This is a genomic window from Janthinobacterium sp. SUN118, from assembly GCF_030397695.1.
Lineage (GTDB): Bacteria > Pseudomonadota > Gammaproteobacteria > Burkholderiales > Burkholderiaceae_D > Janthinobacterium.
On sequence record NZ_JAPUBV010000001.1, the window covers coordinates 1,556,428 to 1,668,890 of the forward strand.

A 112,463-nucleotide genomic window follows, 5' to 3' on the forward strand; every position below is an offset into this window, starting at 1 on the left:
TGGTGGAAAAAGCCGTGGAAGAGCCGAAACCGTCGGAAACGTTTTACCTGGCCTGGCGCGTCGGCGAGGATGGCGCCGCGCTGCGCTGGTGGATGGCGCGCATGCGCGAACCGGACGTGTTCGCCCGCCTGGCGCAGCATTTGCCGGGGCGTGCCTGAACGGCACGCGGGCGGGCTTGTGTCATTCTGTCATGCTTGCAAAATGTTGACATAAGCCAACATTTTCAGGTTACCATATTCATAGTATAAAGATAGTATTCCTGCCCGACCTCCATGCCCCATAGTGGGATTTTGATGATTACACAGACCGCAGCGCCCCTGATATGTTCCCCCGACCTGGTTCACGCGCGGGGTTGCCGTGCTTGAGGCGAAAGTCGCGCTGTGCCTGCGCCTGGCCCAGGATGCCCGCGAGCAGGCCGGCCCGCAGCAGGCCGCCACCCTGGCGCGCCTGCAGGATGAACTGGAGCGCTTGCGCGGCGCCAGCCGCCCCGTGGTGCGCGTGGCGCCGGCCGATGCCTTGCTGGAAATCGACCCCGACGGTTTCCTGATCGGCTGGAACCATGGCGCCGAACAGATGTTCGGCTATTCCGAGCTGGAAGCGCTGGGCCAGCACATCCTGTTCCTGTACCCGGAAGACGATGCGGAAGCGAGCGTGCTGGAGCTGCATTTCACGCAGGGCGACGTGGCCACCGATGTGCGGCGGCGCAAGAAGTCGGGCATGGTGACGTGGCTGCGCATGCACCGCCACGTGATCCACGACCAGGTGGGCAAGGCCTGCGGCATGGCCGTGCGCCTGTCGGCCATGAGCGAGCCGCTGTCCGACGTCGACAAGGTGAAGTTGCACGCGCGCATCATCGAAGACAGCGAGCAGGGCGTCCTGATCACGGATGCGGAAGAGCGCATCGTCTCGATCAACAGCTCGTTTTCCCGCATCACCGGCTATTCGCCGGCCGAAGCCATCGGCCGCACGCCGGACTTGCTGCGCTCGGGCGTGCACGACCCCGATTTCCGCGCCAAGGTGCGCGCCGCCATGCGCGGCCACGGCTCGTGGCGCGGCGAGATCATCGGCAAGCGCAAGAATGGCGAGCTGTTTCCGCAAGACGTCACCATCAGCGTCGTGCGCGACGAGTTCGGCGAAATCAGCCACGTGTTTTCCCTGTTTTCCGATATCTCCGTGCACAAGGATGCCGAGGCGCGCATGCAGCGCATGGCCAACTACGACAGCCTGACGGGCTTGCCCAACCGCTGCCTGCTGAACCAGCTGGTCGACCAGGGCCTGGCCGAAGCGAAGCGCCAGGGCACGCATGGCGCGCTGATGGTCATCGACATCAGCCGCCTCGGCTCCATCAGCGACACGCTCGGCCATGAAGTGGGCGACCAGCTGGTGATCGCCATCGGCCAGCTGTTCCGTGGCGCCCTGCGCGACGCGGACATCCTGGCGCGCGTCGACAACAACAAGTTCGTCGTGGCCCTGCTGCATATCGAAAAGCGCGAGCATGCGGCAAATGTCGCGCAAAAACTGCTGAACCTGCTCGAAGCGCCCATCACCATCGAAACGCACGCCTTGCACGTGGGCGCAAGCATCGGCATCACCGTGTATCCGGAAGACGGCCTGGAAGCGCCGGCCCTGTTCCGCTTTGCCGACGTGGCCGTGGCCAAGGCGGGGCAGACGATCGAATCGACCTTCCTGTTTTACCGCGAAGACATGAACCGGCGCGCCAAGGAACATCTGCGCCTGGAAAGCGAAATGCGGCTGGCGCTGGGCGACAAGGAGCTGGAACTGCATTACCAGCCGAAGGTGAGCCTGGCCAGCGGGCGCATCGTGGGCGCGGAAGCCTTGCTGCGCTGGAAGCATCCGATGCGCGGCATGGTCTCGCCCGGCCTCTTCATTCCCGTCGCCGAGGAAACCAGCTTGATCCTGGAACTGGGCACCTGGGTGCTGGACGAGGCCTGTCGCCAGATCCGCAGCTGGGAAGACCGTGGCCTGCACATGCCGGCCATCGCCGTCAACCTGTCGGCGCGCCAGTTCGACGAGCAGTTGCCGGCGCGCATAGCGGCCGTGCTCGAGCGCTACCAGGTGCGGCCCGACCAGATCATGCTGGAAATCACGGAAAGCCTGCTGATGCGCGGCGCCGACAAGGTCATCGACATCATGAACCAGCTGGTGGCCATGGGCCTGGCGCTGGCGCTCGACGACTTCGGCACCGGCTATTCCAGCCTCGCGTATCTGAAAAAATTCCCGATCAGCACCCTGAAAATCGACCGCTCGTTCGTCATCGGCTTGCCCTTCGAGGAAAACGACTGCGCCATCGCGCGCGCCATCGTCACCATGGCGCAGCAGCTGCGCCAGGAAATCGTCGCGGAAGGCGTGGAAACGGCCGAACAGATGCGCTTCTTGCGCGAACTTGGCTGCGACCAGCTGCAAGGCTATCTGTTCAGCCCGGCGGTGCCGGCGGCCGAATTCGAGCTGATGCTGGGCGAGGGCAGGCAGCTGCGGCTGGAAGCGGTGGCCTAGCGGCGCTCCCTGCCGCCGCCAGGATTTCCGCGGCTAGACGCGCAGCAGGCCGCGAAACCCGCGGGCCGCGTAATACGATTCGGCGCCATTGTGATAGACGAAGACCTGGCCGTAGCGGCGGTCGCAGAACAGGGCGCCGCCCAGCTTCCTGACGCTGGCCGGCGTCGCGATCCAGCTCGAGGTTTTCTGGTCGAATGCGCCGAGTTCTTGCAGTTGCCGGTAATGGGCTTCCGTCAGCAGTGCGATGCCCATCGCGTCGGCCATGGCGGCCGCGCTGCCGGCCGGCTTGTTGGCCTTGCGCGCGGCCAATGCCGCATCGTCGAAGCACAGGCTGCGGCGCCCGGCGGGACTTTCTGCTGAACAATCGCAAAACGTGACGGCGCCCGTCTCGCCGGCATGCCCGATGACGTCGGGTTCGCCACCCGTGTCTTCCATGTGTTGTAGCGCCGTGAGACTGGCGGGAGCGGCGTTCAGGCGGGCCAGCACGGCATCCCATGCGAGGCCGGCATGGCGTTCCATGTGCTGGCTGAAGCGGGTTTGCAAGGTGCGGATCAAGTCATCATGCATGAGACGGCTCCCGGGAGGATTCACGATACGGGCGATTATACGGCGCGATGCCGGCAGGCGGCGCTCATCCCAGCTTGACCTTTTCCAGCAGGTAATCGAGCATCACGCGCACGCGGGCCGGCACTTGCAGGCCCGGCCCCACGAAGACGGCGTGCACCAGTTCCCTGTCGCCCGGATTGTAGTCTTCCAGCACTTCCACTAATTGACCTTGCGCAATGTCGCGCTGCACGTGCTGGCACGAAAAGCGTCCCAGTCCCATGCCCGCCAGCACCAGCTGGCGCATGCTTTCGCCATCGCTGACGCAGGCATTGCCTTGCGGCGCCACGTGCACCGTTCCGCCAGCGCCATCGAGGAAGGGCCAGGTTTCGTTCTGGCAGCGGAAGTTGAACGCCAGCAGATTATGCGATGGCAGGTCCTGCGGCGTGCGCGGCAGGCCGTGGCGCGCCACGTAGGCCGGCGACGCCACCACGACCATCGCATCTTCGCCGAGTTTGCGCGCCACCAGGTTCGATTCCTTCAGCTTGCCCGTGCGGATGGCGATGTCGGTGCGGTCTTCCAGCAAATCGACGACGGCATCGCTGACGACGACGTCGAGTGTGATATCGGGATAGCGTTGCGCGAACTCGGGCAGGATGGGCAGCAGATGACGCACGCCAAACGGCACGAAGCAGTTGACGCGCAAGCGCCCGCGCGGCGCCGCGCCCTGCGCCGCCTCGCGCTCGGCGCCGTCGATATCGTCGAGGATGCGCTTGCACTGCACGAAGAAGGCGTCGCCCTCGGGCGTCGTGTGCAGCTGGCGCGTGCTGCGCTGGAGCAATCGCGCACCGAGCCGCGCTTCCAGGCGGTTGACGAGCTTGCTGACGGCCGATGGCGTCAGGGCCAGGCGGCGCGCGGCGGCGGAAAAGGCGCCCGTTTCCACCACGGCAACAAACACGGCCATTTCGAATGCGCGGTTGATGTCTTGCCTGGCCATTATTGAATCCATTTCATAGGTGTTTCCATTATGAGAGTCTATATCAAAAGCTGGAAGCCCGATACACTGGCCGGCTTGAACCATATGCCGGAGAATTCCATGCACACCGCAAGCCCTGTTTCCCCTCCCGCCAGCAAGATGCCGCCCGGCGTGCTGGCGCTGGCCGTCGGCGCCTTTGCCATCGGCGTCACCGAATTCATCGTCGTCGGCATCCTGCCCGCCATCGCCAAGGATTTGCGTATTTCCATCGAATCGGCCGGCTCGCTGGTCAGCCTGTATGCGCTGGCGCTGGCCATCGGCACGCCGCTGCTGGTGCTGCTGATGTCGCGCCTGCCGCGCAAGGCAGCCCTGCTGGGGCTGATGAGCGTTTTCCTTGCCGGTAACTTGCTGGCCGCGTTTTCGCACACGTTTGAACTGTTATTGTTCGGCCGGGTCATCACGGCCGTGGCGCACGGCACCTTCTTTGCCATCGGCGCCACCGTGGCGGCCAGCCTGGTCAGCAAGGCGCAGGCGGGCAGGGCGATTTCCGTGATGTTCGCCGGCTTGACGCTGGCCATGGTGATCGGCGTGCCCTTCGGCAGCTTCCTCGGCAACCTGATGGGCTGGCGCCTGCCGTTCTTCGCCGTCGTTGTCCTGGCCGCCTTGGGCTTGGCGGCCATGGCGCGCTGGCTGCCGGCCGGCTTGCAACAGGGCAAGGGCGGCAAGGCCATGACGCAGCTGGCGGCATTGGGCAGCGGCCCGATCCTGACCATGATGGCCGTCACCACGTTCGGCTTCGGCAGCAGCTTTGCCGCGTTTACCTTCATCACGCCCATCCTGACGGATGTGACGGGCTTTTCCGCCACCATGGCCAGCGCCTTGCTGATCGTGTTCGGTGCCGCCACCTTTGCCGGCAACCTGGCGGGCGGCTACCTGACCAGCCACCTGGGCTGGCAAAAAGCGCTGCGATGGATGCTGCTGTTGCTGGCCGCTACGCAAGTGGGCGTGGCCCTGAGCATCAGCTCGCCATGGATGATGACGGTCATGCTGTTTGTCTGGGGTATTTTCTCGTTTGGCCTGTCGCCCGCCTTGCAGGCCGGCATGCTGGCCACGGCCGAGCGCTACACGCCGAAGGCCGTCGATTTCGCTTCGGGCCTGAACATTTCGGCGTTCAACCTCGGCATTTCATTCGGCTCGATGCTCGGCGCGCTGATGGTCTCGCGCCAGCTGATGGCGTCGTCGCCATGGGCCGGCGTGGCCGCCGCGCTGCTGGCCCTGCTGCCGCTGGCCTGGCTGGCGCGCAAAAACCTGGCATCCCACGTGGCGGGCGCGGCGGTGCATTAAGCGTCAGGTATGCACGGCGGCGGCCGGCGCCCGTTTCAGGCGCTGCGCCATATAGGAACTGCCCATCGACGCGGCCATGATCATGGCGATGGCCAGCCATTGCCCGGCGCCGAGGCGCTCGTCGAGCAGGATGAACGCGAGCATGGCGGCCACGGCCGGTTCCATGCTGCTCATGATGCCGAAGGCCTGCGGCGTCAGGCGCTTCAGGGCCACCATTTCCAGCGAGATGGGAACGGCGCTGGAAATGAGGGCAACGCCCAGGCCCACGGCCAGCACGGCCGGCGAGAGCAGGGCGGCGCCGCTGTGCGCCACGCCCACGGGCACCACCACCAGCGCGGCCATTGCCAGGCCCAGCGAGACGGAATGTCCCGCATGCAAATGGCTGGCGCGCTTGCCGAAGACGATATACGTGGCCCAGCAGACGGCGGCGGCCAGCGCGAACAGCACGCCGGTCGGGTCGAGGTTGCTGACGTCGTGTCCCAGCGGCAGCAGCAGCGCCAGTCCGGCCACGGCCAGCGCCACCCAGACGAAATCGAGCGGCCGGCGCGAGGCCAGCAGCGCGACGGCCAGCGGGCCGGAAAACTCGATGGCCACGGCGATGCCGAACGGAATCGTGCGCAGCGCCATATAGAAGCACAGGTTGGTCAAGCCCAGCGCCGCGCCGTACAGGGCCACCGTGCGCAGGTCGGCGCGGCTCAGCTGCCAGCGCCACGGGCGCCAGAACAGCAGCAGCAACAGCGCGGAAAAGCCCACGCGCACGGCCGTCGTGCCTTGCGCGCCGACGAGCGGGAACAGGCTGTGCTTGGCCCACGAAGTGCCCAGGCCCAGGCAGGTGACGGAGCCGAGGATGGCCAGCAGGGGAATAAACGAGGAATAGCGGTGTGATGGCATGGTGGGGGCTTGATATCGGAATGATGAAAGTTTATTGTGTCTGTTCTGATATTTGCACTCCATTTTGACCATCATGACGCAACTTTCGCTCGCCAACACTGCCGCAGCCCCCGCCCTCGACAGCTTCGACCTGGCCATCCTCGAGATATTGCAACGTGACAACACGACGTCGCAGCGCGAGATCGCCCAGGCCGTGCACCTGTCGGCGCCGGCCGTGCAGCGGCGCATCCGGCGCTTGCGCGAGAGCGGCGTGATCCGTGCGGAAGTGGCCGTGCTCGACGCCAGCCGGCTGGGCCGCCCCCTGACCCTGACGGTGGAGGTGCACTTGCACGACGAGCATCCGCTGCGCACGGCCGGCATGCGCGCCCGCATCATGGCCGAGCCGGCCATCCAGCAGTGCTACGGCATCACGGGCGAGGCCGACTATCTGCTGGTGATCACGGCTGCCAGCATGGCCGAATACGAAGCGCTGACGGAGCGCCTGTTCGGCGGCGACGACAATATCCGCCGCTATCGCACGTCGGTGGCCTTGACTTGCCTGAAGGTGGGCCTGCACGTGCCGCTGGGCGGCTGATGGCCCGGCGCTCGCCTTACAGTGCGAGCAGGCTCATGACGCCAGCCGCCGCCAGCGCCGTGGCGGCCGCGACGAGCGAGAGGGAAAAGCTGTGGCTATGGCGGTACAAGGCGCCGGCGACGAGCGGGCCCGCAATTTGCCCTGCGCCATAGGCCAGCGTCATCCTGGCCGCCAGGTTGGCGTTCGTCAGGCGCGCGATGCGCTGCGCGGCCGGCATGGCGATCGTCACCGTGCCCGTGAACGTGGCGCCCACGAGCGCAGCGCTGAGCAGGTAGCCGGCCGCATTGGCAAGGAATACGGGAACGATGACGCCGATGGCCTGCAGCAGCAAATTCCAGAACAGCGCCCGGCGCGTGCCGATGCGGTGATGCAGGCGATACCACAGGAAGCAGGACGGCGCCGCCCCCGCGCCGAACACGGCCCAGACATGGGCCGGGTCCAGGTCCGGCAAGGCGCCCTTGACGAGGGTCGGCAGATACGTGGCCGTGATGATGTAGCCGAAGCCGGCCAGGCCGTACAGCATGACCAGCGGCGCCGGCCTGACAGCCGCCAGCGGCGCGGTATCGACAGGCTGGCTGTCCGATACGGTTTCCGGGCCGCTCGCCGTCAGGCCGCGCGCGGCCAGCAGGCCCGCCAGCAGGCTGACGCCGCCGAGCAGCAACCACAGTCCGCCGCTGCGCAAGCCCGCCCACGCGCCCAGCGCCAGCAGTTCGGCCGAGACGGCGATGCCGACGCCGACGCCCGCATACAGCAGCGGCGCGCTGCGCGCCTGGCGCCGCTGTTCCAGCAGCCACAGCGACGCCGCGATCATGGCCAGCGCGCTGAAGACGCCGGCGACGCCGCGCACCAGTATCAGCACGGGCGCCGATTGCAGGACGCCGAGGATGGCCAGGCAGAACGCCGTGCCCAGCATGGCCCACAGGCACAAGCGGTGCGCGCTGGCCGCCCGGGCGCGCATGCCGAGCAGGGCGCCCAGCAGATAGCCGGCGTAGTTGACGGATGCCGCCCAGCTCCCTTCGGCCAGGCTGATCAGGCCTTCATCGACCATCTGCGGATAGAGGGCCGTGAAGGCGAAGCGGCCGAAGCCCATGCCGATCAGCATGACCAGCGCCGCATCGACGGCCGAGCGCAGCGGCGACGCGGCGTTCATGCGGCCAGGTCCCACAGCTGGGCCGTGAAGTGCTGGAATGCGGGCACGTCGAAGCCGTCGCGCCACACCAGGCAGGTGTCCGCCTGCCCCAGCGCGATGGTGCGCAGCGCCCCGGCCGCTGGACTCAGCTGCAGTACGCTGGCCGGCAGCACCGTGACGCAGGCGCCGGCAGCCACGCAGGCGATCATCGCGTGATACGAGCTCATCTCCTGAATCCGCCAGCCGCCGCTGCCGGCCATGCCCAGCCAGTGCTCGGCCAGCTGGCGATAGGCGCAGCCTTGCGGGAAGGCGGCCAGCGAACGCGGCTGGACGTCGCGGGCCGCGTGCACGGCAGGCTGGCCGGCCGGCAATAGCAGCAACAGCTCTTCGGTCCAGACGGGCCTGGCTTGCAAGCCCAGTTCCGCCATGGTGTCGAACTCATCATTGTTGGGCGGCAGCGCGGCGAAGGCGCAGTCGAGCTTGCCCATGCGGACTTGCTCGATCAACTGGCGCGACGGCCCCGTCTGCAATTCGAGGCGGGTGGCCGGATGCTGCCGATGGTAGGCGGCCAGCACGGCCGGCAGGCGGCTGGCGGCCGTGCTCTCCATGCTGCCTATGCGCAACGCGCCGCCGTCGCGCCCGCCCGTCACGACGTGGCGCGCTTCCTCCTCCAGCGCCAGCATGCGCCTGGCATAGTCGAGAAAGCGCTCGCCGGCGGCGGACAGGGCGATGCGCTTGCCCGCGCGCACGAACAGTTCGGCGCCCATCTCCGCTTCCAGCTGCTGGATGCGCGTGGTGACATTCGACGGCACCCGGCCCAGCCGCGTGGCGGCGTTGGTGATGCTCAGTTCAGCGGCGACGGCGCAGAAGATCTTCAGCGATTCGGAATCCATATCATTTCTCCATTGGGAATGATATTATATATTGATTCTTAATTTAAGAATAAACTTCGCTGAGAATAACGCTGATCGTCATTGGAAGGAAACGGCCATGTCTTCATCCCTGAATTTCTTTGAACAGTTGTCCGTGCAGCATCCCATCGTGCAGGCGCCGATGGCTGGCGTGTCCACCCCGCAGCTGGCCGCCGCCGTCTCGGACGCCGGTGCGCTCGGTTCGCTGGGCATCGGCGCCAGCACGCCGGCGCAGGCGCGCCAGATGATCGCCGAGACGCAGGCCCTGACCGGCAAGCCCTTCAATGTGAACGTGTTCTGCCATGCGCCGGCGCGCCGCGATGCCGCCCGCGAAGCGGCTTGGCTGGCCCATCTGGCGCCCCTGTTCGCGCAGGCGGGCATCGCCGTGCCGGCGGTCCTCGATGAAGTCTACCCATCCTTCAATGGCGACGACGAGGCATTCCGGCTGCTGCTGGAACTGCGTCCCGCCGTCGTCAGTTTTCATTTTGGCTTGCCGCCGGCAGGGCAGCTGGCCGCGTTGCGCCAGGCGGGCATACGCACGATGGCGACGGCGACCAATGTGCAGGAAGCCGTGCTGATCGAACAGGCGGGCATCGACGCCATCGTCGCCCAGGGCGTGGAGGCGGGCGGGCACCGCGGCATGTTCGATCCCGAGGCGAGCGACGAGCGCCTCAGCATGGCGGTGCTCGTGCGCCTGCTCGTCAAGCGCTGCACGCTGCCCGTGATTGCCGCCGGCGGCATCATGGACGGGGCCGGCATCCGCGCCGCCCTCGACCTGGGGGCAGCCGGCGCGCAGCTGGGCACGGCCTTTATCCTGTGCCCGGAAACGGCCGCGAATGCCGCCTACCGCGCCAATCTGCAAAGCGAACGGGCAACGCACACGCGCCTGACGGCAGCCCTGTCCGGCCGCCCCGCGCGCGGCATCGTGAACGACCTGATGGCGCACGGCGACGCCGCAGGCGCACCGCTTCCCGCCGCCTATCCGGTGGCCTACGATGCGGCCAAGCAACTGCACGCGGCCGCCGCCCAGGCCGGCAACCATGGTTATGCGGCCCATTGGGCGGGGCAGGGCGCGCCACTGGTCCGCGCCATGCCGGCGGCCGAACTGGTGCGCACCCTGCTCGAGGAAATGCGTATCCCCGGTCGCGCCAGCTGATACGCCCAGACCATGGCTTCCTGCGGAAATGGAGCGGCCAGGAGCGACCATGAGGCGCGGCCACGGCCGGCGGTGCTGGCCGAGCAGTTGATGACAGAACTGCAGCGCTATCGCGCGCACGGCGGTACGCTGGCGCCGACTATGCGGCGCTTCCTGCGGGCCATCGAGGACAGCGCGGACGCGCCTGACGGCGCACGCCGGCGCGCCGCCGCCATCGCCTACCGCCTCGACCCGGCGCTGCTCGATGTGCTGCACGGTGCGGGCATGGCGGACATGCCTCCCGCTGAGTTGTCGCGCATCAAGGCCGCGTTGCCGGACATCGTGCGGCAGGTCGCCAGGATCGCGGCGGGGCTGCCGGTGGCGACGCTGGGCCTGGACGCGCAGGGACAGGCAAGCACATGCGGGGTGCTGGTTGCCGCCGTCATTCCGGCGTAACATGAGGCCTGATGCGTTGCAGGCCCGAGCGGCCGGGGCAGCGTCGGCTTTCCGCAAGCAGCCCGGAGCGGACATATCGGGAGACCCATGAAGAGTGCCTTGAATTTACTATTGCCACGCGACAAACACGATACGGATGCGGCCGAAGCCCTGGTGGCGCTGGGCTGGGAAAAGCTGGAGCGTGTCATGCCGCAGATCCTGGAATGGATGCAGGACATCAACTGGCCGGTTGCCGCCATTTTCCGCCCGTTCTTGGCGGCCCAGGGCGCACGCCTCGCGCCCTGCCTCAAGCCGATTTTCGCCGGCGATGACGATATCTGGAAATACAATATCCTGTCGGGGATTGTCCTCCAGTCGCCGGAACTCGCGTCTGCAATCAGTGCGGAACTGGAGCGCCTGGTCCGCAGCCCGACAAGTGGCGAACGGCAGGAATACGTGACGGAGCAAGCCGAGGAAATCTTGGCGAGCTGGACGGGTAGACCTGTCGCGGCCGGTAGCGGCCAGTCGGTTGACCCACGATAAGCTAGGGAATTCCTGGTGAATGTTGCAGATAAATCAGCTATCGCTCCGGCAGATACGCCAGGCGCCGGGCCCATGGACGCCATTGGTGTCATCGCGGGCATAGACAGCGCGCTCATGTGCGCCTCGATGAGCGCAAACATCATTGCCTTGAATTCTTAGGTGGCCAGTTGAAACAGGCGATTGGCGATATTCTTGACGGCGTCTCTACTTTCCGCCGAGGTGCTCGCGTTGGTGAATACCGCCACGCCGCTGCGCGTGAGCGGATTCACATACACGGCGGTAAAGACGCCCGGATCGCCGCCCCAATGATTGGGCATCGCCTGTCCTCCCAGCGGGGATGCCATCCAGCCCAGCCCCTGGCCGCTCAGCCAGGCCGGTAGTCCGACCGGCGTCTGCATATCCAGCATCTGCGCCATGGCGGACGCTCCCAGCACGTTAACGCCTGCCGAATGACCGGCGTTTGCCGCCGCGGCGACGAACTTCATGAAATCGCTGATCGATGATCGCAACATGCCAACCGGCCAGTCTGGAAAACCGACAGGTTTCACGGCGACCAGCGCCCCATCCACCAGGTCATATGGCTCGGCGCTGCGCAAGGGCGGGGTGCCTTTGATCGTCCAGCTCGTATCATTCATGGCGAGCGGCGCAAAAATATCCCTGCGGGTCTGTTCGCGCATGTCCATCCCTCCGATGCGGCCAGCAAGATGCCCCAGCAAGGCGAAGCCCACGTTGCTGTAGTCCCATGTGGACGCAGGGGGCGTGGCTGAGAAGCATTGCGCTGCCGAATAATTGACACCCTCGGGCGTGAGATACTGCTTGAGGAAGTCGGACAAGACTTGCTCGGCATCGCGGCCCTGCTGCCGGAAGTCGATTTCGTAATACCGGGCGTCGGAAATGCTCGATGTGTGCGTCAGCAGCTGTCGGAAGGTGATTGCCGTGTCGCGGAATCGCGGGTTGATAACGGGGAAATCCAGATGGCCCGCGATAGATTCATCGAGGGCGAGCTTGCCTCGCTCGGCCAGACGCATGATCATGGTCGCGGTCACCACTTTGGTAACGGACGCAAGATGAAACATTGTGTCGGCGGTCACGGCCCTGCGCTGGGCGATGCTGGCCATGCCGTAACCTTGAGCAAATTGCACGACGCCATCGCGGGCAAAACCGGCGGCCAGGCCCGGGATGTTGGCCGTGCGCATTTCGTTCCGGATAAAGGACTCCAGGTCGGAGGCTGGAGGCGCGAGACGCTCTCCCGTCGCGACGGCCGGCAACAACAGCGCTGACAGTCCTGCTCCGAGAAAAGCGCGCCGGGAAATCGGGGACACGGGCTTGGGGATATGGACTGGCATGTTTCGCTCTCTCTACATGGAAGTGGTGCAAACGGGAGGCTACATGCTATTATGTGTAGGTGCCTACATAAATGTCAACTTAAAAACAGAGAGAGCATGATCATGCACGATTATTCGCGGCTTGCCGGCGGAGCAGCGATCGGCGCCAGGCTGAGGCGCCTGTCGGAAAGCCTCGACGGTGACTCGACGCGGGTGTACGCCGCATTGGGAATTTCATTCGAGCAGCGCTGGTTTGGCGTGCTGAACCAATTAGCCATGAGGGAATCCGCCACCGTGGGGGAACTGGCGGCAACGCTGAAAATCACGCATGTTTCCGTGAGCCAGACACGGCAGTCACTTGAAAAAGCGGGCATCGTGACGTCGGAGTCGGACCCCGAGGATGCGCGCAAGAAGAAAATAACGCTCACTGCGGAAGGCAAGCGACTGGTCGCACAGTTGCGGCCAATCTGGCTTGCATGTGACGAAGCGGCCCGTGAGCTGAACGCGGAGGCGGGTGACGTCGTGGCGTCGCTAAACAGGCTCGATGACGCTCTGGAGCGGCAATCCATCTTTGATCGCATCATGGTCCGCATTGCCAGGCGATAAGGTGCATTTTCCGCTCACACTCACGGCGTTCAAGCGGTATGGCAGTGCCTGCTTCGGGGCGCAAGCTGTCCGACAGGCGTTGCGACGGCAGGGCAATGAATGCCAGCCGGGGCCTGCGGCATGGCACAATGCGTGACTCGCACCCCGTGTGCCTAGCTGCTTTTCTCTACAGGACTTTCATGACCCGCGCCATTCTCGACGAAACCCAGATCCATCCCGCCGCCCGCCCCCTGATCGGCAGCAGGCACACGGCGATTGTGCGCGAGGTGCAGGCTGCCATTGCCGCGCATCAGGTGGTGGTGGTCGGCATGGCGCTCAATCCGTTTCCGCGCAAGGCGCGCAAGATCCTCGACGTGCTGGGCACGCCGTATCAGTATTTGCAATACGGCAGCTACCTGAACCAGTGGCACCGCCGCAATGCGCTGAAAATGTGGACGGGCTGGCCCACGTTTCCCATGATCTTCGTCAATGGCGTGCTGATCGGTGGCGCCAGCGAGCTGCAACAGCTCGTGGAAAATGGCGAGTTCAGCGCCATGCTGGCAAAGAAAGTGCGCCAGTTCTGACGCATTTCTTGCGCTACCTTATTCCCCCGGCCGCCATGGCGACTTGTGCGTGCGCAAGGGGTCGAGCAGGCTGCGCAAATCATTGTGGTCGAGTTCATACATGAGCGCGATCAGGCTGCCCAGTTCGCCCGAAGGAAAGCCTTCGCGCGCGAACCAGCCCAGGTAGTGGCCGGGCAGGTCGGCCAGCAAGCGCCCCTGATATTTTCCATACGGCATTTCGCGCGTGACCAGCAGCGCCAGTTTTTCTGAATTCATGATGCTGCTCCCATTTCCTGAGCGGCAGTGTAGCAGATGCATGGCAGCGTTATGGCGGTAGATGGGCGAGAGAGTTCCCTGACATTTGCCGTCATTATGGCTGGATCAAACCAGCGCCACATGAGCGCTGCGCGCGCCCCGATTCAGCGCATACTGCGGCGATGGTTACTGAGGAGTGCGACGATGCGAGCAGCCATCGCCCCGCGCCGCCCGAGGTGGTGGACATCGATCGTGGCGGCATTGTTTGCCCTGCTGGCGGCATGCGACCAGCCGGCGGCCATGAACCGCGAGGATCCCGGCTGGGTAGACCGTGCCGATCCGCAGCACAGGATCGCGCTCGTGTTTGTGCATGGCATCTTCGGCAGCACGCGCGGCACGTGGACAGACGGAAATGGAGAAAGTTTTTTCCGCCTGCTGAAAAAGGATGCGCGGCTGGGGCCGCAAGTCGATACGTATGCCTTCGGTTTCAGCTCCAACATCATGTCCGGCGGTTCGCTCGATATCCGCGAAGCGGCCAACAAACTGCAAAGCTATCTGACCCCGGCTGGCGTGCTCGACTACCAAGCCATCGTGTTTGTCGGACACAGCATGGGCGGGCTCGTCATCATGCGCTATCTGGCCAACAATCTGGACAAGCATCCGGAGCTGGCGGAAAAAGTGCCGCTGATTGTCCTGTTCAGTGCGCCGATGGAGGGGGCCCAGGTGGCGCAGCTGGCAACCCTGGTCTTAAAAAATCCCGCGCTGTCCAACATGCGGCCCGTGGACAGCAACGACATGCTCAAGCAGCTCAGCGACGACTGGGCCAGCCTTGCCGTCAAGCCGCGCGTCAGCTGCGCCTATGAGACGGCGAATGTGGGAGGCATGCGCATCGTGCCATGGGGCAGCGCCACCCGCGTGTGCATCGGGCGCCCGCTGGCGATCGACAATGCCGACCACATCACGCTCGTCAAGCCGGACCGGCCCACGCATCCCGCGTACATGTTCCTGTCCGGCGAGCTGATCGAACATGTGTTGCCGCTGCAATTGGGCGCGCGCCTGGAATTGCCCGATTTCCAGCGCGACAAGAACGTCTACACGTTTACCCTCGCCTCGCCCGAGGAAAATGCCCGGCTGATGAACACGGGACGGGGCAGGATGAAGTACTGGATCGCGGAGAAATCCAGCAAGGCACTGCTGGTGTCGCCGGGCGCCACGCCACAGCAGATCAATGGGCAATCCACCGAGCTGCTGACGGTGGCGCTGCGCGTGGATGCCGATCAAGCTGCCTATGCCTTCACGCTGAAGAGCGACCTGCCTTCCGAACAAAGGGTGCGCGTGCTCGTGCCCGACCTGCGCCAGCTGCGCGAAGGCCATCGGCGCAATGCCGTCAAGGTCGCGGCGGAACTGGCCGACTACCTGCGCGATGCAGCCAGGGCGGGCGAGCTTGCCGCCTTGCAGAACGATCCCGACCGTCTCAATGCGCAACTGGCGGTGGTGGCGCGCAAGGCGCTCGGCGAACAGATCAAGCGCCTGCCCAGCGCCGAGCAATGGCTGCTGACGGCGGACTTGCTGGCCGCCGCCAACCTGACCAAGGTCGCCTCCGCGGCCCTGGCGCAGAGCGCCGGCATCGATGCGTTTTACCAGCCGGCGGCGCAGGAGCTGCACGACAAGCTGCTGGCGCAGGGCCGCGCGGACGCGCTGCTGCGCGAGCGGGCGGAGGCATGGATCGAGCATGGCGGCGCCGGACCACCGCAAGACTTGGCGGGCGACCCCGCGCAGCCGGTACAGGCCAGGCCGGCTATTCCGGCGTGGCTGGATACGGAAGATTACCAGCGGGCTACGCGCAAGCTGGTGCAGGAAATGTCGGCCGTGGCCTCGCTGCGGCGCGACGCGGCCAGCCTTCAGGTGGCCACCATGAAAATGCCGCCCGATCTGGCGACGATGGTGCACAAACGGGCCGTGCTGGAGCAGTCTGTGCTGCCGGGCGACGCCATGACGCCGAAGCTGTTTACGCCGTCGGCCACGACCGGGCAGGCGCATCCGGTCAAGCCCGGTCTGCAAGGGCCGGACAGCACTTCGCGCGGCGTGGAGGTGAAAGCACGCGAGAAGCTGCAAAAGCCGGAGAAATTCGAGCAGTGGGAAAAGGCGAAGAGGCTGGAAAACAGGGATAGCAGGGAGCAATAGCGGAAGCCAGGCAATAATTCATGGAGGCATGGAAGGAGAAAATGCTGCGGAAATGGCGGAAACAACCGCAGAAAGAGCTGCAAAAACCGTTGCAGAAACAGCTGCAGAAACAGCTGCAGAAACAGCTGCCTGGCGACCGCATGAGGGCGCCAGGCAGCGCGGCCATGCCGCTGGCGCTGCTGGACGGCGCTATGGATGGTGCCGGAGGCGCGATGGTTGATGTTCATATTGTTGACTCATGGGCAAATATCTTCTGTCCGGAGACGTATTTTTCGAAACAAAGAAAGCCCCGATACTGCAAGTCTTGCATTTGCATACCCTTTGCATGCACTTATATCGGAGTCTTTCATGCCCATTGCCTTGCTCGCGCTGACCCTCAGCGCATTTGCCATCGGAACCACCGAGTTTGTCATCGTCGGGCTCTTGCCCACCATCGCCGCGGACCTGGGCGTCAACTTGCCATCGGCCGGCTTGCTGGTCAGCCTGTACGCGCTGGGCGTCGCCGTGGGCGCGCCCGTCCTGACTGCCCTGACGGGCAAGATTCCCCGCAAGACCCTGCTGCTGTCGCTGATGGTCTTGTTTACCCTGGGAAATTTGCTGGCCTGGAAGTCGCCCGGCTATGAAACCCTGGTGGTGGCCCGCATCCTGACGGGGCTGGCGCACGGCGTGTTCTTCTCGATCGGCTCGACCATCGCCACTTCGCTGGTGCCGAAAGACAAGGCGGCCAGCGCCATCGCCATCATGTTTACGGGCTTGACCGTGGCCCTGGTGACGGGCGTGCCGCTCGGTACCTTCATCGGCCAGCATTTCGGCTGGCGCGAAACTTTCCTGGCCGTCTCGGCCCTGGGCCTGGTCGCCTTCGTCGGCAGCCTGCTGTATGTGCCGTCCAATATCGCGCATAGCAAACCGGCGTCCCTGCTGCAGCAAGTGCAGGTGCTGGGCCAGCCCCGTCTGTTGCTGGTGTATGCGATGACGGCCGTCGGCTATGGCGGCTCCTTCATCGCCTTTACTTACCTGGCCCCCATCCTGCAGCAAGTGTCGGGCTTTGGCGCCGGCGCCGTGGGCGTGGTGATGCTCGTGTATGGCGTGTCCGTCGCCTTCGGCAATATCTGGGGTGGCAAGCTGGCCGACAAGCGGGGACCCGTCAGTGCCCTGAAACTGATCTTCCTGTTGCTGGCCGCCGTCTTGCTGCTGCTGACCTTCACGGCGCCGCACCCGGTTCTCGTGGTCATGACCGTACTGTTGTGGGGCGCCGTGGCCTTCGGTAACGTGGCCGGCTTGCAAGTGTATGTCGTGCAGCAGGCTGAACACTTCACGCCGCGCGCCGTCGACGTGGCTTCCGGCTTGAACATCGCTGCCTTCAACCTGGGCATCGCCGGCGGCGCCTGGGGCGGCGGCCTGATCGTCGAACGCCTGGGCCTCGTGCATACGGGCTGGATAGGCGCACTGGTCGTGCTGGGCGCATTCGGCTTGACGGCCCTCAGTGGCCGCCTGGACCGTATCAATCCCATTCCCGTGCGTACCGGCGGCGAGAAATCGATCCATGCGGTAGGACATTAACGCTACGCGGGCCGGCCAGCGGACTGGCCCGCCGCGGCTGCCTCAGCAGCCGGTCGGCTTCACTCTTTCCACCTCCAGGCCGAACCATGGGCGCAGGCGCGTGCCGACGACGTTGCCCAGGAAGGCGCAAACCAGCCACAGCCAGCCGTGCAGGCTGCCCGAGACGATGCCGCTGAAATACGCGCCGATATTGCAGCCATACGCGAGGCGCGCGCCATAGCCGAGCAACAGGCCGCCGACCACGGCCGCGATAATCGAGCGCAGCGGGATGCGCCACACGGGCGCATAGCGGCCCGCCAGCGCCGCCGCCAGCATGGCGCCAAGCACGATGCCGATGTCCATCACCGAAGTCTTGTCTTGCGTCAGCGGCGCGGCCAGCGCGGCGGCGTTGGCCTTGGTGGACCAGTAGGCCCAGCTGGCCGTATCGATGCCGACCAGCGAAGCGGCCTTGGCGCCCCACAGCGCGAAGGCGGACGTCACGCCCCATGGCTTGCCCGACAGCGCCAGGGTGGCGAAGTTCAGCACGACGAGCGCGACGGCCCCCGCCACCAGCGGCCACGGGCCGTGCAGCCACGGCGACGCATGGGCCGGGCGCAGGGGCGTGGCGATCAGGCGGCCGTGGCGGCGTTTTTCAACGAACACCGTGATGGCGGCGATCAGCGCAAAGACTATCCAGTTCAGCGCCAGCGCGGGCGCCAGGCCCAGGGTCGTGACCACGGAGATGGGCTTGAGCTGTGGCAACGACGTCCAGAACGGCATGTGGGCGGTGCCGATCACCGAGCCGATGATGAAGGCGACCAGGGTGATGAGCATGCGCGTGCTGCCGCCGCCGACCGTGTACAGCGTGCCGGACGCGCAGCCGCCGCCCAGTTGCATGCCGATGCCGAAGATAAAGGCGCCCACGATGACGGACGTGCCGGCCGGCGAGACGAGGCCCGCGACGGGCGTGCCGAACAAGGTGCCGGCCGACAGCGCGGGAAAGAACAGCGCTACGCCGACGGCCAGCATCAGCATTTGCGCCCGCAGGCCGTCGCCGCGGCCATCGGCAATGAAGACGCGCCAGGCAGACGTGAAGCCGAACGCCGCGTGGTACAAGGTGACGCCGAGCAAGGCTCCCACCACGTACAGCGCGGACTGCGTGGCGCCCACCGTTTGCGCCAGATACCACGCGCCGAGCAGGATGAGCAACAGCGCAATGCCCAGCGGTTTCGGATTGATATCGGCGCGCAGGCGCAGGGTGGACGTGGCTGTATCGGACATGGGAGTGGGCGCACAGGGCGCAAGAGGGAGGGAAGCGCTATTCTCGCCCGTTTTATTGTTTTCTGCCAGCAAGTTACCTGCCGCCAGACGTTGCCATCCCTATTCTTTCTGCTGGGAAAGATGCTAAAATTATAATTTAAGTGGGGTCGTCATGAAAAAGATGCATTTGCAGTTGCTGGGATTGATATTCGGTGTATCACTGAGCAGCGCGGCCTGCGCCGGTTATGCCATTGCCAAAATCAGTTCCATTCTGGTGTTCGAGGACGCGGATCTGGTATATGTGTATCCCGTGGGCGGCGTGGTGGACGCACCCGCCTGCCATGGTTCGAACGGTAACTATTTTTCCTTCTCCTTCAAGCGGCCGCGTGCCAAGGAATACTATGCAGGCTTGCTCATGGCATTTGCCTCGGGTAAGCCGGTGATGTTGCGCGGCAGCGGCACATGCAAGGATCAGCCGGTCGCGGAAACACTGCAGTTCTTCGAGATCCGCGACAACTAGGCGGCACGCGGGGGAGCGGCGGCAACCGGATCAGGACGCTGCCTGCGGCATGGCGGCGCGCCTTGCTGTATATTCTTGCCCCTGTCCAACCTTGCCGCCAGCGCGTCGCCCATGTCACCCGCCATCCTGTTCTCCGTCGTCCTCGCGTATTTCCTGATCCTGCTGGGCGTCGCATGGCGCACCTCGCGCCATGCGACCAACGACAGCTTTTTTATCGGCAACAAGGACAGCAACTGGATGCTGGTGGCCTTCGGCATGGTGGGCACCACGCTGACCGGCGTCACCTTCATCAGCGTGCCCGGCGCCGTGGGACGCGACGGCTTCGGCTATATCCAGCTGATGATCGGTTATGTGCTGGGCTACCTGGCCATCACGTTTATTTTGCTGCCGCTGTACTACCGGCTGCAGCTGACGTCCATCTACCGCTACCTGGAACTGCGCCTGGGGCGGCGCTCCTACCAGAGCGGCGCGGCGTTTTTCATCCTGTCGCGCCTGCTGGGCGCCACGGCGCGGCTGTATTTGGTGGTCAATATCTTGCAGGCGACCATCCTCGACAGCTTCGGCGTGCCGTTCTGGCTGACGGCGTGCGTCGTGCTGCTGCTGATCCTGCTGTACACGTATGAAGGCGGCGTGAAAACCATCGTCTGGACCGATACCCTGCAAACGGCGTGCATGCTGGCCGGCCTCGTCATCTGCAGCGTGTTCCTGCTGCGCGAGATGGACCTGTCCCTCATCGACAGCCTCGAGCGCATGCGCGCACAGGGACTCACGCGCATCTTCACCGTCGACCCGGACAGTCCCGCCTATGTGTGGAAGCACATCATCGCCGGCATGTTCATCACGATAGCCATGACGGGCATGGACCAGGAGATGATGCAAAAGAACATTTCCGTGCGGACCTTGCGCGACTCGCAAAAGAACATGCTCAGCCTGACCGTGGTGCTGACCGGCGTGCTGCTGCTGTTCCTCTTCCTCGGCGGCTTGCTGCACCTGTATGCGCCGCTGGCGGGCGTGACGGCCACGGGCGACAAGCTGTTCCCTGCCGTGGTGCTTGGACACTTTCCTGCCGTGGTGCAGCTGATCTTCTTCATCGCCCTCATTTCCGCGCTGTTTCCCAGCGTCGATGGGGCGTTGACGGCCCTCACGTCCACCTTCTGCATCGATATCCTCGGCGTGCAGCGGCGTGCCGGGCTGAGCCCGGCGGCGCAGATGCGCTGGCGCCGCCGCGTGCACCTGGGTTTTTCCGCGCTGTTTCTGATCCTGATCATGGCCTTCAAGTGGATGGACAGTCCCAGCATGATAGGCGTAATCCTCAAGCTGGCCAGCTACACCTATGGCCCTCTGCTGGGCCTGTTTGCCTTCGGCTTGCTGAGCCGGCGCGGCGTGCGCGACCGCTGGGTGCCGCTGGTGGCCGTGGCCGGTCCGCTGCTGTGCGCGCTGATCGAGCAAGAGCAGGCGCTGCTGTTCGCACATTACCGTATCGGACTGGAATTGCTGATCCTGAATGGCGCCCTCGTGCTGGGCGGCCTGTTCCTGATTTCCACGCCGGCGGGGCAGGGCGGCGAGGGTGCCGCACCCTTGTCAAAATAAGACGATTCCGGGCATTTTCAGTTATATTGGTTTCCTTTAGGTAAATAACCTCACGGAGCATCAATGTCACTCAACCCGTTCCCGCCGCTGCGCCGCGGTTTTGGCGCATTCTGGCGCGCGCTGGACGCCACGCGCCGCGCGGTCTTCAATCTGATTTTTCTGCTGATCGTCATCGCCATCCTGATCGCCATCTTCGGCGGCGGCGTCAAGCCCCTGCCCGAGAAAACCACACTGGTGCTCGACCTGCAAGGCCCGCTGGTGGAAGAGACGCCGGGCGGCGTGCGCGAAGCGGTGCTGGCCAATGTCAGCGGCGAAGTCAAGAAAAGCGTGCAGCTGCGCGACGTGCTGGCCGTGCTCGACACGGCGGCCAAGGATGGCAATATCGGCTCCATGGTCATCCTGCTCGATGAATTGCAGGGCGGCGGCCTGGCTTCGCTGCGCGAAGTGGCGGCCGGCGTCGAGCGTTTCCGCGCCAGCGGCAAGAAAGTGACGGCCTGGGGTTCCAGCTACAACCAGCGCCAGTACCTGGTGGCGGCCAAGGCCGATGAAGTGTTCGTGCACCCGATGGGCGGCGTCATGCTCGAAGGCTTCGGCCGCTACCGCAATTACTACCGCGATGCGCTCGACAAGGTGGGCGTGACGGTCAACCTGCTGAAAGTGGGCACGTATAAAAGCGCGGCCGAACCCTTCATCGCCAACGGCCCGTCCGAAGCGGCGGCCGAAGCGGATCGCTACCTGAACAATGGCTTGTGGACCACCTACACGACAGACGTGGAAAAGGCGCGCAAGCTGCCGGCCGGCGCCATCATGCAGGCCATCGACGGGCTGCCCGCCTTGCTGACGGCGGCCGACGGCGATCTGGCCAAGGTATCGCTGAACGCCAGGCTGGTCGACGGCTTGAAAACGCGCGATGAACTGCGCCAGTTCATGATGGCGCGCGGCGCGAAAAACACGGAAGGCACGAACTTCCGCCAGATCGCCTACACCGACTACCTGGCGCGCCTGCGCCCCGTGCATATCGGCGACGCCGTCGGCGTCGTCATCGCTTCCGGCGAAATCGGCGACGGCATCGCGCCGCCGGGCTCCATCGGCGGCCTGTCCACCTCGCGCTTGATCCGCCAGGCGCGCGAAGACAAGTCGATCAAGGCCGTCGTGCTGCGCGTCGATTCGCCGGGCGGCAGCGCCTTCGGCTCGGAACTGATACGCCGCGAACTGGAACTGACGCGCGCCGCCGGCAAGCCGGTGGTCGTCTCGATGGGCAACGTGGCCGCTTCGGGCGGCTACTGGATCAGCACCTCGTCCGATGAAGTGATCGCCGACGCGGCCACCATCACCGGTTCCATCGGCGTGTTCGCGATCTTGCCGACGGCCGACAAGGTGGTGGAAAAGCTGGGCATCCATACGGCCGGCTCGCCCACCACGTGGCTGGCCGACGCCGGCAACCCGTTGCGCCCGCTCGATCCGCGCTTTGCGCAAGTGATCCAGGGTTCGATCAACCACGTGTATGGCGACTTCCTGAACCTGGCCGCCAAGGCGCGCAAGACGACGCCGGAAAAGATCAATGAAGTGGCGCAGGGCCGCGTCTGGACGGGCTTGCAGGCGAAAGAGCGCAACCTGGTTGACCGCATCGGCAGCTATGGCGATGCGCTGGCATCGGCCGCAAAGCGCGCCAATCTGGGCGCCGACTACCGCGTGACCTATCTGGAGCAGGAAACGTCGAACGTGGATCGCCTGATCGGCATGTTCGGCTCCAAGGCCATGGCGTCGCTGGGACTGGGCGAGCACGTGAAACTGGGCCTGGCCACGAGCGGCTTGCCGGCCGACGCGGCGCTGGGCATGGCGCAGGACCTGAGCTGGCTGTCGAGCATCACGCGCGAGCGCAAGCCGTTCATGGCCCTGACGCACTGCCTGTGCGAAGTGCCACTCGGCAGTAAATAACACCTGACCAAATCTACTGCGCTCGATGATTTGCGGCCTGCGATGCTCACTGTGCTCAAGCACAGCTCCGCTTCTCGGTCACAACTCATCTTCGCTCGCTACGATTTTGTCAGGCGTTATACGGCAATATAGATGACATACTCAAGCCGGCTTCGCCCGGCTTGTTTCACATCAGGAGCAAGGCATGGCAAGCGACATGAACGAAAAAACCGGCACGGCCATCACCATCCGCCAGTGCGCGAAGGGCGATGAGCAGGCGCTGGCGCTGGTCGGGCAATCGACCTTCCTCGAGGCCTTCGCCGGCATCCTCGATGGCGCCGACGTCATCGCCCACTGCGCGCGCCAGCATGACGCGCAGCTGTACCGCGACTGGCTGGCGCTGCCGGCCATGCGGCTGTGGCTGGCCGAAGCCATACCGGGCGGCGCGCCCGTCGGCTACCTGGTCCTCAGTCCGGCCAGCCTGCCGGTGGCCGATCCGCATCCGCGCGACCTGGAAATCAAGCGCATCTACCTGCTGCACCGCTTCCAGGGCCAGCGCGTGGGCCAGCGCCTGATGCAGGCGGCACTGGAACAGGCGCGCGCCGGCGGGGCAGGGCGGGTGCTGCTGGGGGTGTACGCGGAAAACCACGATGCGCTGGCATTCTATGTGCGCTGCGGCTTTGCGCAGGTGGGACGGCGCACCTTCCGCGTGGGCCGCACCGACTATCAGGACGTCATCCTCGGCATGACGCTGTAGGGCGCCGCTGTCAATCCAGGTAACGCGGTGCGGGCGCCCGCGGCCGCTTGAAGCACCGCCAGGCCGCCGGTCAAGTGGATCGGCGGGAGATTTGTAGCGAGTTTGTATCTGCATGCCAGTCGCGCGCGGCGCGCCGGCACCGTGGCGCCCACCCCCGCAAGCCTGATTTTTCCATCGTTCCCCATAGAGGGCGGGCAGGCCGCCGGCGCGCGTGGCCTGGCCGCGTGCGTGCCGTCGTGTGGAATTGTTTCAAGTGGAAATGAAACAGATACATGACTATGCTAGAGTCGTTTCACGATGGGGAGCGATGTTTTTTCAGCTGATTTTCAGCTCTTGACTCCCTGTGGCTTTGTAACGATACCAACCCCGAAAAACGGTCGTCCGGCCTGAGTGTGTCCCACCTCGGCCGGCGCCACAGACTCGCCGTGCCAGCGGCCTATACAAGGATAAGCGATGGATTCGCAGACAGCACCCAATACCCCGCGGCGCAGCCGCCGTTCGAAAATCGTCGGCAGCGTCATCGCGCTGGCAGTGATGGCCGCGCTGGGCGGCGGTGCCTGGTACCTGACCCATACGGGCGTCAGCGCGCAGCCAGGCGCCGGCGGCCCTGGCGGGCCAGGCGGGCCCGGTGGACGCCGCGGCGCACCATCGACCACGGTCGGCGTGGCTACGGCCGTGAAGTCGGACCTGCCCGTGGTGCTCGATGCGCTGGGCACGGTGACAGCGGCATCGACCGTGACGGTGCGCCCGCAGGTGTCGGGCATCCTGAAGGAACTGAAATTCAAGGAAGGTGGCATGGTCAAGGCGGGCCAGGTGGTGGCGCAGATCGACCCGGCGCAGTTCGAAATGGCGCTGATGCAGGCCACGGGCCAGCGCCAGCGCGACGAGGCGCAGCTGGAAAACGCGCGCCTGACCCTGAAGCGCTATCAAACCCTGCTGGGCCAGGATTCCATCGCGCGCCAGGACGTCGATACGCAGGCGGCCCTGGTCAAGCAGCTGGAAGGCACCGTCATGACGGACCGCGCGGCCGAAGGCACGGCCCGGCTGAACCTCGGCTACACCAAGGTGGTGTCGCCGATCAGCGGCCGCGCCGGCCTGAAAGTGGTCGATATCGGCAACCTGGTGAGCACCAGCGACACGGGCGGCGTGGTGGTGGTGACGCAGCTCTCGCCCATCGACGTGGAATTCTCCGTGCCGCAGGATAAGGTGCAGACCATCCAGGAACGCCTGAATGGCGGCTCGGCCCTGGCGGCGCTGGCGCTGGACCGCACGCGCACGCATACGCTGGACCAGGGCAGCCTGACGGCGCTCGACAACCAGGTCGACGTGCAGACGGGCACCGTGCGCGCCAAGGCCCGCTACACCAACGAGAAGATGGCGCTGTTCCCCAGCCAGTTCGTCAACGTGCGCCTGGAGCTGGGCAATATCACGGGCGCCGTGCTGGTGCCCGTCACGGCTCTGCGCCACAGCAACAACGGCGACTTCGTGTATGTGCTGAAAGCCGACAAGACGGTCACCGTGCGCATGGTCACGCGCGGCCAGGCCACCACCGACATGGTGGAAATCCGCGCCGGCCTGGAGGCGGGCGAACAGGTCATCACGGAAGGCGCCGACCGCCTGAAGGAAGGCGCGAAAGTCATGCTGGCCGGCGACAAGCCAGCCGCCGGCGGCGCGGGCGCGGGCGGTGCAAACGGCGAACGCCGCCACCGCCGCCAGCACGCTGACGGCGCGGCCAGCGCACCGGCCGCCGCCGCGGCCAGCGCGCCGGCTGCAGTGCCAGCCACGGCGCCAGCGAAGGGCGCCGCGCAATGAGTCCATCGACGCCCTTCATCCAGCGCCCCGTCGCCACGGCGCTGCTGATGCTGGCCATCGTGCTGGCGGGGCTGGTCGGCTTCAAGTTCCTGCCGCTGGCCGCCTTGCCGCAGGTGGACTTCCCCACCATCCAGGTGCAGACCCTGTATCCGGGCGCCAGTCCGGAAGTCATGGGGCAGACCGTGACGGCGCCGCTGGAGCGCCAGTTCGGCCAGATGTCGGGCTTGCAGCGCATGAGTTCCACCAGCGCGGCCGGCGTTTCCATCATCACCCTGCAATTCACGCTGGGCCAGACCCTGGACGTCGCCGAGCAGGAAGTGCAGGCCGCCATCAACGCGGGCGGCTCCTTGCTGCCCACCGACTTGCCGGCGCCGCCCGTGTACGCGAAGATCAATCCGGCCGACGCGCCCGTGCTGACCTTGGCCATCACGTCGGACACGATGCCGCTGACGCAGGTGCAGAACATCGTCAACACGCGCCTGGCGCTGAAGATCAGCCAGGTCAACGGCGTGGGCCTGGTGTCGCTGTCCGGCGGCCAGCGTCCCGCCGTGCGCATCCAGGGCGACACCAAATTGCTGGCCTCGTACGGCCTCGGTCTCGACAGCCTGCGCACGGCCATCGCGGCGGCCAACGTCAACAGCGCGAAGGGCAGTTTCGACGGCCCCACGCGCTCGTTCACCATCAACGCCAACGATCAACTCGTCACGGCGGAAGACTACAAGCGCCTGATCATCACCTATAAAAACGGCGCGCCGGTGCGCCTGTCCGACGTCGCCAACGTCGTCGACAGCGCGGAAAACACGCGCCTGGGCGCCTGGTCGGGCAAGCAGCCGGCCATCATCCTGAACGTGCAGCGCCAGCCCGGCGCCAACGTCATCAAGACGGTCGACGCCATCAAGGCCCTGCTGCCGGACCTGCAGGCCAGCCTGCCGGCGGCCATGAAGCTCGACGTGCTGAGCGACCGCACGACGGGCATCCGGGCCTCGGTCGAACACGTGGAAATGGAGCTGCTGCTGTCCGTGCTGCTGGTGGTGCTGGTGATCTTCGCCTTCCTGCACAGCCTGCGCGCCACGGTGATCGCCAGCCTGTCCGTGCCGATTTCGCTGATCGGCGCCTGCGGCGTCATGTATCTGCTCGGCTACAGCCTGAACAACCTGTCGCTGATGGCGCTGACGATCGCCACCGGCTTCGTCGTCGACGACGCCATCGTCATGATCGAAAACATCGCCCGCTACATCGAGGAAGGCGAAACGCCGATGGCTGCCGCCCTGAAGGGCGCCTCGCAGATCGGCTTTACCATCATCTCGCTGACGGTGTCGCTGATCGCCGTGCTCATTCCGCTGCTGTTCATGGGCGACGTCGTGGGCCGGCTGTTCCGCGAATTTGCCATGACCCTGGCCATCACCATCCTCATTTCCGCCGTGGTGTCCCTGACCCTGGTGCCGATGATGTCGGCGCGCTGGCTGAAAAGCCACGCCGATGAAAAGGTCAGCGCCACGGGCCAGCGCATCCAGGCTTTCCTCGACCGTGTCATCCATAAGTATGACCATGCGCTGGTGTGGGTGCTGAAGCGCCAGGGCCTGACCCTGCTCGTGGCCCTGGCCACCTTGCTGCTGACGGTGATCCTGTACGTCACGATTCCGAAAGGCCTGTTTCCCACGCAGGACACGGGGCAGTTGCAGGCGCGCCTGGAAACCTCGCAAGCCGTCTCGTACGAGCGCATGGCCGTGCTGCAGCAGGCGGCTGCCAGCGCGTTGCTGGAAGACCCCGATGTCGACACCCTGAGCTCCCTCGTCGGCGTCGATGCGGCCAACAATACCATGCTGCACACGGGTAGCATGCTGATCAATCTCAAGCGCTCGCGCAGCGACAGCCAGGAAGACATCATGGAGCGCCTGCGCGGCCGCGTGGCCAGGGTGGCCGGCGTGACCCTGTACCTGCAGCCGACGCAGGACCTGACCATCGATGCGGAATCGGGTCCGACGCAGTACCGCGTCTCGCTCGAAGGCGCCGACACGGCCACCGTCACCGAGTGGGCCGGCAAGCTGGCGGCCCGCATGCGCGAAAAATCGCAGCTGCGCAACGTCGTCACGGACGCGGGCGCCACGGGCGCCGCCGTCAGCGTGGCCATCGACCGCGACAGCGCCGCGCGCATGTCGATCACCACGGCCACCGTCGACGACGCGCTGTACAACGCCTTCGGCCAGCGCATCATTTCGACGATTTTCACGGAAACCAACCAGTACCGCGTCATCCTCGAAGCGCAGCCCGGCATCGTCACCACGCCGTCCGACCTGTCGGACCTGCAGGTGCGCACGGGCTCCGGCAAGTCGACGCCGCTGTCCGCCTTTGCCAGCGTCAGCGAAAAACAGGCGCCGCTGCAGATCACGCACGTGGCGCAATACCCGGCCACCACGCTGGGCTTCGACACCACGCACGGCGTGGCGCTGGGCAGCGCCGTCGACGCCATCCGCCAGGCGGCGAAGGATATCGCCTTGCCGCCGTCGGTGACGCTGACCTTCCTCGGCGCGGCCGGCGCGTATGAAAATTCGCTGTCGAACCAGCTGTGGCTCATTCTGGCCGCCGTCGTCTGCGTCTACATCGTGCTGGGCGTGCTGTATGAAAGCTACATCCACCCGCTGACGATCCTGTCGACCCTGCCGTCGGCCGGCGTGGGCGCCTTACTGGCGCTGATGCTGTCGGGGCAGGACCTGGGCGTGATCGGCATCATCGGCATCATCCTCCTGATCGGCATCGTCAAGAAGAACGCGATCATGATGATCGACTTCGCCATCGAGGCCGAACGCGACGAGGGCAAGAGCCCGCAGGAAGCCATCCACCAGGCGGCCCTGCTGCGCTTCCGTCCGATTCTGATGACGACGCTGGCGGCGCTGTTCGCGGCCGTGCCGCTGATGCTGGGCTGGGGCGAGGGCGCCGAGTTGCGCCGTCCGCTGGGCCTGGCCATCTTCGGCGGCCTGATCGTCAGCCAGGTGCTGACCCTGTTTACCACGCCCGTCATCTACCTGGCCTTTGACCGCCTGGGCCAGCGCTTCGCGCCGAAGACGCGCGGCGTGAACCTGGACAAGCCGGGTGCGGGGAGCGCCGCGTGAACCTGTCCGAACCGTTCGTCAAGCGCCCCATCGCCACCGTGCTGCTGACCATCGGCATCGCGCTGGCGGGCGTCGGCGCCTTCTTCGTGCTGCCCGTCTCGCCGCTGCCGCAAGTCGATTATCCGACCATCTCCGTCAGCGCCAGCCTGCCCGGCGCCAGTCCGGCCACCATGGCCACCTCGGTGGCCACGCCGCTGGAGCGGCGCCTGGGCGTCATCTCCGGCGTGAACGAGATGACGTCGTCCTCGGGCACGGGTTCGACGCGCATCAATTTGCAGTTTGACCTGAACCGCAAGATCGATTCGGCCGCGCGCGAAGTGCAGGCGGCCATTTCCGCCTCGCGCGTGGACTTGCCGGCCACCCTGCGCAGCAACCCCACCTACCGCAAGGCCAATCCGTCCGACGCGCCCGTGATCATCCTGGCGCTGACGTCGAAGACGCGCACGCCGGGCCAGATCTACGACGCCGTCTCGAACCTGGTGCAGCAGAAAGTGGCGCAAGTGAAGGGCGTGGGCGACGTGGAACTGGGCGGCGGCTCGCTGCCGGCCGTGCGCGTGGAACTGCTGCCTTACCAGCTCAATCACTATGCCGTGTCGATGGAAGACGTGCGCGCGGCCATCCAGGCCAGCAACGCCAACCGGCCGAAGGGGGCGATCTCCGGCGACGAGCGCAGCCTGCAGATTTACTCGGGCGCCAACACGGCTTCGGGCGGGCGCAGCGCGGCCGACTACCGCAGCCTGGTGGTGGCCTGGCGCGACGGCGCCGCCATCCGCCTCGACGACGTGGCCGAAGTGGTCGACGGCGTGGAAAACACGAATACCCTGGGCCTGTTCAACGGCGACCCCGCCGTCATCGTGCTGATCACGCGCCAGCCCGGCGCGAACGTCATCGCCACCGTCGATGGCGTGCGCGCGCTGCTGCCGCAACTGCAGGCGCAGCTGCCCGGCGACATCAAGCTGCAGGTGGCGTCCGACAGCACCAATTCCATCCGCTCCTCGCTGCACGAGATCGAATTCACGCTGATCCTGTCCATCGTGCTCGTCGTGCTGGTGGTCAGCGCCTTCCTGCGCAGCGTGCGCGCCACCATCATCCCCGCCGTCGCCACCATCGTCTCGCTGCTGGGCACCTTCGGCGTGATGTACATGCTGGGCTTCAGCCTGAATAACCTTTCCCTGATGGCGCTCACGGTGGCCACCGGCTTTGTCGTCGATGACGCCATCGTGGTGCTGGAAAACACGCAGCGCCACATCGAGGCCGGCATGGACCGCTTCAAGGCGGCCCTGCTGGGCGCGCGCGAGGTGGGCTTCACGGTGCTGTCGATCAGCCTGTCGCTGGTGGCCGTCTTCATCCCGCTGCTGTTCATGGGCGGGCAGGTGGGACGGCTGTTCCGCGAATTTGCCGTGACCCTGTCGGCCGCCGTCATGATTTCGCTGGTGATCTCGCTCACCACGACGCCGATGATGTGCGCCTGGCTGCTGAAAAGCGGCCAGCAGCACAAGCCGCCCGGCGCCGTGGCGCGCTGGTTCGAGCGCGGCTTCGAGCGCATGCTGAACGTCTATGAGCACTGCCTGGACTGGGCCCTGTCCAGCGCCGCGCTGGTGATGACCATCCTCGTGTTCGTCGTCGGCCTGAACGTGTACCTGTTCGCGGCCGCGCCGAAAGGCTTCTTCCCGCAGCAGGACACGGGCCAGATCAATGGCGGCATGCGCGCCGACCAGAGCATCTCGTTCCAGGCCATGCAGGGCAAGCTGCGCCAGCTGGTCAACATCATCAAGGACGATCCCGCCGTCGCCACCGTCGTGGGCTTCACGGGCGGCGGACGGGCGGGCGGCGGCTTCATGTTCATCGATTTGAAACCGGCGTCGCAGCGCACGGACAAGGGCCAGGCCGTGATCGCCCGTCTGCGCCCGCAGCTGGCCAAGGTGACGGGCATTTCGCTGTTCCTCAACCCCGTGCAGGATCTGCGCATGGGCGGGCGCTCGAGCAATTCCACCTACCAGTACACCCTGATCAGCGACAACCAGGCGGACCTGAAGAAGTGGGCGGCGAAGCTGGCCGACCAGATGAAGCTGCAGCCGGCCCTGATCGACGTCGACACGGACCAGGCGGAAAACGGCGTGGAAACCTTCGTCACCATCGACAAGGACCGCGCCACGCAGCTGGGCGTGCAGGTCAGGGATATCGACAATGCGCTGTACAACAGCTTCGGCCAGCGCCAGGTGGCGACCATCTACGATGAGCTGAACCAGTACCATGTGATCATGGAAGTGGCGCCGCGCTATGCGCAAAGCCCGGAAGCGCTGCGCTCCGTCTACGTGCCGGCCTCGAATGCGGCCGCCGCTGCCGCCAGTACTACCGCCACGGCCACGGCCACCGCCACCGCGACGGCAAGCGCGGCGACGTCCAACACGACGGCGGCGCGCGACCCGTCCAGCGGCTCGGCCCTGTCCACCACGCTGGCGCACATGGTGCCACTGTCGTCGTTCAGCAGCTTCGCGGAAAGCTCGACGGCGACGTCGATCAACCATCAGGGCGGCGAACTGGCGACCACCGTGTCGTTCAACCTGGCCGACGGCTATCCGCTCAGCGACGGCCAGGCGGCCGTGGCCCAGGCGGAGTCGGAAATCGGCATGCCGGTCAACGTGCGCGGCAGCTTCCAGGGTTCGGCGAAGAGCGCGCAGGACAGCAACAAGGAGCAGCCGCTGCTGATCCTGGCGGCCATCGTGGTGATCTACATCGTGCTGGGCATCCTGTATGAAAGCCTGATCCACCCCGTCACCGTGCTGTCGACCCTGCCCTCGGCGGGCGTGGGCGCCGTGCTGGCGCTGCTGCTGTTCCGCATGGAGTTTTCCATCATAGCCCTGATCGGCGTGTTCCTATTGATCGGTATCGTGAAGAAAAATGCTATATTGATCATCGACTTCGCGCTGGAGGCCGAGCGTTCGCGCGGCCTGACAGCGGTGGAAGCGGTGCGCGAGGCATGTTTGCTGCGTTTCCGCCCCATCCTGATGACCACCCTGGCGGCGGCGCTTGGCGCCTTGCCGCTGGCGATCGGTTTTGGCGAGGGGTCAGAGCTACGCCAGCCCTTGGGGGTCGCCATCATCGGCGGCCTGATTGCCAGCCAGTTACTCACATTGCTGACCACCCCGGTGGTCTACATCCTGCTCGACAAGCTGCGCACGCGCAGCGCCGACGAGCAGCAATTGAGCCGCATTCCTGGGCCAGATAACCCGAGCACACAATCATGAAGCAAGTAAAACCTATCCAGTCCGCCGTTCCCGCACGCCTGCGCCGGCATGTCCTGTCGCTGGCCACCGCGGCCGCCTTCGTCCTGCTGGCCGGCTGCGCCGTCAGCCCCGCGTATGACGTGCCGACGGCCGCCGCGCCGCAGACGTTCAAGGAGGCGGCCGGCTGGCAGCCCGCCGTGCCGGCCGATACCCTCGAGCGCGGTCCATGGTGGACCCTGTTCGGCGACGCGCAACTGAACCAGCTGGCCGACAGCATCGAAGTGTCGAACCAGAACGTGGCGGAAGCCATCGCCGCGTACGAGCAGGCGCGCGCGCTGGTGCGCGAACAGCGCGCGTCGCTATTCCCGACCGTGAATCTGACGGGCAGCGGTGCCCGCTCGGGTGGCGGCGGCGAGCAGCAGACGAACAACAACTTCAAGGCCGCCATCGGCGCGTCGTGGGAACCGGACGTGTGGGGCAAGCTGCGCGCCGGCGTGACGGGGGCGGACGCCAGCGCCGCCGCCAGCGCGGCGGACCTGGCCGCGGCGCGCCTGTCGGCGCAGGGCGAGCTGGCCACCAATTATTTTTCGCTGCGCCAGAGCGATGCGCAGATCGCGCTGCTCAATGCCACCATCGACGGCTACAAGCGCGTGCTCGACATCACCAGCAACCGCTTCAATTCCGGCATTGCCGCCAAGTCCGACCTGCTGCAGGCGCAGACGCAACTGGCCAATGCGCAGATCGACCTGTCGAGCCAGACGCGTCAGCGCGCCCAGCTCGAACACGCGATCGCCATCCTGCTGGGCCGCGCCCCATCGGACTTCAGCCTGGCCGTGGCGCCGTGGACCCTGACCGTGCCCGACGTGCCGCTGGGCGTGCCGTCGACCCTGCTGCAGCGCCGTCCCGACATCGCCGCCGCCGAGCGCCGCGTGGCCGTGGCCAACGAGCAGATCGGCATCGCCCGTTCCGCCTACTATCCGAGCCTGAACCTGACGGGTTCCTACGGCTCGGGCGCCAGCAAGGTGGGCGACCTGTTCAATGCGTCGAGCAGCCTGTGGTCGCTGGGCGTGTCGGCCGCGCAGACGCTGTTCAACGCGGGCGCCACGACGGCCAGCGTGGATGCGGCCAAGGCCGGCCACGAGGCTGCCGTGGCGCGCTACCGCCAGACGGTGCTGGCCGCCTTTGGCGCCGTGGAAGACCAGTTGTCGGCCACGCGCGCGCTGGCCGAGCAGCTGGCCTTGCGCCAGCAGGCGTCGTCGGCCGCCGACCAGGTGGAACAGCAGATGCTGAACCGCTACAACGCGGGCCAGGTCGGCTATACGGACGTGGTGACGGCGCAGGTGACGGCCCTGTCGGCGCGCCGTTCCCTGGTGCAGGCACAGGCGGATCGCCAGACGACGGCCGTGGCCCTGATCCAGTCGCTCGGCGGCGGCTGGCATACGCCGCAGGCGCAGTAAACGGCGAGGGCGCGCAGGGTGCAAGCCCGGCGCCAATTTCGGGGATTTCGGCGCGGCTTGAGTGCTAGAATGCAAGATTATCAATTGCCAGCCCCGCAGTCTTGCCGTGGCTGTTTTCTTGCAGACGATGACACGCAGCAAACACAGCACATTGTCCGTCCCCGAGGTGGCCGCCATCGTCTTTCCCGTGGTGGGCATCGGCGCTTCCGCCGGCGGACTCGACCCGATAGTCGCTTTCCTGGCCAATGTGCCGCAGGAAAGCGGCATCGCCTATGTGGTGGTCCAGCACCTCGATCCCACGCAGAAGGCCATGCTGCCGGAACTGCTGCAGCGCGCCACCAGCATACCCGTCGCGGAAATCACGCACCAGGCGGAATTGCGCCCCAACCATATCTATGTGATTCCCTCGAATGCCGACCTGAGCCTGTCCAGGGGGCGTTTCGTGCTCAGCGAGCCGGTGCAGCTGCGCGGGCACCGCTTGCCGATCAACACTTTTTTCGAAAGCCTGGCAAGCGAACTGGGCGAATTGGCCGTGGGCGTGATTTTTTCCGGCATGGGCAGCGACGGCACGCGGGGCCTGCAAGCCATCAAGCACGCGGGCGGCCTGACCCTGGCGCAGTACCCGGACACGGCCAAGTTCGACATGATGCCGCAAAGCGCGATTGCCGCCGAAGTGGTGGACTTGATCGATCTGCCCGAGAAGATGCCGGAAAAGATCATCAACTACCTGTTCCGCAGCAGTTTCCTCAGTTCGCCCGGCCACGAGCCGAGCGGGCGCAATTCGCTGCAGGACATCGTCGGCTTGCTGACCGAACATACCGGTAACAGTTTCACGGATTACAAGATCAATACGGTGCTGCGCCGCATCGAGCGACGCATGAGCTTGTATCAGATGACGTCGATGGACGAATATGCGCCGTACTTGCGCGCCAACCCTACGGAAATCGATTTGCTGTTCAAGGAATTGCTGATCGGCGTGACGAGCTTTTTCCGCGACCAGAAAGTGTGGGAATACCTGAAGATGGTGGCCTTGCCGCAAATGCTGGCAGCCCACCCGGACGGACGCGCCTTCAAGGCCTGGATACCGGCCTGTTCCACGGGAGAGGAAGCGTATTCGCTGGCGATGGTGTTCCACGAAGTGGTGGCCGACATCAATCCGCCGTCGAAGTACAGCCTGCAGATCTTTGCCACCGACCTGTCGGCCGACGCCATCGATCGCGCGCGCCAGGGACGTTTTCCGCAAACCATCCGCAGCGACGTGTCCGCCGAGCGCATCGAGCGTTTCTTTGTGCTGGAGAAGAACGATTATTTTGTGAAGAAAGAGATCCGCAACATGATCATCTTTGCCCAGCAAAACATCATTTCGGACCCGCCGTTTACCAAGCTCGACATCCTGTGCTGCCGCAATCTGTTGATTTATCTCAATGCCAAGCTGCAGCAACGTTTGATTCCGCTGTTTCACTACGCCTTGAACCGCGATGGTATCTTGTTGCTGGGTAGCGCCGATACGCCCGGTCATTTTTCCGACCTGTTTTCGCCGCTGACCACGTCGACCCGGCTGTACCGCCGCCTCGACAATCTGGCGCGCCAGCGCCTGCCCACCTATTTCCCCACCAAGGTTTCGGCGGCCTCGCCGCCGGCACCGAGCGACACGAGAGAAGTCAGCATGACTGGAAAGATCCAAGCCCATGTCGAGCAATTATTGCTCCAGAAATATTCACCGGCCGCCGCGCTGCTGAACCAGGAGGGGGACATCCTGTATATCAATGGCCGCACGGGCGCCTTCCTCGAGCCGGCGGCCGGCAAGGCCAACTGGAATATCCATGCGATGGCGCGCGAAGGCTTGCGCTACGAACTGGCCGACCTCATCAAGCAAGCCCTGCAAAGCGAAAGCATGGTGCGCCTGAAGGGCCTGGTGGTGAAGGACCATCTGGGGCAGTCGCTGGGCGTGGACCTGAGCGCCGAGGCGCTGAGCCAGCCCGAGTCGCTGCGCGGCATGGTCTTCGTCACGTTTTCCAGCGTGCCGCTGGTGGCCGAGGCGCGCCGCGGCCGCTCGCCCAATCCCAAGGTGCTGGAGCTGGAACAGCAGCTGGTGCAGGCGCGCAATGAAATCCAGGCCGTGCGCGACGAGATGCAGACCTCGCGCGAGGAGCTGAAGTCGGCCAACGAGGAATTGCAGTCGACCAACGAGGAATTGCAATCGACGAACGAGGAACTGACCACCTCGAAGGAAGAGATGCAGTCGCTCAACGAAGAGCTGTACACGGTCAATGCGGAACTGCAATCGAAGGTCGATGATTTGTCGCTGGTCAATAGCGACATGAAGAATCTGCTCAATAGTACCGATATCGCCACCATTTTCCTCGACAGCGCCTTGCGCATTCGCCGCTTCACGGCGCCGGCCACGCAAATCTATAAGCTGATCCAGACGGACTTGCGCCGGCCGCTCAGCGACATCGTCAACGACCTCGACTACCCTGGGCTGGAAGCGGATGCGCTGGAAGTCATCCGCAGCCTCGTGTTTTGCGAGCGCCAGGTGCAGACCAAGACGGGGCGCTGGTATAACGTGCGCATCATGCCGTACCGCACGATAGAAAATGTGATCGACGGCGTGGTGGTGACTTTCATCAACATCACGGAATCGAAACTGCTGGAAGCCCAGCTGCGCCAGATCCAGTCCGGCGGCGCGGCTGCAGGCAATGGCGGCGCGAGCGTGCCATGAGCGAGCCATTCGACGGCGGACTCACGCCGGCCAGGCTGAGAGAGCAGGCCGAACAACTGGCGGCGGAGTTGCGCCGGCAGGTGCCGCCGGTGCTGTCGAATGAAGAGGTGATGCGCCAGCTGCATGAGCTGCAGGTGAGCCAGATCGAGTTGGAGATGCAGAGCGCGGCGCTGGCCGAGCTGGAACAGCTGAAGAATGAATTTGAAAGCAGCCGCGACCGTTATGCGCAGCTGTATGAACAGGCGCCCGTCAGTTATTTTTCGCTGGCGCGCGAGGGCGTCATCACGCGCGCCAACGTGGCGGCCTGCGGCTTGTTGCAACGCGACAAGAACCAATTGCTGGGGCGGCGCTTCGAGCAGTTCGTCGCGCCGCATGCGCAGGGCGGCTTCCGGCGCTTCCTCGACACCGTCTTCACCAGCGGCGCGCGGCAAGTGCTCGAAGCGCAGCTGTTCGAAGGCGAAGCGGGCGGCACGGGCGGCATGGTGCGCATCGAAGCCAATTTCGACACCGCCAGCGCCACGGCGCGCATGCTGGTGACGGACCTGGGCGACGAGCATGCGCGCGAGTCGGCGCTGCGGCGCGCCTTCGTCATCCTCGACACCATCCGCGAAGGCGTGCTGGTGACGGACAGCGGCAACCGCATCATTTCCGTCAATCCCGCCTTCACGGCCATCACCGGCTACCAGGCGGAAGAGGCGATCGGGCGCGACCCATCCTTCCTCGGCGGCGGCACGCACCTGCCGCAGTTTTATGAAGCCATGTGGCGCAGCCTGCAGCAGGATGGCAGCTGGTATGGCGAACTGGTCAACCGGCGCAAGAACGGCGAGCGTTTCGTCGAGTCGCTGTCGATCACGCCGATGCGCACGCCGGACGGCGCCATCAGCCACTTTGTCGGCGTGTTTTCCGATATCACGGAACGCAAGCTGGCCGAGGCCGCCTTGCGCGAGCTGCACCGCGAACTGGACCAGCGCGTCATCGACCGCACGGCCGAGCTGCTGCGGGCCAACCAGCACCTGCAGCTGGAAGTGCAGCAGCGCGAGCGGGCGCAGGAAGCCTTGCGCGATGCGGAGCGTTTCTTCCACGCCACCATCGATTCGCTGACGGACCGCGTGCTGGTGCTGGACCAGGCGGGCAGCGTCGTGCATGCGAACCAGGCTTGCCTGGCCTTTGTCGGGCAGATGGAAAGGCCGCTGCATTACCTGGAATTTTGCGAGACGGATGCGCGCTGGCAGCGCAGCGCCGGACGCGAACTGGCCGCCGGCATCCGCTCCGTCATCACGGGCGGCACCGACGCGTATGCGCTGGAATACGAATTCGCCGCGCGCAGCGGGCCGCGCTGGTCGCAGGCCAGGGTCAGCCGTTTCCTCGGCGAAGGCCCGCTGCGCGTGGTGGTGGCGCACACGGATATCACCGAACGCAAGCTGATGGATGGCGCGCTGCGCCAGTCGCACGCCCAGCTGCGCCAGCTGGCGCTGCACCTGGAGACGGCCAAGGAAGACGAGCGCAAGCGCATCTCGCGCGATATCCATGATGAACTGGGGCAAAATCTGCTGGCGCTGCGCATCGACATCTCCATGCTCAGCGCGCGCACGGAAGGCTCGCATCCGCGCCTGCACGGCCGCGTCGGCGCCGTACTCAGCAATGTCGACACCACCATCAAGAGCGTGCGCGGCATCATGAACGAATTGCGCCCGATGGCGCTGGACCTGGGCTTGCAGGCCGCCGTCGAATGGCAGGTGGGCGACTTCCGCAAGCGCAGCGGCGTCGCTTGCCGCCTGCTGATCCGCGACGAAGCCCTGTTCGCCGCCATCGGCAGCCAGGTCGAGATCGTGCTGTTCCGCATCGTGCAGGAAGCGCTCAGCAATGTCATGCGCCATGCCCAGGCCAGCCAGGTCGAGATCGAGCTCAGTTCGGATGCCTGCGCCGTGTACGTGGCCATCAGCGACAACGGCATCGGCATCACGCCGCAGCAGCAGCGCAAGAAGCAGTGCTTTGGCCTGATCGGCATTGCCGAGCGGGTGACGGCGCTGGGCGGGCACTTCGAGGTGGGCACGCCGGCCTCGGGCGACGGTTGCCGGCTGGCCCTGCAGATTCCCTTGCAAGGCGCGGGGCGGCCAGCCGTTTGATGCGGCAATCGATACAGTAATTGCAGCAGGATAATTTTTGCCGACTCATGCAGGCTGGACAGGCTATACTTTCGCCTGCTTTTTATGGAGGGGCATATCTTGTTCAAAACAATCGTTTTACCAGTCGCCTTGCTGGGCGCGTTCGCCGGCGCACACGCCGACGAAGGGCAGTGGCAACCACACCAACTGCCGCAGCTGAAATCCGAATTGAAAAGAGTGGGCATCGAGATTCCTGCCGAGAAACTGGCAGACTTGAGCAAGCATCCGATGAGCGCCATCGTTTCGCTCGGCGGCTGCTCGGCCGCGTTCGTCTCCGACGCGGGCCTGGTGGTGACGAACCACCATTGCGCCTACGGCGCCATCCAGCGCAATTCGACGCCCGAACACAACTACATCACCAACGGCTTCCTGGCCAAGACGCGCGCCGCAGAGCTGCCGGGCGGTCCGAACAGCCTCGTGTATGTGACGGACAAGGTGGAAAACGTCAGCGAGCGCGTCCTGAAAGGCTTGACGGCCGACATGACGGGCCGCGCGCGCCATGAAGCCGTGGAAAAGCGCATCAAGGACCTGATCGCCGAATGCGAGACGGACAAGATGTACCGCTGCTCCGTGCCCGCCTTCCACCGCGGCCTCGAGTACTACCGCATCCGCCAGATGATGATACGCGACGTGCGCCTCGTGTACGCGCCATCGGACAAGATCGGCAACTTCGGCGGCGACATCGACAACTATGAATGGCCGCGCCACACGGGCGACTACTCGTTCCTGCGCGCCTACGTGGGCAAGGATGGCCGTCCGGCCGACCCGTCGCCGGACAACGTGCCCTACAAATCGAAGGATTTCCTGGTGGTCTCGGCCGAAGGCTTGAAGGCCGGCGACGGCATCTTGCTGGCGGGCTACCCCGGCCGCACGAGCCGCTACAAGCTGCCGTCGGAAATCCGCTTCGCGCGCGATACCGCCTTCCCGCTGAAAGTGTCGGAACTGCAAGCCGACCTGGCCGTGATGGCCGACGCCACGAATGGCGACGCGGCGGCCGCCGTGCGCTACGCCAGCGTGGTGAAAAGCATCAACAACGTGCTGAAGAAAACCCAGGGCTTGCTCGACGGCTTCGCGCGCAAGGATATCGCCGCCATCAAGGATGGCCAGGATGCCGAGTTCCGCGCCTGGTATGCCAAGCAGCCGAATGTCTCGTCGACCCTGCTGGCCGAACTGGACGCGGCGATCGCCAGCGACATGGCCCTCAGCGAAGAAGAGTTCGCCTGGTCCGTGGCCACCAACAGCGACCTGCTGAAGAGCGCTCGCTCGCTGTACCGTTTGTCGCAGGAGCGTCAGAAGCCGGACGCCGAGCGCGAATCGGGCTTCCAGCAGCGCGACCTGGCGTTCATCAAGGCGCGCCTGGCGCGCCTGGAGCAGTCGTACGTCAACAAGGTCGACCAGGCCCGTTTTGAAGCGGGCCTGAAGCGCTATGCCCAGCTGGCGGCGAAGAGCCATCCGCAAGGCCTGGACGCGCTGCTGCCGGCGCCGGCGGCCGTGGCGGTCCTGTACCAGCAGACGCAACTGGCCGACACGGCCAAGCGCCTGGCCTGGCTGGACAAGGACCAGGCTGCGATTGCCCAGTCCGACGACGCCTTCATGCAACTGGCCATCAAGCTGCAGCCGGTGGAAATGGCGCTGGAAGAGCGCCGCAAGGAAATCGACGGCAATCTGGAGCGCGTGATTCCGCAATACATGCAAGCTGTGATTGCCTGGAAGAAATCGCAAGGCAAGCCGGTGTATCCTGACGCCAACTCGACCCTGCGCGTGACGTACGGCACCGTTTCGGCCTTCTCGCCGCGCGACGGCATCACCAAGGGTCCGTTCACGACCGTGGAAGGCATCGTCGAGAAAGTCACGGGCAAGGCCCCGTTCGAAGCGCCGCAAGCGCTGCTCGACGCCGTCAAGGCAAAACGCTATGGCCAGTTCCGCGACCCGGTGCTGGGCACCGTGCCCGTCAACTTCTTGACCAGCGCCGACACCACGGGCGGCAATTCCGGCTCGGCCGTGATGAACAAGCGCGGCGAACTGATCGGCCTGAACTTCGATTCGACGTATGAATCGATCACCAAGGACTGGTACTTCGACACGGCCATCACGCGCGCCATCCACCTCGACATCCGCTATCTGCTGTGGGTGATGAAGGAAGTGGACCACGCGGATAATCTGCTGCAGGAAATGACGGTCAAGTATCCGCAGGCGGCCAAGGCAGCGAAGAAGTAAGCTGTCATTTGCGCTAGCGCAAAGCCGCATCCGCCTGATCGGGGGGATGCGGCTTTTTTTATGCGGAGCGCAGGGCGCGCAGGCGCCTTTATTTGCCGGGTGGCGGTCGCCGCACCGCACACCGCAGAGCCGCCTGTCGCCTTGAAGGGGCATCGTATAATTGCCCTCACTTTCCACCACCATTTTTCCGACAGGCCCCGCCATGCCCATGACTCCCGATTCGCCGCTTGACTGGCACACGTTTGAAACGGCATACGACGTTGAAGAGACGTGGTTCCAATTGGCCCGCGCGTCGCTGGCGGCGCTTGGCGCGTCCGCTTTCAAGGATCAGACATTTTCAGCATTTGCCTTCAACGCCGTATCGTTCCCATCCATTTCGCTGAGCCTGGATACCGATCCCGATAGCCGGAAGCGCGACTATTACCCTCCGGACTGGTCGAACGAATGCATGGAGGTCGATGTGCCGGAAATGGGACAGCTCTGGACGGATGGCTGCGCAAGGATCGACAGCGCGCTGCTCGAGCTGATCGACGCCGCCGATGACGAGCAGCTGGGCGCCATCGAGGAAGGCTATCTGCACAGCCTCAGGAAAACCATGGTGCGGCTGGAAACGAGCCACGCCTTCGACCAGATCAAGACATGCGCGGGTTTCTGGACCGTGGTCACGCAAGTCGATGCCGATACCGATGCAGAGGAGCGGCTGCTCGAGCAGGTGCGGCTAGCGGCAGCGAACAGCGACGCATGACGGGGCGGTGCGGGCAGGGACACCTGCAAGGCGGCACCGCCGGCAGCCCCTGAAAATGGCCTTCGCTGCAACTGCGGCTTGCATGCCATATCAGGGCTCGCCATAGCCTGACTTCCCCCATTCCCGAGCGTCGGATCCCGGCCGTCAGCAGGGCGGCACATGACAGCAGGTGCGGCTGGCAACGCGATTGCCTGTCATCATTGCTATTGTTGTTCTCCCGCTTGCGGCTGCGCGGGCCGCAACGCTTCCACCGGCAACTGAAAAAAGCGCGGCACCATGGCCGGCGACAGATCGTCGCCGCCGTCCGTCATGGCCAGGCGGCCGCTCAGGAGCAGCATCACGTAGCCGTGGCCCAGCGACCAGCCGGCGCTGGCGGCGGCCTTGTCCCAGCGCGCGTCGAGGCCCGCCTCGCGCACGGCCGCGCCCGCCGTCTGCAGCACGTACTGGAAACACGCCTGCGCCGCCTCCTGCAGGGCGGGGAACTGGCGCACGTCCTGGTGTTCGAACATCAGCCGGTAGTGGGCGGGCGCGGCCAGGGCGAATTCGATGTATTGCTGGCCCAGCAGCTGAAAGCGCTGTTCGGCGGGCAGGCTGCCCGGCGGCGGCAATTCGGCCTCCCATGTGGCGATCAGGCTGGCGAAGCCGGCCGCCGCCACCTCGGCCAGCAGGGCTTCCTTGCTGGGGAAGTGGCGGTACACGGCGGCGATCGACACGCCTACCGTGCGCGCCAGTTCGCGCAGCGACAGGGCGGCGTCGCTCTGCTGCGCCAGCTGGGCGATGGTGGCGGCGACCAGGGTGTCGCGCAGGTTGCCGTGATGGTAAGTACTGGTGCTGCTCATTGCTGTTTCCATTGCATGTTATCGCTGCTCACATTGTCGTGTATGATGTTCATGTTATCACTGAAAACATGGAGATCGCATGCAAGAGATGCACATCGCCGTCCGCACCGTGGCCCTGCCGTCCGGCGCCGGCATCGCCCCCCTTTACCCGGGCAGCCACCTGGCCGACGCGTATGCCGTCGATTTGCCGAACGCGCGCGCGCGGGAGCTGGACATGGAAAGCCTGGCGCGCATGCTGCTGGGCAGCCAGCCGGGCTGGGCGCAAAAGCTGATGGTGCTGCGCGATGCCATCGTGGCGCTGTTCGGCATCAAGACGGCGAAGCAGATGGAAGCGAAGCCAGGCAAACGCATCGGCATCTTCCGCATCTTTGCCGTCAGCGACGACGAGATCATCGTGGGCGAGGATGACAGCCACCTCGATTTCCGTTTGTCGGTGCTGCGCAACAGGGAGGCGGGGCGGCATGGCAGCGTGACCCTGGCCAGCGTCGTGCACTGCCATAACCGGGTGGGGCGCGCGTACATCCTGCTGATCCGCCCGTTTCACAAGCTGATCGTGCGGCGTTCGCTGGCGCGCGCGGCCAGGATGGGCTTCGTCTGAGCGGAGACTGGCGGCGGACGGCAGGGGCAATCTTGCTTATTCATGCCCGGTATTGCATACTGCGCCACCAGCCTCATCACGATTCCCATGAACGATACGCTTCTCCTGCTGGGTTTTGCCACCACGCCGCTTGAACTGATTTCCTTTGTCCTGGCATTGACAACCGTTGCGCTGAACATCCGCCAGAACCACTGGGCGTGGCTGTTCGCCATCATTTCCTCGGCCGCCTACGGTTTCGTGTTTTTCGAGTCGCGCCTGTATGGCGACATGGCCTTGCAGCTGCTGTTCATCACCGTCTCGTTCTGGGGCTGGTACCAGTGGCTGCACCCGGTCAGCGGCGGCAAGACCCTGCCCGTGACGCGCCTGAATGGCCGTGGCTGGCTAGCCTGCGCCGTCGGCTGGCTGGTCGGCTTCCTGCTCATTTCCTGGCTGCTGACGACGACGGACACGGACGTGCCCCACGCGGACGGCTTTCTGACGGCGGGCAGCCTGGTCGGTCAATTCCTGCTGTCGCGCAAGAAACTGGAAAACTGGGTCGCCTGGATCATCGTCGACGTGCTGTATGTGTGGCTGTACCTGCACAAGGGCCTGACCCTGACGGCCGTGCTGTATGCGTTCTTTGTCGTGATGGCGATCATCGGCCTGCTGGCGTGGCGCAAGGCGGCGCCGGCCGCGCCAGACGCCATGGTCCTCAAGTGACCGGGCGTTGCGTGCGCGTGGCCATCCTGGGCGCGGAATCGTCGGGCAAGTCGACCCTGGCGGCCGCCCTGGCCGAGCGTTATGGCAGCGTGTGGGTGCCGGAATACCTGCGCGAGTTTGTGGAAACGCAAGGCAGGGTGCCCGTGGCATCCGACCAGTATGGCATCGCCCGCATGCAGCTGGAGCGGGAAAACGCGGCCGCCGCGCAGGCGCGGCAATTTTTATTTTGCGACACGACGCCGCTGATGACGGCCGTCTACAGCCGCCATTACTTCCATGGCGTCGATGCGCCGCTGGCCGCCCTGGCCGACGACTACCACTATGGCCTGACCCTGGTCACGGCGCCCGACAGCCCGTGGGTGGCCGACGGCTTGCAGCGCGAGTCGGAAGCCGTGCGCCAGCTGATCTACCGCTTGCTGCTCGAGGAACTCGACGCACGCGGCATCGCCTACCATGTGCTGCATGACAGCCTGGATGCGCGCCTGGCACAGGCGGCACCCTTGCTGCAGCAGGCGCTCGTTGCAGCGCCTGCCATTCCCCTCAATTAAAAGTCGAACTGCGCCGACACCTTCAAGGTCCGGCTGGCGCCCGGGAACAGGTAGCCGCCCGCTTCCGGCGTCACGTCGCGCCAGTAGAACTTGTCCGTCAGGTTGTTGACGCTGGCGCGCAGCACGGCGGGCGTGCCGGCCAGGCGCGTGGCGTAGGCGGCGCCCACGTTGAACACGCTGTACGACGGCACGAAGGTGGTGTTGCTGTACTCGAAGGCTTTCCTGCCCGCATATTCCCAGCTGCCATTGACGTTCAGGCCCGCCACTTGCGGCACGGCGTAATCGGCGCGCACGGCCGCCTTCAGGGCCGGCACGTTGGGCACGCGCTTGCCGTCCAGGTCCGCATTGCCCGTGTCCGACTGCTGGCTGTTCAGGGCCGTCAGGGAAGCGCCCAGCTGCAGGTTGGCGGATGCCTTGCCCTGGGCCGACAGTTCCAGGCCACGGTGCTGGGCCTGGCCCTCGCGCACGAAGTTGTACGCGGTTTTGCTGCTGTCGAGGTATTGGTTGAATTCCAGGCCCTTGCGGATCTGGAACAGGCTGGCGGCCACCATGAAGTCCGGCGTCACGTCCATCTTCACGCCGAACTCGATCTGCTTCGAGCGGCTCGGCGTCAGTTCCACGTTGGCGTTTGCCGCATAGCGGTCGGCCGTGCCGCCGTGTTCCATGCCCTGCGAGTAGGATGCATACACGGCGATATTGTCTTGCGGGTTGTACACCAGCGCCACGTTCGGCAGCAGGAAGTCGTGCTTGGCGCGGATTTCCTTGTCGGCCTTCAATACATACTGGTAGCCATCGACATCGATGTGGCGCAAGCCGCCATGCAGTTTCCAGTTCGGCGCCAGGCTGACGATGTCCTGCACGAAGACGGATTTTTCCTTGTCGTTGCGCACCAGGCGCACGGGGCCCGTGACGCCGTCGGACGGGGCGACGATGACGGGACGGTAGATATTGCTGATGCCCACTTCGTCGTACACGTATTTGCCGGCACGGTCTTTGCGGTTGAAATACGACATGCCGGCCGTGAATTCATGGCGCAGGCTGCCCGTGGCGAACTTGCCCTGGATCATGGCTTGCGCGCTCAGCGGCTTTTTCGTCTCGCCCAGGCTGCGGAAATCCCAGACGGAGAAGTCGCCGTTGCTGCAGAACACGGGGTCCCAGCCTTCCGGGCTGCAGCCGTACGGGTAGGCCGTATAGTCGTCGCGCTTGAACGAGTGCTGGTTGGCGGAGACGGTGGCATGCCAGTCGTCGTTGAACGCATACTGGAAGCGCAGGCCGACGTTGCTGGTGATGGTTTCCACCGGGTGCGTCCACGGCTGCTTGTTGAGCATGGTGTCGGCGCTGACGTTCGACGGCAGGCGGCCGTTGCTCAGCAGCTGGAAGCCGGGTGCCGTCACTTGCGCCTTGTCCTGGTAGTCGGCGTCCAGTTGCAGCAGCGCCTGCGGCGAGATTTGCCAGTCGAAGGCGCCGGAAATGAATTTGCGGTTGCCGTCGGCGCCCTTGATGTAGGAGCGCAGGCGCTCGGCCGCCACGTTGACGCGGTAGCCGAAGCGCGTGTCTTCCAGGCGTCCGCCCACGTCGACGGCGCCGTACAGCGTGCCCCGTTCGCGCGCTTCCAGCGTGACCGTGCGCAGCGGCGCGTTGGTCGGGCGCTTGACGATGAAGTCGATCACGCCGCCCGGCGCGGCCATGCCTGCCTGCAAGCCTGCCAGACCCTTCAGCACTTCGATGCGTTCCTTGTTTTCCAGCGGAATTTGCGTGTCGCCGGGAATGGCGACGCCATCCTTGCGGTAGCTGGAATTGGTGTCGAGCTTGAAGCCGCGTATCGTAAACTGTTCCGCATAGCCGACGGCATTGTAGGAATCGTTGATGCTGGCGTCGAGCTTGACGGCATCGCTGAGATTGCGGATCTGCAGGTCCTGCAATTCTTTTTGCCCGATGACGGTGACGCTGGCCGGCGTCTGCAGCAGCGGCGCGTCGGAAAAGCCGCCCACGGAGGCGCGCTTGGCGGCCGGCGCCTTGCTGGCCGTGACGATGACTTCGGTCATGCTTTGCGCATCGGCTTCGGCGGCGTCATTGACGGCCAGGGCGGGCGCGGCAAACGCGTGCAGGATGGCCAGGGCCAGTACAGGACGTGAAAAATGCGCAGATAAATTCGGTGTGGACATAGATTGCTCGTGGTTCAAGCCGTCTCTGGGAAAGAGCACGGCAGGCTGCTTGTTCGGCTGGCGCCAACGCAGGAGCTATCAAAGGAGGGAGGTACTTTGCGCTTTCCTTCGCTGGCATTATCCAGATCAGGTACGAAGGGTATCTCTCACCCGGATAACGACTCCAGGACCCCTAGCGAAACGACAGCTTAGCATGAACCACGGCCCGCTGTCCTGCTGGCTGACCGTTTTACAACAGTGTGCACAGATTCTAAAACCAGGCTACAGGCTCAGCTCCAGCACCTTGCGGCTGACGGCGGGCGTCACTTCGCGCTGCTCGCCCAGCGCCGTCATGCCGTGCGCTTCCAGCGCCGCCACGACGGCGTCCACGCTCGCATGGTTCAGGCCATAGTCGGCCAGGCGCGTCTTGACGCCCATGTGGCGGAAGAAGAATTCCGTGCGCGCGATGGCCGCCTCGATGCGGCCATCCTCGTCGCCGCCGTCGAGGCCCCACACGCGGGCCGCGTACTGCAGCAGCTTGGCGCGCTTGGCCTGCTTGCGCACGCGCAACATGCTGGGCAGGATGATGGCCAGCGTCTGCGCGTGATCGAGCTCGTACAGGGCCGTCAATTCATGGCCGATGGCGTGCGTGGACCAGTCCTGCGGCACGCCCACGCCGATCAGGCCGTTCAAGGCCAGGGTGGCGCTCCACATCACGTTGGCGCGCACATCGTAGTCGTCCGGGTGGGACAGGGCCTTCGGGCCTTCCTCGATCAAGGTCAGCAGGATGCCTTCGGCGAAGCGGTCTTGCACGGACGCGTTGACGGGGTAGGTCAGGTATTGCTCCATCACATGCGCGAAGGCATCGACGACGCCATTGCCCACCTGGCGCAGCGGCAGGGTGAACGTTTTCGCGGGATCCAGCACCGAGAATTTAGGATAGACCTTGCGGCTCATGAACGAGCGCTTTTCCTGCGTGGCCTTGCGCGTGATCACGGCCGAGCCATTCATTTCGGAACCCGTGGCCGGCAGGGTCAGCACGGTGCCGAAGGGCAGGGCGGCGTCGACGATCCTGCCGCCTTTCGCCAGGATGTCCCAGGCCTCGCCTTCATGCAGGGCGGCCGCGGCGATGAACTTGGTGCCGTCGACCACGGAACCGCCGCCGACGGCCAGCAGGAAATCGATGCGCTCGCTTTTCACGAGGGCCACGGCCTGCATCAGGGTTTCATAGCTGGGATTCGGTTCGATGCCGGCAAATTCCAGCACCGTGTGGCCGGCCAGCGCCGCGCGCACCTCATCGTAGACGCCGTTCTGCTTGATGCTGCCGCCGCCATACGTCATCAGCACCCTCGCCTGCGGCGGGATCAGCGCCGTGATGGCGGCGATCTGGCCCTGGCCGAAGAGGATTTGCGTCGGATTGTAGAAATCGAAATTGAACATGGGGCTCCCGCTGCGATGTGTAGGCTAATGCCGAGCCATGATTATGGCCGAACGGGGCGAAACGTGTCGTGGGCGCTTGAGCTTTTCGCCCGCGCGGCGGAGAATGCAGCGCAGGCCATATCACCCACTACGCGCAAAGGAAGCCGCATGACCACCGTCCCACTGGAAGAATCCGATTTGCCCGCCACCGCGCTCGACATGCACCGCGCCATCGGCGCCGCCATCGCCGCGCTGCAGGCGCTGGACCTGAACAGCCAGCGCTTCGAGGCGTGCACCGACCCGGAACTGCGCCGCGTGCTCGCGCATGCGGGCGATACCAGCCGCAAGGAAGTCGCCATGCTGCTCGAATGGATGCGCCGCCGCGACGCGCGCCTGGACAAGGAAATGAAGGAAGCGCTGTTCAAGGCGGGCCCCATCGTGGCCCAGTATCATTATGATGAAAAAATATCGTAACTATTGGTTTGTTGCCGTGGCGTACCATGCGCCACACCGGCCTTGCTTCGCGTAGACTGTGGCCCTAATTGAATTTAACGTCGGCGAGCGGCGTTGCGAGCGGATGCGCGTTGTGGCCGAGGAGCGGAACTGTACTGACGTACAGCGAGCACCGGAGGCCGCAAATCGCGCCGCGCAGTCGCCGTTGTCCGGCGTCTTCCTGAGGGTTTTATATGAAGTCATTACCATACCGAGAAGGCAGCTGGTTTGCCGTGCCCTTGCCGGGCGGCGGCTATGCCGTCGGCGTGGTGGCGCGCACGGCGCCTGCCGGACGCATCATGCTGGCGTATATGTTCGGGCCGAAGCGCGACAGCCTGCCCGCGCTGGACGAACTGGAAGCCTTGCAGCCGGAGCAGGCCGTGCGCCGCCTGCGCACGGGCGACATGGCCCTGCTCAACGAACGCTGGCCCCTGCTGGGCGACAGCCGCCACTGGAACCGCGCCGCCTGGCCCATGCCGGCGTTTATCCGCCGTAACGAATCGCTGCAGCGCGCGTGGCGCGCCAGCTATGCGGACGCCGATCCGGCCAAGCTGGACCGCGAGGAATCGATACCCTTCGATACGCCGGGCATGGAAAGCGATTCCCTGTACGGTTACGGGGCCACGGAATTGTTGATGAATAAATTGCTGGCGCAGGAGCAGGCGTCCGCTTGACCGTTGTCGGGCGGCGGAGACGCCGGAGCCGGCGGCGTAGGTCGGATTGGCGCCTGGCGCGCAATCCGACAGGAATAGCCAACAATGTTGTCGGATTACGCGAGGCAAGACCTCGCCGATCCGACCTATGCCGCTTATACCGCCGGCAAGCTGATCTGAAACGCCAGGCCGCCGCCTTCGCGGTTGCGTACCTGCAGTTCGGCGCCGTGGCGCAGCAGCACGCGGTCGACGATGGCCAGGCCCAGCCCGGCACCGTTTGCCTGGCCGCGCGCCGTGTCGAGGCGGGTGAAGGGTTTCAGCAGCTGCTCGATCTTTTCCGCCGGCACGCCGGTACCATGGTCCTGCACTTCGATGATGACTTTTTTCGCGCCATGGCTGGTGCGCACCTGGCAGGCGATGTCGATTTCCGTCACGTCGCTGCCCGGCGTCTTGCCATAGCGGCGCGCATTCTCGATCAGGTTGTTCAGCACGCGGCGCAGGTCCGTGGCATTGCCCATCGCCTGCGCGCCATCGGCGATCGTCGCATTGATCTTCACGTCGGGCAGGCGCATCGCTTCGCGCGCCATGTCGCTGAGCAAACCGCTCAAGTCCACATTCGTAAAACTCGACGCTTCCGTCGGCCTGGCGTAGTCGAGGAACTGGCCGATGATGGCGTCCATCTGCCCGATATCGGACTGGATGCCTTCGCGCGCCTCGTCCGACAAGTTCGCCATTTCCACTTCCAGCTGCATGCGCGCCAGCGGCGTGCGCAAATCGTGCGAGATGCCGGCCAGGATCACGGCGCGGTCCGATTCCACCTGCTGCAGGTCGTCGACCATCTGGTTGAAGCTGCGGTTCGCCTCGATGATCTCGATCGGGCCTTTTTCCGGCAGCGGCGCCGGCTGCTTGCCCTTGGCGATATCGCGCGCGGCCGCCGTCAAACGCGACAGCGGCAGATTGATCAGGCTGGAAATGATGGCCGCGCCCAGCACGGACAGCAAGGATACGAGACTGGCCCAGCCCAGCCACTGGAAGCCCGTCAGGCCGCGCAGGCGCTCGCGCTCGAGCATCAGCCAGTATTCGTCGTCGTCGATCTTGAAGCTGACCCAGAAGCCGGCCACGCCGTTGACGCGCGCGGAAAAGCGCGTGTCCTCGCCCAGCTTGGCCTTCACCAGCGCCTCGATGTCGGGCATCAGGTAATTGTCGGGCGGCGGCTCGATGCGGTCATCCTCTTCCAGCGGGAAGATGCGGATGCCTTCGTTGCTGACGAGGTCGAACAGCAGTTCGCGCCGCAGCTCGGGCGCCGAGTGCGTCAGGGCCGCATGCGTGATGGTGACGACGGAAATGACCTGGGCGGAAATCTGCTGCGCCTGCGGCTCGCGCTGGATGACGGAAATCATGCCGATCCAGGCGATCATGCTGACGGTGGTCAACGTACCCAGCAGCAAAAAGGTGCGCCAGAACAGGCCGCTTTTCAGCCGTGCCAGGCTGATATCGGGAACAAGCTTCATCATGCCTCGCCAGCGATCAGCGCGGCTGTCCGTCCGGGATGAAGACGTAGCCGAGGCCCCACACGGTCTGGATGAACAGCGGGCTCGACGGATCAGGCTCGATCAGCTTGCGCAGGCGCGAGATTTGCACGTCCAGGCTGCGGTCGAAGACTTCGTATTCGCGTCCGCGCGCCAGTTCCATCAGCTTTTCGCGCGACAGCGGCTGGCGCGCATGGCGGGCAAATACTTTCAACACGGAAAACTCACCGGTTGTCAGCGGCACCGTTTCGCCATTCTTTTTCAAGGTGCGCGTGCCCAGGTCCAGCACGAAATCGCCGAATTCGAAGGTTTGCGGCGTTTCCGACGGCGCGCCCGGGATTTCATCGGGACCCTTGCGGCGCAGCACGGCGCCGATGCGGGCCACCAGTTCGCGCGGATTGAACGGTTTCGGCAGGTAGTCGTCGGCACCCATTTCCAGGCCGACGATGCGGTCCACGTCTTCGCCCTTGGCCGTCAGCATGATGATCGGCGTCTGGTCGCCCGCGCCGCGCAGGCGGCGGCAGATCGACAGGCCGTCTTCGCCGGGCAGCATCAGGTCGAGCACGAGCAGGTCGTAGCGCTCGCGCAGCCACAGCTTGTTCATCGCAGTGGCGCTCTCGGCCGTGAAGACATTGAAACCTTGCTCGGTCAGGTAGCGGCGCAGCAGGTCGCGCAGGCGCACATCGTCGTCCACCACCATGATTTTCGCCTGGTGGCCATGGATCGATTGCGTATTTGCATTGCTGCCGGTTGTGGAGGTTGTGGTCATTTAGGGTGTCGTGTTATCTTATATTAGTTGCTATAGTAACGCCTCGCGCGGCGTCGGCAAGGGGCTGTGGCGACCCATTACAAACTGTTACAAACTTTACCCAATTACTCTTACTGCACCGTGTAAAGCATCATACACTGGGGCCACAGTGGAAATCAGCTTTAAGTTTATACGGCATCGCGGAAGAGGAACTCAATGAATATCGTTACCCCAAAAATTCACGCCGCTCCCAGCGCATCAGCCTTCGCACGTGCCGTGCTGTCCACGTTCGCCGTTTGTTCCGTGTTGGCGGCCAGCCTGGCGCACGCGCAAAACCAGCCGCCGCGTCGCGATGACCAGCAGCAGCAACAGCAGCAAATGCAGGCCCAGCGTTACGAACAGGTGCAACGCAGTAATGATACGCGACTGCGCGAACAACGTGACGCACGCAGCTTCGACACGCGTGCCGAAGAGCAGCGCCGCGCCAACGACGGCGCCGAGGCATCGCGCCGCACGGGCCGCATGACGCCCGACGAGCGCCGCGACCTGCGCCGCCAGATCAATGAAGTGGGCCAGGACATCTATTCCAACCCGCCACGCCGATAACCATTTCCGGCAATCCATCCGACAGGGCCATCTCGCAAGACTTGGCCCTGTTTGCATTTGGTGGCTCGATTTTTTGCTGAGTCAGGCACGCCGCCACGCCCCGTGATATTGTTCAAGTGTACTGAGTAAGTGCAATTTGGCAAGTTTTCTGTTTTGGGGGAGGCAAGTGGTGAGCGACGACGACACGCCCGTTCCAGATGCGGCCCACGCGGCCAGCTTGCCGCATGGCCTCGTCCAGCGCCACGACGGCGTGTTCTTTGACCTTTCCCTGGCGCCCGCCCAGTTGCGCGCCGCCGTTGGCCAGCTGTTCCTGTCCGGCCAGCTGCTGGCCGGCCTCGACTACCCCTTGTTCCTGCTGACACTATTCCATGCGCCGGTGCCGCGCGCCGCGCCCAAGGGTGACGCCTTGCTGCGCGTCGCCGCCCGCGTGGCGCCATTCCCGGCCGCGCGGCGGGCCCTGTATAAACAGGTCAAGATCCGCGGCGACGTGGCCGAGTTTTACTTTGAGGCGCTGGCGGCCGATGCGGATGGCCAGGTGCCGGCGCGCCGCGAATTTGACGAGCTGGTGGCCGACCTGTGGGGCAAGGGCGTGCTCTACGGCCTCGACAGCGTTGCCGTGCGCGCCATCCTCGATACTGGCAAGGCCGAGCGCATCACGGTGGCGCGCGCGCTGCCGCCGCAGCCGGGGCGCGACGCCCAGCTGGTCGAGGTGTCGCAGGGCATCCACCGCGACGATGCGCCGCGCGAGCGTCCCGACGGCCGGCTCGATTTGCTCAGCTTCAAGAACCGCTTCCCGCAAGTGAAAAAACATGCACGCCTGCTGCGTTTGCTGCCGGGGGCACCCGGCCAGCCCGGCTACGACCTGGCCGGCAACGTGCTGCCGCCGCCCGCGCCGCTGGAGCTGGATCTGGCGGCGGCAGCGGGCGTGGGCACGGTGGCCGAGCATTTCAGCGATGGCGACTTCATCGTGGCCACGCTGGATGGCTACGTGAATGTCGATGAGCAGGGCAAGATTTCCGTCGAGAACAAGATCGTCAGCCGCGAAGGCGTCAGCAGCCGCACCACGGGCAACCTGAAGCTGCGCGCCGCCTACGAGGAATATGGCGAGGTGCAGGAACAGCGCCAGCTCGACGGCAGCGACATCACCATCCACGGCGACGTGTATGGCCATCTGCATTCGCATGGCGGCTTGATCTTGCTTCATCGCAACTTGGTGGGCGGCACGGCCTTCAACGAGCACGGCGACGTGCGCATCGAGGGCGTGGCGTCCGGCTCGGTGGTGCAGTCGCTGAGCGGCGAGGTGCACTTGCGGCGCGCGGAAAGCTGCGTCATCGCCGGCACGCGCGTGGTGATCGACCACGCCAGCAATTGCGAGATCATCGCCGACGACGTCGTCATCGAGCTGGCCGAAGGCTGCGCCGTGGCGGCCCGCACCATCAAGGTCGGCAGCGCCGGGCCGCGCAAGCAGGTGGAAATGCTGCTGTTTCCGCTGGTGCCCGATTTGAGCAGCCTGGAGCAGAAGATCGCCGACAGCCTGGCCAGGGGCGCGCAATACCTGCAGATGCGCGACAAGCGCCAGCAGGAAATCGATGCCATCGCGCAGCTGCCCGAGGTGCGCAACTACCTGACCCTGGCGGGCCAGCTGCGGCGCGGCGAACTGCAGCTGCAGCCGGCACAGCAGTTGCAGTACGACAAGCTGGCCGCGCGCATCGCGCCCGTGCTGAAGGAAGTGGCGCGCCTGCGCGTGGAAGTGAAACAGTCGGAAATCCTGCAGGCGCAGATGCTGGCGCTGGTGGAGCAATTGCGCCAGGAGCGCCAGGCCATGGCCGGCCAGTCGCGCTGCACGCTGGGCCTGGTCGATGGCGAGACGACGGTGCGCTCCCTGGTCGTGCCGCGCGGGCCGGCCAAGGTCTACGACCGGCCGCCGAAGGAAATCAAGGCCTTGCTGCGCAGCGCCACGCCGGCCACCCAGCTGGTGTTTGCCGACAGCACGGGGACCCTGGACTGGACGTATGCGCCGCCGCCGGGCGGCTAGTCGGTGACCTTGCCGCGCGACTGTTTCAAGATGCTGTGCGTGCTCTTGCTGTCGAGGCGGCGCCGCTGCGAGCTGCGCGTGGGCTTGGTGGCGCGCCGCACGGCGGGCAGGAAAGTCACGCTGTCGATGATTTCCTGCAAGCGGCGCAGGGCTTCTTCCTTGTTCTGTTCCTGGCTGCGCGACTGCTGCGCCTTGAGCACCAGCACGCCATCCTTGCTGATGCGGCTGTCGCGCAGGGCCAGCAGGCGTTCCTTGTACGCGTCCGGCAGCGACGAGGCGGCGATGGGGAAGCGCAGGTGGATGGCGCTGGAGACCTTGTTGACATTCTGCCCGCCCGGGCCCTGGGCGCGGATGGCGGAAAATTCGACTTCAGCGGGATTGACGAGGTGTTGCATGGCCTGCCTGTGGGGAAACGGTGCGGCTATTGTAAGGGAAGATGGCTGCGCCGGCGCAAGGGCGGGCTTGCCGGCCGATGATGTCTTCCGGGAAAGTTGATGTTTCTCAACGCCGCCTGCGGCGATGCTGGTTAGCATGGGCCAACGTTGCGCCACTGCGCATCCTGGCAGCGCTTACCGGATGAAAGGATCATCATGCAGCCCACGACGACCGCTGGCGCCGCAGGAGCGGCGGAACGTAGCACCGTGCAATACCTGAGTTTCCGGCTGGGCGGCCTCGAATATGGCCTCGATTACCGTTGCGTGCGGGAATTGCGTCCGCTCAAGGAGCTCGACCGTTTTTCCTCGGAAGGGGAAGTCTTGCAAAGCGTGGCCGTGTCGCGCGGCGTGATCATTCCCATCGTCGACATGCGCGCCGCGTTCGGCAGCATGCAGGGCACGCCCGACCCCGCCACCGACGTGATCATCCTGCAGCTGAGCAATGGCGTGATGGGCATGGTGGTCGATGGCGTCACCGATATCGTCAGCCTGGCGCCCGGCGACATTGCTCCCGTGCCCGGCCTGGGCGACACCGAGGCCGATTATCTGCTGGGCGTGGGCAAGGTGGCGGGGCGCCGCCTGATCCTCGTCGACATCGACCGCCTGATGGCCATCCGCAGCGCCAGCCCCATGCAGGTGGCATAAAAAAAGACGACCCGTCGGGTCGTCTTTTGTCGTCGCTTGATCAGCCGAGCTTTTCGAGTTCATCCTGCAAGTCCAGCCATTCCGCTTCCAGCTGCGCCAGGTCCTTGGTGAAGAAGGTCTGATCCGCCAGCAGCTGTTTCAGCTTGGCCTTGTTGGCCGCGTCATAGATGGTCGGCTCGCCCAGCTTGGCTTCCGTTTCCGCCTTTTGCGCATTGCGCTTGGCGATCTGCTCTTCCTGGCGCTTGATCTTGTTTTCGATCGGCTTGCGCAGGGCGGCCGCCTTCTGGCGGTCTTCCGCTTCCTGGCGCTTGTCGCGCACGGGGGCGGCAGGGGCGGCGGCCGGCGCGGGGACGGACGACGTTACCGGAAAATCGGTCTTGTTGGCCTTGCCGGCGGCCGGCAGCACGTCCGTGCCCTTGCCCAGCTTGGTCTTGAACAGCCAGTCCTTGTAGTCGTCCAGGTCGCCGTCGAACGGCTGCAGCTTGCCGTCGGCAACGATGATGAATTCGTCCGTGGTGGCGCGCAGCAGGTGGCGATCATGGGAGACGACGACGAGCGTGCCTTCGAACTGCGCCAGCGCTTCCGTCAGCGCTTCGCGCGTTTCCAGATCCAGATGGTTGGTCGGTTCATCGAGCAGCAGCAAGTTCGGACGCTGCCAGACGATCAGGGCCAGCGCCAGGCGGGCTTTTTCGCCGCCCGAGAACGGCGCGATCGAGGCCGTGACCATGTTGCCGGGGAAGTTGAAGCCGCCGAGGAAGTTGCGCAGCTCCTGTTCGCGCACGGTCGGCGCGATCTTGGCCAGATGCCACAGCGGCGATTCGTCATGGCGCAGCATTTCCACCTGGTGCTGGGCGAAGTAGCCGATGTTGAGGCCCTTGCCCATGGTGGCGTCGCCGTTCAAAGGCATCAGCTCGCCGGCGATGGTCTTGATCAGGGTCGACTTGCCAGCGCCGTTCTGGCCCAAGAGGCCGATGCGCTGGCCGATCTGCAGCGAAAACTTGATGCCGTTGACGATGGTCTTGTGCGTGATTTCGCCCGTCGCTTCGTTTTCGATCTTGTAGCCCGCATCGACGTCTTCCATCACCAGCAGCGGGTTCGGCGCGCTCAGCGGCTCGCGGAATTCGAACGAGAATTCGGCGGCGGCGCGCAATGGCGCCAGCTCTTCCATCTTCGCCAGCGCCTTCATGCGGCTTTGCGCCTGGCGGGCCTTCGAGGCTTGCGCCTTGAAGCGGTTGACGAACGATTCCAGGTGGGCGCGCTTGCGCTGCTGCTTTTCCAGAGCGCCGGCGGCCAGGATCATCTGCGCCGCGCGCTGGCGCTCGAAGCTCGAGTAGTTGCCCGAGTAGCGTTTCAGCTTGCGCTCGTCGATATGCACGACCACGTTGACCACTTCGTCGAGGAAGTCGCGGTCATGGGAAATGATCAGCAGGGTGCCGGCGTAGCGTTTCAGCCAGTCTTCCAGCCAGATGATGGCGTCCAGGTCCAGATGGTTGGTCGGTTCATCGAGCAGCAGCAGGTCGGACGGGCACATCAGCGCCTGCGCCAGGTTCAAGCGCATGCGCCAGCCGCCGGAGAAGCTGGCCACCGGTTGCTGCATCTGGTCCAGGGTAAAGCCCAGGCCCAGCAGCAACTGCTCGCCGCGCGACTGCACCGTGTAGGCGTCGGCATCGGCCATCGCGCTGTAGATTTCGCCGATGGCGATGCCGTTTTCCGACGTTGCCGGTTCCGATTCCAGGCGCGCCAGTTCCGCTTCCAGCTTGCGCAGGGTGACGTCGCCGTCGATCGCGTAGTCGAGCGCGGCGCGGTCCAGCGGCGGCGTTTCCTGCGCCACGTAAGCCACGCGCCACTTGGCCGGGAAATCGATCTCGCCCTGGTCAGGGTGCAGCTCGCCGCGCATCATCGCGAACAGGCTCGATTTGCCCGCGCCATTGGCGCCGATCAGGCCGATCTTGTCGCCCGGGTTGAGGGTGACGTCGACTTGTTCGAGCAACGGTTTGATGCCGCGCATCAGGCTTACTTGTAAGAAACGTATCATTTTTTTCTTTGTAAAGGCTGGGCTTTGACCCCCGCCGTAAAAACATCGTGTAGGTCGGATTAGTCCGCAGGACGTAATCCGACGGGTGCCGCACAGGCATGTCGGATTACGCTACGCTAATCCGACCTACCAATTCCATTAAACCAGCTTCAACTGCTCGGCCGTCAGCAGGAAGACCATGTCGTCGCCGGCGCTCGTCGTCAGCCAGGTCAGGCCCAGCTCGCCGAAGGCCGCTTCCGCGTATGCGCGTTCGTTGCCGATTTCAATCATCAGGATGCCGTCGTCCGTCAGGCGCTCGGCCGCGCCGGCGATGATCTTGCGCACCAGGTCCATGCCGTCGCTGCCGCCGTCGAGGGCGATCTGCGGTTCGGCCAGGTATTCCTGCGGCAGGGCGCCCATCGAGGCGGAATTCACGTACGGCGGGTTGCTGATGATCAAGTCGTATTTCTTGGCCGGCACGTTCGCGTACAGGTCCGATTCGATCAAGGTGACGCGGTCCTGCAGCTTGTAGGTGTCGACGTTGCGCTTGGCCACGGCCAGCGCGTCGGCGGAAATGTCCACGGCGTCGACCTGGGCGTTCGGGAAGGCGTCGGCCATCATGATCGACAGGCAGCCCGAGCCGGTGCACAGCTCCAGGATGTTTTCCACGGCTTCCGGTTCCGCCACCCACGGCGAGAAGTATTCAGGGATCAGCTCGGCGATGAAGGAACGCGGCACGATCACGCGCTCGTCGACGTAGAAGTTGTAGGTGCCCAGCCAGCCTTCCTTGGTGATGTAGGCGGCCGGCACGCGGTCGATGCTGCGGCGGTCGATGACGCTCATCACGCTGGCCACTTCCGACGGCAGCAGCTTGGCGTCGAGGAAGGGTTCGAGCTTGTCGAGCGGCAACTTCAAGGTGTGCAGGATCAGATAGGCCGCTTCGTCGAACGCTTCGGCGCTGCCGTGGCCGAAAAACAGCTTGGCGGTGTTGAAACGGGTGACGGCGTAGCGCAGCAGGTCGCGTGGCGTGGAAAACGGGTTCGGGGTCATGGCATTCTCGAAAAGACGGTGTTCTGGCCCGCCGTGACGGGCCTCGGTATTCATTCAGACGGGCAGCAAATGCTCCAGCGTACGCCGGTAAATATTTTTCAGGGGATCGATGTGGCGCAGTTCGATGTGCTCGTCGATCTTGTGAATACTGGCATTGGGCGGCCCGAATTCTATCACTTGGGGGCAGATCTGCGCGATAAACCGGCCATCCGAGGTGCCGCCCGTGGTCGACAGCTCCGTCGTGATGCCCGTTTCCGCGTGGATCGCGGACGACAGCGCGTCGGAGAGGGTGCCGCGCGGCGTGAGGAAGGGCTGGCCGCTCAGGGTCCATTGCAAATCGTATTGCAAGTCATGCCTGTCGAGGATGGCGTGGACGCGCTCCTGCAGGCTTGCCGCCGTGCTGGCCGTGGAAAAGCGGAAGTTGAAATCGATCACCATGTCGCCCGGAATCACGTTGTTGGCGCCCGTGCCCGCGTTGATGTTGGACATTTGCCACGACGTCGGCAGGTAATATTCGTTGCCTGCGTCCCATTTTTCCTCGACCAGGTCGGCCAGCGCCTGCGCCGCTTCGTGGATGGGGTTCTGCGCCAGGTGCGGGTAGGCGATATGGCCTTGCACGCCCTTGATCGTCAGCCGGCCCGACAGCGAACCGCGGCGGCCATTCTTGATCATGTCGCCCAGCTGCGCGCTCGACGTCGGTTCGCCCACCAGGCAATAGTCGATCCGTTCGCCACGTTCCTTGAGCTTGTCGCAGACGATGACGGTGCCGTCCGTGGCCGGGCCTTCCTCGTCGCTCGTGATCAGAAAGGCGATCGAGCCCGTGTGCTCGGGCGTGGCGGCGATGAATTCCTCGCAGGCAACTACCATCGCGGCGATCGAAGTCTTCATGTCGGCCGCGCCACGGCCGTACAGCTTGCCGTCGCGGTGGGTGGGAATGAATGGCAGCGAGCGCCATTGCTCGACTGGGCCGGTCGGCACCACGTCCGTATGGCCGGCAAAGACGAACACGGGCGACGTCGTGCCGCGGCGCGCCCACAGGTTGGTGACGTCGTTCGACTGTATCGTCTCGCAGGCAAAGCCCAGCGGCGTGAGGATATCGATCAGGTGCTGCTGGCAGCCCTTGTCATCGGGCGTGACCGAGGACAGGGCGATCAGTTTTTCGGTCAGGGCGAGGGTTTTGGAGGTGGTCATGGTGTAGAGCGGGGTCGTACCCTTGGGGGCGCCCCAGCCGTGCAGGTGGCGGGTTTAAACTGAAAAAATGGTCTTGTACTGCGCATCGGAAAACGCCACGCTGAACTGGCCATCCTTGTCCAGCACGGGGCGCTTGATGATGGACGGGTTTTCCAGCATCAGCTCGAGGGCGCTGGCCGCGTCGGTGATCGATGCCTTGCGCTCGTCGGACAGGGCGCGCCAGGTCGTGCCTTTCCTGTTGACCAGCACATCCCACGGCAGCTGCTGCAGCCACGCTTCCACGGTGGCGCGTTCCAGGCCCTGTTTCTTGAAGTCGTGGAAGGCGAAGTCGAGTTGCTGCGCGGCCAGCCAGGTACGGGCCTTTTTGACGGTATCGCAGTTGGGGATACCGTAGAGTGTAATGGTCATAGTGATAGTGCTAACGGGGAATGAATGCGGTTCGCTTGATCGCGGCGCTTGCGCCAGCACGATATGCGATGTTAGCCGTCATTATACAGTCGATGTGCAGCCGATGCGGCGCTGCAACATGTCCCGCGGATTCCCCTATACGGGCCGCGGCGCCGCCTTGCTCATCTCTGGCGCACCGAAATGCAGGCCCAGGCGCAAGGCCAGGGCGCGCAGGGCGCCGCTTTCCTGCAGGTGCAGGGCCAGCGCGATATGGCCGTCGGGGCGCACCAGATAGGCGGCGTCGCGGCCCAGTCCGGCCAGCTTGGCGGCCACGTTGAAAGTATAGCAATGCACGGGCAGCTTCAGCACGCGCGCCTCGTCCAGCAGTTCGGGCGCCGGCTCGCCATAGATGTGCAATTGCCAATCCATGCTGCGCAGGGCCGTGAAATTGTCTTGCGTGCCATCGGAGAACCACGGCAGGCGGTCGCCGCCACGCAAGTGTTCCGCGTAGCCGGCGGACAGGGCGCTGTCCTCATAGCTGATCTGGATTTGCGATACCGTCTTGAACAGCAAACGGCGCGCGCGCTCGAAGCCGGACAGGAAGGGCAGCGCGTGCGGCACCAGCCAGCGCCGCAGGAATTGCCCGGCCATGCCTTGCGCGACGATGGCCTGGAAGGCGCGGTCGGTGGTGGCGACGAGGCGGCGCGCGAAGACGATGCGCTCGCTTTCATAGGTGTCGAGCAGGGCGTCGTTGCTCTGGCCGTGCAGTTTTTGCGCCAGTTTCCACGCCAGGTTGACGGCGTCGCCCAAGCCCGTGTTCATGCCCTGGCCGCCGACGGGGCTGTGCAAGTGGGCCGCGTCGCCGAGGAGGAAGCAGCGCCGCTGGCGGAATTGCCCGGCCACCCGGTGATGCACTTTATACGTGGAAAACCAGTTGACGTGCTCGACCTGGGCTCCCAGCAGGGTTTCCACGTCGGCGCGCACGTCGTCGAAGACGGGCGCGGGCGCGCCTTCCGGGCGGTCGGGCAGGATGCCGATCAGGCGCTGCATGCCGCTGGTGCGCACGGGCAGCATCAGGGCGAAGGAATTCGCGCCCAGGTGGGCGTGCAAATCCGTGTTGCCGCCGGCCACTTGCGCATCGGCCACGTAATACAGGTGGTCATAGGTGCCGCCGGAAAAGTCCACGCCGGCGATCGTGCGCACGGCGCTGCGGGCGCCGTCGCAGCCGCAGATATAGTCAAACGTGCAATATTGGCGTTCGCCATCTTTCAATAGAATGGCTTGCACTTCGCTATCGTCCTGCGTCCACAGGTCCAGCGCGAGGTTCCATTCCACGTGCACGCCGGCCGCCGCCAGCTTGCTGATAAGAAAACGTTCATGTTCGTCCTGGGGCAGGCTCAGCACGAAGGGATAGGGGCTCAGGCCTTCGCCGATCTCGCCCAGCGTCAGTTTCACCAGTTCCTCGCCGCCTTCATGGATGTGCGCCGCATTGATCTTGATGCCGAGGCTGACCAGCTCGTCGGCAAAGCCCAGCTGCTGGTAAAACTCGAGGGTGCGCGCATGCACGGCCATGGCCCGCGACGCTTGCCCGGGGCCGCTATTTTTGTCGATGATGCGGCAATCGACGCCATGGCGCGCCAGGCGCAAGGCAAGCATGAGGCCGGTAGGGCCGGCGCCGACGATCAATACGGGAGGTGTATTCATGCCATCCAGTATAGGACAGGATGGAAGGCGGGGGCGGGACGATTGAAGTTGCGTACCGGAAATGAAAATGTCCCGCCAGAGCGGGACATGCAGGGTGCTGCGTGCGCCTTCCGGCGCAGTGATTAAATTCCGCGCAGCAACTCGTTGATGCCGGTCTTGGCGCGGGTCTTCGCATCCACGCGCTTGACGATCACGGCGCAGTACAGCGAGTACTTGCCGTCTTCCGATGGCAGGTTGCCCGACACCACGACGGAGCCGGCTGGCACGCGGCCGTAGGTGACTTCGCCCGTGGCGCGGTCGTAGATCTTGGTCGACTGGCCGATGTAGACGCCCATCGAGATGACCGAGTTTTCCTCGACGATCACGCCTTCGACGATTTCCGAGCGGGCGCCGATGAAGCAATTGTCTTCGATGATGGTCGGGTTCGCTTGCATGGGCTCGAGCACGCCGCCGATGCCGACGCCGCCGGACAGGTGGACGTTCTTGCCGATCTGCGCGCAGGAACCGACGGTGGCCCAGGTGTCGACCATGGCGCCTTCATCGACGTAGGCGCCGATGTTGACGTAGGACGGCATCAGCACGACGTTCTTGGCGATGAAGCTGCCGCGGCGGGCGACGGCTGGCGGCACCACGCGGAAACCGCCCTTGGCGAAGTCTTCCTTCGTGTAGTTGGCGAACTTGGTCGGCACCTTGTCGTAGAACTGCATCGTGCCATCGGATGGCAGGACGACGTTGTCTTCCAGGCGGAACGACAGCAGCACGGCTTTCTTGACCCACTGGTTGACGACCCAGTCGCCCGTGGTTTTTTCCGCCACGCGGATGCTGCCGTTGTCCAGGCCATTGATGACGTGGGCGACGGCGTCGCGCAGTTCGGCAGTGCCGTTGCCCGGATTGATCTCGGCGCGGTTTTCCCAGGCCTGGTCGATGATGTTTTGCAGTTGTTGGCTCATGATGATGTCTTGTTTAGTTGGTTGATGCGGATGCGGAAAGCTGCTGGCAGAATTTTACTATGCGCAGCGCCGCTTCCAGCCCTTCGGCCGTTTCGGCCACGAGAGCCATGCGGATGCGGTTGCGGCCCGGATTGATGCCGTGCGCGTCGCGCGCCAGGTAACTGCCAGGCAATACCGTGACATTATATTCGGCGTACAGGCGTTGCGCGAATTGCGTGTCGGACAGTCCCGTGCGGCTGACGTCGGCCCACAGGTAGAAGCCGGCGTCCGGCAGTTGCACGTCCATCACCGTTTGCAGCAGCGGCGTGATGGCGTCGAACTTGGCGCGGTACTTGGCGCGATTTTCCTCGACATGGGTTTCGTCGTTCCAGGCCGCGACGGAGGCCGCCTGCACGGCGGGGCTCATGGCGCCGCCGTGGTAGGTTCGGTACAGCAGGAATTTTTTCAGCACTTCCGCGTCGCCGGCGACAAAGCCCGAGCGCATGCCCGGCACGTTCGAGCGCTTCGACAGGCTGGAAAACACCACCAGGCGCGCATATGGACGCTCGATGGTGGACAGGCCCAGCATGTGCGCCGCCTGCAGCGCGCCCAGCGGGGGCGTGTCGCCGTGGTAAATCTCGGAATAGCACTCGTCGGCGGCGATGACGAAGTCGTGGCGCTCGGACAGGGCGAACAGGTGTTCCCAGTCCGTCAGGCTCAGGACGGCGCCCGTCGGGTTGCCCGGCGAACACAGGAACAGCAGCTTGACCTTTTCCCACACGGACGCGGGCACGCTGTCGTAATCGCAGCCGAAATTGCGCGCCGGGTCGGAATTGACGAAATACGGTTCGGCGCCGGCCAGGTAGGCCGCGCCTTCATAGATCTGGTAAAACGGATTCGGGCTGATCACGAGCGAGCCGGCCGACGGATCGATCACCGTTTGCGCCAGCGCAAACAGCGCTTCGCGCGAACCGTTCACGGGCAGGATTTGCGTGGCAGGATTGAGCTTGGGGATGCCATAGCGGCGCTCCAGCCAGCCGGCAATGGCGGTACGCAAGGCTTCCGAACCGATGGTGGTCGGATAGCTGGCCAGGCCATGGATATTGTCCGTCAATGCCTGCTCGATGAAGGCTGGCGTCGGATGCTTGGGTTCGCCCATGCCCAGGCTGATGGGCGCGTAGTCGGGATTGACCGTCACGCCGGCAAACAGCTGGCGCAGCTTTTCAAACGGATATGGTTGCAGTTTAGCAAGAAGTGGATTCACGGAGCGGACCAGGGCAAGAGTGGAATGATGGTGTCGCCGATCATGGCCGGCGCGGCGCAATGACGCAGGTCAAATAAATCGGCTCAGCCTTTTATTATAGCCGGCCTCGCGGATGGGCTGTGCAAGCGGGGCCTGGCAGGGCGATGCCTTGGCTGCGGCTGCGGCTGGTGCCGGCCTCGTGGCCATGGCTGGCGCCGGGCCCGGTTCATGCCAGGTCCTGCCAGCCCCGGCGCGCCGCCTGCCCATCACGGCCTTGCTGCGCCGGGGAGTGCCGCGCCATGGCGCGGCAGGGTAAAATACGCTATGTCTACCTTACTTCCCACCCTGCTTGCTATTGAAACTTCGTCGGAACTCGCGTCTTGCGCCCTGCTGCGCGGCGATGCCGTCCTGTCCCGCTCTTCCTCGGGCGTGCGCACCCATTCCCAGTCCATCTTGCCGATGGTGCAAGAACTGCTGGCCGAAGCGGGCGTGACCCTGGCCGAGGTCGACGCCATCGCCTATGGCTCCGGTCCCGGTTCGTTTACGGGCGTGCGCACGGCATGCGGCATCGCGCAAGGCCTGGCCTATGGCGCCAGCCTGCCCGTCGTGCCCGTCGTCACCCTCGATGCGATGGCGCTTGCGTGCCATCAGCAGCATGGCGCGCAACGCATCGTAACCGTGCTCGACGCCCGCATGGGTGAAGTGTACTGGGCGCAATACGATTACCAGGATGGCTTGCAAGCCGTCTTGCCGCCGGCCCTGAGCGCGCCGGCCGGCGTGGCGCCGCAAGGCGACGTCGCCGGCTGCGGCAATGGCTTCACGGCGTATGCCGAGGCATTGGCCGCGCTGCCCTGCGCCGCCACTGCCGATGCCGCCATCATGCCGCACGCCGTGCAGGTGGCGCAGCTGGCGCGCATCGCTTTTGCCGCCGGCCACGTCGTGAAGGCGGCCGATGCCCAGCCTTTGTACTTGCGCAACAAGATCGCCTACACGAGCGCCGAACGCCTGGACATGCAGGCCGCCAAGGCGGCCGCGGAGTCCGTGCAATGAGGGAGGCGGGCAAGGATGCGGTAACGCAGGCCGACAGCGCAGCCGGCTGGGACTTGCTGCGCCTCGACTATCAGCCGATGGGCGAAGCGGACCTGGCCGAAGTGCTGGCGCTGGAGCAGCGCGTATATCCGCATCCCTGGACGCATGGCAACTTTGTCGATTCGCTGCAGAGCGGTTACCCGGCCTGGGTCTTGCGCGACGTGGATGGCACCTTGCTCGGCTACTTCCTGCTGATGCTGGTCGTCGACGAGGCGCATTTGCTCAACGTGGCCGTCGACGGCGCCATTCAGGGCCAGGGACTGGGCCGTTTCCTGCTGAACCAGGCCTGCGCCTGCGCGCGCCAGCTGGGCATGGAATCGATGCTGCTGGAAGTGCGCCCGTCGAATGTGCGCGCGCTCGATATTTACCAGCGCTATGGATTTGCACAGATAGGCCGGCGCAAGGGATACTATCCGGCCAGTAACTCGCAACGTGAGGACGCCATCGTGATGCGTTATACCTTATGAGCCGCAGCGCCGTTTTCCTCGATGAAATGGGCGTCGGCCCCCTGTGGCGCCTGCGCCAGGGCGCCGCGCCCGAGGCCGCCGAAGCAGCGCTGGCGGACGTCGTTGCCACCGTGGACGTTGCCGCGCCCGTGACGGCGCCGGCACCCGTCCCCGTGCCGGTGGCCGCAACGCCGGCAGCCGAAGCGCCTGCGCCCGTGGCTGCGGTGCCTGCCGAGGTGGCCGTCGTGGCGGATGCGGCAGAGATGGCGCCGGTCGCCGTTGCCGTCGTGCCCGTTCCAGCCGCCGCAGCGGACGACACGGCCTGGTTCGACGACGCGCCCGCGCCGCCGCCCGCCAGGCAGCTGAGCGACGCCGACATCGCCGTCCTCGACTGGGAAGGCTTGACGGCGGCCGTGGCCAAATGCGCGCGCTGCGACCTGTGCAAGACGCGCAAGGGCGTCGTCATGGGCCGTGGCGATCGCCAGGGCGATTGGCTGATGCTGGCCAGCAGCCCCTCGCGTGCGGAAGAGCGGGAAGGGCGCGCCTTGCCGGGCGAACAAGGCCAGTTGCTCGACAATATGCTGAAAGCCATCGCCGTCGATGCGGGGCGCGATGTGTATATTACCCACTTGCTGAAATGCCGTCCGCTCGATGATGCCGGACAGGAACGCTTGCCGACAGAGGCCGAGTCCGCCGCTTGCCGGCCGTATTTCGAGCGCGAACTGGCCCTGCTGCAACCGCGCACCATCGTCACCCTTGGTTCGATGGCTGCCGCCGGCATCACGCCGGGCGAAAAGCCCGTGCGCGGCAAGGTGCGCCAGCTGGGCAATGCTGCCGTCGTGGCGACCTTCCATCCGGAAATGCTGTTGCAGGATGAGACGGGCAAGGCCAAGGCGCGCGCCTGGGCCGACCTGTGCCTGGCGAAAAGCACGCATGCCCGCGGCTGACACGGCCAGCGACAGCTTCCACGCCCGTTTCGAGCAGCGCTGGGGGCACCTGACCCGCCCCCACGTGCGGGCGCTGGCCTGGCTGCTCGACTCGCCCGACTTGCTGGCCCCGGCCAGTGCCCACTGGGGTGGGCGCATCGCCAGCCTGGGGCCGCTCACGCCCGCCGTGGCCGCATGGCTGGACGCACTGCAGGTGGAGCCGGCGCCGCTCGAAGCGGCGCTGGGGCCGCGATTCTATTCCCGCCTGGGCCTGTATGCTGAAAAGCTGCTGGCCTTTTATTTTGAGCAACATGGTGTATTGCAAGCCCACGGTTTGCAAGTGCAGGTCAACCGCAACGACACCGTGGGCGAGTTCGACTTCCTGCTGAAAAACATGAATGGCGACGGCAATTCCTTGCTGCACTGGGAATTTGCCACCAAGTTCTACCTGCTCGAAGGCGCGCCCGATCCCGGTATTTTCAACCATTTGATCGGCCCCAACCTGGCCGATACCTTGGGCTTGAAGATGCGCAAGATACTCGACAAGCAACTGGCCCTGTCCCGCCATCCGGCCGCGCAAAACTTGCTGGCGCAACCGGTGCGCGCGGCGCAGGCGCTCGTCAAGGGCTGGCTGTTCTACGCCCCCGGCACGGAGCCCCGCATCGACGGTATTTCCCTGGAGCATGGTCACGGCTTCTGGTGCACGCCCGCACAGCTGGCGGGACAGCGCTATGTCGTCCTGCCGCGCCTGCAGTGGCTGGCACCGTTCAAGGGCCGCGACGTGGCGGTGCTCGATGCGGCCGCCTTGCAAGCGCAGTTGTTTGATCTGGCGCAACCGGTGATGGTGGCGCAGGTGGATAATATCGAAGGTTGGGAAGTGGAGCGCGCGAGGGGCTTTGTCGTGCCCGAGGATTGGACGGCGCAGGCTGCCGCGCGACGGCTGGCAGGTGGCTTACCGATTTAAAACTCTGAATCCAATACGAAATCCGGGGTTCGACCCTGATGGTCTGCCCCCATCCTTTGCTTGGGTTGAGTGTTTCAGTGTTTCTGCTTGCCAATCAACGACAGACAATCAACGACAGATTATGGTGCTCAGTTACGTAGGTCAGATTAGCGCGGTAGGTCGGATTAGCGCGTAGCGCGTAATCCGACGCCACATTGCTTAATGTTTTTGCTCGCCAATCAGCGACAGATTGTCGTGTTCGGCCTGGTTCAGCTTGTGTTTGCGCATGATCATGTACATGGTGCCGGCGACGAACAGGCCGAACAGGGTGATGATGATGTTCAGCGGCAGGTGCAGGCGGATCATGATGGAATACACGGCCAGCATGGTCAAAATGGACAGGTTTTCATTGAAGTTCTGTACGGCGATCGAATGGCCTGCGCTCATCAGCACGTGGCCGCGGTGCTGCAGCAGGGCGTTCATCGGCACGACGAAGAAGCCGGACAGGGCGCCGATCAGTATCAGCAGCGGGTAGGCGATCCACACAGAATGCACTTGCGTCATCATCATGACGATCACGCCCATGGCGATGCCGAGCGGAATGACGGTCAGCGATTTGCGCAGCGGAATGAAGCGGGCCGACAGCACGGCGCCGGCCGCCACGCCGATGGCGACCACGCCCACCAGGCTGGTCGCCTTGTCGAACGGCATGTTCAAGGATTGCTTGGCCCATTCCAGCACGATCAGCTGCAAGGTGGCGCCGGCGCCCCAGAACAGGGTCGTCACGGCCAGGGTGATCTGGCCCAGCTTGTCTTTCCACAGGATGGAATAGCAATTGGCAAAATCGGTAATCAGTTTGATAGGATTGCGTTCCTGGTGCGGATACACGCAGCCCGTGTCGGGAATCTTCAGGTTGGCCAGCGTGGCGAGGATGTAGATGCCGACCACCACGCACAGGGCCGCTTCCGTCTTGTTGGTGATGCCCGTGTCGATCAGCGGGAAGTCGAAGGACAGCAGCATGTCGGACACGTGGCCGCTGACGAGCGCGCCGCCCATGACGGTGCCGAGGATGATGGAGGTGACGGTCAAGCCTTCGATCCAGCCATTCGCCGCTACCAGCTTTTCCGGCGGCAGCAATTCCGTCAGGATGCCGTACTTGGCGGGCGAGTACACGGCCGCGCCAAAGCCGACGACGGCGTAGGCCAGCAGCGGGTGTACGTGGAAAAAGACGAGGGCGCAGCCAAAGATCTTGACCATGTTGGCGATGAACATGACCTTGCCTTTAGGCAGGGCGTCGGCGAAGGCGCCGACGAAGGCGGCCAGCAGCACGTAGAATAGCACGAACGACAGTTTGAGCAGCGGCGTGATCCACGCCGGGGATTTCATGGACACCAATAAATCGACGGCGACAAAAAAGAGGGCGTTATCTGCCAGCGAGGAAAAGAACTGCGCCGCCATGATGGTATAAAAACCACGATTCATTCTGGAATGCCTGAAATCATATCTGGCTTGCTTTATACCACGAAAAAACGGCAAACCCCAAGTTTGGACGGGCCCGCTTTGCATCGTCTTGCCTAAGCGAAGCTTAATTTTTCTGCCGTAGAAAAATACACATACATATGAGCATTTTATAAATACTGTCGTGTGCGACCATCGTGCACGCCTGCCGACCCGCGTCCGGCCCATCCGGTAAAATACGGCTTTCCCACCTGCCGTGAACGACGCATATGCCCAGGCCCCTGATCGCCACCATCCATCTCGATGCCATGCAACATAATCTGGCGCGTGCCCGCGCCTGCGCGCAAGGCGCGAAGGTCTGGGCCGTGGTGAAGGCGAATGCCTATGGCCATGGCCTGGAGCGGGCGATGCGGGGCTTTGCGCAAGCCGATGGCCTGGCGCTGGTCGAGGTCGATTACGCCGTGCGCTTGCGCGAACTGGGCTGGACCAAGCCCATCTTGCTGCTGGAAGGGTTTTTCGACGCCAGCGACTTGCCCGTGATGGCGCAGTACGGCTTGAGCGGCAGCGTGCACTGTGTTGAACAGATCGCCATGCTGGAAGCGGCGCGCCTGCCGCGGCCCATCGACGTGCAGCTGAAAATGAATACGGGCATGAACCGCCTGGGTTTCACCCCGCAGGCCGTGGCCGCCGCGTATGCGCGCCTGCGCGCCATGCCGCATGTCGGCACGATCACCCTGATGACGCATTTCGCCAATGCGGACGAAGCGGCGCCCACGCGCATGCCGCTGGCGCAGCAGATGCTGCGCTTCGAGGCGGGCGCGGCCAGCATAGGCACGCCCTTGCCGCGCAGCCTGTGCAATTCGGCCGGCCTGCTGCTGCACCGGCTCGACAGCGACTGGGTGCGCCCCGGCATCATGCTGTACGGCGGCACGCCCAGCGGCGCCCCCGGCGGCACGTCGGCGCAGGCATTCGGCTTGCTGCCCACCATGACCTTGCGCAGTAGCATCATCGGCATCCAGGATATCGCCGCGGGCGAGGTGGTCGGCTATGGCAGCCGCTACGAGGCGGCCGGCAACGTCAAGGTGGGCGTGGTGGCCTGCGGCTACGCGGACGGCTATCCGCGCCACGCGCCCGAGGGCACGCCCGTGCTGGTCGACGGCGTGCGCACCGTGCTCATCGGCAGGGTGTCGATGGACATGCTGATGGTTGACCTCACGCCAGTGCCCGGCGCACGGGTGGGCAGCAGCGTGACCTTATGGGGGCAGGGCATGCCGATCGACGAGGTGGCGCTGGCCGCCGGCACCATCGGCTACGAGCTGATGTGCGCACTGGCGCCGCGCGTGCCCGTGACCGAGGGGTGAGGCAACAGTGACGCGAGCGCACTGTTTGTATATACTGTATATATAGACAGCAGTTTCACCTTACCGGGCAAAGTACACCATGGCAAAAGTCAAGACCATCTACACCTGCAGCGATTGCGGCGCCATCAGCAATAAATGGATGGGGCAATGCACCTCGTGCAACCAGTGGAATACCATGGTGGAAACCGTGCCCGAGACGGGCGGCAACAACCGCTATTCGAATCCGCAGCACATGTCGCTGGCGCAGACGGCGCCCGTGCTGTCGCTCGACGATATCGACGCCATCGACGTACCCCGTTTCGGCACGGGCATCGAGGAATTCGACCGCGTGCTGGGCGGCGGCATGGTGGCGGGCGGCGTCGTGCTGATCGGCGGCGATCCCGGCATCGGCAAGTCGACCCTGCTGCTGCAGGCGCTGGCGAACATGTCGCACCACAAGCGCGTGCTGTATGTGAGCGGCGAGGAATCGGGCGCGCAGATCGCCCTGCGCGCCAAGCGCCTCGTCATCGACGCCAAGGAACTCAAGCTGCAGGCCGAGATCCAACTCGAGAAGATCCTCGCCACGCTGGCCGATCTGAAGCCGGAAGTGGTGGTCATCGACTCGATCCAGACCGTGTATTCGGACGCCCTCAGCTCGGCGCCCGGTTCCGTGGCGCAGGTGCGCGAGTGTGCCGCGCAGCTCACGCGCGCGGCCAAGCAGACGGGCGTGACCATCATTCTGGTGGGCCACGTGACGAAGGAAGGCGCGCTGGCCGGCCCGCGCGTGCTCGAGCACATCGTCGACACGGTGCTGTATTTCGAGGGCGACGCCCATTCCAGCTTCCGCCTCGTGCGCGCCATCAAGAACCGTTTCGGCGCCGTCAATGAGCTGGGCGTGTTCGCCATGACGGAAAAGGGCTTGAAGGGCGTGTCGAACCCGTCCGCCCTGTTCCTGTCGCAGCACGACAACCAGGTGCCGGGTTCGTGCGTGATGGTGACGCAGGAAGGCACGCGTCCGCTGCTGGTGGAAATCCAGGCCCTCGTCGACACCAGCCACTTGCCGAATGCGCGCCGCCTGTCCGTCGGCCTCGAGCAAAACCGCCTGGCCATGCTGCTGGCCGTGGCGCACCGCCATGCGGGCATCGCCGCCTTCGACCAGGATGTCTTCATCAACGCCGTCGGTGGCGTCAAGATCACGGAACCGGCGGCCGACCTGGCGGTGTTGCTGGCGATTAACTCGTCGATGCGCAACAAGCCGCTGCCGCGCGGGCTCGTCGTGTTCGGCGAAGTGGGCCTGGCCGGCGAAATCCGTCCCGCGCCGCGGGGCCAGGAGCGCTTGCGCGAAGCGGCTAAGCTGGGCTTTACCCTGGCCGTGGTACCCAAGTCGAACTTGCCGAAGCAAGCCATCGACGGCATCAAGGTCATCGGCGTGGAGCGCATCGACGAAGCGTTCAACAAGTTGCGCGACCACGAGTAAAAGTTGGTATGGTTTAAATGCCAAGCTTGAGACAAGTCAAACTAAATTTCCGTTTAGAACTATAATATTTGTCCGATGGATTCACCTCGTGAATCCGCGTCGACCATGAATTGATAGAGAAGCGGAATACAGTGTCAGTTGAGCAAAGGCAGGGCGCACGCAAGATATTGCGTGCCAAGGCAATGTTGGTGATGGATGGCGCGGGCCCCGTGGCGGCGCGCACGCTTGACGTGGGGCCGGGCGGCATGTCGGCCGTGGTGGCCGATCCGGTGCCGACAGGCAAGCAGGGCAAGGTGCTGTTCGAGCTGTTTTACGATGGCAAGGCGCATATCATCGAGGCGCGCACGTCCGTGTCGCATTGCATTTTCAGCAGTGCCGGTTTCAAGGTGGGACTCACTTTCCAGCACCTGGACATGGCCGTCAGCAGCGCCATTTCCAAGTTCATGCGCTAGCCGCGCCATCGGCCTGCGCGCAAGCGGCGGCGCTGTAGAAATGCGCTAAAATGGTGCAAAGGCAATGCACTGCGGTAAACATGGCTCTGCTCGCTGTTTTGATCTTTTGGCCATGCTGCATAATTATCAATCAGTAGAGACGACGCTGCCGCGCATGAGCGTTTGCCGCCTCATCTCTTGTAGACGCCGCGCACGGTCATGCCGATCCGTGGGCGCACCCCCTCACCGGATGAAAAGCCACCATGTTTAATTCGACTATCAACAGCAGGGCCTACACCAACAATACGCAGCAGACCACGCAGGGCAATATCTCGGCCGACGTGTATGCCAAGGTCGAGCGCCAGATGCAGTCGCAGAACACGGGCGTGGTCAAGCTCAACGCCTCGCTGGCGCGCGACCAGGCCAAGTTCTCGGGCCTGGGCCAGCTGCAATCGGCGCTGGCGAAATTCCAGACCGTGGCCAAGAACATGTCCGGCAGCGGCTTGGCCACCTCGGCCACGCCGAGCGCCAAGGATGTGCTCAGCGCCACCACCACCGACAAGGCCGCCAGCGGCAGCCACGAGCTGAACGTCAAGCAGCTGGCGCAGGGCCAGACCCTGCTCAGCGGGGCGCAGAAGTCGTCGACGACGCCGATCGGCACGGGCGCGCCGGCACTGGTCAAGATCGAACTGGGCACGGCCGACGGCAAGCAATTCACGGCCGGCGGCGGCAAGATCATTTCGCTCACCATCGACAGCAGCAACAATAGCCTGGACGGCATCGCCGCCGCGCTCAAGCAGCAGGGCATCGACGCCAGCGTCGTCAAGGGACCGGATGGCTATTCGCTGGCGCTGAACGGCAAGAGCGGCGCCGACAGCAGCATGCGCATCAGCGTGGCTGGCGACGCGGCCGTCAGCAACCTGCTCGCGTATGCGCCGGGCTCGGCCAAGGGCATGCAGCAGACGGTGGCCGCGCAAGACGCGCTGCTGACCGTCGACGGCAAGGAAATCAAGAGCGCCACGAACACCCTGACGACGGCCATCGAAGGCGCCACCATCGAATTGAAGAAGAAGGGCACGACGGACCTCGTCATTGCCAAGGACAGCAGCCAGATCGCCAGCAACGTGGCCAGTTTCGTCACCGCCTACAATGAGCTCAACAACAAGCTGCAGAGCCTGCAGCAGGGCGACTTGAAATCCGATACGGCGCTGGGCCAGGTGCGTTCGCAGATGGAACAGGTGCTGCGCACGGCCAGCACGGGCGTGCCCGCCTCCGTTCTCGGCAGCGCTGGCGTGACCCTGGGCAAGAGCGGCGAGCTGGTGCTCGACGAGAAAAAACTGAAGGCGGCCATCGCGGCCGATCCCGATGCCGTCAGCAAGCTGTTTACGAATAACGGCAAGGGTGTGGCCGACCAGTTCGCGAGCAAGATCGGCGAGCTGACGGGCGAAACGAGCATCATCCGCAAGGAAGTGCAAACGGTCGGCAAGGAAATCACCACCCTCACCAACAAGAAAGCCGTGCTGGCGAAGGCGCTGACGGCGCAGGCGCAGGCCTTGGTAAAAGCGTATTCGGCGCAGGAACAGATGGGATTGAATTCGGCCTTGCCCGGTTATACGGGCAAGAATTCCTTGTTCGACTTCATGGCCTAAGGGCGTTCACCCTGGGCAAAGAAGGCCGACGGCGAGCTGCCGAAAGTCTTCTTGAACATGGCGGAAAAGGCCGACTGGCTGGCGTAGCCCAGCTCTTCGGCCACCTGCGACAGCGGCACGCCGCGCGCGATCAGCGGAGCCGCGTGCGCCAGGCGCACCTGCTGGCGCCACTGGCCGAAACTCATGCCCAATTCCCGTTCGAACAGCCGCGCCAGGGTGCGCTCCGAGGCGCCCACCAGCTGCGCCCAGTGTTCCAGCGTCTGGTTCAGGCCCGGTTTGTCGATCAGGCTGTCGCACAGGGTCTTCAGGCGCTTGTCGCTGGGCAAGGGAACGCGGATGGGACGCGTGCCCGAGCGCTTCAATTCATCGAGTATCAGTTCAGCCAGCAGCGCTTCGCGCGCCGGTTCCTGGCCCGGGTCCAGCTGTTCCAGCGCCATGATCAGCTGGCGCAGCAGGCTCGACACTTCCAGCACCTTGCAGTCGCTGCCCGTGAACGGCGCGCGCGCGGCATGGATGCACAGCGGGCGCAAGCGGGTTTTTTCCAGTATCGTGACGGCATGTTCCACATTCGGCGCGATCCAGATGGCGCGCATGGGCGGCAGCACCCAGCTGCTGTTGTTGGCCGTGATGCGCAGCACGCCTTCCAGCGCCATGGTGACCTGGCCCCAGGGATGGGTGTGCGGCAAGAGAAATTCATCGGGCTGCAGGTCGCGCGCGATCATGGTCACGGGGATGGTCGCGCTGGGCGCCTCCCGTGGCGGACACATGCGAGTATGGTGGAGGATAGGTACACCCATCAGCTTGGCCTTAATTCGATAAATTATGTCGTTCTGTCGGAAAACAGACGATGATATTTTGCATACACTTGAGCTTCACCAGTATAAGACAGGGTATGACATGATAACAACAAACTCGGCAACGCACCTGCCGCCGCATGTGCCACCATCGTTGCGCAGCGACGCGCGCGTCATCGCCCTGGTGGGCCTGGCGCATGGCGTGTCGCATTTCTACCATTTGATCCTGGCGGCCCTGTTCGTCTGGCTGAAACCCGCATTCGGCCTGTCGTATGCGGAGCTGGGCTTGCTGATGACGGTGTTTTTCATCATCTCGGGCGTGGGGCAGGCGCTGGCCGGCTTCGTCGTCGACCGTTTCGGCGCGCGCGCCGTGTTGTTTTCCGGCGTATTCCTGCTGGGCGTGTCGGCGCTGGCCCTGTCCACCGCCCACAGCTATGCGGCCCTGATGCTGGGCGCCATGCTGGCCGGCATGGGCAACAGCGTGTTCCACCCGGCCGATTACACGATCCTCAACCAGCGCGTCTCGGCGGCCCGCGTGGCTTACGGCTTTTCCGTGCATGGCATCAGCGGCAACATCGGCTGGGCCCTGGCGCCCCTGTTCATGACGTATGTCGCTACAAATTATGACTGGCGGGTGGCGCTGCAATGCGCGGCCGTGCTGCCGTTCGCCGTGCTGCTGGTCCTGTTCCTGAACCGCCACGCCATCCGCCCCGAGCCGCTGAAGAAGGCCGCGCCGGGCCAGCCGGCCGGCGGCGAAGGCACGCTGGACTTCTTACGCCTGCCGGCCGTGTGGATGTGCTTTGCCTTCTTCTTCATTACCGCCATCGCCCTGGGCGGCATCCAGAGCTTTGCCAGCGTGGCCCTCGTCAAGCTGTACGGCATGAGCCTGGCGCTGGCCACCAGCGCCTATACAGCCTATATGCTGGCATCGGCCGTGGGCATGCTGGCCGGCGGCATCGTCGGCGCGCGCAGCAAGCAGCCGGACCGCAACGTGGCGATCGCCTTTTCCGCCGCCGCGCTGCTGGCCGTGCTGCTGGCCATGGCCGTCGTGCCGGCCTGGGGCGCCGTCGTGCTGATGGGCGCCATCGGCTTGACCTCGGGCGTGGCGGGACCGTCGCGCGACCTGATGATACGCGCGGCGGCGCCGAAGAACGCCACGGGGCGCGTGTATGGCGTCGTGTATTCGGGTCTCGACAGCGGCCTGGCCGTCGGCCCCCTGTTCTTTGGCGCGCTGTTGGATGGCAACCATCCGGCCCTGCTGTTCGTCTTCATCGGCGTGTTCCAGGCGCTGGCGATTGCCACGGCCGTCGGCGTGGGCGGTAAAACGCGTGCCGCGGCGCTGCAAAAGGCATAGAATCGTTGTTATCTGTCACTGAGGGAGTAAGCATGACTTTTGCCACCACCGACCTGTGCGACGACCATGCTGCCATGCTGGACGACGGCACCCTGGCCGTGTTGCCGCCCGTCTACCGCGCCTTCGGCCAGCGCGTGCGTTTCAGCGGCCCCGCCACCACCTTGCAAGTGTTCGAGGACAACGCCCTCGTGCGCAGCACCCTGGAAACGCCGGGTCAGGGCCATGTGCTGGTGATCGACGGCGGCGGCAGCCTGCGCCGCGCGCTGGTGGGGGGCCAGCTGGCCGTGCTGGCCGACAGCAATGGCTGGGCCGGCATCGTCGTCGACGGTTGCATCCGCGACAGCGAGGAAATCCATGTCTGCCAGATCGGCGTGCGGGCCCTGGCCACGCATCCGCGCAAGAGCAACAAGACGGGCGCCGGCCAGCGCGACGTGCGCGTGCAAGTCAGCGGCGTGACCGTGCAACCGGGCGACTGGATCTATGCCGATGCGGACGGCATCCTCGTGGCGCGCCAGCAACTCGATTAAGCGGGACACATCTGGTCATCCGCCATGCGCGCCTTCGGGCGCGTTTTTTTTTGCCCCGCTTGTCGCCGCACAAATCCACTGGCGAGCTGGACGCTATGCTGGTGGCAGGCGCCGCTTTTCATCACCGTGGATGGTATTCCACATGGTGCAATGGCGTGACTGGCGGGGTGCCCGTGGCTGTCCCATGCAGAGAAATACTCTTCCGCATCCTGAAAAATCATCATTAAGCAATTGATTTCATATGTAAAATTTTAAGTTATATGTCTTATATAAGACTGTTGCTGCGGCGCGCAAAGCAGCCTATGATTTACTCAACGGACGTCCTTCCAACCTGGCATGTCGATAGGAGAAACACCATGGCAACGCGTGAAGAGCAGGCAGCAGCCTTGCAGGCAGACTGGGACGGCAATCCGCGCTGGCAAGGCGTGGTACGCAATTACACGGCCGGGGATGTGGTGCGCCTGCGCGGCTCCGTGCAGGTCGAGCACACGCTGGCGCGGCGCGGCGCGGACAAGCTGTGGCAGCTGCTGCAGCATGAACCGTTCGTCCATGCGCTGGGCGCGCTGACGGGCAACCAGGCCATGCAGCAGGTCAAGGCGGGCTTGAAAGCCGTGTATCTGTCCGGCTGGCAAGTGGCGGGCGACGCCAACAATGCCGGTGAAATGTATCCGGACCAGTCGCTGTACCCGGCCAATTCCGTGCCCACCGTCGTCAAGCGCATCAACAACACCTTCCTGCGCGCCGACCAGATTCAATGGTCGGAAGGCAAGGACGACGTCGATTTCTTCGCGCCCATCGTGGCCGATGCGGAAGCGGGCTTTGGCGGCGTGCTGAACGCCTATGAATTGATGAAGGCCATGATAGACGCGGGCGCGGCTGGCGTGCACTTTGAAGACCAGCTCGCTTCCGTGAAGAAATGCGGCCACATGGGCGGCAAGGTGCTGGTGCCGACGCGCGAAGCGGTGGAAAAACTCACGGCGGCGCGCCTGGCGGCCGACGTGATGGGCGCCTCGACCCTCGTCATCGCCCGCACCGATGCGGAAGCGGCCGATTTGCTGACATCCGACGTGGACGACAACGACAGCCGCTTCTGCACGGGCGAGCGCACGGTGGAAGGCTTTTACAAGACCCGCGCGGGCCTCGACCAGGCCGTCGCGCGCGCGCTCGCGTATGCGCCGTACGCCGACCTCGTCTGGTGCGAAACGGGCAAGCCCGACCTGGCGTTTGCGAAGAAGTTCGCCGACGCCGTGCATGCTAAGTTCCCCGGCAAGATGCTGGCCTATAACTGTTCGCCCTCGTTCAACTGGAAGAAAAACCTCGACGACGCCACCATCGCCAAATTCCAGAAGGAACTGGGCGCCATGGGCTACAAGTTCCAGTTCATCACGCTGGCCGGCTTCCACGCCTTGAATTACGGCATGTTCAACCTGGCCCACGGCTATGCGCGCCGGCAGATGTCGGCCTTTGTGGAATTGCAGGAAGCGGAATTCGCGGCGGCCGACAAGGGTTTTACGGCCGTCAAGCACCAGCGCGAAGTGGGCACCGGCTATTTCGACGCCGTGACGCAGGCCATCCAGCAGGGGCAAAGTTCGACGACGGCCCTGCATGGCTCGACGGAAGACGAGCAGTTTTTCGAGGCCAAGCAGGTGGCCTGACCGTTATCGCAGGCAGGAGGAGACGGGCAGGGGAGGCACATCTCCGCCCACGGGAAAGCCACGGCGGACGATGGACGCCGTGGCTTTTTTCGTCCTCGGCCTGAGATGGGTGTTGCAATTTGGATAAATTCAATATTCTTTTGCAAAGTTCTTTGATTTTCATCAAAGCTGAGATATGATTTCACTTAAGGTAACTTAATTATCAACAAGGCAAGGAAATCACACCATGAAAATCACCGCCATCGCCGCCGTCCTTGCCCTGTTTGCAGCCGGCACCGCCAGCGCCAGCCCCATCAACCTGATCACGAATGGCGACTTCGAAACCGTCGCGCCCGGCTACACGTTTGCCAGCGGCTTCCAGGTCGTCAACAGCGGCTCGTCCGCGATTACGGGCTGGAACGTGGGCGCTTCCTCGGTCGACCTGATCCGCAATGCCTACAACGCCATCGACGGCTACAGCATCGACTTGCTGGGCACGCCAGGCCCCGGTTTCCTGTCGCAAAGCTTCAGTGTCGTGGCCGGCCAGACATATAACCTGAGCTTTGACATGGCGCGCAATCCGAACGGTCCGGCAGGCCAGGGCGTGGCCGTCAGCTTTGGCGGCGTGGCGCAGGATTTCTACTCGACGGCAGGCGCCTCGAATACCTTGTACAGCAACAGCCTGAGCTTCACTGCCGCGTCCACGGGCCTGGCGACGCTGTCGTTTGCCAGCGCGGCCAAGGCCGGCACGCCGTTCGACAATTACTCGGGCGCCGTGATCGACAATGTGGCCGTGATGGCCGCCGTGCCGGAACCGGAAACCTACGCCATGCTGCTGGCCGGCCTGGGCCTGATGGGCTTCCTGCGCCGCCGCAAGGCCGCCAAATAATCCCGGTTTTGCCCCACGTCAACACCGCCTGTCGCATCGCGCAGGCGGTTTTTGTCTTTCAGGGGCCTTGCGCGTAGCCGTCGGCCCGCACGACAACGTGCCCGATCCGCGGCCAGGCGGCGCGCGTCCTGACCGGCGTTTCGCCCGTAGCCATGAGCAGCACGTAGCCGTAGCCCGTACGGCGGTCGCGCCAGGAATGGGGCGTGCTGTCCCACATGCAGCAATAGCGCTGGAGCTTGGGCAAGCCATGGGCGCGCCGCAGATACGCGTCCGCCTGCAGCGCATGCTGGTCCTCCACCTGGCAGCGCACCTCGAACGGCTGGTCCTGGCGTTGCCTATTCTGCTGGCAACCCTGGCAGACGAGATGCGCGGGCTTCCGGCCCGGCCAGGCCAGCACGTCGCCGCAGGCCGGTGCGGCGTCCTGCGCACCGCCCGCGCCCGATTGCAACATCCATGGCGGCAGCCCGGCAGCCTATTTAATTCCCGCCAAGATCGCCTCCCCGCAATGGACATGCGGCCGCCTGCGGCTCCAGGCGCCGCGCCAGTTCGCCGCGCAACTGCGTCAATCCCGCGATGCGCGCGTCGATATCGTCCAGCTTGCGCACCAGCGCCGCGCGCAGCAGCTCGGCCGTGGCGGGGTCGCCGCTGGCCGCCAGCAGCGGCATGTCGGCCTCGATTTCCGCCAGGGTAAAGCCCAGTTGCTGCGCCGTGCGCAGGTAGCGCAGCCAGTCGGCCGCCTCGGGCGGATAGTCGCGGTAGCCATTCGCGCCGCGCCGCGCGCGCAGCAAGCCGCGCTTCTCATAGAAGCGCAGGGTGTCGCGGCTCAAGCCCGTCGCCAGCGCCATCTCGCCGATCTGCATGGGATGTTCTTTCATGAAATGCTTGACCATGGAGTGTACTCCAGCCCTGATCATGGGCGCTTTCCACTGACAGGAGTGCCCCATGTTGTCCCTTTCCGCCTTCCGCCGCCTGGTGCGCGCCAGCGCCATCTACGACGTATTCATGACGGCCGCGTTTGCCACACCGTGGACGTTCCTGCTCTTGCGCGAGCACCTGAGCACCGTCAATGTGCGCCTGGGCGGCGTGCCCTTGCCTGTCTTCGAGCCGTTCCATTTGCTCATCAGCAGCTTGCTGGGCAGCGTCGTGATGGTCTGGTCCATGTTGCGCATCGTCGATCCGCAGCCGCGTCTGGGCCGCTATGACGCGGCGGCGCGCTACCTGTTTTCCCTGTGGATGGCGTGGGCGCTGCTGGTGACGGGACAGCCCGTGCTGTGGCTGTTCATCGTGCCGGAACTGGCCTGGGGCCTCGCGCAGAGCCTGCCGCTGCAGCGTCGCGGGGGTACGCGGGGAGGGGCGGCGCACGAATCGTTGTTGAGATGACGATAACGAAATGCAATAATGCGTCGTGAAATATGGCAATGAACGACTGATAAAGGATGCACTATGCAGCAGGACGCCGCTGGAAAAAACATGGCTTTGCTCGATCCGGTGGTGGCGCCGCGCATCGCGGTGACGCGCCTGGTGACGGGCCTGCTGCAAGGCTTGCTGCTGTACTGGCTGTACAGCACGGCGCAGGACAAGGTGTGGCCCGCCACGGAAGCCTACCTGCTGGGGCCGCTGATGCTGATCAGCTTGCTGTTGCCCGTGCTGCTGGTGTCCAGCCTGGGCCACATGTCGCTCAAGCGCATCGTGCTGTGGATGGCCGGCGCGGCCGCCGTGCTGGCCGTGCTGGCCTGGCACGACGTGGCGCGCGGCGCCGAACACGTGATCTGGGGCAATTACAAGCCCGGTGCGCCGCTGCGCGTGATTTCCGCCCAGCTGTTCGGCTTTTGCGTGGTGGGCTTTTATATCGCCCATGCGCTGGTGCTGGCCAGCGCCCAGGATGGCCAGCGCATCGCCCGCTATCCCACGTATTTCGAGATCGCCTGGAAGCTGGGCATCCAGCTGCTGTTTTCCCTGCTGTTCGTGCTGGGCCTGTGGCTGGTGCTGTGGCTGGGCGGGCAGTTGTTCCTGTTGATCAAGCTGAGCTTCCTGAAAAAGCTGCTGGGCCAGGCGTGGTTCGTGATTCCCGTCATCTGTTTCGCCTTTTCCTTCGCCATTCACATCACCGACGTGCGCCCGTCCATCGTGCGCGGCATCCGCACCCTGCTGCTGGTGCTGCTGTCGTGGTTGGTGCCGATCGCCGCCGTGCTCGTCTCCGGCTTCCTCCTGACCTTGCCCTTCATCGGCTTCGAACGGCTGTGGGCCACGCGCCATGCGGCGTCCGTGCTGCTGGGCATGGCCGGCGTGCTGGTGGTGCTGATCAATGCCGCTTTCCAGAATGGCGAAGTGGGCCATGGCGTGGCGCGCGGCATCCGCCTCGGCACGCGCCTGGCCTGTTTGCTGCTGCCGTGGGTGGTGGGCATCGCCATCTATGCGCTGACCCTGCGCGTGATGTCGCATGGCTGGACGGCCGACCGCCTGATCGCCGCCGCCTGCCTCTTGATCGCCACCTGCTACGCCGTCGGCTACGCCTGGGCCGCCAGCAAGTATGGCGACTGGTTGCACCTGATCGCCAACGTCAACGTCGCCACCGCCTGCGTCACCCTGCTGGTGCTGTTCGCCCTGTTTTCGCCGCTGGCCGACCCGGCCCGCATTTCCGTGGCCAGCCAGATGGCGCGGCTGGACAGCGGCAAGGTGAGCGTGGACAAGTTCGACTTCGAATACCTGCGCTTCCAGGGCGCCCGCTATGGCCAAGCGGCCTTGCAGGAACTCAAGACGCGCACGACGGGCGCCGATGCTGCCGTCGTGCGGGCCCGCGCCGACGCCATGCTCAAGCGCCAGAACCGGCTCGACGAGACGGGCGCCCTGAGCGACGTGTCGATCAACCTGACCCTGCGCCCGGCGACGGCAAAATTGCCGGAGAGTTTCCTGCGCCAGGACTGGACGCAAGTGGGCCCGGCCTGGCGCCTGCCCGCCTGCTTGAAGCGGGCAGGGCCGCAGTGCGACGCCTACCTGCTCGATTTCGACGGCGATGGCAAGCAGGATGTGCTGCTGATCAGCAATGACCCGCGCGCCTCGTCGGTCTTGCTGGCGGAGAAGGACGACGGCAGCTGGCATGCGCGCGGGCAAATCCCCACGGACGCCCTGCGCTGCAAGCCCCTGCGCGAGAAGCTGCAGGCCGGCCAATTCCAGCTGGTGCCGCCGAAGGTGCGCGAGCTGGAAGTGGACGGCCAGCGCGTGCCGATGACCTTATATACGCAGGAAGACGAGGTCAGCTGCCCGGATGAGACGGCGCCGGGCCCGTAAATGGCAGCGAGGGGAGGTGGCGCGACTGGCAGAACTGCTTGCTTGTCATGAAGGAAATAACTTCGTGCATCGGGCCGTTCTGGCCGTCCGTTATCGGCCAGAAGCGGACGATCACGGCAAGCGCATTGGAAACACGATGACTCAAACAGAGCAGTTCGAATTGACAATTAATGGAAGCGTGCCAGATTGGACGGAATCGATATGTGAGGGCTTCGTCTGTGAGTCTTTGCATATCAAAGGTGAACCGCCTGTGCCCGCGAATGTAAGTTACTTAAAATTCAACGGAGCTTGGTTTCGTCTTTATTTTGAATTTCGATGCGTATTCTGGCGCAGCTTTGAAGGGCAATTTCTTCCGTGGAATGCAGAGGCGCCGTGGACTGAGTACGTGGATCTGGCTGATGAACTCAAGATTGTTGGGCAACGTCTTGTGTCATGCGTAGCTAGCGCGACCGCCAAAGGTAGTGTGGTAGCGTTTGTCTTCGAAAGCGGATTGACAGTACTCATCCAGGATAGAGATGATCGGACTTCCTTTGAAATCACTGACCCTCTGCAGACAGGCTCGTTCGACTAGAGAGGCTGCCGCCGGCCAGGAGCGGACGGACGAAAGATAATGAAACCGCGTCGAGTAGCGATAGCCATGGTAAAAATAAACACAACAGGAACAATCATAAATTATGAGCATCCAGTTCTGAATCGCCACGAGTTCACTAGGCGCTTTCACCGTCGCTTTTTACACTGTCATTATTTATTGATATGCTAGAGGAGCTATTTTTTCGTCAGCGTGTCGATTTTGTGTGCCGTCACCCGTCGCAGCGATGACGCGCCGATTGCCCATTCCACCTTGATCAGGGAAGCGCCATGAACAAACAGATCATCCTCAACCTGCCCGTGAAGGACCTGGACAAATCCAGGGCCTTTTTTTCCGCTCTCGGCTTTGCCTTCGATCCCCGCTTCAGCGGCGAGAACGCGGCGTTCATGAACATCGTCGACGGCGCCATCCAGGCCATGCTGACGACCGAACCCTTCTTTCAGTCCCTGATCGACAAGCCGGTCGCGAACGCCAAGGACGCCAATGAAGTCGTCATATGCCTCAGTTGCGAAAGCCGGGAAGAGGTGGACAGCCTGATCGCCAAGGCCGCGGCCGCCGGTGGCCGCATACCGCATCCGCCCGAAGACCATGGTTTCATGTATGACCAGGGCTTCGAGGATATCGATGGCCACCTGTGGAACCTGGTCTGGACGGCGCCGGAAGCCTGAGGCGAACCGGCCGGGTCAGTTCTTCGTGCGCACCTGGCGCACGTGGTTTTCCAGTTCGCTGAACGAGGGACGTTCCGTGGCGGAAATGACCTTGCGGCCGAATTCCACGGCCAGCGCCGGCGCGTAGCCGTTCAGGCTGGCCAGCAGGGTCACTTTCACGCACTGGTACATCTTGGCCGTTTCATGGTGTTTGCGGCGCAGCAGGCTGGCCAGCGGCGCGATGAAGCCGTAAGCCAGCAGGATGCCGATGAAGGTGCCCACCAGCGCCTGCGCGATCAGCACGCCCAGCTCGGCCGGCGGCAAGCCGACGGACGCCATCGTGTGCACCACGCCCATCACGGCGGCGACGATGCCGAAGGCTGGCATGGCGTCGGCCAGCTGCGAAATCGTCTGGATCGGCATTTCCGCATCTTCATGGTGCGTCTCGATCTCGTTATCCATCAGGTTTTCGATCTGGTAGGCGTCCATATTGCCCGACACCATCAGGCGCAGGTAATCGGTGATGAATTCCAGGATGTGCTCGTCACCGAGCGTGTACGGATATTTCACGAAGATGGGGCTGCGATAGGGGTCGTCGATGTCGTCCTCGACCGACATCAAGCCTTCCTTGCGGATCTTGCTGAGGATTTCGTACATCAGGCCCATCAGCTCCATATAGCGCGCTTTCGTGTATTGCGCACCATGGAACAGGGTGGGCAGGGCGGCGAACGTGGCGCGGATGGCCTTGGCGTCGTTGCCGACAAAGAAAGTGCCGAGTGCGGCGCCGCCGATCATCAGCAGCTCCAGCGGCTGGAACAGGGCCGCCAGATGGCCGCCCTGCATGGCGAAGCCGCCGAAGACGGAAAACAGCACGACGAGAAATCCGAGTATGACTAGCAAAACCTACTCCTTCATAATATTGCCATATCGCAATATTGTAGTTTAACCCGATTTGCCTGCATTGGCCGAGTCCGGCTGCAACTGCTGGCTGAGAAAATTGATAAAAGCGCGCACTTTGGCGGGCCGGTGCCGGCCTCGGTGCCGGGCCGGCGCGGGCGGCAAGCTTAGGCCGTCCTTTGCCAGAAGCGCAGCCTGTTGCCGAACGGGTCGGCCACTTCCAGGATGCGGCCCCAGTCCTCGTCGCGGATGCCGGGCCGCGCATACGGATAATCGTTCGCCAGCAGCTCCGCGTGCAGGGCGGCGATGTCGTCGACGGGAATCAGGAGCGCCGACCCTGGCGTGGCGTCGCCGTAATGCTCGCTGAGGTGCAGCACGAGGTCGCCGCGCGTCACCTGCAGGTACAGCGGCGCCGTGGGGTCGAAGCGGTGCTGCCAGTCCTGCGTGAAACCGAGGAAATCGAGGTAGAACTCGCGCGCTTTTTCTTCGGAAAAAATGCGCAGGATGGGAATGGCAGCTTGCATGGCGGGGCTTTCAACAAGGTGGCGATGCCGCCATTCTAAGTAATCCCCAGGAAATGATTGTGAATTCATGAAGAACAGAAGCGGATGGCGCAGCAGGGATTGCGCGGCACAAGTCCCGCGCCTGCGTAACGGTACTGCCCCGGTATGAGCAGTATTTCCGCCAAGGCGCCCGCTGCCAGCAGCGGGCAAGCCTGGTCGGCCACCTTGCACAGCGCCGCTGATGCAAGTCAGCAATCGCCATAATGTATCGGGCTTACCTGGCGTCAGGCCGGCGCCTGGCGTTTCAGCTGCGCGGCGGCGCTGGTCTTCTCCCAGCGGAACAGCCACATGATAATGAGCTTGGTCGCGGCGCTGACGCAGGCCAGCAGCAGCAAGGGCCAGCCCGTCGACAGTCCCATGACGCAGGCGAAGAAGATGGTGCTGACATCCATCGCCAGGATGAACTGGCTCATTTTGAGCGACACGGCGCCCGTCTTGCCCGAGCGCCAGATCAGGCCGATCTGGTGCGCGTAGCCCTGCGCCAGCAGCACGGTGACGGCGACGATCAGGCTTTGCGACATCACGCGTTTTTCATCGGTGAAGGTGGGGCCGAACAGCAGGCCCGCCACGCCGGCGCACAGCAGCAGCGCGCAGGCCAGCAGCGCACGGCGCGACGCCGCGCTGCGCCGGTCGCGCTCGATTTCATACAGGATGCCCAGCGCGATCAGCGAGGCGATCAGGCGCGGCCAGACGATGTAGTGGTTGAAGGGCGTAATCGAATAGCCGTACACGAAGAAGGCGCAGTAGGCGAGGAAGCTGACGGTGAACTGGTTGAGCGACAGGATGTCCGTCGTCTTGCCGGCGCCGATGCTGGCGTCGTGCTTGCGCCGCCAGATTTTCTGCAGCTGCGACCACAGCCCATACAGGCTGACGACGATGAAGAGGGAGTTGAGGCTGCCGGCGAGGGCGTAGAGCGCTGGATGCTGCAAGGTGTCACCTGAATGTTGTCGCGGTTATTGTGTTGGTAGCTGCCTGATGCCCTGCTCGGCGATGCGGCAGTCGATATGCGTGCAGCCGTAGTCATCGTGCAGGTCGAGTTCCTGCCCTTCGAGGAGGGGCGAGTCCGACCCTCGACGATGGAAAGACCATGGAGTTGCATGCGCAGATGCAATTGATTGTAAAAGAAATCATTATGCCATCGAAATAATACGGCATGGCTGTCCCAAGGCAGGCCGGGCACGCCCGAAATCATGCATGGCTTCACTTGCCCCTATAATGAGAGCATGACTTTCTTATCACAAGGTGCCAGCTCCGTGCTGGGCACCGTCGGCAAAATGGCCGTTACCCTGATTCTCCTGTTGACCGCACTGTGGGGCGCGCTGGCGCTGTGGTATCAGCTGTCCGGCGGCGTGGCCGCGCAAGGCATCGGTGCGCTGCTGTGGGGCGCGCTGGGCGTGGCCAGCGTGGCCCTGTGGTGGCTGCGCGGCGACGCGCGCGTGCTGCTGCCGTACGCGGCCGGCTTCGTGCTGCTGCTGGTCTGGTGGAGCCTGATCGCGCCGAAACAGGAGCGGGTCTGGGCCGACGACGTGGCGCGCAACGTGACGGGCACGCTGAAGGGCAATATGGTCACGCTGGAAAACGTGCGCAACTTCGACTGGCGCAGCGACGACGACTACACGGTCAAGTGGGAGCAGCGCAGCTACGACCTCGACCAGCTGCGCACGGTCGACGCGGCGCTGTCGTACTGGACCGGCCCCTATATCGCGCATACGCTGATCTCGTTCGGCTTTGCCGATGGGCGCTTCCTGACGTTTTCCATCGAAATCCGCAAGGAAAAGGGCGAGAGCTTTTCCGCCATCGGCGGCTTCTTCAAGCATTTCGAGATGAGCCTGGTGGCGGCCGACGAGCGCGACATCCTGCGCGTGCGCACGAATGCACGGGGCGAGGACATGCAGTTGTACCGCGTGATGATGCCGAAGGCGGCCATGCGCTCGCTGTTTCTCGCCTACCTGGCCGAGGCGGAGTCGCTCAAGCGCCAGCCGCAGTTCTACAACACCCTGACGGCCAACTGCACCACCATCGTCTTCGAGATGGTGCGCCGCATCGTGCCTGGCCTGCCGCTCGACTACCGCCTGCTGGCTTCCGGCTACCTGGACCGCTACCTGTTCGACGTCAAGGGCCTGGTGCCGGGCCTGAGCTTCCAGCAGCTGCGCATAGGGGGCCACGTCACGGCGCGCGCGCGGGCGGCGAATGACGACCCCGACTTTTCGCACGCGATCCGGCGCGGCATGCCGGGCTACGATGACGCTGGTTATCCGAAGCTGCAAATGCCCAGGCAGTAGGCGACAAAATGCCCAGGGCGTCGTTGCCCATGCCTTGCCGTCCTAGCGTACTGTCTGCGGCATGGCGCCTGGCCCCGAGCATTTTGTCAGCTTAGGCCTACCCTTGCTTTATACTGTCGCCATATCCCGACCGGCCGCCTTTCGCGGCCGGTCTCACTTTACGAATAGACAAGAAGGCCCGCTATGCCATTTTCCTCACTGGGTCTGATTCCCGCCCTGGTCCGTGCCGTCGACAAGGCCGGCTATGCCGCGCCGACGGCCATCCAGGCGGCCGCCATTCCCGCCATCCTGCGCGGCAGCGACGTGCTGGGCGCGGCCCAGACGGGTTCCGGCAAGACGGCCGCCTACGCGCTGCCGCTGCTGCAGGCGCTGATGGCGCCCGTTTCCGGCCCGCGCCAGGTGCGCGCGCTGATCCTCGTGCCGACGCGCGAGCTGGCGGCACAGGTGGGGCAGACCGTGCATGCGCTGGCCAAGCCGCTGCCCGTCAAGCTGAAGATTTCCGTGCTGTTCGGCGGCGTCTCGATCAACCCGCAGATGATGGACCTGCGCGGCGGCGCCGATATCGTCGTCGCCACGCCGGGCCGTTTGCTGGACCTGGTGCGGCAAAATGCCGTGAAACTGGGCGGCGTGTCGCTGTTCGTGCTCGACGAGGCCGACCGCCTGCTCGACATGGGTTTTGCCGAGGAAATCAACGCGATTCTGGCGCTGCTGCCCCGGCAGCGGCAAAACCTGTTCTTCTCGGCGACCTTCCCCGACAGCGTGCAGGCGCTGGCCGACAGCCTGCTGACGGCGCCCGTGCGCATCGAAGTGGCGTCCGAGCCGCAGGACAAGCCCGACATCGTGCAGCGCGCCATCACGGTCGACGTGCCGCGCCGCACGCAGCTGCTGCGCTACCTGATCCTGCAGCAGCAGTGGGAGCGCGTGCTGGTATTCGTCGCCACCAAGTATGCGGCCGAACACGTGGCCGACAAGCTGCAGCGCGCGGGCCTGCACGTGGGCGCCTTCCACGGCGAATTCAGCCAGGGCACGCGCAGCCAGCTGCTGGCCGACTTCAAGGCGGGCCGCCTGCAGGTGCTGGTGGCCACCGACGTGGCCGCGCGCGGCATCGACATCGCCGGGCTGCCGGCCGTCGTCAACTACGACTTGCCCCGTTCCGCCGTCGACTACACGCACCGCATCGGCCGCACGGGCCGCGCCGGCGAGAGCGGCACGGCCGTCAGTTTCATCACGGCCGATACGGAAGCGCATTTCCGCCTGATCGAAAACCGCAACGACTTGCGCATCGTGCGCGAAGTGGTGGCCGGCTTCGAGCCGACGGAGCTGCCCACGCCCGTCAGCACCGTGACGGACACGGTCAACGGCGGCGTGAAGGGCGCGCGCAAAAGCAAGAAGGATAAATTGCGCGAAGCGGCGGCCAAGGCAGCGGCAGGCGACAACTAAATCATCGTTATGTGCGCTAGCCGCTTGAACGGCTGGCGCTCCCGGACTAAGATGGTCGTTCCATACGGCAATGAAACGGGATGAACATGCAACGCAAGACTATCACCATGGCGGGACCGCTGACGGCGTTGGCGCTGTTGGCAGGCTGTGCAGGCATGTCCGGCAAGGACGGGGCCGCTTCCGGGCCAGCCATGCCGGGCGTCGTGGGCAAGGGCGAGGTGGTCGCCACCTGGTACAACCCGCCCAGCGAATTTCCCGGCATATGCATGACCCAGCTCAAGGATGGCCGCCTGCGCTTCGATGGCGGCTTCGCCTTCTACAATCCGGGCCGCTGGTCGTATGATGCCGCCACGGCCGAGCTCAGCCTGCAACTGGCGCCCACGCCCTCGCTGGAGCTGTCCCACTCGCAAATCGTCTTGCACAAGAATCTGCTGCGCATCGACGGGCCGAAAAACACGCTCGTCTACGGCGTCAAGGCCGACACGCAGGCCATCGGCCTGGGCGGCTTCGTGTTTTACCGCAATATGCCGTGTCCGGCCCGCGCATGAGGGCTGGCACCGCTGCCAAGGAAGGTGCCGTAAGGGAATATTTAGTCGTATAATTTCAGGCAAGTAAGCTTGCCACGCAAGGCTGCGCCGCGTGGCGTTTTTCCTCCAGGCATGCTCCGATGTCGCCACGGCGACGACAGGATGGTCCGATGGATTTGCACGACGAGCACGCGCTGCCAGCCAGCGACCCCGCGCGGCCTGTGGCGCCGCCGCGCACCCTGCTGTTGGTCGACGACGAACAGAATATCCTCGCGTCGCTCAAGCGCCTGCTGCGGCGCGACCAATACCATATCTTGACTGCCGGCAGCGGCCAGGAAGGGCTGGAGGTGCTGGCCAGCCATGCCGTCGACGTGATCGTCTCGGACCAGCGCATGCCCGGCATGCTGGGCGCCGATTTCCTGCGCAAGGCCAAGCTGCTGTATCCGCAGACCATACGCATCATGCTGTCGGGCTATACGGAGCTGCAAGCCGTCACGGACGCCGTCAACGAGGGCGCCATCTTCAAGTTCCTCACCAAACCGTGGGAAGACCACCAGCTGCGCGAGCATATTGCCGAAGCGTTCCGCCTGAAGGGCATCGACGACGACAATGTGCGCCTCAATGTCCAGCTGCGCGAGGCCAACCTGGCCCTGGCGGCGGCGAATGCATCGATGCAGGCGCTGGTGCGCCAGCAGCGGCACCAGATCAGCCGCGACGAGGTCAGCCTGGGCATCGCGCGCGAACTGCTGCAATTCCTGCCGCTACCCGTGATCGGGCTCGACGAGGATGGCATGATCGCCTTCATCAACGCGGCGGCGGCCAGCCTGTTCGAGCGTGGCGCTGCGCTGCTGGGCAACGAGGCGGCGCTGGTCCTGCCGCAGCTGTTCGACGACCTGGCGGGGACGAGGGACGCCGGCGGCCAGCATCTGGCCCCCATCAACGGCCAGCCGTATGCGGTGGCGATTCATTCGATGGGCGTGCATTCGCAGTCGCGCGGCAGCCTGGTCACGCTGACGCGCCAGGGAGCGCCGGCATGAGCGCCGTCAGCCACGCCGGCAGCCGCGACATCGCGCTCGAGCAGGCGCAGGAAGGCATGGTGCTGGCGCTGGCGCTCAGCGACGCCAGCGGCGCCGTGCTGCTGGCGCAGGGCGCCGCCCTGACGGCGGCCAACCTGGCGGCCCTGCGCCGGCGCGGCGTGGAGCGCTGCGTTATCGTCGCCGAGGATGAGGCAGAGCCGGACCCGGCCGCGCAGGAGAATGCCGAGCGCGAGCGCGAACGCCAGCTGGCGCGCCTGCAGCGCCTGTTCCGCGCCACGCCGCCAGAAAGCCCCGGCGCGCAGCTGCTGGCCTTGCTGCAGCGCTACCGGCAAGGGGGCAGCGCATGAGCCAGCCCACCTTTGACCAGCTGCTGCGGCAGATACAGGAGCTGCCGGCGCTGCCGGCCGTCGTGCTGGAATTGCTGTCGAGCATAGACCAGGAAGACACGGACGTGCATGTGCTGGCGCAAAAGATCGAGCTGGACCAGGCGCTGGCGGCGAAGACCTTGCGCATCGCCAATTCCTCGTTTTACGGCATGCAGTCGAAGGTCACCAGCATCCCGCAAGCCGTTTCCGTGCTGGGCTTTCACAGCATCCGCACCCTGGTCACGGCGTGCGCGTTGACGGGCAGCTTCGCGCCGGCCGGCGGCGGCTTCGATTTTGCGGCCTTCTGGCGCCATTCGCTGGCCACGGCCGTGGCGGCGCGCATGCTGGCGCCGCACCTGCAAGTCAATCCGGAGACGGCGTTTACGGCCGGCCTGCTGCACGACCTGGGCACGCTGGTGCTGGCGACGCGCTTTACCGCCGAACACGCGCTGATCCGCAGCTACCGCCAGGCGCACGATTGCCAGATGGCCGAGGCCGAGCTGGCTGTCATGGGTATCGACCATGCGCAGGTGGGCAGCGCCCTGGCCGCGTACTGGAAATTTCCCGCCGCCATACAGCAAGCCGTGGCCGACCACCACGCCATCGAACGCCTCGACGGCGGCGGCTTGCCGCTGGTGGTGCACGTGGCCAATGCCGTCGCCCATGCGCTGGACTTGTCCGGCCAGGACGACGCCCTCGTGCCGCCGCTGTCGCCCTCCGGCTGGGCGCGTTTCGCGCTCGCCGATGCGGCCTGGTTCGCCCTGTTCCGGCAGACCGAGCGCACCTTCGATGAAATGTCGCGGATCATGCTGGCATGAGCGACGACCAGCACATGGAGAGCGCCTTGCCGCCCGACGCGGTCGCGCTGTCGGCATTCTTCGATGGCCACCCCGTGGCCACCTTCGCCATCGACACGCAGCACGTGGTGACGCACTGGAACAGCGCCTGCGAGCAGCTGCTCGGCTATTCGGCCGCCGACATGGTGGGCACGCGCAACCACTGGAAGGCGTTTTACCGCCAGCCGCGCGCCTGCCTGGCCGACTTGCTGGTGGCCGACGATATCGCGCTGGGCGAAAACGAGCTGTACCAGGGAAAGCTGAAGCGCTCGCCCGTGATCCCGGGTGCCTACGAGGCCGAGGACTTCTTCGCGAATATCGGCCTTGACGGGCACTGGCTGCACTTCACGGCCGCGCCGCTGCGCGACCGCCACGGCCGCCTCGTGGGCGCCATCGAGACCTTGCGCGACGTGACGGAACGGCATCACGCGGAAAGCGCGCTGCGCAAGGCCCACGCCAACCTCGAGCACCTGGTGGCCAGGCGCACGGCGCAGCTGGCCGAAATGAATGAACGCCTGGCCGACGATATCCGCCAGCGCGAGCGCGCCGACACGGAATTGCGCGAGCGCAACCTGGCGCTGACGGAACTGAACAACAAGCTGTCGCTGGCCCAGCAAAAGTTGCTGCAGTCGGAAAAGCTCGCCTCGATCGGCCAGCTGGCCGCCGGCGTGGCGCACGAGATCAACAATCCCATCGGCTACGTCTTTTCCAATGTCGGCACCCTGGAAGGCTACCTGGACGACCTGTTTACCATGCTCGACGCCTATGAAGAAGCCGAGCCGGCCGTCGCCGACGCGGTGGTCGCCGCGCGCCTGCGCGCCTTGCGCGAGCAGATCGACCTGGACTTCCTGCGCACCGACATTCCCCAGCTGATGGGCGAGTCGAAGGAAGGCATCGTGCGCGTGCGCCGCATCGTGCAGGACCTGAAGGATTTCTCGCGCACGGACGCGCACCAGGAATGGGTGTGGGCCGACTTGCGCCAGGGCATAGACACGACGCTCAACATCGTGAACAACGAGGTCAAGTACAAGGCCGACGTCATCCGGCAGTATGGCAACATTCCCGACATCGAGTGCCAGCCCTCCGAACTGAACCAGGTGATCATGAACCTCGTCGTCAACGCGGCCCATGCCATGGGCGAGGGGCGGGGCCGCATCACCTTGCGCACGGGCAGCGACAGCGCGGAGGAGGTGTGGATCGAGGTCGAGGATACGGGCGCCGGCATCGCGCCCGAGCACCTGTCGCGCATCTTCGACCCCTTCTTCACCACCAAGGCCGTTGGCAAGGGCACGGGGCTGGGGCTGTCGCTGGCCTACAGCACGGTGCAGAAGCACCACGGCCGCATCGACGTGCGCAGCGCGCCCGGCAGCGGCACCACTTTCCGCATCACCTTGCCCGTGCGCCAGGCGCAGGCCGCCGTACCATGACTGAACAGGACAACATGAGCACCAGCACCGCGCCAGCGCCGCCCACCATCCTCTGCGTCGACGACGAGCCGAATATCCTGTCCGCGCTGCGGCGCCTGTTCCGCCCGCACGGCTACCGCGTGCTGACGGCCGACGGCGGCGCGGCCGGCCTGGCGCTGCTGGAAAGCGAGGCGGTGGACCTGGTCATTTCCGACATGCGCATGCCGCACATGGACGGCGCGCAGTTCCTGGCCCAGGTGCGCCGGCGCTGGCCCGCCACCATGCGCTTGCTGCTGACGGGCTACGCGGATATCCAGTCCATCCTCGACGCCATCAACGAGGGCGAAATCTACCGCTACGTGACCAAGCCATGGGACGAGAACGACATCGTGCTGGTGGTGCGCCACGCGCTGGAACGGCGCGCGCTGGAACAGGAAAAACTGCGCCTGGAGGCGCTCACGGCCAGCCAGAACGGGCAGCTGAAGGCGCTCAACGCCAGCCTGGAAGAGAAGGTGGCGCAGCGCACGCAGCAGCTGAAGCTGTCGCACGACGACTTGCAGGCGGCGAACGACAAGCTGAAGGCCACGTTCGTGACGACGATCAAGGTGTTTTCCAATCTGATCGAAATGCGCGGCGGCAAACTGGCTGGTCACGCGCGCCGGGTGGCGGAACTGGCGCGCAAGCTGGCGCAGGCGCTGGGCCTGGAAGCGCAGGAGGCGCGCGACGTCTTCATCGCGGCCCTGCTCAAGGATATCGGCAAGCTCAGCCTGAGCGATGCGCTGCTGGAATTGCCGGCCAGCGCCTGGACGGGCGAGCAGCTGGCCGCCTTCCGCAAGCATCCGCTGCGCGCCGAGCAGCTGCTGATGGCGCTCGAGGAATTGCGCGGCGTGGCCGTGATCCTGCGCTCGCAGCTCGAGCGCTTCGACGGCGCCGGCTTCCCCGATGGCATGACGGGCCTGGCCATCCCGCAGGGCGCGCGCATCCTGGCGCTGGCGTCCGACTATGACGGCTTGCAGATCGGCGCCATGGTGCAGCGCAGCCTGCGCGCGGACGAGGCGCGCACCCTGATCTACGACAGCAGCGGCAAGCGCTACGATCCCGCCGTGGTGGCCGCCTTCCGCGCCATCATGGACGAGACGGAAGCGCCGCCGCGCGACCTGGCCGTGCTGTCGGGCCAGCTGGAGCCGGGCATGGTGCTGTCGCGCGACCTGATCAGCCGCGACGGCCTGATGCTGCTGGCGGCCGAGCATGTGCTGACGGCCCGCGTGATTGCCCAGCTGCTCGATTTCGAGGGCAAGAATGGCGGCAGGCTCAACATTCGCGTGTATCCGCCGGCCAGGGACGGCTAGTTCCGTCAGGCCCTGGGCCGTGCCGCCGGCGGCGCCACGGGCAGGTGGATGGTGAAGCGCGTGCCCCGGCCCGGCTCGGACGCCACCTCGATGCGCCCCCCATGTTTCATGACGATGCCGTACGAGAGCGACAGGCCCAGGCCCGTGCCGCTGCCCACGGCCTTGGTGGTGAAGAACGGTTCGAAGATGCGGTGCAGGTGTTCGGGCGCGATGCCGGCGCCCGTGTCGCCGATCTCCACCCACACCCAGCCATCGGCATGGCCCGTGCGGATGCTGATCACGCCTTCGCCGCTGATGGCCTGGCCCGCGTTGACCAGCAGGTTCATGAACACCTGGTTCAGCTGCGAAGCGAGGCAGGTAATCGACGGCAACTCGCCATATTGCTTCTCGATGCGCGCCTTGTACTTGAGTTCGTTGCTGACGATGTTCAGGGTACTGTCCAGGCCGGCATGCAGGCTGGCTACCTGCCAGTCCGTCTCGCCGACATGGGAAAAATCCTTCAGCGCCTGCACGATGTCGCGCACGCGCTTCAAGCCATCCATCGATTCGCCGATCAGCTCGACCACGTCCGTCTGCAGGTACGCCAGGTCGGCCTGTTCGCGCACCTGGGCCACGCGCGCGGCCAGCGCGGCGGGCATGGCCGCCTCATATTGCCCGATCACGTCGAACAGGGTGCCGACATAGGCTTGAAGCGAGCTCATGTTGGAATTGACGAAGCCGATCGGATTGTTGATCTCGTGCGCGATGCCGGCCGCCAGCTGGCCGATGGAGGCCATTTTTTCCGCCTGCAGCAGCTGGTCGTGCGCTTCCTGCAACTTGCTGATCAATAGTTGCTGCTCTTCGCCGCGCGCCTGCAGCATCGCTTCCATGCGCTTGCGCTCGGTGATATCCGTCAGCGAGCCGATCACCTCGAACGGCACGCCGTGCTCGTCGCGCACGAGGCGCAGGCTGTCGTGCATCCACAGATAACTGCCGTCGCGCACGCGAAAGCGGTATTCATAGGCGCGCGCGCCCTCGACGAAGATTTGCGCCAGGCTGGAAAAGATGCCGGGCGCATCGTCGGGGTGGATATGGTCGAACCAGAAATTCGGGTCGGCCACCATCTCGTCCGGATGGTAGCCCAGCACGTTCAAGGCGTTATTGCTGACAAAGGTCATCTTGAAGTCGCCGCTGGGCACGGTGCAATAGATGATGGAGAGGGTGTTGTCGAGCAGGTATTGCAGGCGGTCGGCCGTGGCGGCCGGCGCCGCGTCGCCCGCCGGCCTGGCGTCGGAAGAAAAGAATTCGAAGTCCTCGAACTGCATCGTCACACCTCGCTGCCTGGCTGTCGGCCTGCTGCGATTATGCCTGAAGCCGGCGCGGCCGGCACGCCGCGCGCGTTCAGGGGGCGGGCGGCTGGCCGACGATGGCCATGCGGCGGGCGATGCGCCCGGCTTCCTGCGCATCGCCCGCCTGTTCGGCGCGCAGGCGCTGCACGCCCAGCCACGCCAGCAGCGGACGGCGCCAGCCCTGGTCCGAGGCCGTGGCGACGGCCGTGTCCAGCAGGGCGGGGGTGGCGCGGCTGGCGCGCAGCAGCACGCCGGCCGCCACCAGCTGCGACAGCGGGTCCTTGATGGCGGCCACGGCGTCGGCCGCCGCCGTGTCCGAGCCGGCGCCCGCCACGCCGCGCTGCGCCTCGGGCAGCAGGGCGATGTCGGCCGCCTGCAGCGTGCCGGCCAGGTAGGCCGCATACGCGCGGTCGGCGGCGTTGGCTTCGGCGCGCAGCGCGTCGAAGCCGGTGCAGTCTTCGAAGACGAGGCTGGCGACGCGCGTGGCGCAGCGCAGCAGTTCGACCCTGGCCACCAGGTCGATCTTGCCCGTGCCGCCCACCTGGCTGCGGGCGCGCTGGAATTCCGTCTGTTCGACCAGGGTCTGGCCATTCAGGTAGGCCGCCTCGTAACGCTCGATCGAGCTTTGCGCGTTCATCTTCCAGTCCGGCACGGGCGGGCCGCTGGAACAGGCGGCGAGTGCCGCCATCGCCAGCGCGGACAACGCTACATTGATATTTCTCATGGCAGTTTGATCTCCGGATTGCGCTTGAACGGCCATTTGCGGTTGATTTCATTGACCAGCTGCTCGACCTTGCGCAGATTGCTTTCCACGTCGGCGCGCAGCGGACCCAGGTCGGCCGTGGCCGCCCTGGCGTTGGCGCCCACGGCTTGCGCCTCGACCAGCACGGCGTCGACCTTTTTCAGGCTGGCGCGCGTGTCGGCCAGCAGCGCGTTCAGCTGCACGATGGTTGCCTGCGCATCCGTCATCACGCCCTTGTCGCCAAACACGCGCGTGTCGGCATTGGCCACCAGGCCGTCCGTGCGGCGCGCCAGCTGGTCCGCCGTGACGAGCAGGGCGTTGGCGCGCTCGACCAGCAGGCGCGACTGCTTGTCGTCGCCCGTCAGCAAGCCCATGGCGCCGCCCGGACCGCTGAGCTTGCCCGTGACGGCCTGCACATTGCGCAGGGTGCCGTCGAGCGCGGAATCGGTGCCCGTCAGGCTGGCCACGTTGTTCAGCAAGTCCTTCGCGGCCGACAGCAGGCGCGGAATTTCCGCCGCCATGTCGCCCACCAGCAAGTCGCGCGTGGCGTCGTCCGGCAGCGGCGGATCCGTCAGGATGCCGCTGTAGGCGCGCAGCTTGGCGCCGCCGACGATGCCCCGTTCCAGCGTGAAGATGGAGCTGGTGCGCAGCCAGTGCGCGTCTTTGCGCGGCACGTCGATGATGACGCGGGCCTTGCCGTCCGGCGCCAGCTCGATGCGCTGCACGCGGCCGATGGGGAAGCCGGAAAAGGTCAGGTCGGCGCCCACGCCCACGCCGTCGGAATCGTCGGTCGTCAGCACCAGCGTCTGCGTGGCTTCGAAGGCGCCGCGCGCATACATCAGGTAGACGACGGAGCCGACCACCAGCACGAACATGAAGACGAGCAGGATGGCCGCCTTCAGTTCGGCGTGGCGCACGGGCGGCGGCGCGGGCAGCACGGCGTCTGGCGCCGTGACGTCGGTCTGGTCGGGAGTGGGTGTCTGGCTCATGGCGTCGGGCTCTCGTATGGATGGTGTGGGGATCGCTGGCGGCTGGCGGGCATCAATAGTAATTGCCCATCAGCGAGGCCACTTCGATCAGCAGGATGACGGAAAACAGGCGCAGCATTTCGGACAGGCCGTGCGCGGCCCACATGCGTCCGCGCCGGCTGCGCGGGTCTTCCGGGTAGTACGAGGAGGCAAGCGGAATCAGCGCCACGGCAAAGCTGAAGAAGACCACCTTCAGCATGAGGATCAGGGCCACGGCCGGGTTGAAGATCTGCCCCACGACGCGCGTGTAGCCCTGCAGCGCCCACGGCGTGAAGCCATAGATGGTGAGGTAGGCGAGCACCAGCGAGGTGACGCAGCTGACGATGGCCAGCATCCACACGGCGAAGATGCCGGACATGACGCGCGGAAAGTATTCGCGGCGCAGCAGGTCAACGCCCTGGCGCTGCATGGTGTCGAGCACGCCGGTCGAGCGCATTTGCGCAAACGCAATACCATCGGGCAAGGTCAGGCGCAGCGCGACGAACAGGGCGGCCGTCAGCGGTATCAGTTCGAGCACCAGCACGCGCACCACCATTTCCAGCGCATAGCGCGACAGGCCGTAGCTTTGCGCGCTGACGACGACGATGCGGATCAGTACCAGGCTGACCAGCGCGCAGGCGACGCTGAACCACACCAGGTTGGGCGCCGTGTTCGTCACCAGGCGGTGCGCGAGGATGGGGCGGTTGGCGCGGTTGTAGCTCGACGGCGACAGGGCCAGCGAAAACACGAGGATGGCGAAATGCACGAGGCGCCACCAGCTGCCCAGCCAGGCAATGGTGGCCCGGTGCAGGCGGCGCAGGCCGATGATGAGGGAGACGGAAACGGTCATCATGGCATCTTAACATCAGCCCGGCCCGGCAGGCACGGCTGGCGTGCGCGCGGCGTCTATTTGTCGGCCACGCTGGCGATGATGACGTCGGCCGCCGCCCGCACCCTGGCAGAGCGGTTCAGGTCGGCATGCATGACGAGCCACACGTCATAGGGCTCGGCCCGCTCTGGCCAGATGCGCACGAGCAATGGATCGATATCGCCCAGGTGGGTGGCCAGCTCGGCCACGCCCAGGCCCGCGCGCGCCGCTTCCTGCAGCATCATGGCCGAATTCACTTCCATGGCCACCCTGGCGTTGGCGACGGGCTCGCCGGCGATCTTCTCCGCGTGGCGCGGCGTCACGGTATGGTGGTAGATGACGATGTCGTGGCCGGCCAGCGCCGTGCCGCGCACGGGTTCGCCCCGTTCGGCCAGGTAGGCGGGCGACGCGTACAGGCCCAGGCTGCGCTTGACGAGGTGGCGCGAAATCAGGTCCGGGTCGGTGGGGCGCACGCCGCGCACGGCCAGGTCCGCTTCGCGCCGCGTCAGGCTGGCCAGCGCCGGCGCCACGTTGAGCACGATGCGGATGTCCGGGTGGGCCGCATGCAGCCGCTGCATGGCGCGGATGACGAAATGGCTGGCCATGGTGTCCGTGGTGGCCACGCGCACGAGGCCGGACAGGCGGTTGTCGACGCCCAGCATTTCCCTTTGCAATTTGTCGGCCGCCCGCTCCATCGCCTCGGCGGCCGAGAGCGCCAATTCGCCGGCCGGCGTGGGCACGTAGCCGGACGGCGTGCGCAGGAACAGGGTGGCGCCCAGCGACGCCTCCAGCGCGGCCAGGCGGCGCCCGCACGTGGCCTGGTCGATGCACAGCAGGGCGGCCGCGCCGCGCAGGGTGCCGGCCCGGCCGATGGCCAGAAAAATGCGCGCGTTATCCCAGTCCATGCGTTTCCTCCATGCAGACTTCTTCTTTGTTGATGCATTTTTGCATCATAGTGCCGATTTTATGCCTGTTTACTGCATTGTGCAACGCTCCTACAATGGCTGCCCCGCCGTCTCTGCAAGGAAAAACCATGTCTGCCATCCCACCGCGCCGCGCCAACGGCTTGATCCTGCTGACCCTGGCGTTCGGCTTCGTCATGGCCATGATCGACGTCACGGCCGTCAACGTGGCGCTGTCCGATATCGCGCGCGACCTGGCCATCCCGCTGACGGGCCTGGTCTGGGTGGTCGACGGCTACACCCTGACGTTTGCCGCGCTGCTGCTGGCCGGCGGCGCGCTGGCCGACCGCTATGGCCCCAAAGCCGTGTACCAGGGCGGCCTCGGCGTGTTCATCCTCGGCTCGATCCTGTGCGGCGCCGCGCCCGACGGCCATTTCCTCACGGCGGCGCGCCTGCTGCAAGGGGCGGGCGCGGCCCTGTTCATGCCCAGCTCGCTCAGCCTGCTGACGCACAGCTTCGACGACGAGCGCGAACGCACGCGCATGCTCGGTGCCTGGTCGGCGCTGGTGGGCGTGGCGGGCGCGTCCGGTCCCCTGATCGGCGGCATCCTCGTGCACCAGTTCGGCTGGCGCAGCGTCTTCTGGGTGAACGTGCCGCTGGGCGTGCTGGCCATCGTCATGGCGCAGGTGCTGCTGGCCGCGCCGGCCCGCCAGCCGCGCGACCTGTCGCTGTTCAGCCATGCGCTGGGCGTGGCGGCGCTGGCGGGCCTGAGTTTCGTGCTGATCGAAGGTCCCGTGCTGGGCTGGCTGTCGCCGGGCGTGCTGGCGGCAGGGGCATGGACGGTATTGGCCGCCTGGCAATTGCTGCGGCGCGAGCGCAGCGGCAGCCATCCGCTGTTGCCGCGCGCACTGTTTCACAAAAGCAGTTTTGGCGCGGCCAATGGCGTGGGATTTTTGATTAACTTTTGCGTCTTCGGCCAGCTGTTTTTATTGAGCCTGTTCCTGCAGCAAGCGGGCGGCGCCGACGCCTTGCAGTCGGGCCTGCGCCTGCTGCCCATGATGGCGGCCTACACGGTGGGCAATTTCATGGCCGGGAGTATTGCGGCACGGCATGGCACGCGCCGGCCGATGCTGTTCGGTTTGCTGGTGGGCGCCGTCATGGCCTTGCTGCTGATGGCCTTGCGCCCCGGCACGCCGTTTGCGCTGCTGGCGCTGGGCACGGCCGTCATGAACGTGGCCATCGGCATCGCCATTCCCGCCATGACGGCCACCGTGATGCGGGTGGCAGGCAAGCAGCATGCGAACAGCGCGGCGGCGGCCCTGAATGCGAACCGGCAGATCGGCGCCCTCGTGGGCGTGGCCCTGATCGGCAGCATCCTGCACATGGTGCCCGACTGGTCGCTGCGCTTGCCGCTGGCCTATGCGACGATTGCCGCCGCGTATGGCCTGGCGGCGGCACTCGTCCACCGCCACGTGCACGTGCCGCAGGCCGTGGCGGCCTGAAGGTTTATTGCTCGCGCGTGCTGCGCCACTCGACCAGTTCCTCGATGGTGAGGATGGGCATGCCATGCAGTTCCGCGAAGCGTTCGATATCGTCGCCGCGCATCATGGTGCCGTCCGGATTCATCAGCTCGCACAGCACGGCGGCCGGGTTCAGGCCCGCCATGCGCGACAGGTCGACGGAACCCTCCGTGTGGCCACGACGCTCGAGCACGCCACCGGGCGCGGCGCGCAGGGGGAAGACGTGGCCCGGACGCACCAGGTCGGCCGGCTTGGCGTCCTTGGCGATGGCGGCGCGGATGGTGGTGACCCTGTCGGCGGCCGACACGCCCGTCGTGACGCCGTCGCGCGCCTCGATGGAGACGGTAAACGGCGTGCCGTAGCGGCTGCCGTTGTCGGACGACATGGGCGGCAGTTCCAGCGTGCTGACGACGTCCGTCGGCAGGCACAGGCAGACAATGCCGCTGCATTCGCGGATCAGCAGGGCCATGGTTTCATTCGTCAGTTTTTCCGCCGACAGGATCAGGTCGGCTTCATTTTCACGGTCGAAATCGTCGAGCAGGATGACGGGGATGCCGGCGCGCATGGCGGCCAGGGCGGACTGGATGCGACCTTCGAGGTCGTTGGAAAGCAGGGTATAGCTGTTGACTAACATGGTGAAACGCTCCTCGCATAGGCGAAAAACGCTGCAGGGCAAGCGAATAGACGCAACTGGCCGCATCGCCGTGGCGATGGGACATCACACTACTGCACATCTTCTTTCATCCGGACTATACCGTCGGCTCTAGGTTTGCACTAGATCTGCTGACCCTGCCAAAAGGAATTTGACAGGCGCTCGCGGGCTTGACCGTTGCCGGTCTTACCGCCGGTGGGGAATCGCACCCCGCCCCGAAGACGTATTGTTGTGCCGGTCCACATGACCGGCGGCAATACTGTAGCACAATTGAAAAAACCTGGCAGGGCACGGTCGAGTTTCTTATTCGACAAAGTTCCCTTGGGAAAGTCGTTTCCCCTAAGCTGTTTTTAATCGCGGAAAGTCGATTTCGGTGTAAGGTATGCTTACTGAATCTTACGCAAGGCACTACATGAAGCTGAGTAAATTACGCCTGATTTCGGGCGCCGTCCTGCTGGCATGCGCCTGCATGGCCCAGGCTGAAATCCGCTTGAGCGACCCCTTGCCGCTGGCACCAGAAGTTACCGTAGGTACATTGCCGAATGGCTTGACCTACTACATCAAGAAAAATGCCCGTCCGGCACAGAAAGTCGAGCTGCGCCTCGTGGTGAAGGCCGGCTCCATCCTGGAAGACGACGACCAGCAAGGGCTGGCGCATTTCACGGAACACATGGCTTTCAACGGTTCCACGCATTTCAAGCGCAATGAACTGATTTCTTACCTGCAATCGATCGGCGTGAAATTCGGCGCCGACCTGAATGCCTACACGAGCTTTGATGAAACGGTGTACGTGTTGCCGATCCCGACGAACAGGAAAGGCAACCTGGAAAAGGGTTTCCTCGTGCTGGAAGACTGGGCGCACGGCTTGAAGTTCAATCCGGCCGACATCAACAGCGAGCGCGGCATCGTGCTGGAAGAGGCGCGCCTGGGCAAGGGCGCCAGCGACCGCATGAACAAGGTGCTGTATCCGAAATTGCTGAACGGTTCGCGCTATGCGGAACGCATGCCGATCGGCAAGGAGTCCGTGCTGAAGACCTTCAAGCCGGAAGCCATCAAGCGTTTCTACCAGGACTGGTACCGTCCCGACCTGATGGCCGTGATGGTGGTGGGCGACGTCGAGCCGAAGCAGGCCGAAGCGATGATACGCGCGCATTTCGGCAAGCTGAAAAATCCCGCGAAACCGCGTCCGCGCGTGTATGCGGAAGTGCCGCAGCGCTCGCAGACGGAAGCGCTGGTGATCACGGACAAGGAGGCGGCCGACAATTCCGTCTTCATCCGCTACCCGATCCGCGCCGCGCAGGAACCCGTCACCATTGCCGACTACCGGCGCCAGATGATCGAAAACCTGTACGGCCAGATGCTCAGCGCGCGCATGCAGGAATTGTCGCAGCAGGCCAACCCGCCCTTCATCCAGGGCGGCAGCAGCATGGGCAAGCTGGTGCGCGGCTATGAATCGTTCAGCGCGTATGCCTTGCTGGGCAAGGGCGGCGTGCAGCCGGCCATCGATGCGCTGGTGCTGGAAGATGAACGGGCGCGCCGTTTCGGTTTCAGCCAGGATGAGCTGGACCGCGCGCGCAAGGACATGTTGCGCAACTACGAACGCGCCTATAACGAGCGCGACAAGTCCGATTCGGCCGGTTTCGTGGCCGAGTATTCGCGCAACTTCCTCGAACAGGAAGCCATCCCCGGCATCGCCAACGAGCTGCTGTATGCACGGGAACTTTTGCCGCAAGTGACCTTGCAGGAAATCAACGAGACGGTGGCCAAGGTAATCCCCGACCAGCAAAAGAAACTGGTGGTCTACATGGGTGTCGAGCCGAAGGCGGGCGATACGGCGTCCGCCGTACCGACGCAGCAGCAATTGCTCGATGCGGTCGCCAGTGCCGAGCAGCAAAAGGTTGAGCCGCGCACGGAAAAAGTCCTCGCCAGCGAACTGATGGCAGGTCCGCCGGCCGGCGGTAGCATCGTCAGCGAAACCCTCAACCGCGCCATCGGCGTGACGGAACTCAAACTGGGCAACGGCGTGCGCGTGCTGCTGAAACCGACGGACTTCAAGAATGACCAGGTGCTGATGGGGTCGACGCGTTTCGGCGGCCAGTCGCTGTTCGGCGACGCCGATATCTACAACGCCCGTTACGCCAGCGCCGTCGTCGGCAGCATGGGCTTGAAGGACCTGGCGCCGCTGGACCTGCAAAAAGTGCTGGCCGGAAAAACGGTCAACGTGGGCGCCTCGCTGGGCGAGCTGAGCGAAGGCTTTGGCGGCTCGTCCAGCAGCGCCGACGTGGAAGCCATGCTGCAGCTGGTGTACCTGTATTTCCACGACGTCCGCAAGGATGACGGCCTGTACCAGTCCTTCATCGGCAAGCAGCAGGACCTGGCGAAGAACAGCATGGCGCAGCCGGAAGCCGTGTTCTACGACGCCATCCAGCATGCCATGTTTGGCGACGGCCCCCGCGTGGAAGGTGTACCGCGCGCCGAGGATTTCGATCGTGTGGGCCTGGAGCGGTCGCTGGAGATTTTCCGCCAGCGTTTTTCCAGCGCGCGCGACATGACCTTCATCTTCACCGGCAGCTTCGAGGTCGACAAGATCAAGCCGCTGATCGCCAGCTACCTGGGCACCTTGCCCGTGGCCGAGCTGCCGCATGCCTACCGCGACGTCGGCTTGCGCCCCGTGGCCGGGGTGGTCAAGAAGGATGTCTACATGGGCAGCGAGCCGAAAAGCAATATCTCGATCACCTTCAATGGCGACGTGGCGTATTCGGATGAGCAAAAGCTGACCTTGCAGGCGCTGGGCGAGGTGCTGAACCTGAAAGTCATCGAAGTGCTGCGCGAAAAGATGGGCATGATCTATGGCGGCGGCTTTGAAACGACGATGGGCCAGCATCCGTACGGCCACTATTCGGTGGCGCTGAGCTTGCCGACGGGGCCGGAAAACGTCGACAAGGTGATCGCCGCCGCGTTTGCCGAGATCAGCAAGATGAAGACGGACGGGCCATCCGCGTCCGACCTGGAAAAGGTCAAGCTGAACTGGATCACGCGCCAGCAGAAATCGCTGCGCGAAAACCGCTACTGGATGAACCAGTTGATGGGCTCGGTGACGCAGGGACGCGATCCCGCGCAAATCCTGCGCTTCGAGCAGCGCGTGCGCGCCATCACGCCGCAAGCCGTGAGGCAGGCGGCGCAGCGCTACCTGGACATGCGCAATTATGTGCAGGTGGTGCTGTATCCGGAACGTAAAAATATTGCATCAAAGTAATCTTCATTGTTGACGTGCAGGGGCGGCAGGGCGACGAAGCTGTTAAACTGCTGCTTATTGATGTGATATTGCAATTTAACAAGTAAGGAATGCACGATGGCGAAGAAAGAAGAACTCGATCCGGAAACCCTGGAACTGATCAATTGGTGCATCGAGGTCGAAGGCTTCCTCGTCGCCGGCGGCGCCACCGTGGCACAGGCGCAAGATCATATCGAAGAGCAGGTCGAGTGGTTTACCGACCAGTTCTATGACGGCTTGACGCCGGAAGAGGCAGCCAAGGAAGCCTTGGCCTGACCTTCAGCTTCACACTCACAGCGGGCGGTGCCTGCCGGGCACAGCCCGGTAGCGCCGCCCGTTTTGCTTTTCTGAAAAGATTTCCATAGGGCAACCTCAAGGCGTTTTCACGCATAGCGCATTTTTTGTATATTATTTTTCCAGGCTCCCATGACTCTCCGTTCGCGCATTCTCCTGTTGTGCTTTAGTACCCTGCTGGGCATCGTCCTCATCGCCTCCTTTTCCCTGTATTCGCTGCGCCAGACCATGATGGCCGAGCGCGTCGAGCAATTGACGGTGCTGGTCGAACTGGCCAATGCTTCGGTGGAAAAGGCGTATGCGCTGGAACAGTCGGGCAAGCTCACGCGTGAGCAGGCGCAGCAGCAGGCCAAGCTGGCCATCGGCAGCTTCGTCAAGGACGAGATGTATTATTTCGTGCGCGATTTCAGCACGGACTTGCTGTACGTGCATCCGAATGCGTCGCGCATCGGCACGCCGCAAAAGAATATGAAGCAGTCGGGCGACCGTTATCGCGCGGCGCTGGCAAACAGCCGCATCGGCTTCGTGCAGGCCGATGGCACGCGCCCCGGCGTCAAGGACCCGGTGGCGAAGATGTATGCGGTGGTGAAATTTGCGCCGTGGGACTGGCTGGTCGGCACGGGCACGTATATCGATGACATCAACCACAAGTTCTGGGCCCAGGCGGGCGTGCTGCTGGCCATCGGCGGCGCGCTGATGCTGGTGGTGGGCGGTTTGGCGGCGCTGATGCTGCGCCGTATCCTGGGCCAGCTCGGTGGCGAACCCGACTACGCAGCGGCCATCGTCGCGCAAATCGCCAAGGGCGACCTGACCACGCATATCGAGACGCGCCCTGGCGACACGTCCAGCCTGTTGATGGCGATCAAGGCCATGCGCGATAACCTGGCACACCTGGTGAGCCAGGTGCGCAACGATGCGGATGCCATTTCCACGGCGTCCGGCGAAATCGCTTCGGGCAACCACGACTTGTCGGCGCGCACGGAGCAGCAGGCGGGATCGCTGGAAGAAACGGCGTCGACGATGGAAGAGATGACGTCGACCGTACGCCAGAATGCGGACAACGCGCGCCAGGCCAACCAGCTGGCCATTTCTGCCTCGCAAGTGGCGACGCAGGCCGGCGGCGTGGTGGGTCAGGTGGTCGACACCATGGGCGCCATCAATGCTTCGTCGAAGAAGATCGGCGACATCATCGCCGTCATCGACGGCATCGCCTTCCAGACGAATATCCTGGCCTTGAACGCGGCCGTGGAAGCGGCCCGCGCGGGCGAGCAGGGCCGTGGTTTCGCCGTCGTGGCGACAGAGGTGCGCAACCTGGCGCAACGCTCGGCCGCCGCTGCCAAGGAGATCAAGCAATTGATCGACAGTTCCGCCGAGCAAGTGGGCGCCGGCGAAAAACTGGTGGCGCTGGCCGGCGAGACGATGGAAAAAGTCGTTTCCAGCGTGCAGCATGTGACCGATATCGTGGCCGAGATTTCCTCGGCCAGCGCCGAGCAGAGCGCCGGCATCGAACAGATCAACCAGGCCATCGTCGAGATGGATAACATGACGCAGCAAAACTCGGCGCTGGTGGAACAGGCGTCGGCGGCGGCGCAGGCGATGAACGAGCAGGCGGCTGGGCTGGCGCAGATCGTCAGCGTGTTCAAGGTGGGAACGGCGACAGTGGCGCCGCGCCGGATCCGGTAAGGGCGGCAGCTTTCCCTTCAGTCAAGGGAACTTTCTGATTGCTCGCCTGTCCAAAATTCTTGGTCCGCAATGGACGTAGAGCAGAGGTGAGCATGACAGACGGTTTTTCCTATCACGCGGCGTTCGCCCGCAACCTGGGCTGGGTCACGCAGGCGGAGCAGGACAGCCTGCGCGGCAAGCGCGTGGCCATCGCCGGCATGGGGGGCGTGGGCGGCGTGCATTTGCTGACCCTGGCGCGGCTGGGCATCGGCGCCTTCCACATCGCCGATTTCGACACTTTCGATATCGCCAATTTCAACCGCCAGGCCGGCGCCATGGTGTCCACCCTGGGCCAGCCCAAGGTGGCCGTGCTGGCGCAGATGGCGCGTGACATCAACCCCGAACTGGACATCAAGTCATTTCCCGATGGCGTGCATGAGAGCAACCTGGCGGAGTTCTTCGCCGGCGTCGACCTGTACGTGGATGGCTTGGATTTCTTCGCCTTCCCCGCGCGGCAAGCCACCTTCGCCATGTGCGCGCGCCTGGGCATCCCCGCCATCACGGCCGCGCCGCTGGGCATGGGCACGGCCGTGCTCAGCTTCATGCCGGGCAAGATGACGTTCGAGCAGTATTTTGGCTGGGGCGACTTGCCCGAGGAAGAAAAAGCCCTGCGTTTCCTCGTCGGTCTGGCGCCGGCCGGCCTGCATGCTCCCTATCTGGTCGACCCGTCCGCCATCAACCTGAAGGAGCGGCGTGGGCCATCGACCATCATGGGTTGCCAGCTGTGCGCGGGCGCCGCCGCCACCGAGGCGCTGAAGATCTTGTTGAAGCGCGGCAAGGTGGTGGCGGCGCCGCACGGCATGCATTTCGATGCCTACCGCAACAAGCTCGTGCATACCTGGCGTCCGGGCGGCAACCGCCATCCCTTGCAACGGCTGACGATGGCCATCATCAAGCGGCGCCGCGCGGCGCGGGGAGGCTAGATGGCGCCGGCACCGCAGCTCGATACCATCCTGGAAAACATCCTCGACCAGGCCCGCTGGGCGCCCAGCGGCGACAATACGCAGCCATGGCGCTTCGAGATCGTCGAGGCCCGGCACGTCGTCGTGCATGGCTTCGATACGCGCAGCCATTGCGTGTATGACCTCGACGGCCATCCCAGCCAGCTGTCGCTGGGCGCCTTGCTGGAAAGCCTGGCGCTGGCGGCCAGCAGCCACGGCTTGCGCATGGAGGCGCGCCGGCGCCTGTCCATGCCCGATACCCTGCCCACGTTTGACGTGCACCTGCTCGACAGTCCCGGCATGCTGCCCGATCCGCTGGCGGCCTTCTTGCCACGCCGCAGCGTGCAGCGGCGCCGGCTCGGCACGCGCCGCCTGCGCGCCAGCGAAAAGGCCGCGCTGGCGGCCAGCCTGCCGCCCGGCTATGGCGTACAGTGGCATGAAGGCTGGCGCGCGCGCCTGGCCTGCGCGCGCCTGATGTTCGACAATGCGAAGCTGCGCCTGACCATGCCCGAGGCGCACAGGGTGCACCGCGACGTGATCGAATGGGGCGCGCGCTTCAGCAACGACCGCATCCCGGACCAGGCGCTCGGCGTCGACCCGATGACGGCGCGGCTGATGCGCTGGATCATGCAAAGCTGGCGCCGCGTGGATTTCTTCAATACCTGGCTGGCGGGCACGCTGGCGCCCCGGCTGCAGATGGACTTGTTGCCCGGCCTGTATTGCGCCGCGCATGGCGTGCTGCTGGCCGATGCGCCGCCGCGCCATATCGATGACTACGTGGCGGCCGGCCGCGCCATGCAGCGCTTCTGGCTGACGGCCACGCAGCTGGGCCTGCAATTGCAGCCGGAACTGACGCCGCTGATTTTTTCCCGCTATGTGCGGGAACGGCGGGCTTTTTCGCGCACCGAGGGCATGCAGGAGCTGGCGCAGGAACTGGCGGGACAATGCCAGTCCGTGCTGGGCGCGGCGGCGTTCGATCGGGCCGTCTTCCTGTGCCGCATCGGCGCCGGGCCGGCTGCCCGCGCGCGTTCCCTGCGCCGTCCGCTGTCCGAGCTGCTCGTGACACCGGCCACGGCGCCATGAGGCGGCGCCGTCCATGCCGGCGGCGCCCGTCAGACCCGGCGCCTGCCCAAGCCGGTTGCGCCAGTCGCGCCGGCGACGGCGGCCAGCGCGGCCAGGCCGGCAGCCAGCAAGGGCAGGGTGCCCGGTAGCGGCATCGGCGTGGCGTGGCGCACATACGCCAGTTCGGAACTGTTGAGCATGTTCAATACCAGCGTGTAGCTGCCTGCCGCCAGCAGATCCGTGACGGCGCCAAACTGGCCGCCGCAGCTGGTGCCGATGCCCGTGCCGGTGGGCGTGCCGCAGCCGGTCGGATCGTAGGTGAACACGTTGCCGCTGGTCAGCGGCGCCTGGGCGTAGCCCGTATTCAGGCTGGCGTCGTCGGCCAGTTCGGTGCCGCCGAGGATGCCCGAGCCGAGGCTGCCGTCGGGAGCCCAGTTGAAGACGATCTGGCCATTGCCGTCGATGATGCTGAAGGTGAGCGCCATATTCGTGCTGGCGGCCGATCCCGTGCCGGCCAGGGCATCCAGGTACAGCTGCATGAAGGGCAGGGCCTGGAAGTTGAAGGCCAAGGTCGCGCCCGGTTCGCCGACGACGAAGTTGACGGCCATGGCCGTGGTAGAGCCGTTGCGCCCCGACGCGTCGGCGTTGCCGCTGCCCGTCAGGAAGGTTTCCGCCGCATTGACCGTATGCGTGCTCGTCGACCCCGGTGGGAAGGGCGGGATCTGCGACGTGACGATCTGCGCATCGCCGCGCGCATACGAGGCGTTGCCCATGCCTTGCTGCGTGAAATCGTTTTGCCCTTTGCTGACGGCGCCGCGCGCCGCTTGCGGTGCGTCAATCTCGTTGCTGCCGCCGTGGATGACGCTGCTGCCATTCAGGGTGGCCGTGGTGCGCGACAGGTCGATGTTGCTCAGCAAGGTGGTGGAGCCCGTGGGATTGCTGATCACCAGGCCAAAGACGCTCGTGTACGCATAGCCATATGCCGCGGCGTGGGCTGCGTCGCCAGCCGCCAGCAACAGCATGGCCAGCAGCGCCGCGGGAAGGCGGTTACAAGAAAAAATGCTCATGAAAAATCCTCATCTCCTGCTCGGACGGCGGCATGGCGGCGGCTGTGCAGGCGGCGCCAGGCTGTAAGGAAAACCGACAGGCTTGCCGCATAAAAAAGGCGAGGAGACCACCCTCGCCTGTGAGTCCCCCCGTTAGCTGCTTCAGGCGCTGACCTTGCGGCGGCTGGCATAGCCCAATCCAGCCAGGCCCAGGCCCAGCAGGGCCAAGGTGCCCGGTTCCGGTGCCGCTTGCTGTTTCACGAGGTCCACGCTTTCCACCGCGTTCAGGGTCAGCGTGTAGTTGCCGGCGCTTAAGGCATTGCTGACGGCGCTGAAATTGCCGCCGCAGCCCGTGCCTACGCCCGTGCCCGTGGGTGTGCCGCAGCCGGTGGGGTCATAGGTGAACAGATTGCCGCGCGTCAGGAAGTTGGTCGCCAGGCTGGTGTTCAGGTTGGCATCATCGGCCGATTCCGTGCCGCCCGAGATGCCCGAGCCGACCACGCCGTCGGGTGTCCAGTTGAAGACCGTCGCGCCAGTCGAATCGGTGATGGTGAAGGTGACCACCAGGTTGGCCGTCGCCGTGGACAGGGGGCCGACATTGTTTTGCAAGAAGACCTGCATGAAGGGCGAGGACAGGAAGTCAAAGCTCAGGGTTGCCGTTGGCGAGCCGACGACGAAGTTGACCGAGAAACCCGTGGTCGAGCCGTTGCGCCCGGAAGCGTCGGCCGTGCCGGAGGGGTCGTCCAGGTGGACTTCGGCCACGTTGACGGCTTGCGTGGAAGTGGAGCCGGGCGGGAACGAGGGGAATTGCGTGCTGACGATTTGCGCATCGCCGCGCGAATAGTTGCCCGACGGGCCTTGCTGCGTGAAGTCGTTCTCGCCCTTGGTGACGGCGCCGACCGTGGCGCGCGGCGAATCGAGTGTGCCGGGACCGCCCTGGATGACGCTCACGCCATTCAGGGTGGCCGTGCTGCGCGAGATGGTGGTGCTGTTCAGGGCCGTGATCGAGCCCGTGGCGGCGGCGATCTGCAGGCCGAAGATGTTGTTGTAGGAGTAGCCGTAGCCGCCCGCCTGGGCGCTACCGGCGGCGCACAGCATGGCCAGTGCCGCCGCGGCCGGGAGCAGTTTCAGTTGGGATAATTTCATTTGGATCACCTCACATCATGTGGTTGGGGAAGTCTTGCCTGAGCCCTGTCGGCAGGTGCTCATGGCCAGTACTAAGCGACTTCCATGCCAATGCATGAGATTCTTTTAAAATCAATGACTTGGACGGATTTTGTTGACGTGGTGCAGGTGTTGGCGCAGGCGCTGTAAGAAAAGCCGACGGCGGCCGTCAGGGCTGGCCGCCGTGGGGAGCCGGGGCCAGCAGGGCCCGGATGTTGGCCAGCAGGCGCGGCGCCGGCGGGCAAGCCTGGAAGGCGGCCGCCAGTTGCCGCGCCGCCAGCCTGGCCTGGGCATCGTCCAGCATCCGCGTGGCCGCATGGCGCAAGGCCGTTTCCTGGAAGCGGTCGGCGCGCAGCAGCAGGCCGGCGCCGGCGCCGACGATGCCATGCATGTTCAGGAACTGGTCGAGATTGCCGGCGATGCCGATCACGGGCACGCCCGCCGTCAGCGCCTGCTGGCTGGTGGGGCTGCCGCCGTTGCAAATGACCAGGCTGGCGCGGCGGGCGGCCGCATCGCCGGGCAGGAAGGGGGCGACAAAGGCGTTGGGCGGCACGGCATCGACGCGGATGGTGCCGGCCGTGGCGGCCAGCACGGTGACGGGCAGGGGGGCCAGCGCGCGCAGCACGCGCGGCAGCAGCTGGCCCTGGCCGGAACTGCCCAGGGTGACGTAGATGATGGGGCGTCCACTGCTCAGCTCCGCGCGCTGCCACCAGTCCGGCAGCTCGAGCGGCGGGGCCCAGATGACGGCGCCCAGATAATCGTGCGTGGGCGGCATGGCCTGCGGCGCAAACAGTTGCGGGATGTCCGCGTACAAGGTGCGGTCGGCATCCGTATAGGTGCGGCGCAGGTCGCTGCCCAGCGATGGCAGGCCGTGCTGGCGGCGCACGCGGTTCAGGGGCACGGCGTGCGCGGCGAAGGCCAGCGGGCGGATCAGGCGGAACAGGGGGTTGGCCAGCCAGATGGGCAGCACGCTGGTGAGGGGCAGGCTGGGCACCGTGTAATGCTGGCGCACGTGGGGACTCCAGTAGGCATTGCTGACGGTCATGTAGGGAATGCGCTGCAGGCGCGCACTGACGGACAGCGACAGGCGAAAGTCGCCGATGACGAGGTCGGGCTGCACGGTGTTGAGCAGGCGCAGATCGTCTGCCACGTATTGCAGCAGCGTGCTTTCTGTATAGACGGGCTTGCCTTTGGCCAGCGCCTGCAGAAATTGCTGTGAGGGTATGCTGTCGATGCGCCAGCGCCGCAACGCGGCTTGCCTGAAGCAGAAGTCATAACCGTCTGCGCAGGCAAAGTGCACGTCGTACGCATCCTCGTCCAAGCCTTGCGCCAGGCTCAGTGGGCGGCCGATATGGGCCAGGGTCACTGCCTCGGCCACGAAAAGAATTTTTGTGCGCGTCATTGGATGGGCTCTTGCGTCGTCTCCCGTGATGCTGCTGTCTGCCGGATGCCTGCAAGGTTGGAGTGGCGAACCGGCGTTTGGTTCCCGCCACGCGTGGCCAGGCGTGGCTGCTGGGCGCCAGGCTTTCCCGTCATCGGCTAGAGTGAGCGTAAAGGAGGTCCGCCATGCACCCACTATCCCGCGATATTCCGCGGCGCGCGCACAGCACGCCAGAACCCGATATGCCGCCGCCGCCCGAAGGCGATCCGCTTACGCCGCCGCTGGAGCCGCCGCCGCACATCGATCCCGTGCCGGTCGAGGAGCCGACGCCGCCAGCGCCACCCGTCAAGATGGGGTGAGCGACAGGCGGCATGCCGCCGCACCTGCCGCCACGCCCTTTATTTCCAGTCGGAAATGGAATGCGCGCGCGGCGGTATCGCCACGCCATTTAAACAACAAAAAAGCCAATAAATGTTGCCGAGTGGATACAAAACGCGCGCTAACTGCTGTGTGTCATGCGGCCGTCACGATTCTGTTCTTATAATGAGACATCATAAAAATTCTTGTACAGGAGACCATCATGGGCAATTCCTTGCATAACAAAATTTACCTGGGCAGGCGGCCCGCGATCACCGGCAAGAACCTGATGGCGCTCGCGGTGGCAGGCGCCGTGGCCGGTTGCGGCCTGGCGTGGTTGCTGCTGCGCACCTACAAATAAGCGTCAGCCAGCCCGTGTTTCAGCCATCCGTTCGCTGCGCGGACGGTGACAGATTCACGTTGCCTGTTGCCGATGCGCAGCGGGGCGCGTACCATGGGGGCCGAACACCTGGCCTTTTATGGAAAAGTAATGAAGAACGAGAAATTAACGACCGATGAATATGACGCGCTGGAGCAAGTTGCACGCGGCATCAAGACCGAGCGCCCGAGCGCTTGCGTTGCCCGCAATGCCAAGCGCCTGTCCGGCCTGAAGCTGCTCAGCTATGCGCGCGATGGCCGCCTGTCCATCACCGAGAAGGCGCAACAACTGCTGTTCCTGCGCCGCTGCATCATGGGCTTGCGCGCCGTGGCCGTCGACCCGCTGACCAAGCTGGACACGGACGTGGCCTATTTCCTGGGCAAGAAAGCCCACATCGTGGCGCGCGCCGAGGGCGAGGGCCACGACATTTCCGACAAGGGCCGCGACTCGCTGGCCGACATCGACACCCTGGGCCTGTAAGGCTCACCAACCGGCCCCTGCGGCCGGTTTTCGCATTCCCCCACCTATTGACAACCATCCCCTTTGGAGAACACTTTGGACAGCGCGATGAACTGGTCGGCCCACGAATTGACGATGACGGTCCTGATGACGCCCGATATGGCCAACTTTTCCGGCAACGTGCACGGCGGCACCATCCTGAAATACCTCGACAGCGTCGCCTACGCCTGCGCCAGCCGCTATTCGGGCAGCTACGTGGTGACCCTGTCGGTGGACCAGGTGATGTTCTTGCAACCGATCCACGTGGGCGAGCTGGTGACCTTCCTCGCC

102 protein-coding genes and 2 riboswitches (2 of these 104 only partly in view) are annotated in these 112,463 nt (G+C 64.8%); of the genes, 65 read left to right on the plus strand and 37 right to left on the minus strand.

All coding sequences use genetic code 11. The features are described 5' to 3' along the window. Together O0880_RS07130 and O0880_RS07135 are read left to right on the plus strand one after the other, a co-directional pair. Positions 1-158: the final stretch of a LysR family transcriptional regulator gene (locus O0880_RS07130; protein WP_071322809.1), read on the plus strand. 766 nt of this gene lie to the left of the window's left edge; the window shows 158 of its 924 coding nt (coding positions 767-924); its start codon lies beyond the left edge, outside the window; it ends in the stop codon at positions 156-158. A 199-nt stretch (positions 159-357) separates the two neighbouring features. Then, entirely contained in the window at positions 358-2,514 is a 2,157-nt protein-coding gene (locus tag O0880_RS07135; protein ID WP_071322810.1) for a bifunctional diguanylate cyclase/phosphodiesterase, read from the plus strand. A gap of 33 nt (positions 2,515-2,547) precedes the next feature. Here the strand turns inward: O0880_RS07135 and O0880_RS07140 are convergent, their stop codons facing one another. Together O0880_RS07140 and O0880_RS07145 are read right to left on the minus strand one after the other, a co-directional pair. After that, on the minus strand, positions 2,548-3,081 hold the full coding sequence (locus O0880_RS07140; RefSeq protein ID WP_289885782.1) for a DUF4256 domain-containing protein: 534 nt from the start codon (positions 3,079-3,081) through the stop codon (positions 2,548-2,550). Positions 3,082-3,145: 64 nt separating this feature from the next. Next, complete coding sequence (locus tag O0880_RS07145; RefSeq protein WP_289885783.1) at positions 3,146-4,054, minus strand: LysR family transcriptional regulator; 909 nt, start codon at positions 4,052-4,054, stop codon at positions 3,146-3,148. A gap of 99 nt (positions 4,055-4,153) precedes the next feature. Here O0880_RS07145 and O0880_RS07150 point away from each other — a divergent pair, with 99 nt between their 5' ends. Then, positions 4,154-5,377, plus strand: a complete 1,224-nt coding sequence (locus O0880_RS07150; RefSeq protein WP_289885785.1) for an MFS transporter — start codon at positions 4,154-4,156, stop codon at positions 5,375-5,377. Between the two features lie 3 nt (positions 5,378-5,380). Here the strand turns inward: O0880_RS07150 and O0880_RS07155 are convergent, their stop codons facing one another. Further along, complete coding sequence (locus O0880_RS07155) at positions 5,381-6,268, minus strand: EamA family transporter (protein WP_071322813.1); 888 nt, start codon at positions 6,266-6,268, stop codon at positions 5,381-5,383. A 73-nt stretch (positions 6,269-6,341) separates the two neighbouring features. On the opposite strand from O0880_RS07155, the gene O0880_RS07160 reads away from it, so the two are divergent. Next, positions 6,342-6,842, plus strand: a complete 501-nt coding sequence (locus O0880_RS07160) for an Lrp/AsnC family transcriptional regulator (RefSeq protein ID WP_071326317.1) — start codon at positions 6,342-6,344, stop codon at positions 6,840-6,842. 16 nt (positions 6,843-6,858) lie between these two features. Here the strand turns inward: O0880_RS07160 and O0880_RS07165 are convergent, their stop codons facing one another. Continuing rightward, the gene (locus tag O0880_RS07165) at positions 6,859-7,992 is read right to left on the minus strand and encodes a YbfB/YjiJ family MFS transporter (protein ID WP_289885787.1); all 1,134 of its coding nucleotides are present in this window, start codon (positions 7,990-7,992) and stop codon (positions 6,859-6,861) included. Further along, entirely contained in the window at positions 7,989-8,864 is an 876-nt protein-coding gene (locus O0880_RS07170) for a LysR family transcriptional regulator (RefSeq protein WP_289885788.1), read from the minus strand. Before O0880_RS07170 ends, O0880_RS07165 begins: the two co-directional genes overlap by 4 nt. A gap of 97 nt (positions 8,865-8,961) precedes the next feature. On the opposite strand from O0880_RS07170, the gene O0880_RS07175 reads away from it, so the two are divergent. The 3 genes from O0880_RS07175 (at position 8,962) to O0880_RS07185 (ending at position 10,995) form a co-directional block, all read left to right on the plus strand. Then, entirely contained in the window at positions 8,962-10,038 is a 1,077-nt protein-coding gene (locus tag O0880_RS07175) for a nitronate monooxygenase (RefSeq protein WP_071322816.1), read from the plus strand. A 90-nt stretch (positions 10,039-10,128) separates the two neighbouring features. Further along, on the plus strand, positions 10,129-10,473 hold the full coding sequence (locus O0880_RS07180) for a hypothetical protein (protein ID WP_289885789.1): 345 nt from the start codon (positions 10,129-10,131) through the stop codon (positions 10,471-10,473). An 87-nt stretch (positions 10,474-10,560) separates the two neighbouring features. Continuing rightward, positions 10,561-10,995 (plus strand): DUF5071 domain-containing protein, encoded by a 435-nt coding sequence (locus O0880_RS07185; protein ID WP_289885790.1) that lies wholly within the window; start codon positions 10,561-10,563, stop codon positions 10,993-10,995. Positions 10,996-11,150: 155 nt separating this feature from the next. Here O0880_RS07185 and O0880_RS07190 read toward each other — a convergent pair whose 3' ends face one another. Further along, positions 11,151-12,341 (minus strand): serine hydrolase domain-containing protein, encoded by a 1,191-nt coding sequence (locus tag O0880_RS07190; protein ID WP_289885792.1) that lies wholly within the window; start codon positions 12,339-12,341, stop codon positions 11,151-11,153. Between the two features lie 96 nt (positions 12,342-12,437). Between O0880_RS07190 and O0880_RS07195 the strand changes: the two genes are divergently transcribed. After that, positions 12,438-12,926: a MarR family transcriptional regulator gene (locus O0880_RS07195; protein ID WP_289885793.1), complete on the plus strand. Its 489-nt coding sequence runs from the start codon at positions 12,438-12,440 to the stop codon at positions 12,924-12,926. 179 nt (positions 12,927-13,105) lie between these two features. Next, positions 13,106-13,489 (plus strand): glutaredoxin domain-containing protein, encoded by a 384-nt coding sequence (locus O0880_RS07200; RefSeq protein WP_071322820.1) that lies wholly within the window; start codon positions 13,106-13,108, stop codon positions 13,487-13,489. Positions 13,490-13,507: 18 nt separating this feature from the next. On the opposite strand, the gene O0880_RS07205 is transcribed toward O0880_RS07200, so the two are convergent. Next, on the minus strand, positions 13,508-13,744 hold the full coding sequence (locus O0880_RS07205; RefSeq protein WP_071322821.1) for a DUF3820 family protein: 237 nt from the start codon (positions 13,742-13,744) through the stop codon (positions 13,508-13,510). Positions 13,745-13,927: 183 nt separating this feature from the next. Here O0880_RS07205 and O0880_RS07210 point away from each other — a divergent pair, with 183 nt between their 5' ends. Both O0880_RS07210 and O0880_RS07215 read left to right on the plus strand, forming a co-directional pair. Then, a complete protein-coding gene (locus tag O0880_RS07210; protein ID WP_289885795.1) occupies positions 13,928-15,907 on the plus strand; it encodes an alpha/beta fold hydrolase in 1,980 nt (659 codons plus the stop codon). Between the two features lie 348 nt (positions 15,908-16,255). After that, on the plus strand, positions 16,256-17,467 hold the full coding sequence (locus tag O0880_RS07215; protein ID WP_289885796.1) for an MFS transporter: 1,212 nt from the start codon (positions 16,256-16,258) through the stop codon (positions 17,465-17,467). A 42-nt stretch (positions 17,468-17,509) separates the two neighbouring features. On the opposite strand, the gene O0880_RS07220 is transcribed toward O0880_RS07215, so the two are convergent. Continuing rightward, positions 17,510-18,727 carry a YeeE/YedE family protein gene (locus O0880_RS07220; protein ID WP_289885797.1) on the minus strand — a complete coding sequence of 406 codons (1,218 nt, stop codon included), beginning with the start codon at positions 18,725-18,727 and terminating at the stop codon, positions 17,510-17,512. 151 nt (positions 18,728-18,878) lie between these two features. On the opposite strand from O0880_RS07220, the gene O0880_RS07225 reads away from it, so the two are divergent. The 12 genes from O0880_RS07225 (at position 18,879) to O0880_RS07280 (ending at position 40,945) form a co-directional block, all read left to right on the plus strand. Further along, entirely contained in the window at positions 18,879-19,226 is a 348-nt protein-coding gene (locus O0880_RS07225) for a hypothetical protein (protein ID WP_289885798.1), read from the plus strand. A 111-nt stretch (positions 19,227-19,337) separates the two neighbouring features. Further along, complete coding sequence (locus tag O0880_RS07230) at positions 19,338-20,816, plus strand: sodium:solute symporter (RefSeq protein ID WP_289885799.1); 1,479 nt, start codon at positions 19,338-19,340, stop codon at positions 20,814-20,816. 63 nt (positions 20,817-20,879) lie between these two features. After that, complete coding sequence (gene sppA, locus O0880_RS07235) at positions 20,880-22,754, plus strand: signal peptide peptidase SppA (RefSeq protein ID WP_289885800.1); 1,875 nt, start codon at positions 20,880-20,882, stop codon at positions 22,752-22,754. A 196-nt stretch (positions 22,755-22,950) separates the two neighbouring features. After that, positions 22,951-23,490, plus strand: coding sequence for a GNAT family N-acetyltransferase (locus tag O0880_RS07240; RefSeq protein ID WP_289885801.1), 540 nt, complete (start codon positions 22,951-22,953; stop codon positions 23,488-23,490). Positions 23,491-23,943: 453 nt separating this feature from the next. Continuing rightward, positions 23,944-25,302, plus strand: a complete 1,359-nt coding sequence (locus O0880_RS07245; RefSeq protein WP_289885803.1) for an efflux RND transporter periplasmic adaptor subunit — start codon at positions 23,944-23,946, stop codon at positions 25,300-25,302. Then, a complete protein-coding gene (locus tag O0880_RS07250; RefSeq protein ID WP_289885804.1) occupies positions 25,299-28,412 on the plus strand; it encodes an efflux RND transporter permease subunit in 3,114 nt (1,037 codons plus the stop codon). The genes O0880_RS07245 and O0880_RS07250 overlap by 4 nt, the downstream gene beginning before the upstream one ends. Next, complete coding sequence (locus O0880_RS07255; protein WP_289885805.1) at positions 28,409-31,660, plus strand: efflux RND transporter permease subunit; 3,252 nt, start codon at positions 28,409-28,411, stop codon at positions 31,658-31,660. The genes O0880_RS07250 and O0880_RS07255 overlap by 4 nt, the downstream gene beginning before the upstream one ends. Further along, complete coding sequence (locus tag O0880_RS07260) at positions 31,657-33,096, plus strand: efflux transporter outer membrane subunit (protein ID WP_289885806.1); 1,440 nt, start codon at positions 31,657-31,659, stop codon at positions 33,094-33,096. The genes O0880_RS07255 and O0880_RS07260 overlap by 4 nt, the downstream gene beginning before the upstream one ends. Positions 33,097-33,223: 127 nt before the next feature. Continuing rightward, positions 33,224-35,818: a chemotaxis protein CheB gene (locus O0880_RS07265; protein ID WP_289885807.1), complete on the plus strand. Its 2,595-nt coding sequence runs from the start codon at positions 33,224-33,226 to the stop codon at positions 35,816-35,818. Then, positions 35,815-37,944, plus strand: a complete 2,130-nt coding sequence (locus O0880_RS07270; RefSeq protein ID WP_289885809.1) for a PAS domain S-box protein — start codon at positions 35,815-35,817, stop codon at positions 37,942-37,944. The genes O0880_RS07265 and O0880_RS07270 overlap by 4 nt, the downstream gene beginning before the upstream one ends. 99 nt (positions 37,945-38,043) lie before the next feature. Beyond that, the gene (locus tag O0880_RS07275; RefSeq protein WP_354669880.1) at positions 38,044-40,200 is read left to right on the plus strand and encodes a S46 family peptidase; all 2,157 of its coding nucleotides are present in this window, start codon (positions 38,044-38,046) and stop codon (positions 40,198-40,200) included. A 202-nt stretch (positions 40,201-40,402) separates the two neighbouring features. Beyond that, the gene (locus tag O0880_RS07280; protein ID WP_289885811.1) at positions 40,403-40,945 is read left to right on the plus strand and encodes a hypothetical protein; all 543 of its coding nucleotides are present in this window, start codon (positions 40,403-40,405) and stop codon (positions 40,943-40,945) included. Positions 40,946-41,148: 203 nt separating this feature from the next. Here the strand turns inward: O0880_RS07280 and O0880_RS07285 are convergent, their stop codons facing one another. Then, on the minus strand, positions 41,149-41,784 hold the full coding sequence (locus O0880_RS07285; RefSeq protein WP_289885813.1) for a TetR/AcrR family transcriptional regulator: 636 nt from the start codon (positions 41,782-41,784) through the stop codon (positions 41,149-41,151). A gap of 79 nt (positions 41,785-41,863) precedes the next feature. Here O0880_RS07285 and O0880_RS07290 point away from each other — a divergent pair, with 79 nt between their 5' ends. From O0880_RS07290 to O0880_RS07300, 3 genes are all read left to right on the plus strand, one after another. Further along, positions 41,864-42,382: a DUF2867 domain-containing protein gene (locus O0880_RS07290; protein ID WP_289885814.1), complete on the plus strand. Its 519-nt coding sequence runs from the start codon at positions 41,864-41,866 to the stop codon at positions 42,380-42,382. Positions 42,383-42,469: 87 nt separating this feature from the next. Next, positions 42,470-43,081 carry a nicotinamide riboside transporter PnuC gene (pnuC, locus tag O0880_RS07295; protein ID WP_289885815.1) on the plus strand — a complete coding sequence of 204 codons (612 nt, stop codon included), beginning with the start codon at positions 42,470-42,472 and terminating at the stop codon, positions 43,079-43,081. Then, on the plus strand, positions 43,078-43,629 hold the full coding sequence (locus O0880_RS07300; RefSeq protein ID WP_289885817.1) for an ATP-binding protein: 552 nt from the start codon (positions 43,078-43,080) through the stop codon (positions 43,627-43,629). Before pnuC ends, O0880_RS07300 begins: the two co-directional genes overlap by 4 nt. Here O0880_RS07300 and O0880_RS07305 read toward each other — a convergent pair. Continuing rightward, complete coding sequence (locus tag O0880_RS07305) at positions 43,626-45,794, minus strand: TonB-dependent siderophore receptor (RefSeq protein ID WP_289885820.1); 2,169 nt, start codon at positions 45,792-45,794, stop codon at positions 43,626-43,628. The genes O0880_RS07300 and O0880_RS07305 overlap by 4 nt on opposite strands. Positions 45,795-45,880: 86 nt before the next feature. Next, positions 45,881-45,978: riboswitch (TPP riboswitch) on the minus strand. A 77-nt stretch (positions 45,979-46,055) separates the two neighbouring features. Next, a complete protein-coding gene (locus O0880_RS07310) occupies positions 46,056-47,213 on the minus strand; it encodes an iron-containing alcohol dehydrogenase (protein ID WP_289885821.1) in 1,158 nt (385 codons plus the stop codon). A 147-nt stretch (positions 47,214-47,360) separates the two neighbouring features. Between O0880_RS07310 and O0880_RS07315 the strand changes: the two genes are divergently transcribed. Then, on the plus strand, positions 47,361-47,666 hold the full coding sequence (locus tag O0880_RS07315; RefSeq protein WP_289885823.1) for a hypothetical protein: 306 nt from the start codon (positions 47,361-47,363) through the stop codon (positions 47,664-47,666). A gap of 212 nt (positions 47,667-47,878) precedes the next feature. Then, complete coding sequence (locus O0880_RS07320) at positions 47,879-48,358, plus strand: Imm26 family immunity protein (protein ID WP_071322840.1); 480 nt, start codon at positions 47,879-47,881, stop codon at positions 48,356-48,358. 134 nt (positions 48,359-48,492) lie between these two features. On the opposite strand, the gene O0880_RS07325 is transcribed toward O0880_RS07320, so the two are convergent. Together O0880_RS07325 and ompR are read right to left on the minus strand one after the other, a co-directional pair. Beyond that, positions 48,493-49,851: a sensor histidine kinase gene (locus tag O0880_RS07325; protein WP_071322841.1), complete on the minus strand. Its 1,359-nt coding sequence runs from the start codon at positions 49,849-49,851 to the stop codon at positions 48,493-48,495. Between the two features lie 13 nt (positions 49,852-49,864). Continuing rightward, complete coding sequence (gene ompR / locus O0880_RS07330) at positions 49,865-50,566, minus strand: two-component system response regulator OmpR (RefSeq protein ID WP_223278807.1); 702 nt, start codon at positions 50,564-50,566, stop codon at positions 49,865-49,867. A 264-nt stretch (positions 50,567-50,830) separates the two neighbouring features. Between ompR and O0880_RS07335 the strand changes: the two genes are divergently transcribed. Then, positions 50,831-51,220 (plus strand): hypothetical protein, encoded by a 390-nt coding sequence (locus tag O0880_RS07335; RefSeq protein WP_156894723.1) that lies wholly within the window; start codon positions 50,831-50,833, stop codon positions 51,218-51,220. 169 nt (positions 51,221-51,389) lie between these two features. Continuing rightward, a complete protein-coding gene (locus O0880_RS07340; protein WP_289885827.1) occupies positions 51,390-53,255 on the plus strand; it encodes a flagellar assembly protein A in 1,866 nt (621 codons plus the stop codon). Here O0880_RS07340 and arfB read toward each other — a convergent pair. Then, positions 53,252-53,650, minus strand: a complete 399-nt coding sequence (gene arfB / locus O0880_RS07345; protein WP_071322843.1) for an alternative ribosome rescue aminoacyl-tRNA hydrolase ArfB — start codon at positions 53,648-53,650, stop codon at positions 53,252-53,254. The two genes, O0880_RS07340 and arfB, sit on opposite strands and share 4 nt — an antisense overlap. 195 nt (positions 53,651-53,845) lie before the next feature. Here arfB and O0880_RS07350 point away from each other — a divergent pair, with 195 nt between their 5' ends. Next, the gene (locus tag O0880_RS07350) at positions 53,846-54,334 is read left to right on the plus strand and encodes a chemotaxis protein CheW (protein ID WP_071322844.1); all 489 of its coding nucleotides are present in this window, start codon (positions 53,846-53,848) and stop codon (positions 54,332-54,334) included. A 40-nt stretch (positions 54,335-54,374) separates the two neighbouring features. On the opposite strand, the gene O0880_RS07355 is transcribed toward O0880_RS07350, so the two are convergent. The 7 genes from O0880_RS07355 to dapC form a co-directional block, all read right to left on the minus strand. Then, positions 54,375-56,369: an ATP-binding cassette domain-containing protein gene (locus O0880_RS07355; RefSeq protein WP_071322845.1), complete on the minus strand. Its 1,995-nt coding sequence runs from the start codon at positions 56,367-56,369 to the stop codon at positions 54,375-54,377. 138 nt (positions 56,370-56,507) lie between these two features. Then, positions 56,508-57,398: a 50S ribosomal protein L3 N(5)-glutamine methyltransferase gene (gene prmB / locus O0880_RS07360; RefSeq protein WP_071326325.1), complete on the minus strand. Its 891-nt coding sequence runs from the start codon at positions 57,396-57,398 to the stop codon at positions 56,508-56,510. Positions 57,399-57,452: 54 nt separating this feature from the next. Beyond that, a complete protein-coding gene (dapE, locus tag O0880_RS07365; protein ID WP_289885828.1) occupies positions 57,453-58,589 on the minus strand; it encodes a succinyl-diaminopimelate desuccinylase in 1,137 nt (378 codons plus the stop codon). A gap of 54 nt (positions 58,590-58,643) precedes the next feature. Then, positions 58,644-58,997, minus strand: a complete 354-nt coding sequence (locus O0880_RS07370) for an ArsC family reductase (RefSeq protein ID WP_289885829.1) — start codon at positions 58,995-58,997, stop codon at positions 58,644-58,646. A 135-nt stretch (positions 58,998-59,132) separates the two neighbouring features. Beyond that, a complete protein-coding gene (locus O0880_RS07375) occupies positions 59,133-60,680 on the minus strand; it encodes an FAD-dependent oxidoreductase (RefSeq protein WP_289885830.1) in 1,548 nt (515 codons plus the stop codon). Positions 60,681-60,802: 122 nt separating this feature from the next. Beyond that, complete coding sequence (dapD, locus tag O0880_RS07380; protein WP_071322849.1) at positions 60,803-61,630, minus strand: 2,3,4,5-tetrahydropyridine-2,6-dicarboxylate N-succinyltransferase; 828 nt, start codon at positions 61,628-61,630, stop codon at positions 60,803-60,805. 13 nt (positions 61,631-61,643) lie between these two features. Beyond that, positions 61,644-62,873 carry a succinyldiaminopimelate transaminase gene (gene dapC / locus O0880_RS07385; RefSeq protein ID WP_289885831.1) on the minus strand — a complete coding sequence of 410 codons (1,230 nt, stop codon included), beginning with the start codon at positions 62,871-62,873 and terminating at the stop codon, positions 61,644-61,646. Positions 62,874-63,176: 303 nt separating this feature from the next. Between dapC and tsaB the strand changes: the two genes are divergently transcribed. From tsaB to O0880_RS07405, 4 genes are read left to right on the plus strand one after another with little or no spacing between them, the layout of a single operon-like run. Continuing rightward, the gene (gene tsaB / locus O0880_RS07390) at positions 63,177-63,902 is read left to right on the plus strand and encodes a tRNA (adenosine(37)-N6)-threonylcarbamoyltransferase complex dimerization subunit type 1 TsaB (RefSeq protein ID WP_289885832.1); all 726 of its coding nucleotides are present in this window, start codon (positions 63,177-63,179) and stop codon (positions 63,900-63,902) included. Beyond that, entirely contained in the window at positions 63,899-64,408 is a 510-nt protein-coding gene (rimI, locus tag O0880_RS07395; RefSeq protein WP_071322852.1) for a ribosomal protein S18-alanine N-acetyltransferase, read from the plus strand. Before tsaB ends, rimI begins: the two co-directional genes overlap by 4 nt. Next, entirely contained in the window at positions 64,405-65,334 is a 930-nt protein-coding gene (locus O0880_RS07400) for a uracil-DNA glycosylase (protein WP_289885833.1), read from the plus strand. The genes rimI and O0880_RS07400 overlap by 4 nt, the downstream gene beginning before the upstream one ends. Beyond that, positions 65,321-66,277, plus strand: a complete 957-nt coding sequence (locus O0880_RS07405; protein ID WP_289885834.1) for a DUF1853 family protein — start codon at positions 65,321-65,323, stop codon at positions 66,275-66,277. Before O0880_RS07400 ends, O0880_RS07405 begins: the two co-directional genes overlap by 14 nt. 198 nt (positions 66,278-66,475) lie before the next feature. Here O0880_RS07405 and lplT read toward each other — a convergent pair whose 3' ends face one another. Next, entirely contained in the window at positions 66,476-67,738 is a 1,263-nt protein-coding gene (gene lplT / locus O0880_RS07410; RefSeq protein WP_071322855.1) for a lysophospholipid transporter LplT, read from the minus strand. Positions 67,739-67,983: 245 nt separating this feature from the next. Here lplT and alr point away from each other — a divergent pair, with 245 nt between their 5' ends. The 4 genes from alr to fliD all read left to right on the plus strand — a co-directional run bounded on the left by alr (position 67,984) and on the right by fliD (position 72,611). Further along, positions 67,984-69,075 (plus strand): alanine racemase, encoded by a 1,092-nt coding sequence (alr, locus tag O0880_RS07415; protein ID WP_289885835.1) that lies wholly within the window; start codon positions 67,984-67,986, stop codon positions 69,073-69,075. A gap of 79 nt (positions 69,076-69,154) precedes the next feature. Beyond that, a complete protein-coding gene (gene radA, locus O0880_RS07420) occupies positions 69,155-70,531 on the plus strand; it encodes a DNA repair protein RadA (RefSeq protein WP_071322857.1) in 1,377 nt (458 codons plus the stop codon). 131 nt (positions 70,532-70,662) lie between these two features. Next, a complete protein-coding gene (locus tag O0880_RS07425) occupies positions 70,663-70,983 on the plus strand; it encodes a PilZ domain-containing protein (protein WP_289885836.1) in 321 nt (106 codons plus the stop codon). Positions 70,984-71,225: 242 nt separating this feature from the next. Beyond that, positions 71,226-72,611 (plus strand): flagellar filament capping protein FliD, encoded by a 1,386-nt coding sequence (gene fliD, locus O0880_RS07430; protein ID WP_289885837.1) that lies wholly within the window; start codon positions 71,226-71,228, stop codon positions 72,609-72,611. Here the strand turns inward: fliD and O0880_RS07435 are convergent. After that, positions 72,608-73,378 carry a helix-turn-helix transcriptional regulator gene (locus O0880_RS07435; RefSeq protein WP_289885838.1) on the minus strand — a complete coding sequence of 257 codons (771 nt, stop codon included), beginning with the start codon at positions 73,376-73,378 and terminating at the stop codon, positions 72,608-72,610. The two genes, fliD and O0880_RS07435, sit on opposite strands and share 4 nt — an antisense overlap. 130 nt (positions 73,379-73,508) lie before the next feature. Between O0880_RS07435 and O0880_RS07440 the strand changes: the two genes are divergently transcribed. From O0880_RS07440 to O0880_RS07455, 4 genes are all read left to right on the plus strand, one after another. Then, positions 73,509-74,759 (plus strand): MFS transporter, encoded by a 1,251-nt coding sequence (locus tag O0880_RS07440; protein WP_289885839.1) that lies wholly within the window; start codon positions 73,509-73,511, stop codon positions 74,757-74,759. Between the two features lie 32 nt (positions 74,760-74,791). Next, complete coding sequence (gene rraA, locus O0880_RS07445; protein WP_289885840.1) at positions 74,792-75,286, plus strand: ribonuclease E activity regulator RraA; 495 nt, start codon at positions 74,792-74,794, stop codon at positions 75,284-75,286. Positions 75,287-75,642: 356 nt separating this feature from the next. Continuing rightward, the gene (gene aceA / locus O0880_RS07450) at positions 75,643-76,941 is read left to right on the plus strand and encodes an isocitrate lyase (RefSeq protein ID WP_289885841.1); all 1,299 of its coding nucleotides are present in this window, start codon (positions 75,643-75,645) and stop codon (positions 76,939-76,941) included. Between the two features lie 226 nt (positions 76,942-77,167). Then, positions 77,168-77,809 (plus strand): choice-of-anchor C family protein, encoded by a 642-nt coding sequence (locus O0880_RS07455; RefSeq protein WP_289885842.1) that lies wholly within the window; start codon positions 77,168-77,170, stop codon positions 77,807-77,809. A 58-nt stretch (positions 77,810-77,867) separates the two neighbouring features. On the opposite strand, the gene O0880_RS07460 is transcribed toward O0880_RS07455, so the two are convergent. Both O0880_RS07460 and O0880_RS07465 read right to left on the minus strand, forming a co-directional pair. Beyond that, positions 77,868-78,260: a DUF4952 domain-containing protein gene (locus O0880_RS07460; RefSeq protein WP_289885843.1), complete on the minus strand. Its 393-nt coding sequence runs from the start codon at positions 78,258-78,260 to the stop codon at positions 77,868-77,870. A 25-nt stretch (positions 78,261-78,285) separates the two neighbouring features. Then, positions 78,286-78,669: a MerR family transcriptional regulator gene (locus tag O0880_RS07465; RefSeq protein ID WP_289887311.1), complete on the minus strand. Its 384-nt coding sequence runs from the start codon at positions 78,667-78,669 to the stop codon at positions 78,286-78,288. Positions 78,670-78,751: 82 nt separating this feature from the next. On the opposite strand from O0880_RS07465, the gene O0880_RS07470 reads away from it, so the two are divergent. The 4 genes from O0880_RS07470 (at position 78,752) to O0880_RS07485 (ending at position 82,354) form a co-directional block, all read left to right on the plus strand. Further along, complete coding sequence (locus O0880_RS07470; RefSeq protein WP_289885844.1) at positions 78,752-79,189, plus strand: hypothetical protein; 438 nt, start codon at positions 78,752-78,754, stop codon at positions 79,187-79,189. Positions 79,190-79,279: 90 nt separating this feature from the next. Continuing rightward, on the plus strand, positions 79,280-81,097 hold the full coding sequence (locus tag O0880_RS07475; protein ID WP_289885845.1) for a DUF4153 domain-containing protein: 1,818 nt from the start codon (positions 79,280-79,282) through the stop codon (positions 81,095-81,097). Between the two features lie 16 nt (positions 81,098-81,113). After that, the gene (locus O0880_RS07480) at positions 81,114-81,668 is read left to right on the plus strand and encodes a hypothetical protein (RefSeq protein ID WP_289885846.1); all 555 of its coding nucleotides are present in this window, start codon (positions 81,114-81,116) and stop codon (positions 81,666-81,668) included. A 287-nt stretch (positions 81,669-81,955) separates the two neighbouring features. Then, entirely contained in the window at positions 81,956-82,354 is a 399-nt protein-coding gene (locus O0880_RS07485) for a VOC family protein (protein WP_289885847.1), read from the plus strand. 15 nt (positions 82,355-82,369) lie between these two features. Here O0880_RS07485 and motA read toward each other — a convergent pair whose 3' ends face one another. From motA to O0880_RS07500, 3 genes are all read right to left on the minus strand, one after another. Further along, positions 82,370-83,233 (minus strand): flagellar motor stator protein MotA, encoded by an 864-nt coding sequence (motA, locus tag O0880_RS07490; protein ID WP_071322869.1) that lies wholly within the window; start codon positions 83,231-83,233, stop codon positions 82,370-82,372. Positions 83,234-83,397: 164 nt separating this feature from the next. Next, positions 83,398-83,754 carry a glyoxalase superfamily protein gene (locus tag O0880_RS07495; RefSeq protein ID WP_289885848.1) on the minus strand — a complete coding sequence of 119 codons (357 nt, stop codon included), beginning with the start codon at positions 83,752-83,754 and terminating at the stop codon, positions 83,398-83,400. Positions 83,755-84,017: 263 nt separating this feature from the next. Then, on the minus strand, positions 84,018-84,722 hold the full coding sequence (locus O0880_RS07500) for a hypothetical protein (protein ID WP_071322871.1): 705 nt from the start codon (positions 84,720-84,722) through the stop codon (positions 84,018-84,020). Between the two features lie 294 nt (positions 84,723-85,016). Here O0880_RS07500 and O0880_RS07505 point away from each other — a divergent pair, with 294 nt between their 5' ends. The 8 genes from O0880_RS07505 (at position 85,017) to O0880_RS07540 (ending at position 93,035) form a co-directional block, all read left to right on the plus strand. Next, the gene (locus O0880_RS07505; protein ID WP_289885849.1) at positions 85,017-86,075 is read left to right on the plus strand and encodes a DUF4105 domain-containing protein; all 1,059 of its coding nucleotides are present in this window, start codon (positions 85,017-85,019) and stop codon (positions 86,073-86,075) included. A 183-nt stretch (positions 86,076-86,258) separates the two neighbouring features. Further along, entirely contained in the window at positions 86,259-87,515 is a 1,257-nt protein-coding gene (locus O0880_RS07510) for a DEAD/DEAH box helicase (RefSeq protein WP_289885850.1), read from the plus strand. A gap of 86 nt (positions 87,516-87,601) precedes the next feature. Then, the gene (locus O0880_RS07515) at positions 87,602-88,063 is read left to right on the plus strand and encodes a hypothetical protein (RefSeq protein ID WP_289885851.1); all 462 of its coding nucleotides are present in this window, start codon (positions 87,602-87,604) and stop codon (positions 88,061-88,063) included. 149 nt (positions 88,064-88,212) lie between these two features. Beyond that, entirely contained in the window at positions 88,213-89,079 is an 867-nt protein-coding gene (locus O0880_RS07520) for a response regulator (protein ID WP_289885852.1), read from the plus strand. Beyond that, complete coding sequence (locus O0880_RS07525; protein WP_071322874.1) at positions 89,076-89,426, plus strand: hypothetical protein; 351 nt, start codon at positions 89,076-89,078, stop codon at positions 89,424-89,426. Before O0880_RS07520 ends, O0880_RS07525 begins: the two co-directional genes overlap by 4 nt. Beyond that, the gene (locus O0880_RS07530) at positions 89,423-90,262 is read left to right on the plus strand and encodes an HDOD domain-containing protein (RefSeq protein ID WP_289885853.1); all 840 of its coding nucleotides are present in this window, start codon (positions 89,423-89,425) and stop codon (positions 90,260-90,262) included. Before O0880_RS07525 ends, O0880_RS07530 begins: the two co-directional genes overlap by 4 nt. Beyond that, positions 90,259-91,707, plus strand: coding sequence for an ATP-binding protein (locus tag O0880_RS07535; protein ID WP_289885854.1), 1,449 nt, complete (start codon positions 90,259-90,261; stop codon positions 91,705-91,707). The genes O0880_RS07530 and O0880_RS07535 overlap by 4 nt, the downstream gene beginning before the upstream one ends. Positions 91,708-91,721: 14 nt before the next feature. Continuing rightward, complete coding sequence (locus O0880_RS07540; protein WP_232251118.1) at positions 91,722-93,035, plus strand: HD domain-containing phosphohydrolase; 1,314 nt, start codon at positions 91,722-91,724, stop codon at positions 93,033-93,035. 5 nt (positions 93,036-93,040) lie between these two features. Here the strand turns inward: O0880_RS07540 and O0880_RS07545 are convergent, their stop codons facing one another. The 5 genes from O0880_RS07545 to O0880_RS07565 all read right to left on the minus strand — a co-directional run bounded on the left by O0880_RS07545 (position 93,041) and on the right by O0880_RS07565 (position 97,885). Further along, entirely contained in the window at positions 93,041-94,339 is a 1,299-nt protein-coding gene (locus O0880_RS07545; protein ID WP_289887312.1) for an ATP-binding protein, read from the minus strand. Positions 94,340-94,415: 76 nt separating this feature from the next. After that, entirely contained in the window at positions 94,416-95,087 is a 672-nt protein-coding gene (locus O0880_RS07550) for a hypothetical protein (RefSeq protein ID WP_289885855.1), read from the minus strand. Further along, the gene (locus O0880_RS07555; RefSeq protein ID WP_071322880.1) at positions 95,084-96,094 is read right to left on the minus strand and encodes an MlaD family protein; all 1,011 of its coding nucleotides are present in this window, start codon (positions 96,092-96,094) and stop codon (positions 95,084-95,086) included. The genes O0880_RS07550 and O0880_RS07555 overlap by 4 nt, the downstream gene beginning before the upstream one ends. Before the next feature lie 52 nt (positions 96,095-96,146). Then, positions 96,147-96,965 carry an ABC transporter permease gene (locus O0880_RS07560; RefSeq protein WP_156894728.1) on the minus strand — a complete coding sequence of 273 codons (819 nt, stop codon included), beginning with the start codon at positions 96,963-96,965 and terminating at the stop codon, positions 96,147-96,149. 53 nt (positions 96,966-97,018) lie between these two features. Next, positions 97,019-97,885 carry a LysR family transcriptional regulator gene (locus O0880_RS07565; protein WP_289885856.1) on the minus strand — a complete coding sequence of 289 codons (867 nt, stop codon included), beginning with the start codon at positions 97,883-97,885 and terminating at the stop codon, positions 97,019-97,021. 128 nt (positions 97,886-98,013) lie between these two features. On the opposite strand from O0880_RS07565, the gene O0880_RS07570 reads away from it, so the two are divergent. Further along, positions 98,014-99,384, plus strand: coding sequence for an MFS transporter (locus O0880_RS07570; protein ID WP_289885857.1), 1,371 nt, complete (start codon positions 98,014-98,016; stop codon positions 99,382-99,384). 4 nt (positions 99,385-99,388) lie between these two features. Here O0880_RS07570 and ribB read toward each other — a convergent pair whose 3' ends face one another. Further along, entirely contained in the window at positions 99,389-100,036 is a 648-nt protein-coding gene (gene ribB, locus O0880_RS07575; protein ID WP_289885858.1) for a 3,4-dihydroxy-2-butanone-4-phosphate synthase, read from the minus strand. A 94-nt stretch (positions 100,037-100,130) separates the two neighbouring features. Continuing rightward, positions 100,131-100,281: riboswitch (FMN riboswitch) on the minus strand. Between the two features lie 185 nt (positions 100,282-100,466). Here ribB and O0880_RS07580 point away from each other — a divergent pair. The 5 genes from O0880_RS07580 to O0880_RS07600 all read left to right on the plus strand — a co-directional run bounded on the left by O0880_RS07580 (position 100,467) and on the right by O0880_RS07600 (position 107,368). Further along, positions 100,467-103,310: an insulinase family protein gene (locus O0880_RS07580; protein WP_289885859.1), complete on the plus strand. Its 2,844-nt coding sequence runs from the start codon at positions 100,467-100,469 to the stop codon at positions 103,308-103,310. Positions 103,311-103,406: 96 nt separating this feature from the next. Continuing rightward, complete coding sequence (locus O0880_RS07585) at positions 103,407-103,604, plus strand: hypothetical protein (RefSeq protein ID WP_010399555.1); 198 nt, start codon at positions 103,407-103,409, stop codon at positions 103,602-103,604. A gap of 150 nt (positions 103,605-103,754) precedes the next feature. Next, positions 103,755-105,305: a methyl-accepting chemotaxis protein gene (locus O0880_RS07590; RefSeq protein ID WP_289885862.1), complete on the plus strand. Its 1,551-nt coding sequence runs from the start codon at positions 103,755-103,757 to the stop codon at positions 105,303-105,305. Positions 105,306-105,397: 92 nt separating this feature from the next. Further along, positions 105,398-106,267: a ThiF family adenylyltransferase gene (locus O0880_RS07595; protein WP_071322885.1), complete on the plus strand. Its 870-nt coding sequence runs from the start codon at positions 105,398-105,400 to the stop codon at positions 106,265-106,267. After that, a complete protein-coding gene (locus O0880_RS07600; protein WP_289885863.1) occupies positions 106,268-107,368 on the plus strand; it encodes a nitroreductase family protein in 1,101 nt (366 codons plus the stop codon). Between the two features lie 29 nt (positions 107,369-107,397). Here O0880_RS07600 and O0880_RS07605 read toward each other — a convergent pair whose 3' ends face one another. The 3 genes from O0880_RS07605 to O0880_RS07615 form a co-directional block, all read right to left on the minus strand. Beyond that, positions 107,398-108,414 (minus strand): EDSAP-1 family PEP-CTERM protein, encoded by a 1,017-nt coding sequence (locus tag O0880_RS07605; RefSeq protein WP_289885864.1) that lies wholly within the window; start codon positions 108,412-108,414, stop codon positions 107,398-107,400. Positions 108,415-108,555: 141 nt separating this feature from the next. Then, positions 108,556-109,539: an EDSAP-1 family PEP-CTERM protein gene (locus O0880_RS07610; protein WP_071322888.1), complete on the minus strand. Its 984-nt coding sequence runs from the start codon at positions 109,537-109,539 to the stop codon at positions 108,556-108,558. 187 nt (positions 109,540-109,726) lie between these two features. Then, positions 109,727-110,959 (minus strand): glycosyltransferase, encoded by a 1,233-nt coding sequence (locus O0880_RS07615; protein WP_289885865.1) that lies wholly within the window; start codon positions 110,957-110,959, stop codon positions 109,727-109,729. Positions 110,960-111,123: 164 nt separating this feature from the next. Between O0880_RS07615 and O0880_RS07620 the strand changes: the two genes are divergently transcribed. From O0880_RS07620 to O0880_RS07635, 4 genes are all read left to right on the plus strand, one after another. Next, positions 111,124-111,297: a hypothetical protein gene (locus O0880_RS07620; protein ID WP_156894730.1), complete on the plus strand. Its 174-nt coding sequence runs from the start codon at positions 111,124-111,126 to the stop codon at positions 111,295-111,297. Positions 111,298-111,518: 221 nt separating this feature from the next. Then, positions 111,519-111,656, plus strand: coding sequence for a hypothetical protein (locus O0880_RS07625; RefSeq protein WP_156894731.1), 138 nt, complete (start codon positions 111,519-111,521; stop codon positions 111,654-111,656). Positions 111,657-111,785: 129 nt separating this feature from the next. Further along, positions 111,786-112,154 carry a hypothetical protein gene (locus O0880_RS07630; RefSeq protein ID WP_071322890.1) on the plus strand — a complete coding sequence of 123 codons (369 nt, stop codon included), beginning with the start codon at positions 111,786-111,788 and terminating at the stop codon, positions 112,152-112,154. Positions 112,155-112,241: 87 nt separating this feature from the next. Next, positions 112,242-112,463, plus strand: partial view of an acyl-CoA thioesterase gene (locus O0880_RS07635; protein ID WP_071326331.1) — the 5' portion only. The gene runs 237 nt beyond the window's last position; only the first 222 of its 459 coding nucleotides appear in the window; it begins with the start codon at positions 112,242-112,244; the stop codon falls past the right edge of the window.

What these genes read in the sequence shown, in the direction of transcription:
- lplT (WP_071322855.1), bottom strand. Translation starts at nt 67,738, where the DNA reads ATGAATCGTGGTTTTTATACCATCATGGCGGCGCAGTTCTTTTCCTCG.
- ompR (WP_223278807.1), bottom strand. Translation starts at nt 50,566, where the DNA reads ATGGTGGTGGACGACGATGTGCGCCTGCGCGACCTGCTGCGCCGCTAC.
- O0880_RS07140 (WP_289885782.1), bottom strand. Translation starts at nt 3,081, where the DNA reads ATGCATGATGACTTGATCCGCACCTTGCAAACCCGCTTCAGCCAGCAC.
- O0880_RS07375 (WP_289885830.1), bottom strand. Translation starts at nt 60,680, where the DNA reads ATGAATACACCTCCCGTATTGATCGTCGGCGCCGGCCCTACCGGCCTC.
- O0880_RS07230 (WP_289885799.1), top strand. Translation starts at nt 19,338, where the DNA reads ATGTCACCCGCCATCCTGTTCTCCGTCGTCCTCGCGTATTTCCTGATC.
- O0880_RS07285 (WP_289885813.1), bottom strand. Translation starts at nt 41,784, where the DNA reads ATGAGCAGCACCAGTACTTACCATCACGGCAACCTGCGCGACACCCTG.
- O0880_RS07190 (WP_289885792.1), bottom strand. Translation starts at nt 12,341, where the DNA reads ATGCCAGTCCATATCCCCAAGCCCGTGTCCCCGATTTCCCGGCGCGCT.
- O0880_RS07335 (WP_156894723.1), top strand. Translation starts at nt 50,831, where the DNA reads ATGAATATCGTTACCCCAAAAATTCACGCCGCTCCCAGCGCATCAGCC.
- O0880_RS07560 (WP_156894728.1), bottom strand. Translation starts at nt 96,965, where the DNA reads ATGATGACCGTTTCCGTCTCCCTCATCATCGGCCTGCGCCGCCTGCAC.
- O0880_RS07320 (WP_071322840.1), top strand. Translation starts at nt 47,879, where the DNA reads ATGAAGTCATTACCATACCGAGAAGGCAGCTGGTTTGCCGTGCCCTTG.
- O0880_RS07525 (WP_071322874.1), top strand. Translation starts at nt 89,076, where the DNA reads ATGAGCGCCGTCAGCCACGCCGGCAGCCGCGACATCGCGCTCGAGCAG.
- rraA (WP_289885840.1), top strand. Translation starts at nt 74,792, where the DNA reads ATGACTTTTGCCACCACCGACCTGTGCGACGACCATGCTGCCATGCTG.
- aceA (WP_289885841.1), top strand. Translation starts at nt 75,643, where the DNA reads ATGGCAACGCGTGAAGAGCAGGCAGCAGCCTTGCAGGCAGACTGGGAC.
- sppA (WP_289885800.1), top strand. Translation starts at nt 20,880, where the DNA reads ATGTCACTCAACCCGTTCCCGCCGCTGCGCCGCGGTTTTGGCGCATTC.
- O0880_RS07520 (WP_289885852.1), top strand. Translation starts at nt 88,213, where the DNA reads ATGGATTTGCACGACGAGCACGCGCTGCCAGCCAGCGACCCCGCGCGG.
- O0880_RS07455 (WP_289885842.1), top strand. Translation starts at nt 77,168, where the DNA reads ATGAAAATCACCGCCATCGCCGCCGTCCTTGCCCTGTTTGCAGCCGGC.
- O0880_RS07150 (WP_289885785.1), top strand. Translation starts at nt 4,154, where the DNA reads ATGCACACCGCAAGCCCTGTTTCCCCTCCCGCCAGCAAGATGCCGCCC.
- O0880_RS07225 (WP_289885798.1), top strand. Translation starts at nt 18,879, where the DNA reads ATGAAAAAGATGCATTTGCAGTTGCTGGGATTGATATTCGGTGTATCA.
- O0880_RS07530 (WP_289885853.1), top strand. Translation starts at nt 89,423, where the DNA reads ATGAGCCAGCCCACCTTTGACCAGCTGCTGCGGCAGATACAGGAGCTG.
- O0880_RS07315 (WP_289885823.1), top strand. Translation starts at nt 47,361, where the DNA reads ATGACCACCGTCCCACTGGAAGAATCCGATTTGCCCGCCACCGCGCTC.
- O0880_RS07595 (WP_071322885.1), top strand. Translation starts at nt 105,398, where the DNA reads ATGACAGACGGTTTTTCCTATCACGCGGCGTTCGCCCGCAACCTGGGC.
- O0880_RS07160 (WP_071326317.1), top strand. Translation starts at nt 6,342, where the DNA reads ATGACGCAACTTTCGCTCGCCAACACTGCCGCAGCCCCCGCCCTCGAC.
- O0880_RS07590 (WP_289885862.1), top strand. Translation starts at nt 103,755, where the DNA reads ATGACTCTCCGTTCGCGCATTCTCCTGTTGTGCTTTAGTACCCTGCTG.
- O0880_RS07570 (WP_289885857.1), top strand. Translation starts at nt 98,014, where the DNA reads ATGTCTGCCATCCCACCGCGCCGCGCCAACGGCTTGATCCTGCTGACC.
- O0880_RS07370 (WP_289885829.1), bottom strand. Translation starts at nt 58,997, where the DNA reads ATGACCATTACACTCTACGGTATCCCCAACTGCGATACCGTCAAAAAG.
- O0880_RS07440 (WP_289885839.1), top strand. Translation starts at nt 73,509, where the DNA reads ATGATAACAACAAACTCGGCAACGCACCTGCCGCCGCATGTGCCACCA.
- O0880_RS07555 (WP_071322880.1), bottom strand. Translation starts at nt 96,094, where the DNA reads ATGAGCCAGACACCCACTCCCGACCAGACCGACGTCACGGCGCCAGAC.
- O0880_RS07200 (WP_071322820.1), top strand. Translation starts at nt 13,106, where the DNA reads ATGACCCGCGCCATTCTCGACGAAACCCAGATCCATCCCGCCGCCCGC.
- O0880_RS07325 (WP_071322841.1), bottom strand. Translation starts at nt 49,851, where the DNA reads ATGATGAAGCTTGTTCCCGATATCAGCCTGGCACGGCTGAAAAGCGGC.
- O0880_RS07155 (WP_071322813.1), bottom strand. Translation starts at nt 6,268, where the DNA reads ATGCCATCACACCGCTATTCCTCGTTTATTCCCCTGCTGGCCATCCTC.
- O0880_RS07350 (WP_071322844.1), top strand. Translation starts at nt 53,846, where the DNA reads ATGCAGCCCACGACGACCGCTGGCGCCGCAGGAGCGGCGGAACGTAGC.
- O0880_RS07625 (WP_156894731.1), top strand. Translation starts at nt 111,519, where the DNA reads ATGGGCAATTCCTTGCATAACAAAATTTACCTGGGCAGGCGGCCCGCG.
- O0880_RS07460 (WP_289885843.1), bottom strand. Translation starts at nt 78,260, where the DNA reads ATGTTGCAATCGGGCGCGGGCGGTGCGCAGGACGCCGCACCGGCCTGC.
- O0880_RS07170 (WP_289885788.1), bottom strand. Translation starts at nt 8,864, where the DNA reads ATGGATTCCGAATCGCTGAAGATCTTCTGCGCCGTCGCCGCTGAACTG.
- O0880_RS07175 (WP_071322816.1), top strand. Translation starts at nt 8,962, where the DNA reads ATGTCTTCATCCCTGAATTTCTTTGAACAGTTGTCCGTGCAGCATCCC.
- O0880_RS07610 (WP_071322888.1), bottom strand. Translation starts at nt 109,539, where the DNA reads ATGAAATTATCCCAACTGAAACTGCTCCCGGCCGCGGCGGCACTGGCC.
- radA (WP_071322857.1), top strand. Translation starts at nt 69,155, where the DNA reads ATGGCAAAAGTCAAGACCATCTACACCTGCAGCGATTGCGGCGCCATC.
- O0880_RS07470 (WP_289885844.1), top strand. Translation starts at nt 78,752, where the DNA reads ATGTTGTCCCTTTCCGCCTTCCGCCGCCTGGTGCGCGCCAGCGCCATC.
- dapE (WP_289885828.1), bottom strand. Translation starts at nt 58,589, where the DNA reads ATGACCACCTCCAAAACCCTCGCCCTGACCGAAAAACTGATCGCCCTG.
- O0880_RS07580 (WP_289885859.1), top strand. Translation starts at nt 100,467, where the DNA reads ATGAAGCTGAGTAAATTACGCCTGATTTCGGGCGCCGTCCTGCTGGCA.
- O0880_RS07250 (WP_289885804.1), top strand. Translation starts at nt 25,299, where the DNA reads ATGAGTCCATCGACGCCCTTCATCCAGCGCCCCGTCGCCACGGCGCTG.
- O0880_RS07280 (WP_289885811.1), top strand. Translation starts at nt 40,403, where the DNA reads ATGCCCATGACTCCCGATTCGCCGCTTGACTGGCACACGTTTGAAACG.
- O0880_RS07245 (WP_289885803.1), top strand. Translation starts at nt 23,944, where the DNA reads ATGGATTCGCAGACAGCACCCAATACCCCGCGGCGCAGCCGCCGTTCG.
- O0880_RS07565 (WP_289885856.1), bottom strand. Translation starts at nt 97,885, where the DNA reads ATGGACTGGGATAACGCGCGCATTTTTCTGGCCATCGGCCGGGCCGGC.
- O0880_RS07215 (WP_289885796.1), top strand. Translation starts at nt 16,256, where the DNA reads ATGCCCATTGCCTTGCTCGCGCTGACCCTCAGCGCATTTGCCATCGGA.
- O0880_RS07400 (WP_289885833.1), top strand. Translation starts at nt 64,405, where the DNA reads ATGAGCCGCAGCGCCGTTTTCCTCGATGAAATGGGCGTCGGCCCCCTG.
- O0880_RS07465 (WP_289887311.1), bottom strand. Translation starts at nt 78,669, where the DNA reads ATGCAGATCGGCGAGATGGCGCTGGCGACGGGCTTGAGCCGCGACACC.
- alr (WP_289885835.1), top strand. Translation starts at nt 67,984, where the DNA reads ATGCCCAGGCCCCTGATCGCCACCATCCATCTCGATGCCATGCAACAT.
- arfB (WP_071322843.1), bottom strand. Translation starts at nt 53,650, where the DNA reads ATGCAACACCTCGTCAATCCCGCTGAAGTCGAATTTTCCGCCATCCGC.
- O0880_RS07220 (WP_289885797.1), bottom strand. Translation starts at nt 18,727, where the DNA reads ATGTCCGATACAGCCACGTCCACCCTGCGCCTGCGCGCCGATATCAAT.
- O0880_RS07180 (WP_289885789.1), top strand. Translation starts at nt 10,129, where the DNA reads ATGACAGAACTGCAGCGCTATCGCGCGCACGGCGGTACGCTGGCGCCG.
- O0880_RS07265 (WP_289885807.1), top strand. Translation starts at nt 33,224, where the DNA reads ATGACACGCAGCAAACACAGCACATTGTCCGTCCCCGAGGTGGCCGCC.
- O0880_RS07240 (WP_289885801.1), top strand. Translation starts at nt 22,951, where the DNA reads ATGAACGAAAAAACCGGCACGGCCATCACCATCCGCCAGTGCGCGAAG.
- O0880_RS07510 (WP_289885850.1), top strand. Translation starts at nt 86,259, where the DNA reads ATGCCATTTTCCTCACTGGGTCTGATTCCCGCCCTGGTCCGTGCCGTC.
- O0880_RS07475 (WP_289885845.1), top strand. Translation starts at nt 79,280, where the DNA reads ATGGCTTTGCTCGATCCGGTGGTGGCGCCGCGCATCGCGGTGACGCGC.
- fliD (WP_289885837.1), top strand. Translation starts at nt 71,226, where the DNA reads ATGTTTAATTCGACTATCAACAGCAGGGCCTACACCAACAATACGCAG.
- O0880_RS07290 (WP_289885814.1), top strand. Translation starts at nt 41,864, where the DNA reads ATGCAAGAGATGCACATCGCCGTCCGCACCGTGGCCCTGCCGTCCGGC.
- O0880_RS07305 (WP_289885820.1), bottom strand. Translation starts at nt 45,794, where the DNA reads ATGTCCACACCGAATTTATCTGCGCATTTTTCACGTCCTGTACTGGCC.
- O0880_RS07540 (WP_232251118.1), top strand. Translation starts at nt 91,722, where the DNA reads ATGAGCACCAGCACCGCGCCAGCGCCGCCCACCATCCTCTGCGTCGAC.
- O0880_RS07435 (WP_289885838.1), bottom strand. Translation starts at nt 73,378, where the DNA reads ATGTGTCCGCCACGGGAGGCGCCCAGCGCGACCATCCCCGTGACCATG.
- dapD (WP_071322849.1), bottom strand. Translation starts at nt 61,630, where the DNA reads ATGAGCCAACAACTGCAAAACATCATCGACCAGGCCTGGGAAAACCGC.
- O0880_RS07535 (WP_289885854.1), top strand. Translation starts at nt 90,259, where the DNA reads ATGAGCGACGACCAGCACATGGAGAGCGCCTTGCCGCCCGACGCGGTC.
- ribB (WP_289885858.1), bottom strand. Translation starts at nt 100,036, where the DNA reads ATGTTAGTCAACAGCTATACCCTGCTTTCCAACGACCTCGAAGGTCGC.
- tsaB (WP_289885832.1), top strand. Translation starts at nt 63,177, where the DNA reads ATGTCTACCTTACTTCCCACCCTGCTTGCTATTGAAACTTCGTCGGAA.
- O0880_RS07270 (WP_289885809.1), top strand. Translation starts at nt 35,815, where the DNA reads ATGAGCGAGCCATTCGACGGCGGACTCACGCCGGCCAGGCTGAGAGAG.
- O0880_RS07605 (WP_289885864.1), bottom strand. Translation starts at nt 108,414, where the DNA reads ATGAGCATTTTTTCTTGTAACCGCCTTCCCGCGGCGCTGCTGGCCATG.
- O0880_RS07185 (WP_289885790.1), top strand. Translation starts at nt 10,561, where the DNA reads ATGAAGAGTGCCTTGAATTTACTATTGCCACGCGACAAACACGATACG.
- O0880_RS07620 (WP_156894730.1), top strand. Translation starts at nt 111,124, where the DNA reads ATGCACCCACTATCCCGCGATATTCCGCGGCGCGCGCACAGCACGCCA.
- O0880_RS07550 (WP_289885855.1), bottom strand. Translation starts at nt 95,087, where the DNA reads ATGAGAAATATCAATGTAGCGTTGTCCGCGCTGGCGATGGCGGCACTC.
- O0880_RS07615 (WP_289885865.1), bottom strand. Translation starts at nt 110,959, where the DNA reads ATGACGCGCACAAAAATTCTTTTCGTGGCCGAGGCAGTGACCCTGGCC.
- O0880_RS07195 (WP_289885793.1), top strand. Translation starts at nt 12,438, where the DNA reads ATGATCATGCACGATTATTCGCGGCTTGCCGGCGGAGCAGCGATCGGC.
- O0880_RS07505 (WP_289885849.1), top strand. Translation starts at nt 85,017, where the DNA reads ATGACTTTCTTATCACAAGGTGCCAGCTCCGTGCTGGGCACCGTCGGC.
- prmB (WP_071326325.1), bottom strand. Translation starts at nt 57,398, where the DNA reads ATGACCCCGAACCCGTTTTCCACGCCACGCGACCTGCTGCGCTACGCC.
- O0880_RS07485 (WP_289885847.1), top strand. Translation starts at nt 81,956, where the DNA reads ATGAACAAACAGATCATCCTCAACCTGCCCGTGAAGGACCTGGACAAA.
- O0880_RS07310 (WP_289885821.1), bottom strand. Translation starts at nt 47,213, where the DNA reads ATGTTCAATTTCGATTTCTACAATCCGACGCAAATCCTCTTCGGCCAG.
- O0880_RS07600 (WP_289885863.1), top strand. Translation starts at nt 106,268, where the DNA reads ATGGCGCCGGCACCGCAGCTCGATACCATCCTGGAAAACATCCTCGAC.
- O0880_RS07405 (WP_289885834.1), top strand. Translation starts at nt 65,321, where the DNA reads ATGCCCGCGGCTGACACGGCCAGCGACAGCTTCCACGCCCGTTTCGAG.
- O0880_RS07495 (WP_289885848.1), bottom strand. Translation starts at nt 83,754, where the DNA reads ATGCAAGCTGCCATTCCCATCCTGCGCATTTTTTCCGAAGAAAAAGCG.
- O0880_RS07355 (WP_071322845.1), bottom strand. Translation starts at nt 56,369, where the DNA reads ATGATACGTTTCTTACAAGTAAGCCTGATGCGCGGCATCAAACCGTTG.
- rimI (WP_071322852.1), top strand. Translation starts at nt 63,899, where the DNA reads ATGAGGGAGGCGGGCAAGGATGCGGTAACGCAGGCCGACAGCGCAGCC.
- O0880_RS07585 (WP_010399555.1), top strand. Translation starts at nt 103,407, where the DNA reads ATGGCGAAGAAAGAAGAACTCGATCCGGAAACCCTGGAACTGATCAAT.
- O0880_RS07260 (WP_289885806.1), top strand. Translation starts at nt 31,657, where the DNA reads ATGAAGCAAGTAAAACCTATCCAGTCCGCCGTTCCCGCACGCCTGCGC.
- O0880_RS07205 (WP_071322821.1), bottom strand. Translation starts at nt 13,744, where the DNA reads ATGAATTCAGAAAAACTGGCGCTGCTGGTCACGCGCGAAATGCCGTAT.
- O0880_RS07210 (WP_289885795.1), top strand. Translation starts at nt 13,928, where the DNA reads ATGCGAGCAGCCATCGCCCCGCGCCGCCCGAGGTGGTGGACATCGATC.
- O0880_RS07165 (WP_289885787.1), bottom strand. Translation starts at nt 7,992, where the DNA reads ATGAACGCCGCGTCGCCGCTGCGCTCGGCCGTCGATGCGGCGCTGGTC.
- O0880_RS07630 (WP_071322890.1), top strand. Translation starts at nt 111,786, where the DNA reads ATGAAGAACGAGAAATTAACGACCGATGAATATGACGCGCTGGAGCAA.
- O0880_RS07545 (WP_289887312.1), bottom strand. Translation starts at nt 94,339, where the DNA reads ATGCAGTTCGAGGACTTCGAATTCTTTTCTTCCGACGCCAGGCCGGCG.
- pnuC (WP_289885815.1), top strand. Translation starts at nt 42,470, where the DNA reads ATGAACGATACGCTTCTCCTGCTGGGTTTTGCCACCACGCCGCTTGAA.
- O0880_RS07515 (WP_289885851.1), top strand. Translation starts at nt 87,602, where the DNA reads ATGCAACGCAAGACTATCACCATGGCGGGACCGCTGACGGCGTTGGCG.
- O0880_RS07145 (WP_289885783.1), bottom strand. Translation starts at nt 4,054, where the DNA reads ATGGCCAGGCAAGACATCAACCGCGCATTCGAAATGGCCGTGTTTGTT.